At 47.7% G+C, this 115,343-nt stretch carries 111 protein-coding genes, 4 tRNA genes and 1 riboswitch (2 of these 116 cut by a window edge); of the genes, 29 read left to right on the forward strand and 86 right to left on the reverse strand.

What is annotated here, in order from left to right; genetic code table 11:
• The 45 genes from rpsK to I0P70_RS16205 form a co-directional block, all read right to left on the reverse strand.
• Window positions 1-85, reverse strand: partial view of a 30S ribosomal protein S11 gene (gene rpsK, locus I0P70_RS15985; RefSeq protein ID WP_007654262.1) — the beginning only. 308 nt of this gene lie to the left of the window's left edge; 85 of the gene's 393 nt are visible here — the first part of the coding sequence; it begins with the start codon at window positions 83-85; its stop codon lies beyond the left edge, outside the window.
• A gap of 9 nt (window positions 86-94) precedes the next feature.
• A complete protein-coding gene (gene rpsM, locus I0P70_RS15990; RefSeq protein ID WP_007654263.1) occupies window positions 95-472 on the reverse strand; it encodes a 30S ribosomal protein S13 in 378 nt (125 codons plus the stop codon).
• 9 nt (window positions 473-481) lie between these two features.
• The gene (gene rpmJ, locus I0P70_RS15995) at window positions 482-598 is read right to left on the reverse strand and encodes a 50S ribosomal protein L36 (RefSeq protein ID WP_007654264.1); all 117 of its coding nucleotides are present in this window, start codon (window positions 596-598) and stop codon (window positions 482-484) included.
• Window positions 599-603: 5 nt separating this feature from the next.
• Window positions 604-822 (reverse strand): translation initiation factor IF-1, encoded by a 219-nt coding sequence (infA, locus tag I0P70_RS16000; RefSeq protein ID WP_007654265.1) that lies wholly within the window; start codon window positions 820-822, stop codon window positions 604-606.
• A complete protein-coding gene (gene map / locus I0P70_RS16005) occupies window positions 823-1,596 on the reverse strand; it encodes a type I methionyl aminopeptidase (RefSeq protein WP_196119963.1) in 774 nt (257 codons plus the stop codon).
• 3 nt (window positions 1,597-1,599) lie between these two features.
• Window positions 1,600-2,916 (reverse strand): preprotein translocase subunit SecY, encoded by a 1,317-nt coding sequence (secY, locus tag I0P70_RS16010; RefSeq protein WP_007654271.1) that lies wholly within the window; start codon window positions 2,914-2,916, stop codon window positions 1,600-1,602.
• Between the two features lie 5 nt (window positions 2,917-2,921).
• Entirely contained in the window at window positions 2,922-3,368 is a 447-nt protein-coding gene (gene rplO, locus I0P70_RS16015) for a 50S ribosomal protein L15 (protein WP_007654272.1), read from the reverse strand.
• 1 nt (window position 3,369) lies between these two features.
• Window positions 3,370-3,549, reverse strand: a complete 180-nt coding sequence (gene rpmD / locus I0P70_RS16020; protein WP_007654273.1) for a 50S ribosomal protein L30 — start codon at window positions 3,547-3,549, stop codon at window positions 3,370-3,372.
• Window positions 3,550-3,554: 5 nt separating this feature from the next.
• A complete protein-coding gene (gene rpsE, locus I0P70_RS16025) occupies window positions 3,555-4,073 on the reverse strand; it encodes a 30S ribosomal protein S5 (RefSeq protein WP_040573757.1) in 519 nt (172 codons plus the stop codon).
• Window positions 4,074-4,078: 5 nt separating this feature from the next.
• Window positions 4,079-4,429, reverse strand: a complete 351-nt coding sequence (rplR, locus tag I0P70_RS16030) for a 50S ribosomal protein L18 (RefSeq protein ID WP_196119966.1) — start codon at window positions 4,427-4,429, stop codon at window positions 4,079-4,081.
• 8 nt (window positions 4,430-4,437) lie between these two features.
• Window positions 4,438-4,992, reverse strand: a complete 555-nt coding sequence (gene rplF / locus I0P70_RS16035) for a 50S ribosomal protein L6 (RefSeq protein ID WP_196119968.1) — start codon at window positions 4,990-4,992, stop codon at window positions 4,438-4,440.
• Between the two features lie 14 nt (window positions 4,993-5,006).
• A complete protein-coding gene (gene rpsH / locus I0P70_RS16040) occupies window positions 5,007-5,405 on the reverse strand; it encodes a 30S ribosomal protein S8 (protein ID WP_007654282.1) in 399 nt (132 codons plus the stop codon).
• 89 nt (window positions 5,406-5,494) lie between these two features.
• The gene (rpsN, locus tag I0P70_RS16045; RefSeq protein ID WP_007654283.1) at window positions 5,495-5,764 is read right to left on the reverse strand and encodes a 30S ribosomal protein S14; all 270 of its coding nucleotides are present in this window, start codon (window positions 5,762-5,764) and stop codon (window positions 5,495-5,497) included.
• Between the two features lie 5 nt (window positions 5,765-5,769).
• Window positions 5,770-6,324: a 50S ribosomal protein L5 gene (gene rplE, locus I0P70_RS16050; RefSeq protein ID WP_196119970.1), complete on the reverse strand. Its 555-nt coding sequence runs from the start codon at window positions 6,322-6,324 to the stop codon at window positions 5,770-5,772.
• Window position 6,325: 1 nt separating this feature from the next.
• A complete protein-coding gene (rplX, locus tag I0P70_RS16055) occupies window positions 6,326-6,649 on the reverse strand; it encodes a 50S ribosomal protein L24 (protein WP_007654285.1) in 324 nt (107 codons plus the stop codon).
• A gap of 20 nt (window positions 6,650-6,669) precedes the next feature.
• Entirely contained in the window at window positions 6,670-7,038 is a 369-nt protein-coding gene (rplN, locus tag I0P70_RS16060) for a 50S ribosomal protein L14 (RefSeq protein WP_076420876.1), read from the reverse strand.
• 1 nt (window position 7,039) lies between these two features.
• Entirely contained in the window at window positions 7,040-7,297 is a 258-nt protein-coding gene (rpsQ, locus tag I0P70_RS16065; protein WP_196119972.1) for a 30S ribosomal protein S17, read from the reverse strand.
• Window positions 7,298-7,312: 15 nt separating this feature from the next.
• Window positions 7,313-7,513: a 50S ribosomal protein L29 gene (gene rpmC / locus I0P70_RS16070; protein ID WP_007654289.1), complete on the reverse strand. Its 201-nt coding sequence runs from the start codon at window positions 7,511-7,513 to the stop codon at window positions 7,313-7,315.
• A 3-nt stretch (window positions 7,514-7,516) separates the two neighbouring features.
• Window positions 7,517-7,939 carry a 50S ribosomal protein L16 gene (rplP, locus tag I0P70_RS16075; protein WP_007654290.1) on the reverse strand — a complete coding sequence of 141 codons (423 nt, stop codon included), beginning with the start codon at window positions 7,937-7,939 and terminating at the stop codon, window positions 7,517-7,519.
• A gap of 30 nt (window positions 7,940-7,969) precedes the next feature.
• Window positions 7,970-8,722 (reverse strand): 30S ribosomal protein S3, encoded by a 753-nt coding sequence (rpsC, locus tag I0P70_RS16080; RefSeq protein WP_007654291.1) that lies wholly within the window; start codon window positions 8,720-8,722, stop codon window positions 7,970-7,972.
• A 4-nt stretch (window positions 8,723-8,726) separates the two neighbouring features.
• Window positions 8,727-9,122: a 50S ribosomal protein L22 gene (rplV, locus tag I0P70_RS16085; RefSeq protein WP_040573772.1), complete on the reverse strand. Its 396-nt coding sequence runs from the start codon at window positions 9,120-9,122 to the stop codon at window positions 8,727-8,729.
• Between the two features lies 1 nt (window position 9,123).
• Window positions 9,124-9,402 carry a 30S ribosomal protein S19 gene (gene rpsS, locus I0P70_RS16090; protein WP_076420878.1) on the reverse strand — a complete coding sequence of 93 codons (279 nt, stop codon included), beginning with the start codon at window positions 9,400-9,402 and terminating at the stop codon, window positions 9,124-9,126.
• Window positions 9,403-9,405: 3 nt separating this feature from the next.
• Window positions 9,406-10,230, reverse strand: coding sequence for a 50S ribosomal protein L2 (gene rplB / locus I0P70_RS16095; RefSeq protein ID WP_007654299.1), 825 nt, complete (start codon window positions 10,228-10,230; stop codon window positions 9,406-9,408).
• Window positions 10,231-10,240: 10 nt separating this feature from the next.
• Window positions 10,241-10,528 (reverse strand): 50S ribosomal protein L23, encoded by a 288-nt coding sequence (gene rplW, locus I0P70_RS16100; protein ID WP_040573765.1) that lies wholly within the window; start codon window positions 10,526-10,528, stop codon window positions 10,241-10,243.
• A gap of 1 nt (window position 10,529) precedes the next feature.
• Complete coding sequence (gene rplD, locus I0P70_RS16105) at window positions 10,530-11,156, reverse strand: 50S ribosomal protein L4 (protein ID WP_196119974.1); 627 nt, start codon at window positions 11,154-11,156, stop codon at window positions 10,530-10,532.
• A 2-nt stretch (window positions 11,157-11,158) separates the two neighbouring features.
• On the reverse strand, window positions 11,159-11,776 hold the full coding sequence (rplC, locus tag I0P70_RS16110; RefSeq protein ID WP_196119977.1) for a 50S ribosomal protein L3: 618 nt from the start codon (window positions 11,774-11,776) through the stop codon (window positions 11,159-11,161).
• Between the two features lie 174 nt (window positions 11,777-11,950).
• Window positions 11,951-12,256, reverse strand: a complete 306-nt coding sequence (rpsJ, locus tag I0P70_RS16115) for a 30S ribosomal protein S10 (RefSeq protein WP_007654312.1) — start codon at window positions 12,254-12,256, stop codon at window positions 11,951-11,953.
• Between the two features lie 12 nt (window positions 12,257-12,268).
• On the reverse strand, window positions 12,269-14,371 hold the full coding sequence (gene fusA, locus I0P70_RS16120; RefSeq protein ID WP_196119979.1) for an elongation factor G: 2,103 nt from the start codon (window positions 14,369-14,371) through the stop codon (window positions 12,269-12,271).
• A gap of 3 nt (window positions 14,372-14,374) precedes the next feature.
• Window positions 14,375-14,842, reverse strand: a complete 468-nt coding sequence (rpsG, locus tag I0P70_RS16125) for a 30S ribosomal protein S7 (RefSeq protein ID WP_007654316.1) — start codon at window positions 14,840-14,842, stop codon at window positions 14,375-14,377.
• Window positions 14,843-14,861: 19 nt separating this feature from the next.
• Window positions 14,862-15,278, reverse strand: coding sequence for a 30S ribosomal protein S12 (gene rpsL, locus I0P70_RS16130; protein WP_007654317.1), 417 nt, complete (start codon window positions 15,276-15,278; stop codon window positions 14,862-14,864).
• Between the two features lie 105 nt (window positions 15,279-15,383).
• Complete coding sequence (locus tag I0P70_RS16135) at window positions 15,384-15,701, reverse strand: DUF3467 domain-containing protein (RefSeq protein ID WP_076420884.1); 318 nt, start codon at window positions 15,699-15,701, stop codon at window positions 15,384-15,386.
• A gap of 6 nt (window positions 15,702-15,707) precedes the next feature.
• Entirely contained in the window at window positions 15,708-20,033 is a 4,326-nt protein-coding gene (gene rpoC, locus I0P70_RS16140) for a DNA-directed RNA polymerase subunit beta' (RefSeq protein WP_196119981.1), read from the reverse strand.
• 102 nt (window positions 20,034-20,135) lie between these two features.
• Window positions 20,136-24,008 carry a DNA-directed RNA polymerase subunit beta gene (rpoB, locus tag I0P70_RS16145; protein ID WP_196119983.1) on the reverse strand — a complete coding sequence of 1,291 codons (3,873 nt, stop codon included), beginning with the start codon at window positions 24,006-24,008 and terminating at the stop codon, window positions 20,136-20,138.
• A 157-nt stretch (window positions 24,009-24,165) separates the two neighbouring features.
• Window positions 24,166-24,546 carry a 50S ribosomal protein L7/L12 gene (gene rplL / locus I0P70_RS16150; protein WP_007654319.1) on the reverse strand — a complete coding sequence of 127 codons (381 nt, stop codon included), beginning with the start codon at window positions 24,544-24,546 and terminating at the stop codon, window positions 24,166-24,168.
• A 42-nt stretch (window positions 24,547-24,588) separates the two neighbouring features.
• Window positions 24,589-25,113 (reverse strand): 50S ribosomal protein L10, encoded by a 525-nt coding sequence (rplJ, locus tag I0P70_RS16155; RefSeq protein ID WP_196119985.1) that lies wholly within the window; start codon window positions 25,111-25,113, stop codon window positions 24,589-24,591.
• Window positions 25,114-25,117: 4 nt separating this feature from the next.
• The gene (gene rplA / locus I0P70_RS16160) at window positions 25,118-25,810 is read right to left on the reverse strand and encodes a 50S ribosomal protein L1 (protein ID WP_007654321.1); all 693 of its coding nucleotides are present in this window, start codon (window positions 25,808-25,810) and stop codon (window positions 25,118-25,120) included.
• Window positions 25,811-25,826: 16 nt separating this feature from the next.
• Window positions 25,827-26,270 carry a 50S ribosomal protein L11 gene (gene rplK, locus I0P70_RS16165; protein WP_007654322.1) on the reverse strand — a complete coding sequence of 148 codons (444 nt, stop codon included), beginning with the start codon at window positions 26,268-26,270 and terminating at the stop codon, window positions 25,827-25,829.
• A 12-nt stretch (window positions 26,271-26,282) separates the two neighbouring features.
• Window positions 26,283-26,840: a transcription termination/antitermination protein NusG gene (gene nusG, locus I0P70_RS16170; protein WP_007654323.1), complete on the reverse strand. Its 558-nt coding sequence runs from the start codon at window positions 26,838-26,840 to the stop codon at window positions 26,283-26,285.
• Between the two features lie 9 nt (window positions 26,841-26,849).
• A complete protein-coding gene (gene secE / locus I0P70_RS16175) occupies window positions 26,850-27,041 on the reverse strand; it encodes a preprotein translocase subunit SecE (protein WP_007654324.1) in 192 nt (63 codons plus the stop codon).
• A 28-nt stretch (window positions 27,042-27,069) separates the two neighbouring features.
• A tRNA-Trp gene (locus I0P70_RS16180) sits at window positions 27,070-27,142 on the reverse strand.
• A gap of 108 nt (window positions 27,143-27,250) precedes the next feature.
• Window positions 27,251-28,438, reverse strand: a complete 1,188-nt coding sequence (gene tuf, locus I0P70_RS16185; RefSeq protein WP_196119987.1) for an elongation factor Tu — start codon at window positions 28,436-28,438, stop codon at window positions 27,251-27,253.
• A 69-nt stretch (window positions 28,439-28,507) separates the two neighbouring features.
• Window positions 28,508-28,579: transfer RNA gene (locus I0P70_RS16190), tRNA-Thr, on the reverse strand.
• Between the two features lie 112 nt (window positions 28,580-28,691).
• Window positions 28,692-28,764 (reverse strand) — tRNA-Gly (locus I0P70_RS16195).
• 40 nt (window positions 28,765-28,804) lie between these two features.
• Window positions 28,805-28,887: transfer RNA gene (locus tag I0P70_RS16200), tRNA-Tyr, on the reverse strand.
• 154 nt (window positions 28,888-29,041) lie between these two features.
• A complete protein-coding gene (locus I0P70_RS16205; RefSeq protein WP_196119990.1) occupies window positions 29,042-31,594 on the reverse strand; it encodes a M1 family metallopeptidase in 2,553 nt (850 codons plus the stop codon).
• 87 nt (window positions 31,595-31,681) lie between these two features.
• Here I0P70_RS16205 and I0P70_RS16210 point away from each other — a divergent pair, with 87 nt between their 5' ends.
• The 3 genes from I0P70_RS16210 to frr all read left to right on the forward strand — a co-directional run bounded on the left by I0P70_RS16210 (window position 31,682) and on the right by frr (window position 33,667).
• On the forward strand, window positions 31,682-32,179 hold the full coding sequence (locus tag I0P70_RS16210) for a biotin/lipoyl-containing protein (RefSeq protein WP_196119992.1): 498 nt from the start codon (window positions 31,682-31,684) through the stop codon (window positions 32,177-32,179).
• An 85-nt stretch (window positions 32,180-32,264) separates the two neighbouring features.
• The gene (gene pyrH, locus I0P70_RS16215) at window positions 32,265-33,050 is read left to right on the forward strand and encodes a UMP kinase (RefSeq protein ID WP_007653646.1); all 786 of its coding nucleotides are present in this window, start codon (window positions 32,265-32,267) and stop codon (window positions 33,048-33,050) included.
• 53 nt (window positions 33,051-33,103) lie between these two features.
• A complete protein-coding gene (gene frr, locus I0P70_RS16220) occupies window positions 33,104-33,667 on the forward strand; it encodes a ribosome recycling factor (RefSeq protein WP_196119994.1) in 564 nt (187 codons plus the stop codon).
• Window positions 33,668-33,747: 80 nt separating this feature from the next.
• On the opposite strand, the gene nadD is transcribed toward frr, so the two are convergent.
• From nadD to I0P70_RS16240, 4 genes are read right to left on the reverse strand one after another with little or no spacing between them, the layout of a single operon-like run.
• Complete coding sequence (nadD, locus tag I0P70_RS16225; protein ID WP_196119996.1) at window positions 33,748-34,320, reverse strand: nicotinate (nicotinamide) nucleotide adenylyltransferase; 573 nt, start codon at window positions 34,318-34,320, stop codon at window positions 33,748-33,750.
• The gene (gmk, locus tag I0P70_RS16230) at window positions 34,317-34,901 is read right to left on the reverse strand and encodes a guanylate kinase (protein WP_196119999.1); all 585 of its coding nucleotides are present in this window, start codon (window positions 34,899-34,901) and stop codon (window positions 34,317-34,319) included. The genes nadD and gmk overlap by 4 nt, the downstream gene beginning before the upstream one ends.
• A gap of 6 nt (window positions 34,902-34,907) precedes the next feature.
• Window positions 34,908-35,189 (reverse strand): zf-HC2 domain-containing protein, encoded by a 282-nt coding sequence (locus tag I0P70_RS16235; RefSeq protein ID WP_007653447.1) that lies wholly within the window; start codon window positions 35,187-35,189, stop codon window positions 34,908-34,910.
• A gap of 25 nt (window positions 35,190-35,214) precedes the next feature.
• Window positions 35,215-35,808 carry a sigma-70 family RNA polymerase sigma factor gene (locus tag I0P70_RS16240; RefSeq protein WP_007653448.1) on the reverse strand — a complete coding sequence of 198 codons (594 nt, stop codon included), beginning with the start codon at window positions 35,806-35,808 and terminating at the stop codon, window positions 35,215-35,217.
• A 270-nt stretch (window positions 35,809-36,078) separates the two neighbouring features.
• Between I0P70_RS16240 and I0P70_RS16245 the strand changes: the two genes are divergently transcribed.
• From I0P70_RS16245 to I0P70_RS16260, 4 genes are all read left to right on the forward strand, one after another.
• Window positions 36,079-37,620 (forward strand): glycosyltransferase, encoded by a 1,542-nt coding sequence (locus tag I0P70_RS16245; protein ID WP_196120001.1) that lies wholly within the window; start codon window positions 36,079-36,081, stop codon window positions 37,618-37,620.
• Window positions 37,621-37,848: 228 nt separating this feature from the next.
• A complete protein-coding gene (locus I0P70_RS16250; RefSeq protein WP_196120003.1) occupies window positions 37,849-40,821 on the forward strand; it encodes a two-component regulator propeller domain-containing protein in 2,973 nt (990 codons plus the stop codon).
• 30 nt (window positions 40,822-40,851) lie between these two features.
• Window positions 40,852-41,592: a LytTR family DNA-binding domain-containing protein gene (locus tag I0P70_RS16255; RefSeq protein ID WP_196120005.1), complete on the forward strand. Its 741-nt coding sequence runs from the start codon at window positions 40,852-40,854 to the stop codon at window positions 41,590-41,592.
• Window positions 41,593-41,713: 121 nt separating this feature from the next.
• Entirely contained in the window at window positions 41,714-42,445 is a 732-nt protein-coding gene (locus I0P70_RS16260) for a glycosyltransferase family 2 protein (RefSeq protein WP_196120007.1), read from the forward strand.
• 61 nt (window positions 42,446-42,506) lie between these two features.
• Here I0P70_RS16260 and ahcY read toward each other — a convergent pair whose 3' ends face one another.
• The 3 genes from ahcY to I0P70_RS16275 form a co-directional block, all read right to left on the reverse strand.
• A complete protein-coding gene (gene ahcY / locus I0P70_RS16265; protein WP_196120009.1) occupies window positions 42,507-43,814 on the reverse strand; it encodes an adenosylhomocysteinase in 1,308 nt (435 codons plus the stop codon).
• A gap of 162 nt (window positions 43,815-43,976) precedes the next feature.
• Window positions 43,977-44,666, reverse strand: coding sequence for a DUF4397 domain-containing protein (locus tag I0P70_RS16270; RefSeq protein ID WP_196120011.1), 690 nt, complete (start codon window positions 44,664-44,666; stop codon window positions 43,977-43,979).
• Complete coding sequence (locus I0P70_RS16275; RefSeq protein ID WP_196120013.1) at window positions 44,602-44,751, reverse strand: hypothetical protein; 150 nt, start codon at window positions 44,749-44,751, stop codon at window positions 44,602-44,604. The genes I0P70_RS16270 and I0P70_RS16275 overlap by 65 nt, the downstream gene beginning before the upstream one ends.
• A 51-nt stretch (window positions 44,752-44,802) precedes the next feature.
• On the opposite strand from I0P70_RS16275, the gene I0P70_RS16280 reads away from it, so the two are divergent.
• The 4 genes from I0P70_RS16280 (at window position 44,803) to I0P70_RS16295 (ending at window position 50,033) form a co-directional block, all read left to right on the forward strand.
• On the forward strand, window positions 44,803-45,999 hold the full coding sequence (locus I0P70_RS16280) for a class I SAM-dependent methyltransferase (protein ID WP_196120015.1): 1,197 nt from the start codon (window positions 44,803-44,805) through the stop codon (window positions 45,997-45,999).
• Window positions 46,000-46,290: 291 nt separating this feature from the next.
• The gene (locus I0P70_RS16285) at window positions 46,291-46,773 is read left to right on the forward strand and encodes a hypothetical protein (protein WP_196120017.1); all 483 of its coding nucleotides are present in this window, start codon (window positions 46,291-46,293) and stop codon (window positions 46,771-46,773) included.
• 136 nt (window positions 46,774-46,909) lie between these two features.
• On the forward strand, window positions 46,910-47,083 hold the full coding sequence (locus I0P70_RS16290; RefSeq protein WP_196120018.1) for a hypothetical protein: 174 nt from the start codon (window positions 46,910-46,912) through the stop codon (window positions 47,081-47,083).
• Window positions 47,084-47,288: 205 nt separating this feature from the next.
• Window positions 47,289-50,033, forward strand: a complete 2,745-nt coding sequence (locus I0P70_RS16295; protein WP_196120020.1) for a TonB-dependent receptor plug domain-containing protein — start codon at window positions 47,289-47,291, stop codon at window positions 50,031-50,033.
• Between the two features lies 1 nt (window position 50,034).
• On the opposite strand, the gene I0P70_RS16300 is transcribed toward I0P70_RS16295, so the two are convergent.
• Window positions 50,035-50,634: a DNA-3-methyladenine glycosylase gene (locus tag I0P70_RS16300; protein ID WP_196120023.1), complete on the reverse strand. Its 600-nt coding sequence runs from the start codon at window positions 50,632-50,634 to the stop codon at window positions 50,035-50,037.
• Between the two features lie 268 nt (window positions 50,635-50,902).
• Window positions 50,903-51,106: riboswitch (cobalamin riboswitch) on the forward strand.
• Between the two features lie 102 nt (window positions 51,107-51,208).
• Between I0P70_RS16300 and I0P70_RS16305 the strand changes: the two genes are divergently transcribed.
• Both I0P70_RS16305 and I0P70_RS16310 read left to right on the forward strand, forming a co-directional pair.
• Window positions 51,209-53,122: a TonB-dependent receptor domain-containing protein gene (locus I0P70_RS16305; protein WP_196120025.1), complete on the forward strand. Its 1,914-nt coding sequence runs from the start codon at window positions 51,209-51,211 to the stop codon at window positions 53,120-53,122.
• A 22-nt stretch (window positions 53,123-53,144) separates the two neighbouring features.
• A complete protein-coding gene (locus tag I0P70_RS16310; RefSeq protein WP_196120027.1) occupies window positions 53,145-54,272 on the forward strand; it encodes a DUF5074 domain-containing protein in 1,128 nt (375 codons plus the stop codon).
• Between the two features lie 81 nt (window positions 54,273-54,353).
• On the opposite strand, the gene I0P70_RS16315 is transcribed toward I0P70_RS16310, so the two are convergent.
• The gene (locus I0P70_RS16315; protein ID WP_196120029.1) at window positions 54,354-54,638 is read right to left on the reverse strand and encodes a hypothetical protein; all 285 of its coding nucleotides are present in this window, start codon (window positions 54,636-54,638) and stop codon (window positions 54,354-54,356) included.
• A 143-nt stretch (window positions 54,639-54,781) separates the two neighbouring features.
• Between I0P70_RS16315 and I0P70_RS16320 the strand changes: the two genes are divergently transcribed.
• The 3 genes from I0P70_RS16320 to I0P70_RS16330 all read left to right on the forward strand — a co-directional run bounded on the left by I0P70_RS16320 (window position 54,782) and on the right by I0P70_RS16330 (window position 57,863).
• Window positions 54,782-54,958 (forward strand): hypothetical protein, encoded by a 177-nt coding sequence (locus I0P70_RS16320; RefSeq protein ID WP_159439839.1) that lies wholly within the window; start codon window positions 54,782-54,784, stop codon window positions 54,956-54,958.
• A gap of 51 nt (window positions 54,959-55,009) precedes the next feature.
• Complete coding sequence (locus I0P70_RS16325; protein WP_196120031.1) at window positions 55,010-55,243, forward strand: DUF2798 domain-containing protein; 234 nt, start codon at window positions 55,010-55,012, stop codon at window positions 55,241-55,243.
• Window positions 55,244-55,658: 415 nt separating this feature from the next.
• Window positions 55,659-57,863, forward strand: coding sequence for a radical SAM protein (locus tag I0P70_RS16330; RefSeq protein ID WP_196120033.1), 2,205 nt, complete (start codon window positions 55,659-55,661; stop codon window positions 57,861-57,863).
• A 95-nt stretch (window positions 57,864-57,958) separates the two neighbouring features.
• Here the strand turns inward: I0P70_RS16330 and I0P70_RS16335 are convergent, their stop codons facing one another.
• The 15 genes from I0P70_RS16335 to I0P70_RS16405 form a co-directional block, all read right to left on the reverse strand.
• Window positions 57,959-58,891, reverse strand: a complete 933-nt coding sequence (locus I0P70_RS16335) for a DUF6624 domain-containing protein (protein WP_230392248.1) — start codon at window positions 58,889-58,891, stop codon at window positions 57,959-57,961.
• Window positions 58,892-59,069: 178 nt separating this feature from the next.
• A complete protein-coding gene (locus tag I0P70_RS16340; protein WP_196120035.1) occupies window positions 59,070-60,743 on the reverse strand; it encodes a M28 family metallopeptidase in 1,674 nt (557 codons plus the stop codon).
• Window positions 60,744-61,008: 265 nt separating this feature from the next.
• Window positions 61,009-63,036 carry an excinuclease ABC subunit UvrB gene (gene uvrB / locus I0P70_RS16345; RefSeq protein WP_196120038.1) on the reverse strand — a complete coding sequence of 676 codons (2,028 nt, stop codon included), beginning with the start codon at window positions 63,034-63,036 and terminating at the stop codon, window positions 61,009-61,011.
• 187 nt (window positions 63,037-63,223) lie between these two features.
• Window positions 63,224-63,592, reverse strand: coding sequence for a hypothetical protein (locus I0P70_RS16350; protein ID WP_196120040.1), 369 nt, complete (start codon window positions 63,590-63,592; stop codon window positions 63,224-63,226).
• A 124-nt stretch (window positions 63,593-63,716) separates the two neighbouring features.
• Window positions 63,717-64,175 carry a hypothetical protein gene (locus tag I0P70_RS16355; protein ID WP_196120042.1) on the reverse strand — a complete coding sequence of 153 codons (459 nt, stop codon included), beginning with the start codon at window positions 64,173-64,175 and terminating at the stop codon, window positions 63,717-63,719.
• 19 nt (window positions 64,176-64,194) lie between these two features.
• Window positions 64,195-64,362 (reverse strand): hypothetical protein, encoded by a 168-nt coding sequence (locus I0P70_RS16360; RefSeq protein WP_196120044.1) that lies wholly within the window; start codon window positions 64,360-64,362, stop codon window positions 64,195-64,197.
• Between the two features lie 91 nt (window positions 64,363-64,453).
• Window positions 64,454-66,157 (reverse strand): outer membrane beta-barrel protein, encoded by a 1,704-nt coding sequence (locus I0P70_RS16365; RefSeq protein WP_196120046.1) that lies wholly within the window; start codon window positions 66,155-66,157, stop codon window positions 64,454-64,456.
• Window positions 66,141-66,719: an RNA polymerase sigma factor gene (locus tag I0P70_RS16370; protein ID WP_196120048.1), complete on the reverse strand. Its 579-nt coding sequence runs from the start codon at window positions 66,717-66,719 to the stop codon at window positions 66,141-66,143. The genes I0P70_RS16365 and I0P70_RS16370 overlap by 17 nt, the downstream gene beginning before the upstream one ends.
• Window positions 66,720-66,950: 231 nt before the next feature.
• Complete coding sequence (locus I0P70_RS16375) at window positions 66,951-67,352, reverse strand: YkvA family protein (protein ID WP_196120050.1); 402 nt, start codon at window positions 67,350-67,352, stop codon at window positions 66,951-66,953.
• 80 nt (window positions 67,353-67,432) lie between these two features.
• Window positions 67,433-68,179: a shikimate dehydrogenase gene (locus tag I0P70_RS16380; protein ID WP_196120053.1), complete on the reverse strand. Its 747-nt coding sequence runs from the start codon at window positions 68,177-68,179 to the stop codon at window positions 67,433-67,435.
• A 2-nt stretch (window positions 68,180-68,181) separates the two neighbouring features.
• Window positions 68,182-69,132: a DUF368 domain-containing protein gene (locus tag I0P70_RS16385; protein WP_230392249.1), complete on the reverse strand. Its 951-nt coding sequence runs from the start codon at window positions 69,130-69,132 to the stop codon at window positions 68,182-68,184.
• Window positions 69,133-69,217: 85 nt separating this feature from the next.
• The gene (locus tag I0P70_RS16390) at window positions 69,218-70,006 is read right to left on the reverse strand and encodes a phosphosulfolactate synthase (protein ID WP_196120054.1); all 789 of its coding nucleotides are present in this window, start codon (window positions 70,004-70,006) and stop codon (window positions 69,218-69,220) included.
• Entirely contained in the window at window positions 70,006-71,403 is a 1,398-nt protein-coding gene (locus I0P70_RS16395; RefSeq protein ID WP_076420932.1) for a lipopolysaccharide assembly protein LapB, read from the reverse strand. Before I0P70_RS16395 ends, I0P70_RS16390 begins: the two co-directional genes overlap by 1 nt.
• Window positions 71,404-71,473: 70 nt before the next feature.
• Window positions 71,474-72,484, reverse strand: a complete 1,011-nt coding sequence (locus tag I0P70_RS16400; RefSeq protein WP_230392250.1) for an NAD-dependent epimerase/dehydratase family protein — start codon at window positions 72,482-72,484, stop codon at window positions 71,474-71,476.
• Window positions 72,485-72,506: 22 nt separating this feature from the next.
• On the reverse strand, window positions 72,507-73,253 hold the full coding sequence (locus tag I0P70_RS16405) for a tyrosine-protein phosphatase (RefSeq protein ID WP_196120056.1): 747 nt from the start codon (window positions 73,251-73,253) through the stop codon (window positions 72,507-72,509).
• 327 nt (window positions 73,254-73,580) lie between these two features.
• On the opposite strand from I0P70_RS16405, the gene I0P70_RS16410 reads away from it, so the two are divergent.
• From I0P70_RS16410 to hpf, 4 genes are all read left to right on the forward strand, one after another.
• Window positions 73,581-74,720: an acyl-CoA dehydrogenase family protein gene (locus I0P70_RS16410; protein ID WP_007653499.1), complete on the forward strand. Its 1,140-nt coding sequence runs from the start codon at window positions 73,581-73,583 to the stop codon at window positions 74,718-74,720.
• Window positions 74,721-74,883: 163 nt separating this feature from the next.
• Window positions 74,884-75,078 (forward strand): 30S ribosomal protein S21, encoded by a 195-nt coding sequence (gene rpsU / locus I0P70_RS16415; RefSeq protein WP_007653500.1) that lies wholly within the window; start codon window positions 74,884-74,886, stop codon window positions 75,076-75,078.
• A gap of 70 nt (window positions 75,079-75,148) precedes the next feature.
• Window positions 75,149-76,027 carry a tyrosine-type recombinase/integrase gene (locus I0P70_RS16420; protein WP_196120058.1) on the forward strand — a complete coding sequence of 293 codons (879 nt, stop codon included), beginning with the start codon at window positions 75,149-75,151 and terminating at the stop codon, window positions 76,025-76,027.
• 25 nt (window positions 76,028-76,052) lie between these two features.
• The gene (gene hpf, locus I0P70_RS16425) at window positions 76,053-76,355 is read left to right on the forward strand and encodes a ribosome hibernation-promoting factor, HPF/YfiA family (RefSeq protein ID WP_007653503.1); all 303 of its coding nucleotides are present in this window, start codon (window positions 76,053-76,055) and stop codon (window positions 76,353-76,355) included.
• 93 nt (window positions 76,356-76,448) lie between these two features.
• Here hpf and metK read toward each other — a convergent pair whose 3' ends face one another.
• Complete coding sequence (gene metK / locus I0P70_RS16430) at window positions 76,449-77,753, reverse strand: methionine adenosyltransferase (RefSeq protein ID WP_196120060.1); 1,305 nt, start codon at window positions 77,751-77,753, stop codon at window positions 76,449-76,451.
• A gap of 310 nt (window positions 77,754-78,063) precedes the next feature.
• On the opposite strand from metK, the gene I0P70_RS16435 reads away from it, so the two are divergent.
• A complete protein-coding gene (locus I0P70_RS16435; protein ID WP_196120063.1) occupies window positions 78,064-78,882 on the forward strand; it encodes a phosphatase PAP2 family protein in 819 nt (272 codons plus the stop codon).
• Window positions 78,883-79,103: 221 nt separating this feature from the next.
• On the opposite strand, the gene I0P70_RS16440 is transcribed toward I0P70_RS16435, so the two are convergent.
• From I0P70_RS16440 to I0P70_RS16485, 10 genes are all read right to left on the reverse strand, one after another.
• Window positions 79,104-80,603 (reverse strand): RagB/SusD family nutrient uptake outer membrane protein, encoded by a 1,500-nt coding sequence (locus I0P70_RS16440; RefSeq protein WP_196120065.1) that lies wholly within the window; start codon window positions 80,601-80,603, stop codon window positions 79,104-79,106.
• A 22-nt stretch (window positions 80,604-80,625) separates the two neighbouring features.
• Window positions 80,626-83,694 (reverse strand): TonB-dependent receptor, encoded by a 3,069-nt coding sequence (locus tag I0P70_RS16445; RefSeq protein ID WP_196120233.1) that lies wholly within the window; start codon window positions 83,692-83,694, stop codon window positions 80,626-80,628.
• Between the two features lie 656 nt (window positions 83,695-84,350).
• A complete protein-coding gene (locus tag I0P70_RS16450; RefSeq protein ID WP_196120067.1) occupies window positions 84,351-86,753 on the reverse strand; it encodes a prolyl oligopeptidase family serine peptidase in 2,403 nt (800 codons plus the stop codon).
• A gap of 107 nt (window positions 86,754-86,860) precedes the next feature.
• Window positions 86,861-88,537 carry an amidase gene (locus I0P70_RS16455; RefSeq protein WP_196120069.1) on the reverse strand — a complete coding sequence of 559 codons (1,677 nt, stop codon included), beginning with the start codon at window positions 88,535-88,537 and terminating at the stop codon, window positions 86,861-86,863.
• Between the two features lie 143 nt (window positions 88,538-88,680).
• The gene (locus I0P70_RS16460) at window positions 88,681-90,126 is read right to left on the reverse strand and encodes a RagB/SusD family nutrient uptake outer membrane protein (RefSeq protein ID WP_196120071.1); all 1,446 of its coding nucleotides are present in this window, start codon (window positions 90,124-90,126) and stop codon (window positions 88,681-88,683) included.
• A 22-nt stretch (window positions 90,127-90,148) separates the two neighbouring features.
• A complete protein-coding gene (locus tag I0P70_RS16465) occupies window positions 90,149-93,133 on the reverse strand; it encodes a TonB-dependent receptor (protein ID WP_196120073.1) in 2,985 nt (994 codons plus the stop codon).
• A 551-nt stretch (window positions 93,134-93,684) separates the two neighbouring features.
• Entirely contained in the window at window positions 93,685-95,154 is a 1,470-nt protein-coding gene (locus I0P70_RS16470; protein ID WP_196120075.1) for a RagB/SusD family nutrient uptake outer membrane protein, read from the reverse strand.
• Window positions 95,155-95,163: 9 nt separating this feature from the next.
• Window positions 95,164-98,379 carry a TonB-dependent receptor gene (locus I0P70_RS16475; RefSeq protein WP_196120078.1) on the reverse strand — a complete coding sequence of 1,072 codons (3,216 nt, stop codon included), beginning with the start codon at window positions 98,377-98,379 and terminating at the stop codon, window positions 95,164-95,166.
• Window positions 98,380-98,709: 330 nt separating this feature from the next.
• Window positions 98,710-99,096 carry a TM2 domain-containing protein gene (locus tag I0P70_RS16480; RefSeq protein WP_196120080.1) on the reverse strand — a complete coding sequence of 129 codons (387 nt, stop codon included), beginning with the start codon at window positions 99,094-99,096 and terminating at the stop codon, window positions 98,710-98,712.
• Window positions 99,097-99,099: 3 nt separating this feature from the next.
• Window positions 99,100-99,438: a DUF2752 domain-containing protein gene (locus I0P70_RS16485; protein WP_196120082.1), complete on the reverse strand. Its 339-nt coding sequence runs from the start codon at window positions 99,436-99,438 to the stop codon at window positions 99,100-99,102.
• 105 nt (window positions 99,439-99,543) lie between these two features.
• On the opposite strand from I0P70_RS16485, the gene I0P70_RS16490 reads away from it, so the two are divergent.
• Window positions 99,544-99,759 carry a DUF2892 domain-containing protein gene (locus I0P70_RS16490; protein WP_196120093.1) on the forward strand — a complete coding sequence of 72 codons (216 nt, stop codon included), beginning with the start codon at window positions 99,544-99,546 and terminating at the stop codon, window positions 99,757-99,759.
• A gap of 53 nt (window positions 99,760-99,812) precedes the next feature.
• Entirely contained in the window at window positions 99,813-100,346 is a 534-nt protein-coding gene (locus I0P70_RS16495) for a dihydrofolate reductase family protein (RefSeq protein ID WP_196120095.1), read from the forward strand.
• 91 nt (window positions 100,347-100,437) lie between these two features.
• Here the strand turns inward: I0P70_RS16495 and I0P70_RS16500 are convergent, their stop codons facing one another.
• Together I0P70_RS16500 and I0P70_RS16505 are read right to left on the reverse strand one after the other, a co-directional pair.
• Window positions 100,438-100,659, reverse strand: a complete 222-nt coding sequence (locus tag I0P70_RS16500) for a hypothetical protein (protein WP_196120097.1) — start codon at window positions 100,657-100,659, stop codon at window positions 100,438-100,440.
• Window positions 100,660-100,836: 177 nt separating this feature from the next.
• Window positions 100,837-102,102, reverse strand: a complete 1,266-nt coding sequence (locus tag I0P70_RS16505) for a DEAD/DEAH box helicase (protein ID WP_196120099.1) — start codon at window positions 102,100-102,102, stop codon at window positions 100,837-100,839.
• 436 nt (window positions 102,103-102,538) lie between these two features.
• Here I0P70_RS16505 and I0P70_RS16510 point away from each other — a divergent pair, with 436 nt between their 5' ends.
• From I0P70_RS16510 to I0P70_RS16525, 4 genes are read left to right on the forward strand one after another with little or no spacing between them, the layout of a single operon-like run.
• Window positions 102,539-103,225, forward strand: a complete 687-nt coding sequence (locus I0P70_RS16510) for a TetR/AcrR family transcriptional regulator (protein ID WP_196120101.1) — start codon at window positions 102,539-102,541, stop codon at window positions 103,223-103,225.
• Between the two features lie 9 nt (window positions 103,226-103,234).
• On the forward strand, window positions 103,235-104,974 hold the full coding sequence (locus tag I0P70_RS16515) for a peptidase domain-containing ABC transporter (protein WP_230392251.1): 1,740 nt from the start codon (window positions 103,235-103,237) through the stop codon (window positions 104,972-104,974).
• A 2-nt stretch (window positions 104,975-104,976) separates the two neighbouring features.
• Complete coding sequence (locus I0P70_RS16520) at window positions 104,977-106,332, forward strand: HlyD family secretion protein (RefSeq protein ID WP_196120103.1); 1,356 nt, start codon at window positions 104,977-104,979, stop codon at window positions 106,330-106,332.
• A gap of 4 nt (window positions 106,333-106,336) precedes the next feature.
• Window positions 106,337-107,773 (forward strand): TolC family protein, encoded by a 1,437-nt coding sequence (locus tag I0P70_RS16525; RefSeq protein WP_196120105.1) that lies wholly within the window; start codon window positions 106,337-106,339, stop codon window positions 107,771-107,773.
• A 247-nt stretch (window positions 107,774-108,020) separates the two neighbouring features.
• Here the strand turns inward: I0P70_RS16525 and I0P70_RS16530 are convergent, their stop codons facing one another.
• Window positions 108,021-110,681, reverse strand: a complete 2,661-nt coding sequence (locus tag I0P70_RS16530; RefSeq protein ID WP_230392252.1) for a lamin tail domain-containing protein — start codon at window positions 110,679-110,681, stop codon at window positions 108,021-108,023.
• Between the two features lie 328 nt (window positions 110,682-111,009).
• Between I0P70_RS16530 and I0P70_RS16535 the strand changes: the two genes are divergently transcribed.
• Window positions 111,010-111,999 (forward strand): aspartate-semialdehyde dehydrogenase, encoded by a 990-nt coding sequence (locus I0P70_RS16535; protein WP_196120116.1) that lies wholly within the window; start codon window positions 111,010-111,012, stop codon window positions 111,997-111,999.
• 200 nt (window positions 112,000-112,199) lie between these two features.
• Complete coding sequence (locus I0P70_RS16540) at window positions 112,200-112,742, forward strand: GNAT family N-acetyltransferase (protein ID WP_196120119.1); 543 nt, start codon at window positions 112,200-112,202, stop codon at window positions 112,740-112,742.
• A gap of 48 nt (window positions 112,743-112,790) precedes the next feature.
• Here I0P70_RS16540 and I0P70_RS16545 read toward each other — a convergent pair whose 3' ends face one another.
• From I0P70_RS16545 to I0P70_RS16555, 3 genes are all read right to left on the reverse strand, one after another.
• Entirely contained in the window at window positions 112,791-113,933 is a 1,143-nt protein-coding gene (locus I0P70_RS16545) for an FAD-dependent monooxygenase (protein WP_196120121.1), read from the reverse strand.
• A gap of 68 nt (window positions 113,934-114,001) precedes the next feature.
• Window positions 114,002-115,084 (reverse strand): lysylphosphatidylglycerol synthase transmembrane domain-containing protein, encoded by a 1,083-nt coding sequence (locus tag I0P70_RS16550; protein ID WP_007654689.1) that lies wholly within the window; start codon window positions 115,082-115,084, stop codon window positions 114,002-114,004.
• A 118-nt stretch (window positions 115,085-115,202) separates the two neighbouring features.
• Window positions 115,203-115,343 carry the 3' end of a ScpA family protein gene (locus I0P70_RS16555; RefSeq protein WP_370583241.1) on the reverse strand. Its footprint extends 630 nt past the window's final position, so only the last 141 of its 771 coding nucleotides appear in the window; its start codon lies off the right edge, out of view; the stop codon is at window positions 115,203-115,205.

The raw sequence follows: 115,343 nt of genomic DNA on the forward strand, positions 1-115,343 counted from the left end.
TGAAAGAAGCTTTGATGTGTACCTGGCCTGTTGATTCAACAACTACAACACGCTTCTTAGCTTTGTCTTTTCTTTTCTGAGCCATGATCAAAAATTATTTAGAAGCTTTCTTCTTGTTTGCTACTGTCTTACGCTTACCTTTTCTTGTGCGCGAGTTATTCTTCGTGCGCTGACCTCGTACAGGTAGACCTTTACGGTGTCTCAAACCACGGTAGCAGCCAATATCAAGAAGACGCTTGATATGCAATTGCACTTCTGATCTCAAAACACCTTCAGTTTTGATCTCAGCTGCGATCACATTTCTGATCTCATTAGCTTCATCTTCGGTCCAGTCTTTCACCTTTTTGTCAAGATCCACCCCGGCTTTGTTTAGGATTTGCACAGAGAGATTACGACCTATACCATAGATGTACGTCAAAGAGATCTCTCCTCTTTTGTTGTCCGGAATATCAACTCCTGCTATTCTTGCCATAATTAATAATTATCCTTGTCTTTGTTTATATCTTGGATTTTTTTTGTTGATCACATAAAGCTTCCCCTTGCGGCGGATAACTTTACATTCAGCACTTCTCTTTTTTACTGATGCTTTGACTTTCATTGTAGTTATTTATATCGATAAACAATTCTTCCTTTAGTTAAATCATAAGGAGACATCTCCAATTTAACTCGGTCACCTGGCAGAATCTTGATGTAATTCATTCTCATTTTACCTGAGATATGTGCGATCACCTGATGACCATTTTCTAACTCTACCCGGAACATTGCATTTGATAATGCTTCGATGATAGTACCGTCTTGCTCGATAGAGGACTGCTTCGCCATTTATTGTTGTTTAGCTTTATCTATATAATCAAAAGTTGTTAATACTTCTGCTTGATCTTTTCTTATTACAACTGTATGCTCAAAATGAGCAGATGGTTTATTATCACGGGTCCGGATTGTCCATCCATCCTCCTCTTGAATAATATACCTGGTACCAAGGTTTACCATTGGCTCAATCGCAAGTACCAGCCCATTCTGAAGCTTTAATCCCTGTCCACGTTTTCCGTAGTTTGGCACTTCAGGAGCCTCATGTAGGTTACGCCCTATACCGTGCCCTACCAATTCTCGTACAACACCATATTTAGAAGCTTCAGCATGTGTCTGTATAGCATGGCTAACATCTCCAAGCCTATTTCCTACTACTGCTTTTTCAATACCTTTATACAAGGACTCTTTTGTAACATCTAACAGATGAGAAACCTCTTCTGAAACATTACCAACAGCATGGGTATAAGCACAGTCGCTGTGGAAACCGTTATAATAGACTCCACAGTCAACAGAAATTACGTCTCCATCGTTCAAAACGTAATTACTTGGCATCCCATGAACTACAGTCGAGTTTACCGAGATACAGAGGCTAAAAGGAAACCCATTGTAGTTCTTAAAAGATGGAACAGCTCCATGATCTTTGATAAACTCTTCAGCTCTTTTATCCAGTACCAGGGTTGACACCCCTTCCTTTATAAGAAGAGCTATTTCGCCATGTGCTTTACTTAATATTAAAGCACTCTGGCGAATTAGCTCTATTTCTTCTTCAGTCTTGTAAAAAACCATTTATTAGGATACCATGGCAATATTCTCTGTTCGGCCTCTAAGCTTACCAGATTTCATCATGCCATCATAATGACGCATTAGTAAATAACTTTCAATCTGCTGCAATGTGTCGAGAACAACACCCACCATGATGATCAGTGAAGTGCCTCCATAGAACTGAGCAAACTCTCTAGTTACTCCAAATAGCATGGCGATAGCAGGAAAGATTGCAACAAGCGCTAGATAAATAGCACCAGGCAGCGTGATTTTTGTAAGAATATTATCAATATACTCTGAGGTAGAACGACCTGGTTTAACACCCGGTACAAAACCACCACTACGCTTCAAGTCATCAGCAATTTGATTTGGATTAACAGTGATCGCTGTGTAGAAGTATGTAAATATCAGGATCATCAATCCAAACACTACATTGTACTGCCACGAAGTGAAGTCAGAGAATGTCGCTCCTATATAACTCGCTGTTTCATTTGAATCTGCCCAGATTGAAGCAATCATAGAGGGTAGAAACATTAATGATTGAGCGAAGATGATAGGCATAACACCTGCCGCATTTACTTTCAAAGGAATAAACTGGCGCTGTCCGCTGTATAGCGAGCTACCGCCAACCTGCTTGGCATATTGTACAGGGATTCTTCTTACTGCCTGAGTAAGCATTACTACAGACATTACTACAAAGAAGAGAACCACTAACTCAAATATAAACAGCAATGCACCATTTAATTCTTTAGATAAGGCTTCAGCAACAATAGCACCTGGGAAACGAGAGATAATGCCAATCATAATCAGCATTGATATACCGTTACCTATACCTTTATCTGTAATTCTTTCACCAAGCCACATACAGAAGATTGTGCCTGATGTCAACACAATCATGGAGCTTATGGTAAACAGCGTAGTATTTATTACAATTGCTTCACTGTTAATAGTCGCAACAAAGCCTACTGCTTGAGCAAGCGTAATGATAATAGTAAGAACTCGGGTGATTTGGTTGATTTTCTTTCTACCAGACTCACCCTCCTTCTGCATTTTTTGAAAATACGGAACGGCTATAGTAAGTAGCTGTAATACGATAGAAGCTGAAATGTATGGCATGATCCCTAACGCAAAGATGGAAGCATTGCTAAATGCTCCACCTAAGAACGTATCCAAAAGGCCAAATATACCTTCGGTGTTGGCCTTGAGCTGGTTAGGATCTATACCAGGAAGAACAACATAAGAACCTAATCTAAAAATAGCTATAAAACCTAAGGTATTGAGTATTCGTACTCTTAGATCATCAATAGCAAAAATGTTCTTAATTGTTGTTATAAACTTCTTCATAAAAATTAAAGGGCTACTGTTTTACCGCCTGCTTTTTCGATGGATGAAATGGCAGTCTGAGAAAAAGCATGAGCGTGTACTTCTACAGCTTTAGATATCTCTCCTCTACCTAAGATCTTAACTTTGTCATTCTTGGACACTAAACCGTGTGCCTTGAAGAAATCAAAGTTAAAAACTTTTTCATTAGTTTCTGCAGCCAAAGACTCCAGAACATCTAAATTTATTCCTTTATACTCTACTCTGTTGAAGTTTTTGAAACCAAACTTAGGTACACGTCTCTGAAGTGGCATCTGACCACCTTCAAAGCCTGACTTCTGAGAGTAGCCTGAACGAGACTTGGCACCTTTGTGACCTCTAGTAGAAGTTCCACCTCTACCTGAGCCAGTTCCTCTGCCTATTCTCTTTCTAGTCTTAACAGACCCTTCTGCAGGTTTTAATGAATTCAAATACATATTAAATGTCCTTTACTTCTACTAAATTGTGAACCTTGTTAATCATACCAGCAATCTGAGGTGTTTTCTCAACAGTTACTGATTTATTGATCTTACCAAGACCTAACGCTTGAATTGTAAGCTTTTGGTTCTTAGGTCTGTCAATAATGCTTTTAACCTGTGTGATTGTTACTTTAGCCATCTCAATTAACCGTTAAATACTTTCTGCAAATTAACACCACGCTGCTGAGCTACGGCCAAAGGATCACGCATTTTTGACAGCGCATCAAAAGTTGCTTTTACCACGTTGTGCGGGTTAGAAGAACCTTTAGACTTGCAAAGTACGTCTTTGATACCTGCACTTTCCAATACAGCACGCATTGCACCACCGGCAATTACACCTGTACCTGGTGCAGCAGGCTTCACAAGAACGAAACCACCTGAGTATTTACCTTCCATTGCATGCGGTACAGTGTGATGGTAAAGAGGAACTTTAACCAAGTTCTTTTTCGCATCATCGATACCTTTCGCAATTGCATCAGTTACCTCATTTGCTTTACCAAGGCCGTATCCAACTACTCCATTGCCATCACCAACTACGACGATAGCAGCGAAGCTAAATCTTCTACCACCTTTTACAACTTTGGCTACACGATTGATCGCAACAACTTTTTCTTTCAGTTCGATCTCGCTAGCCTTTACACTACGAATATTATTTTTCAACATAATTCTTAGAATTTAAGGCCTGCTTCGCGAGCGCCTTCAGCCAATGATTTTACATTACCATGGTAAAGGTATCCAGAACGGTCAAACACCACTTGTGAAATACCCATCTCGATAGCTTTTGCTCCTATTTCTTTACCAACCTGATTGGACACAGAAATATTAGCGTTAGTTGCACCATCAAGCTTCACAGAAGAGGCAGCCGCCAAAGTTTTTCCTGTAGTGTCATCGATCAACTGCGCATAGATAGCTTTGTTGCTTCTAAAAACAGATAATCTTGGTCTGGCGGAAGTACCAGAAATCTTGTTTCTGATACTTCTCTTAATTCTAAGTCTTCTTGATACTTTATTAACAGACATGATGATGATTATTTAGACGCTGTCTTACCAGCTTTTCTTCGTACAACTTCACCCACAAAACGGATACCTTTACCTTTATAAGGCTCTACTTTACGGAGTGATCTGATTTTAGCAGCTACTTGACCGATCAGTTGCTTGTCATTGCTTTCAAGCGTGATAACTGGTGCTTTACCTTTCTCAGTTACTGCTGTAGCAGAAACTTCTTCAGGCATAGTCATGAAGATATTGTGTGAGTATCCAAGAGCAAGTTCCAAAACGTTACCTTGAACGGTTGCTTTGTAACCTACACCTACTAACTCCAGCTGCTCCTTATAACCTTCACTTACACCTACAACCATGTTGTTGATCAGTGAACGGTAAAGACCGTGCATAGCTTTATGACGCTTCTGCTCAGTAGGACGCTCAACCACAATCTGATTGTCTTCCTGCTTCACAATAATGTCTTTATCTACTGGGGTTGTTAGGGATCCCTTAGGACCTTTTACAGTAACAACGTTGTCTTTTGCAACAGACATTTCTACGTTGTTAGGCAGAGTGATTGGCAATTTTCCTATACGTGACATTGTCTATCCTCCTATTAGTAAACGTAACACAATACCTCACCACCTACATTCAGTGATTTGGCTTCTTTTTCAGTCATTACACCTTTGGAAGTTGACAGAATAGCAATGCCTAACCCGTTCAATACGCGTGGCAAGCTGTCATTTCCGGTATACTTACGAAGCCCTGGCTTACTTACCCTCTCAAGTTTCACAATAGCAGATTGCTTAGTGGTAGGGTTGTATTTCAGAGCGATCTTAATAGTACCTTGTACAGAGGAATCATCAAACTTATAGCTTTGAATGTATCCTTTTTCGTACAATACTTTTGTAATCTCTTTCTTGATATTGCTAGATGGTATTTCAACTACTCTGTGGTTTGCCTTGATGGCATTACGCACTCTAGTTAAATAATCTGCTATTGGATCTGAGTTCATTATGAATCACTTAAATCTTGAACGCTTTTTCTAAGCGAGCGGCAAAGATAAGAATATCTTTTCTTCTTTCTTAATATGTTAAGAAAAAATTACCAGCTCGATTTTGTTACACCAGGAATTTTACCCATAACAGCCAGTTCTCTGAACACTACACGTGAGATACCGAATTTTCTCATGTAACCACGTGGTCTTCCAGACAGCTTGCAACGGTTATGTAACCTTACTGGAGATGAATTCTTAGGAAGCTTATCAAGTCCTTCGTAATCTCCTTTAGCTTTAAGTTCAGCACGCTTCGCAGCGTACTTTGCTACTAACTTCTGTCTTTTAAGCTCTCTCGCTTTTACTGCTTCTTTAGCCATTTTTCTTATTTCTTAATATTAGTGAAAGGCATACCAAACGCTTTAAGCAACTCGTAGCTCTCCTCATCAGTCTGAGCAGTCGTTACGAAGGTAATATCCATACCACTAATGGCCTTAATTTTATCAATGCTGATCTCTGGGAAGATGATCTGCTCTTTTACACCAAGTGTATAGTTGCCACGACCATCAAAACCTTTATCACTAACACCTCTGAAGTCACGTACACGTGGTAGAGCAATTGTTAACAAACGGTCCATGAATTCGTACATACGCTCGCCTCTTAGTGTCACACGTGCACCAATTGGCATGCCTTCACGAAGCTTGAAGTTCGAAACTGACTTCTTAGCGATAGTTGCAACAGCTTTCTGACCTGTAATAGTAGTAAGCTCTTCAACGCCGATGTCAACAAGTTTCTTGTCAGCTACTGCAGCACCGATACCTTTGTTAATAGAGATCTTTGTGATCTTAGGCACCTGCATTACGTTCTTGTACTGGAACTTCTCCTTCAGGGCAGGTATAACCTCCTTCTGATATTTTTCTTTAAATCTTGCAGTTGCCATATTAGATTACTTCTCCTGATTTTTTAGAATAACGCTCTGTTTTACCTTCGCTGTTTTTTCTTCTGCCAGCTTTAGTGGTTTCACCTGACTTAGGATCTACCAAAGCTACGTTGCTGGCATGAATAGGAGCTTCCATTTTAGAGATACCACCCTGAGGGTTCTTAGCGCTAGGCTTTGCATGCTTAGTCACCATATTGATTCCCTCAACTGTTACTCTTTGCTTCTCAATATTAACAGCAGTAATGCGGCCTGTCTTTCCGCGGTCATCACCGGCAATCACTTTTACTGTATCGCCAGTTTTTACATGAAGTTTTTTCTTATTCATCTTGATGTCTGAATTAATGATTAAAGAACTTCAGGTGCCAACGAAACAATTTTCATGAATTGCTTTTCACGAAGCTCACGTGCAACCGGTCCGAAAATACGCGTACCACGTGGCTCGTTGTTAGCGTTCAGAAGCACAGCGGCATTATCATCGAAACGGATATATGAACCGTCTTTTCTTCTGATCTCTTTCTTTGTTCTTACAATAACTGCCTTAGAAACAGTTCCCTTTTTAACGTTACCAGAAGAAAGGGCTGATTTTACAGTTACAACGATTCTATCACCGATAGAAGCGTATTTCTTGCCTGTACCTCCTAAAACACGGATGCAAAGTACTTCTTTTGCTCCGCTGTTGTCGGCTACGTTCAATCTTGATTCCTGCTGTATCATTTTATTTCGCCCTTTCTATAATTTCTACTAAACGCCAGTTCTTGTTCTTGCTGAGGGGACGTGTCTCCTGAATGCGAACGGTATCACCGATATTGCATTCATTATTTTCGTCGTGAGCCATGAATTTGGTGGACTTGCTAACGAATTTACCGTAGATCGGGTGCTTCATTCTGCTTTCCACTAACACAGTGATAGACTTGTCCATCTTGTTGCTAACAACCTTACCACTTCTTTCTTTTCTAAGATTTCTCTCTTCCATGATTTCTATTAAGTATTAAGAGTTAGCTTCAATTTCACGGCGACGAATTTCAGTATTCAGACGAGCAATTGCTTTTTTCGTCTCACGGATTTTCATCGGATTTTCCAACGGAGAGATAGCATGTGCAAAACGCAGGTTCTGCATGGTTGTTTGCTCCGTATTAAGCTTCTCTTTCAGCTCTTCTAAAGACAAAGCTTTAATCTCTGAATTTTTCATATACTATTTCTCAACGTAATCTCTACGTACTACAAACTTTGTTTTAACTGGCAGCTTCTGGGCAGCTAATCTAAGTGACTCTTTTGCCACTTCCATAGGAACGCCATCTGATTCAAACATGATGGTACCTGGCTTAACTACGGCTACCCAATACTCAGGAGAACCTTTACCCTTACCCATACGAACCTCTGCAGGCTTTTTCGTAACTGGCTTGTCAGGGAAAATGCGAATCCATACCTGGCCTTCACGTTTCATTGCTCTTGTCATGGCGATACGAGCAGCTTCAATCTGGCGGCTTGTAATCCATGAAGCCTCCAGTGATTTGATCGCAAAAGAACCAAATGAAATAGTACTGCCTCTATGAGCCAGACCTTTCACGCGGCCTTTTTGCATTTTTCTATATTTAGTCCTTTTCGGCTGTAACATTTTCTAAAACTTAATAATGTTATCAATCAATTATTGGCGACGCTTACGCTTAGGAGCTCCGTCAGTTTTCTTGCGATCACCACGGCCTCTTCTATCGCCACCCTGTGCACCTGCTCCACCTTTGGTATCCATGTCTGCATTCGGAGTAAGGTCTTTTTTACCGTAAACCTCTCCTTTGAAGATCCATACTTTGATACCTAGCTTACCATATACAGTCTGAGCTTCAGACAATGCATAATCGATATCAGCACGAAGTGTGTGCAGAGGAGTTCTGCCTTCTTTATAGTGCTCAGTTCTTGCCATTTCAGCACCGCCTAGACGACCTGAAACCTGAACTTTGATACCTTCAGCACCAACACGCAGCGCAGAAGCAATAGCCTGCTTCATCGCACGACGGAAAGAGATACGGGCCTGCAGCTGCTGAGCGATAGACTCACCTACCAGCTTTGCATCAAGCTCTGGACGCTTAATTTCAAAAATGTTGATCTGAACATCTTTATTAGTAAGTTTCTTAAGCTCTTCCTTGATCTTATCTACTTCCTGTCCGCCTTTACCGATTACTACACCAGGTCTGGCAGTGTTGATAGTGATAGTGATGCGCTTTAGGGTTCTTTCAATGATAATTTTAGAAATACCACCTTTAGGAATACGCGCTAAAATATACTTTCTGATTTTCTCGTCTTCAACCAGTTTCTCAGCGAAATCTTTGCCACCATACCAGTTAGAATCCCAACCTTTGATAACTCCTAGGCGAAAACCGATCGGATTTACTTTCTGTCCCATGTTCTTACTTATTGGCTTTTTTAGATTTCTTTGATTGCTGTTGCTCAAGTTGCTCTTCAGTCATGCTGTCTATTACAAGAGTCACATGATTAGATCTTTTTCTGATTCTGTAACCACGGCCCTGTGGTGCAGGACGCAGACGCTTCAGCATCTTACCTTCATCTACAAAGATCTCTTTGATATAAAGATTGGCATCTTCTATGCGAGCATCTTCATTCTTCTGCTGCCAGTTAGAAAGAGCTGATAAAAGGAGCTTTTCAATTCTTGCAGCACCTGAGTTTGCTTCGAATTTCAATAATCCAAGGGCTTTGTTCACGCTCTTGCCGCGTACCAGACCCGCTACTAATCGCATTTTGCGAGGAGAAGTAGGTACGTTTTTAAGTCTTGCTACTGCTTCCATTTTATCGCTTGCCTTTATCTTTTTTAGCAATATGACCTCTAAAGTTTCTGGTTGGGGCAAACTCTCCAAGTTTGTGACCTACCATGTTCTCAGTCACATAAACAGGAATGAATTTATTTCCGTTATGAACTGCGAATGTGTGACCTACGAAATCCGGAGAAATCATGGATCTGCGTGACCAAGTCTTGATAACAGTCTTCTTACCAGACTCGTTCATCACGTCTACTTTCTTCTCGAGCCTATAGTCAATATAAGGCCCTTTTTTTAATGATCTAGCCATTTACTATTTCTTTCCTCTATTAACTATAAGTTTCTCAGAATGCTTTTTCTTGCTGCGTGTCTTAAGACCTTTTGCCAGCAAGCCTTTGCGTGAACGTGGGTGACCGCCAGATGACTTACCTTCACCACCACCCATAGGGTGATCAACAGGGTTCATGGCAACACCACGTACTCTTGGACGCTTACCTAACCATCTGTTACGACCGGCCTTACCGATCTTAACATTCATATGATCAGAGTTAGAAACTGTTCCTACAGTTGCGTAGCAATTTACAAGCACCATGCGAAGTTCACCAGATGGCAACTTGATAGTTGCATAGCGACCTTCTCTTGCAACCAGCTGTGCATAAGAACCTGCGCTTCTGGCAAGTGTTGCACCTTGGCCAGGCTGCAATTCGATGTTGTGAATGATAGTACCTAGAGGAATGTCAGATAAAGGAAGACAGTTACCTACTTCTGGTGCATTACCTGGTCCTGAAACTATCTCAGTTCCCACCTGGATTCCAGATGGAGCAATGATATAGCTTTTCTCACCGTCTGCATAATAAAGCAGGGCAATACGAGCGGTTCTGTTTGGATCGTACTCGATTGTTTTAACCGTAGCTGGCACACCGTGCTTCGTACGCTTAAAGTCAATCACTCTGTACTTCTGCTTATGACCACCGCCCATATAGCGCATAGTCATTTTACCTGAGTTGTTGCGTCCACCAGATTTTTTACTAGGTGCCAACAAAGATTTCTCTGGAGTAGCCGTCGTGATCTCATCGAACGCTGGCGCTACACGGAATCTTTGACCTGGTGTTGTTGGTCTTAACTTCTTTAAAGCCATTGTTATTTAATTAAATGCTGCTGTAAAAGTCGATTACTTCACCCTCTTTCAGGGTAACGATTGCTTTTTTCTTAGAAGATGTACGGCCAGTTACAGCGCCAGACTTAGTATACTTGCTCTTTACTTTGCCTTGCGTCTTCATGGTAGCTACCTTTTCTACAGTAACTCCGTAAAGCTTCTCAACTGCCTTTTTGATTTCTACTTTGTTGGCTTTGATGTTTACCTCGAAAGCATACTTTCCAACCTCGTTCATGGCAGCGAATTTTTCCGTCAGAAGCGGTTTTTTCAGGATCATAATATTATGCGCTTAGGAGGTTTTCAATAATGTTAACTGAATCTTCAACCAGCAATACACGGTCTGTATTCAACAGGTCGTATGTATTCAAATCGCTAGCTGTAGAAATCTTCACCTTGTTCAGGTTGCGGCCGGAAAGAACAACATTCTTATCAACTGCAGGCAGTACTAGTAAAGTTTTACCTTCTACCTTCAGGTTGCTCAGCATGCTTTTGAATTCTTTCGTCTTCGGAGCTTCAAATGTGAAAGACTCAACTAAAGAAACTTTATTATCTTTCACTAACAATGAAAGAGCAGAAGCACGAGCAACTTCCTTAAGCTTTTTGTTAAGCTTAAAGCTGTAGTTTCTAGGTCTTGGTCCGAATACTCTACCACCACCTACAAAAAGAGGAGCTTTCAAGCTACCTGCACGAGCTCCACCAGTACCTTTTTGCTTTTTGATCTTCTTAGTAGATCCAGCTACTTCGTTTCTTTCTTTGGACTTGTGCGTACCTTGTCTCTGATTAGCCAGGTACTGCTTTACGTCAAGATACATTGCATGCTCGTTCGGTGTAGCACCAAACACAGCATCAGAAAGTGTTACCTTTCTACCTGTATCCTCACCTTTAATATTCAATACAGAAAGCTCCATTTTTATTTCTCAATTAACACGTAAGAATTCTTGGCACCTGGAACAGAGCCACTAACTACTAACAGATTTTTGTCTGCGATTACACGAACCACTGTTAAGTTCTGTATCTTAACTCGGTTACCGCCCATACGACCGGCCATGCGCATACCTTTGAATACTCTTGATGGCCAAGAGCACGCACCAATTGAACCAGGGTGTCTTGCTCTGTTGTGCTGACCGTGTGTCTGGCCACCTACACCGGCAAAGTTGTGACGCTTAACAACGCCCTGAAAACCTTTACCTTTTGATGTACCCACTACGTCAACATACTCTCCTTCTTCGAATAGATTCACATCTACTGAATCACCAAGATTCAGAGATATTCCTTCTACATCGAATTCAGCAACTTTTTTCTTGGCTGTCGTATTAGCTTTTTTGTAATGTCCAGCTTCTGCTTTCGTTACTCTTTTAAGCTTTTTGTCGCCGTAGCCAAGCTGCACCGCTGCGTAGCCATCAGTCTCAACCGTCTTCACTTGAGTAACTACACAAGGTCCTGCTTGAATAAGCGTAACTGGCGTGTATTTACCATCTGTAGTGAAGAGGCTTGTCATTCCGATTTTTTTACCGATAATTCCAGGCATTCAACTTGTTTTTTAAAAGATGGATATAATGATTTTATCCCACAGCTCTCGCTAAGGGAGTGCAAAGTTAATAAAATTTAAAATGCTTTAGCAACTTTTGTCTAAAATATTATTAATCAGCGCATAAAAAAAGAGAACCCGAAGGTTCTCTTTTTAATATTCGATCTGTTCTTATCAAACTTTGATCTCAACATCCACACCGCTAGGAAGTTCTAACTTCATCAGGGCGTCTACTGTTTTAGAGCTAGTAGAGTAGATATCAACTAGACGCTTGTAAGTGCAAAGCTGAAACTGCTCTCTTGATTTCTTGTTCACGTGTGGTGAACGAAGAACTGTGAATTTATCCTTCTCTGTAGGAAGAGGAATAGGACCGCTTACGATAGCTCCAGTAGCCTTTACAGCTTTTACAATCTTCTCAGAAGATTTGTCTACCAGGTTATGGTCGTAAGACTTAAGCTTAATTCTAATTTTCTGATTCATTATCTTTTACTACTATTTAGCTGCAGTTCCTTTTAATTTAGCAATGATGCCATCGGCCAGGTTTTGTGGTACTTGCTCGTAATGAGAGAAAGTAAGAGAAGCCGTTGCTCTACCTGAAGTAATGGTACGAAGGTCAGTTACGTAACCAAACAGTTCTGAAAGCGGAACGTCTGCTTTCACTACTGTAGATGTTCCTTTCGTATCCATACCTTTCATGATACCTCTTCTTCTGTTCAAGTCACCAGTTACAGGACCTGTGTACTCATCCGGAGTAACTACATCAACTGCCATGATTGGCTCAAGTAGTTTCGGAGCACACTGCTTACCTGCTTCTTTGAAGCCCTGACGTGCAGCCAGTTCAAAAGAAAGTGAGTCAGAGTCAACGTCGTGGAATGAACCGTGGAACAGACGAACTTTCATAGAGTCGATCGGGAAGCCAGCCAGAATACCATTCTTCATTGCTTCTTCAAAACCTTTCTGAATTGCTGGGATGAATTCTCTTGGAATTACACCACCCACAATTGCGTTTTCGAACTCCAGTCCTTGCTTGCCATCTTCACGTGGTCCCATTGTGAACACGATGTCGGCAAACTTACCACGACCACCTGACTGCTTCTTGAACACTTCTCTGTGCTCAACTGCTTTCGTGATAGTTTCTTTGTAAGCTACCTGTGGAGCACCCTGGTTCAATTCAACCTTGAATTCGCGCTTCATACGGTCGATGATGATTTCTAGGTGAAGCTCACCCATACCTCTAAGGATCGTCTGACCAGTTTCCTCGTCAGTATTTACCTGAAGGGTTGGATCTTCCTCAACAAGTTTGGCAATTGCCATACCCATTTTATCAGAGTCAGCCTGTGTTTTTGGCTCAATCGCATAGCCAATTACTGGCTCAGGGAATTCCATTGACTCAAGAACAATCTTAGATTCCTGAGCGCAAAGAGTATCACCTGTTTTGATATCCTTGAAACCTACTACCGCAGCAATATCACCAGCTTGCAGTTTATCAATCTGGATCTGCTTGTTAGCATGCATTTGGAAAATACGGGAGATACGCTCCTTATTTCCTGAACGCGAGTTATATACATACGAACCTGAATCAAGTACACCTGAATAGGCACGTACGAAGCATAGACGACCTACGTAAGGGTCCGTTGCAATTTTGAAGGCAAGTCCTGCGAAAGGATCAGACTCAGATGGCTTTCTTGCTACTTCTGCACCCGTGTCTGGGTTAGTACCGATAATGCTTTCTTTGTCAACTGGTGATGGAAGCAAAGCCATCACATAGTCCAGCATTGTCTGTACACCTTTGTTCTTGAAAGAAGAACCACACAACATAGGCACAATAGCCATGTCGATTGTAGCAGCACGAAGAGCAGCTAGAATTTCAGCTTCAGTAATTGAGTTTGGATCTTCGAAGTATTTCTCCATCAAAGACTCATCATACTCAGCTACGGCCTCCAGAAGTTTCTCTCTGTATTCTTCTGCTTCTTCCATCATGTCGTCAGGAATAGGAACTTCAGTAAAGGTCATACCTTTATCGCTTTCATTCCAAACGATGCCTCTGAAGTTTACCAGGTCAACAACTCCTTTGAAGTTGTCTTCAGAACCGATTGGCAACTGAAGTGCTACAGCATTGCTGCCCAACATTTCTTTCACCTGACGGCAAACGTTAAGGAAGTCAGCACCAGAACGGTCCATCTTATTAACGAAACCGATACGTGCTACTTTATAGTTGTCAGCAAGTCTCCAGTTTGTCTCAGACTGAGGTTCAACACCATCAACTGCACTGAAAAGGAATACCAGACCATCCAGTACACGCAGTGAGCGGTTTACTTCTACAGTAAAGTCAACGTGACCCGGAGTATCGATGATGTTGATATGATAATCGTTACCTCTGTATGGCCAGTTTACTGTTACAGCGGCAGAGGTAATAGTAATACCACGCTCCTGCTCTTGTTCCATCCAGTCAGTAGTAGCTCCACCTTCGTGAACCTCACCTAGTTTGTGAGATTTACCTGTATAGTAAAGTATACGCTCTGTTGTCGTGGTCTTACCCGCATCGATGTGAGCGGCAATACCAATATTACGTGTGTATTTTAAGTCCCTTGCCATTAATTAAAATCTAAAGTGTGAGAATGCTTTGTTTGCCTCGGCCATTCTGTGCGTGTCGTCTTTCTTCTTCACGGCAGCACCTTCACCTTTTGCAGCTGCGATAATCTCACCAGCTAATTTGTCTTTCATTGTTTTCTCACCTCTCTTGCGAGCGTAAGAAATCATCCACTTGATACCAAGAGATACTCTGCGGTCCGGACGAACCTCAGTCGGCACTTGGAAAGTAGCACCACCTACGCGGCGGCTTTTTACCTCTACGCTTGGCATAACATTGTTCAATGCTTTCTTCCAAGTTTCAAGGCCGTTCTCTTTCGTTCTTTGCTCTACTAATTCTACAGCATCATAGAAGATACCATAAGCAATACTTTTCTTACCATCTTCCATCAGATAGTTTACGAAACGTGTTACTAAGGTCTCTTTGAATTTTGGATCAGGAAGGAGAACTCTACTTTTAGGCTTTGCTTTTCTCATTGTAATATAATTCTATCAATTATTTTTTCTTACCACCTTTACCTGCAGCAGCGGCTGGCTGGCCTGGCTTAGGTCTCTTAGCACCGTACTTTGAACGTGACTGCAAACGACCGTTAACTCCGGCTGTATCCAGTGCACCTCGTACGATGTGATAACGAACACCTGGAAGGTCTTTCACTCTACCACCTCTGATAAGCACAATAGAGTGCTCCTGAAGGTTGTGACCTTCACCTGGGATATAAGCGTTCACTTCCTTACCGTTCGTAAGTCTAACCCTAGCTACTTTACGCATAGCTGAGTTTGGCTTCTTAGGAGTGGTTGTATACACTCTTGTACATACACCACGACGTTGTGGGCATGAATCTAGGGCTGGAGACTTCGACTTTGAAGTTAACTTCTCTCTTCCCTTTCTTACTAATTGCTGTATAGTAGGCATTTATAATTTGTTAATTATAGATATTTTTCACTCTAAAATTTGGTCTGCAAAGGTAGGAAAATCATTTTGCAAATTCAAAATTTTAATTCATTAATTATTAGCACCTTAGGCTTCGCCTACTGTTCCTCCAAAGTTCATTGGGAAAGATGGTGCTTCATTTGCCGGTTTAATTTCCCCAAAGCTGCTTTCGAACTTTTGAATGTTATCGGCCAGAGCCGCCAATAATCTCTTGGCATGCTCTGGCGTGATAACTATTCTTGATTTCACTTTTGCTTTAGGTAATCCTGGCATCAGTCTTATAAAATCAATCACAAACTCGCCACTCGAATGGGCTATCATTGCCAGATTGGCATATTCCCCCTCTGCTATCTCTTCAGATAACTCAATGTTTATTTGATTTTGATTTTTCAGTTCCTCTGCCATACCTGCTTATCTATTGTTCTGTAGTTCCTGCTGCTTGGCGCGGCTTCCAACTCCAGACTTTTTTGATTCTACCAATGAATCGTATTCTTCCTGGCTTCCAACAATCAGGTTTTGGTAATCGCGCAGACCTGTACCAGCCGGGATTAAGTGACCAACGATCACGTTTTCCTTTAGACCTAACAGTTCATCGGCTTTACCTTTGATTGCTGCTTCACTCAGTACTTTCGTAGTTTCCTGGAACGACGCGGCAGAAATAAAGCTTTGTGTACCCAATGAAGCCTGCGTTATACCTTGCAAGGTTGGACGCGAAACGGCTGGAGATGCATCACGCACAGTCACCAGTTTCAAGTCACGACGCTTCAGGCTTGAGTTTTCGTCACGCAGTCTTCTGGCTGTTACAATCTGACCTGGTTTCAGGTTAGTTGAGTCACCTGCTTCTTCAACCACTTTCATATCGATGATGCGGTCGTTTTCTTCCATGAAGTTGATTTTGTCAACAACCTGGTGCTCCAAGAAGCTTGTATCACCTGCGTCGATGATCACAACTTTTTGCATCATCTGGCGAACTACTACCTCGATGTGCTTATCGTTGATCTTCACACCCTGCAGACGGTATACTTCCTGAATCTCATTAACCAAGTACTCTTGTACTGCACCCGGACCCTGAATATTCAGAATGTCTGTTGGTGTAATAGCTCCATCTGATAGTGGCATACCTGCACGAACAAAGTCATTGTCCTGTACCAGGATGTGCTTAGAAAGTGGTACCATGTACTTCTTCTTCACGCCGTCTTTCGACTCAATGAAGATTTCGCGGTTACCACGCTTCACGCTACCATAGGTTACTACACCATCAATCTCTGAAACAACTGCTGGGTTAGAAGGGTTACGCGCTTCAAATAGTTCAGTCACACGTGGTAGACCACCTGTAATATCGCGTGTTTTACCAATCGCACGAGGAATTTTTACCAGGATCTGACCTGCTTTGATTTTCTCGCCGTTTTCAACTGTCAAGTGAGCTCCTACTGGAATATTATAGCCTTTCGACTCACCACTCTTAGGATTAACTATGATAGCCGGGTTTTGTGTCTTATCTTTTGTATCGATAATTACTTTCTCACGGTATCCTGTCTGCTCATCAGACTCTTCACGGTATGTTATACCTTCAATGATGGATTCATATGCAATCTCACCGTCAAATTCAGAAAGAATAACTGCGTTATATGGATCCCACATACACAGTTGGTCACCTTTTTCTACAACCTGTCCATCATTCACGGTAATGAATGAACCATAAGGCACGTGGTTGCTGATTAGCAATTTGCCTGTAGCAGGATCAACGATCTTCACCTCTCCTGAACGACCCATTACTACTTTTACTGGCTCTCCTTCATTGTTGATTGTTTCGATCGTACGAACATCTTCAAATTCGATTTTACCAGCGAATTTCGCACGGATCATAGCATCTACTGCAATGTTTGATGCTGTACCACCTACGTGGAATGTACGAAGTGTCAGCTGCGTACCAGGCTCACCGATCGACTGTGCAGCAATTACACCAACAGCCTCACCTTTCTGCACCATAAAGCCTGTTGCCAGGTTACGGCCGTAGCACTTAGCACAGATACCGCGCTTGGATTCGCAAGTCAGTACAGAACGAATCTCTACTGTCTCGATCGCAGTGTTCTCTATAGCACGTGCTACTTCCTCTGTTACTTCTGAGCCTGACTCTACAATCAGTTCGTTTGTAATCGGATCGTATACATCGTGTACAGTTACACGGCCCAGGATACGCTCAGAAAGCGACTCCACGATATCTTCGTTATCCTTCAGTGCACTCACTTCAAGACCTCTCAATGTACCGCAGTCTTCTTCGTTCACGATAACGTCCTGCGATACGTCTACCAGACGACGTGTCAGGTAACCAGCATCCGCAGTCTTAAGGGCAGTATCAGCAAGACCTTTACGAGCACCGTGTGTAGAGATGAAGTACTCGATTACATCCAGACCTTCCTTAAAGTTAGAAAGGATCGGGTTCTCGATAATCTCACCTACTGAGCCTTGCAATGATTTCTGAGGCTTCGCCATCAGACCACGCATACCACCCAACTGACGAATCTGCTCTCTCGAACCACGAGCACCTGAGTGCATCATCATGAAGATCGAGTTGAAGCCCTGGTCATCATTCTCCAGACGGCGCATCAACGTTTCAGTGATCTGGTTGTTGATACGAGTCCAGATATCAATTACCTGGTTGTAACGCTCGTTGTCAGTGATCAGACCCATTGAGTAGTTCTGCCATACAGCATCTACATCTTTCTTGGCCTGTGCTACCAGGATATCTTTCTCTGCTGGAATCTGAATATCACCCAGACCCATTGAAAGACCGCCTTTGTAAGCAGACTGGAAACCTAGTGTTTTGATATCATCCAGGAAGTGGGCTGTACGAGCCATACCTGTCTCCTTGAATACGCGAGAGATGATCTGCTGAAGTTTCTTCTTCGTTAACAGCTCGTCGATGTATCCAACTTCTTCCGGAACAAACTGGTTGAAGATCACGCGACCGGCAACTGTCTCGATCAACTTTGTCTCGAGTTCACCTTTTTCGTTCTTAACCTTAGTTCTTACTTTAATATAGGCCTGCTTAGATAGACGACCTTCGTTGATGGCAATAATCACTTCCTCCGCAGAGTAGAAGCTCATGCCTTCACCAGGTATGTGTTCATTTTCTGTGCTTCGCTTTCCTTTAGATACATAGTATAGACCAAGTACCATGTCTTGAGAAGGTACTGCAATAGGAGCACCGTTAGCAGGGTTCAGGATGTTGTGCGAAGCAAGCATCAGCATAGAGGCTTCCAGTACAGCAGCAGGTCCGAGTGGAACGTGTACCGCCATCTGGTCACCGTCAAAGTCGGCGTTGAATGCCGTACACACCAGTGGGTGCAGCTGGATCGCCTTACCTTCGATCAGTTTCGGCTGGAATGCCTGTATACCTAGTCTGTGGAGGGTAGGAGCACGGTTAAGGAGTACTGGGTGGCCTTTCAGCACATTCTCCAGGATGTCCCAAACAACAGGATCCTTACGGTCTACTATTTTCTTAGCAGACTTCACAGTCTTCACAATACCTCTTTCGATCAGCTTGCGGATAATGAACGGCTTGAAGAGTTCAGCTGCCATGTTCTTAGGCAGACCGCACTCATGCAGCTTCAGTTCAGGACCAACTACAATTACCGAACGGCCAGAGTAGTCAACACGCTTACCAAGCAAGTTCTGACGGAAACGTCCTTGCTTACCTTTCAGCATGTCAGATAGTGACTTCAGCGCACGGTTACCTTCTGCACGAACAGCATTCACTTTACGTGAGTTGTCGAACAGGGAGTCTACCGCTTCCTGTAGCATACGCTTCTCGTTACGAAGGATTACTTCAGGAGCCTTAATTTCGATAAGACGTTTCAGTCGGTTGTTACGGATGATTACACGACGGTATAGGTCGTTCAAATCCGAAGTAGCGAAACGGCCACCATCCAAAGGAACAAGTGGACGAAGTTCTGGTGGAATAACAGGCACCATGCGGATGATCATCCACTCTGGTCTGTTTTCAATTCTTGTTGTAGCATCACGGAATGCTTCTACTACACGAAGACGTTTCAAAGCTTCAGCTTTACGCTGCTGCGACGTTTCGTGAGCGGCAGCGTGACGAAGCTCGTACGACAGGTCGTCCAAGTTTGTACGCTCTAACAGCATCTGCAATGCCTCAGCACCCATCTTCGCGATGAACTTGTTTGGATCGTTATTGTCCAACATCTGGTTCTCGCGTGGGAGCTTGTCAATCATATCCAGGTACTCGTCTTCAGTCAGGAAGTCCAGTGTATTTACACCGTCTTCTGCCAAAATACCTGGCTGGATTACTACATATCTTTCATAGTAGATGATCTGGTCAAGCTTCTTGGTTGGTAAGCCTAATAGATAACCGATTTTGTTCGGAAGAGATTTGAAGTACCAGATATGCGCTACAGGAACGACCAGTTCGATGTGGCCCATGCGCTCGCGACGCACTTTCTTTTCAGTAACCTCTACACCGCAACGGTCGCAGATGATACCTTTATATCTGATTCTCTTATACTTTCCGCAGTGGCATTCCCAGTCCTTTACAGGTCCGAATATTCTTTCGCAGAATAGACCACCCATCTCAGGCTTATAGGTTCTATAGTTGATTGTCTCAGGCTTTGTAACCTCGCCATTTGATCTCTCCAGAATCGACTCTGGAGAAGCCAGGCTTATCGTTACTTTGGAGAAGTCCTGAGTTAGCTTTTTGTTTTTTGCAAATGCCATATTATTACAATAATGTCGATACAATGAATATGCCTTACAGCGAATCTGTATAAAGTGCGCTAAGCGCCCTGACTTTTGCCAGGACGCTCAGCTTATACTTTATTACTCTAAGGTGATCTCGAGTGCCAGACCTCTCAACTCGTGAATCAATACGTTGAATGATTCCGGGATATTTGGCTTTGGCAACACATCGCCTTTCACGATTGCCTCGTAGGCTTTCGCACGGCCGATCACGTCGTCAGATTTCACTGTAAGTATTTCCTGCAGTACGTTCGAAGCGCCGAATGCCTCGAGAGCCCACACCTCCATCTCACCGAAACGCTGACCACCGAACTGAGCTTTACCGCCCAATGGCTGCTGTGTGATAAGTGAGTATGGTCCGATAGAACGCGCGTGCATCTTATCGTCAACCAAGTGGCCCAGTTTAAGCATGTAAATCACGCCTACTGTTACTGGCTGATCGAAACGATCACCTGACAGACCATCGTACAGGTATGTACGGCCGAAGCTAGGCAATCCTGCTTCTCTTAATTCAGACTGTACCTGCTCTTCTGTAGCACCGTCGAAGATCGGTGTAGCATAGGTTCTACCCATCTTCTTGCCGGCCCATCCAAGCACGGTTTCATAAATCTGACCGATGTTCATCCTTGAAGGTACACCCAGTGGGTTAAGCACGATATCCATTGGTTCACCTGTTTCCAGGAACGGCATATCTTCTTCACGCACAATACGGGCAACCACACCTTTGTTACCGTGACGACCAGCCATCTTGTCACCCACTTTCAGCTTACGCTTCTTAGCGATGTATACTTTGGCTAACTGCACGATACCTGCTGGCAATTCATCTCCGACCTCCAGTGTGAAACGCTCACGCTTGAAGTGGGCAGAAGTTATGTTGCGGCGCTTGTTGTAGTTTTTAACAAGTTCCACCAGCATGTTATTGGCTTTCTCATCAGTTGTCCAGTTCTCCAGGATCAGATCCTTGAACATGTTCACCTCTTCAGGCACCGCATAGTTACTTTCGTCCTTATATGGGTTCTTCTCTGGGAACAGTGCTTCAATGATGTTCTTTCTGCTGAACTTAACTCCTTTAGATAGGATTTCATCACCAAACTTGTGCTTGATACCCTGCGATGTTTTGCCTTCCAGCAAAGCCACCAGTTTATCAACCATCACGTTCTTAATGGCGTTGAGGTCTTTCGAGTATTTTACTTTTAACTCTTCAACCTCTTTCTTAGACTTAGCCCGCAGGTTTTTGTCTTTCTTAGGTCTTGAGAAAAGCTTTGTTTCAATAACTACGCCGTTCAGTGATGGCGGCGCCTTAAGCGAAGCATCCTTCACATCTCCGGCTTTGTCACCAAAGATGGCACGAAGCAGTTTTTCTTCAGGAGTCGGGTCCGTCTCACCTTTTGGCGTGATCTTACCGATCAGGATATCGCCTTCACGAACTTCAGCACCGATACGGATGATACCGTTCTCGTCCAGGTTCTTCACAGCTTCCTCGCTCACGTTCGGAATTTCAGAAGTAAGTTCTTCTTCACCACGCTTCGTCTCACGAACCTCAAGTTCGAATTCTTCAATGTGGATAGAAGTGAAGATGTCATCTCTTACTACTTTCTCAGAGATAACAATAGCATCCTCGAAGTTGTAACCCTGCCATGGCATGAACGCCACCTGCATGTTACGACCAATTGCGAGTTCACCATTATTAGTAGCATAACCTTCACAAAGCGGCTGTCCTTTCGTTACACGCTGTCCAGTGTAAACGATCGGTGTCAGGTTGATACAAGTATCCTGGTTCGTTCTTCTGAACTTGATCAGGTTGTAGGTTACATACTCTGCATCGAAAGCAACCAGCTTTTCTTCTTCTGTCAGATCGTATTTCACAACGATCTTGTTAGCGTCTACGAAGTCAATTACACCATCACCTTCAGCGATTACAAGTGCTCTTGAGTCGATAGCTGCTCTTCTTTCAAGACCAGTACCTACGATTGGAGCCTCAGCTTTCAAAAGTGGAACGGCCTGGCGCTGCATGTTCGAGCCCATCAACGCACGGTTGGCGTCATCGTGCTCCAGGAATGGAATCAACGAAGCCGCTACTGACACGATCTGGTTCGGAGCAACGTCCATATAGGTATAAGTCTTAGGCTCTTCAACAGGGAAGTCACCTTCGAATCTACCTTTTACTCTATCATTAATGAAGTTACCACTGTCATCGATAATGGCATTAGCCTGTGCGATGTGATGGGTATCTTCTTCTTCTGCTGTCAGGTATTCAACAGATCCATCCATCTCTACTATGCCTTCATTTACCTTGCGGTAAGGCGTTTCGATGAAGCCCATGTGGTTAACACGAGCGTGCACGCATAGAGATGAAATCAGACCGATGTTCGGACCTTCTGGCGTTTCGATTGTACAAAGACGACCGTAGTGCGTATAGTGAACGTCACGAACCTCGAAGCCAGCACGCTCTCTAGACAGACCACCTGGCCCCAGTGCAGATACACGACGCTTGTGCGTCACTTCTGCCAGTGGGTTAGTCTGGTCCATAAACTGAGATAGCTGGTTTGTTCCAAAGAAAGAGTTGATCACAGAAGACAGCGTACGCGCGTTGATCAGGTCTACAGGCTTGAAGTCCTCATTGTCACGCACGTTCATACGTTCTTTGATAGTTCTGGCCATACGGGCAAGACCTACACCGAACTGTGCATATAGCTGCTCCCCTACCGTTCTTACACGGCGGTTGCTCAAGTGGTCAATATCATCCACTACAGCCTTCGAGTTAATCAAACCGATCAGGTACTTTACAATAAGAACGATGTCCTCATTTGTAAGAACTTTCGCATCCCAGTTCGTATCAAGACCAAGTTTCTTATTGATTCTGTAGCGGCCTACTTCTCCAAGATCATAACGCTTGTCAGAGAAAAACAGCTTCTGGATAATGTCACGCGCAGTTTCCTCGTCTGGCGCCTCTGTATTTCGAAGCTGACGATAAATCTGCTCTACCGCTTCTTTCTCGGAGTTTGAGTTATCCTTCTGAAGTGTATTGTAGATAATGGCATAGTCCGCAATGTTCACGTTTTCACGGTGAAGAATGATAGACTTAGTACCAGAATCCAGAATAACGTCGATATCGTCTTGCGTAATTTCTGAATCACGCTCGAGAAGTACTTCGTTACGATCAATTGATACTACTTCACCTGTATCCTCATCTACGAAGTCTTCTGTCCATGTGCGTAGCACACGTGCAGCCAGCTTTCTGCCGATCGCATTCTTCAGATTTGTCTTTGTAGCAGGCAACTCTTCAGAAAGACCGAATAGGTCAAGGATATCCTTATCTGTACCATAACCAATAGCACGCAAGAGCGTTGTTACCGGAAACTTCTTCTTACGGTCAATGTAGGCATACATGACGTTGTTTACGTCTGTTGCAAACTCAACCCAAGATCCTTTGAAAGGAATAATTCTGGCAGAATAAAGTTTTGTACCGTTTGTGTGCTTGCTTTGAGCGAAGAACACACCCGGAGATCTGTGAAGTTGAGATACAATAACACGTTCAGCACCGTTGATAACAAATGAGCCTTTCTCGGTCATGTATGGGATATTACCCAAAAACACTTCCTGCTCGATTGTCTCAAAGTCCTCATTGTCCTCATCGTTACAGATGAGACGAAGCTTGGCCTTTAGCGGAACCGAATAAGTTAGACCACGGTCAATACACTCATCTACTGAGTATTTTGGCGGGTCGATATGGTAGTCGATAAACTCTAGTACAAAGTTTTCTCGTGAATCGGAAATCGGAAAGTTCTCAGCGAACACCTTGAACAAACCTTCCTGTGCTCTATTTTCAGCAGGAGTCTCCAGCTGGAAGAAGTCCTGGAATGACTGTAGCTGAACATCTAAGAAGTCAGGATAGTCAATTACCGGATTTATAGAGGCAAAATTGATTCGCTCTGTCGTTTTATTCTTAGCCAAAGCCTTGGAATTTTAACGTTTACAATATGATTCCAGCACACAGCCATTCGTATAGCCATGGGCAAAAAAAGGATTCAAATTTGAATCCGTATACAAACAGGAAAAGACCTGACTAAACTGCCAGGTCTACCTGTTCTCGGTATGTTGGTAAGTGAGATTATTTAACCTCTACTTCAGCGCCAGCTTCTTCCAAAGACTTCTTCAGTGATTCAGCTTCGTTCTTATCCACACCTTCTTTCAAAGGCTTAGGAGCGCCGTCTACCAGTTCTTTAGCTTCTTTCAGGCCAAGACCAGTCAATTCTTTTACAAGCTTAACAACTGCAAGCTTAGATGCACCAGCTGACTTAAGGATTACGTCAAAAGAAGTTTTCTCTTCTGCAGCAGCTCCTCCTTCAGCAGCACCACCACCAGCCATCATAACTGGAGCAGCAGCAGCTGGCTCGATACCATACTCATCCTTAAGAATTGTAGCTAGTTCATTAACCTCTTTCACAGTTAAGTTTACTAACTGCTCAGCGAATGCTTTCAAATCTGCCATTTTATTGAAATTAAAAGTTACTTATTGATTACGTTTTTAAAATTATTCTTTTTCAGATAGGGTTTTCAGGATACCGGCTAGTTTGCCACCGCTGCTCTGAAGAGCAGAAACAACATTCTTAGCTGGAGACTGAAGCAAGCCGATGATATCACCGATAAGCTCATGCTTAGACTTGATGCTGGCAAGTGTATCCAGTTGGTTTTCGCCGATGTAGATACCGCCATCAATATAGGCACCCTTCAATAATGGAAGTGCGTTGCCTTTCTTTCTGAAGTCTTTCAGAAGCTTACCAGGAGCATTGCCTGATTCAGTAGAAAACAAGATACCAGATGATCCTTTCAGGATAGCTTCCAGATTAGAGGTGTCAGCCTCTAGGGTATCTAATGCTTTCTTAATGAAAGTGTTTTTGTAAACTTTGTACTCCAACCCTCTTTCGAAGGCTAATCTCCTGAACTGGTTGATGCTCGCTACAGTCATGGTAGATGCATCTGTGATATAGAAATAGCTAGTGTTCGCTAACTTCTCGCTCAGGTCTTTAACAATTATCTCTTTTTCTTCCCTGGTCATGTTCTTAGATAGTTGCGTTCTTGTCAACGATTACGGCCGGGCTCATTGTGCTAGACAATGTTATGCTCTTAATGTAAGTACCCTTTGCTGAAGATGGCTTCAGGCGGTTCAGTGTAGCAATCACTTCTGCAGCGTTAGCAGCTAACTGCTCTGGTGAGAAAGAAACTTTGCCTACACTTGTATGGATGATACCATACTTGTCAACTTTAAAGTCGATCTTACCTGCTTTAACTTCTTTTACTGCTTTAGCTACGTCTTGCGTAACTGTACCAGACTTAGGGTTTGGCATCAGGTTACGAGGACCTAAGATTCTACCTAAACGACCTACTTTAGCCATTACAGCTGGCATCGTGATGATCACGTCTACATCTGTCCAGCCTTTTTCAATCTTTTGGATATAGTCATCCAGACCTACGAAGTCAGCGCCTGCATCTTTGGCTTCCTGCTCTTTGTCAGGTGTTACCAATGCCAGTACTTTTACGTCTTTACCGGTGCCATGTGGAAGGGTAACAATACCACGTACCATCTGGTCGGCTTTGCGAGGGTCAACGCCTAAGCGTACATCAATATCAACAGAGGCATCAAACTTGGTAAAAGTGATATCTTTTACTACTGAAGCCGCATCTGTTAAAGAATACTCTTTTGTCAGGTCAGCCTTTTCTAAGGCTGCTTTCCTGTTCTTTGAAATCTTCGCCATTATCCTTTAACTCTAATTATTCGTTCCACGGAGCGTTTCCAGACACTGTAATACCCATGCTTCTTGCTGTACCAGCTACCATTTTCATGGCGGCTTCCAGTTTGAAGGCATTTAAGTCAGGCATTTTCAGCTCTGCAATCTCTCTTACCTGATCCCATGTAACTGAACCTACTTTGTTACGGTTTGGCTCTTTAGAACCACCCTTAATCTTAGCAGCATCCATTAACAATACCGGAGCAGGAGGCGTCTTAATAACGAAGTCGAAGGACTTATCTGCGTATATTGTAATCAACACTGGTAACACTTGTCCTGGCTTATCCTGGGTTCTAGCATTGAACTGCTTACAGAACTCCATGATGTTAAGACCTTTAGAACCAAGTGCAGGTCCAATCGGTGGCGATGGGTTCGCGGCACCTCCCTTTACCTGAAGTTTCAGGTAACCTTTTATTTCCTTTGCCATTATTTGTATTTACTACGATTCTTTTTCTACCTGCATGTAATTCAGCTCAACTGGTGTGTTACGGCCGAAAATCTTTACCATAACATTAAGCTTCTTACGTTCTTCGAACACTTCCTCTACAGTCCCTGAGAATCCACTGAAAGGACCGTCCATCACTTTCACCATTTCTCCAACTAAGAATGGAGTATCCAATACTTCTGCCTGTTCTTCTGCCTCATCTACAGTACCCAGTATTCTGTTTACTTCAGACTGGCGAAGCGGAACTGGCTTTTTATTCTGACCTCCTTCGTTTGAACCGAGGAAGCCTATTACACCTGGTGTGCTGATGATAATGTGTTCAGCTTCACCATGTGAAAGATCAGCTTGTACCAGTACATATCCCGGGAAGAAATTTCTCTCTCTGATCTTCTTCTTTCCGCCTCGCATCTCATACACCTTCTCGGCTGGTATGAGAACCTGAGGAACGTACTCTCCAAGATTCTGTCTTACTACTTCGTTCTCCAGATACGCCTTTGCCTTTTTCTCCTGTCCGCTTACAGCGCGAACCACATACCATTTTAAATCAGCCATAGACTCAAATTAAAATTGGTTGTAAAACCAAGACAGCGACGAATCAAAAACGAAATCCATAGCTCCAACTACCAGAGCAAATATTAAAGACCCGATCAACACCAATACAGAGCTATTCTGCAGGTCAGAATATGCAGGCCATGAAACTTTGTTTTTCATTTCCTCCACTGTCTCGTCTATGTAGCCTTTTACTTTGCTCATCGCCTTCGCTTTAATAGGATTTAAATTGCACGGGTGGAGAGACTCGAACTCCCAGCCAATGGTTTTGGAGACCACTACTCTACCAATTGAGCTACACCCGTAAAAAAATGCACACCAATTTTAATTGGAGTGCAAATTTATTTAAAAGAATATTAAAAACAAACCCGTTTCCGAAAAAGATTCCAGAAACGGGTCAGTTTTATATATTATTAGTCAAGGATTTCAGTTACCTGACCGGCACCTACTGTTCTACCACCCTCACGGATAGCGAAACGTAGACCTTTCTCCATTGCTACTGCGTTGATCAGGTTTACCTCGATAGTGATGTTATCACCAGGCATAACCATTTCTACGCCTTCTGGCAGCATGATCTCACCAGTAACGTCTGTCGTTCTGAAGTAGAACTGTGGACGGTACTTGTTGAAGAACGGCGTGTGACGTCCACCTTCTTCTTTAGAAAGAACGTAAACCTCAGCCTTGAACTTCGTGTGAGGCTTCACAGAACCTGGCTTACAGATAACCATACCACGACGGATATCAGATTTCTCAATACCACGAAGCAACAGACCTACGTTGTCACCAGCTTCACCACGGTCAAGGATCTTACGGAACATCTCAACACCAGTAACTACTGACTTAAGGTTCTCAGCACCCATACCCAGGATTTCAACCTGCTCACCAGAGTTGATTACACCACGCTCGATACGGCCTGTAGCTACAGTACCACGACCAGTGATTGAGAACACGTCCTCAACTGGCATCAGGAATGGAAGGTCAGTCAAACGAGCTGGAATCGGAATATAGCTATCAACTGCAGCCATTAATTCTTCGATTGTCTTCACCCACTTCTCGTCGCCGTTCAAGCCACCAAGAGCTGAACCCTGGATAACTGGAATGTTGTCGCCGTCGAAGTCGTAGAAAGAAAGAAGCTCACGGATTTCCATCTCAACAAGCTCAAGAAGCTCTGGATCGTCCACCATGTCAACTTTGTTCATGAATACTACCAGCTGAGGTACACCTACCTGACGAGCAAGAAGGATGTGCTCACGAGTCTGTGGCATTGGACCATCAGTTGCAGCAACCACAAGGATAGCACCGTCCATCTGGGCAGCACCAGTAACCATGTTCTTCACGTAGTCAGCGTGACCTGGGCAGTCAACGTGAGCATAGTGACGGTTCTCAGTTGCGTATTCTACGTGAGAAGTATTGATTGTAATACCTCTTTCTTTTTCTTCTGGAGCGTTATCAATAGAAGAGAAGTCGCGAAGTGCAGCAAGACCTTTCTTAGCCAAAACTGTAGTAATGGCAGCAGTCAAAGTTGTTTTGCCGTGGTCAACGTGACCGATAGTACCGATGTTTACGTGCGGTTTGGAACGGTCAAATGTTTCTTTAGCCATTGTATGATAATTAAATTAAGGTTAAAACGTTTAAGTATGTTGCGTTAATTATACACGTAACGGACTTTGAGCCAACGATGGGAATTGAACCCACGACCCCTTCCTTACCAAGGAAGTACTCTACCCCTGAGCTACGTCGGCTTTTGCCATCACTTATCTTAAAAATGAGTTTATACTAAAAAGGAAATCCATCTTCATGAAATTCCTTACAAAGCAACCCATAATTGATAAGCAGCACGCCGTTTGCTTATTGAGCGGGAGACGAGGGTCGAACTCGCGGCCTATAGCTTGGAAGGCTATCGCTCTACCAACTGAGCTACTCCCGCTTTTAATGAAGCAAACCATTAAATAGCGTGGTCTTAATTGTGGGGAGAGCAGGATTCGAACCTGCGAAGTATCACTACAACGGAGTTACAGTCCGTCCCATTTGGCCGCTCTGGAATCTCCCCTAATATTCAACCTGGCTGACTTATTCAGCCTTTCCTTAGCACTTCAAAACTGTTTTTCAGTCCGCTGTTCGTTCTAAGGAGATGCAAAATTAAGCGCTTTTTCTTTCCAGTCAAATATTCTCTAAAAAATTATTTACTTTTTTTTCTGGATGCCCTACAATGTAACCTGATTGTACAGTTCCAGAAGCCTTTTGTCCTGCTCATTAGCTCTTATTTCTTTAAGCAATTCTACTATCTCCGGACGCTCTGAATGCACCATAAGTGTTTGAAAGGCAGCCATGCGCACGTAATACAATCGATGCTCCTGTGCCAATTCTGCCAGCATACCAATTGCCTCGGGGGTATAGGCTTCCGGGTTTACCGCCATAAATGCGCCGTAGCTCTGCAACAGATAATAAAGACCTACTCCTTTAGCATTTTTCATCTGCTTCATAAACCAATCATACTTTCCTGCCCCTCCCTTCACTGCATAGTATGAAGCCAGCGCCAGCACGATCTCCTCGTTTGTCTCCTTTTCAAAACTGGACAGGCGTTGGTTAATGTCTGGTGCCTCTGTCATGGCATAGCCCAGTATACCTGCGGCTGCCACTTTGTAAGAGTCATCTTCCATTGATTTCTTATATAGTTCGCTATACTCATCATCGCCCCATTCAGAAAGCAGCATGATAGCGCCTGCTCTTACTTCCCCTTTTTCATCGCTTTCAGCTATTCGCTTCACAATTGGCTCCAGTGTTTCGGTCTGCCTTGCTGGTAGACGCCCCGCTACATCCAATGCCATGTTTCGTACAGCCCAGAATTCGTCTTTCAAAGCGCCCTGCAACAGGCTTACCATTTCCTGTTGGCTTAACTCCTTCTCCAACTCTTCTAATGCCTCAAGTTTTGCAGCCAACCCACCTGCGTTGTTAAACTGAAACTCCAATTCTTCGGCTGTCTTCGCATGCTCTACAGTACCAAGTAGCTGCTGCTCGCTGTCAAACAGCAAAAGTTGCGGCTCTGCACCCACAGGCAGGTTAAACACCTGGTTTGCTTTTGTGATCTCAATACTATGCTCTGCTTTCTTACCATTTTCCCAAACTGCTACTTTCAGCGGCAACCTATACACTGGCTGGTAGAGCGTATCCTGTTGCTGCCATACCTGAAGCGTAAGCGCACCGTTCTGATAGGTATGGCTTACTTTAAGCTCCGGATGACCCGCTCGCAGGAACCACTGATCAAAGAACCACATTAAGTCTTCGCCAGTAGTATCTTCAAAGGCCATGCGCAATTCAGCCACTTCTACATCTGAGAATTTGTTCTGTGTGAGGTAGCGGTTCAGTGAAGCAAAGAACGCTTCGTCTCCCACATACTTGCGAAGCATGTGCAGCACACGACCGCCCTTGGCATAGGAGTGGCTATCGAACATATCTTCCCGGTCCGCATAGCGATAGCGAATCAGCTGTTCACGCTTACTTTCGGATTCATCGAGGTACTGCCCCAGTTCGTCCAGGTGATGGAGAGCGGCTTCATCAGCACCGTACTTGTGCTCTGTCCACAGGTATTCAGAATAGTTGGCGAATGCTTCATTAAGCGGCAGGTTAGCCCACGACTCTGTAGTCACGTAGTTGCCGAACCACTGGTGGAACAGTTCGTGCGCAATGATACCATCCCAGTTTTTATCAAGAAGCTCCCGCTCATTCAATTGCAGGTCTTCCATGAAAGTAGAAGCCGACGTGTTTTCCATAGCTCCTGACACGAAGTCGCGCACAACCACCTGCGAGTATTTCGACCAAGGGTAATCCACGCCTAGTTTTTTTGAGAAGAACTCAAGCATTTCGGGCGTATTACCAAAGATCTTCTTAGCCGTTTTCTCATAAGCCGGCTCCACATAGTAGTTCACCTCCAGGTCGCGCCACTTGTCTTTCACTACGGCATACTCTCCAATGGCCATCATGGTCAGGTATGGCGCGTGAGCCTGTTCCATTTTCCAGTAGTCGGTCTTAGTGCCATTCGGGTTTTTGCGTGAGTAGACGAAGGTGCCGTTGGAGAGTGTGGTGAATTGCTGATCCACGGTAATGTACAGCTCCTGCGTCATGCGCTCATTTGGCGAGTCAATGGTTGGGAACCAGGCAGAGTTCGCTTCGGTTTCGCCCTGGGTCCAGATCTGGCGTGGCTTGTTTGGTTCCTCCCCTTTCGGGTTGATGAAGTAGAGTCCCTTGTCTTCGGTGATGGCATCACTGCCCCCTACTACCAACTCATTTGGCTTAGCCGTATAATCTATTTCAATGACATACTTGTCATTTCGGGTATACGTTTTGTCCAGGTCAATTGTCAGCTTCATTCCGTCGTAGGTATACTGAAGCTCCTTCGCGTCAAAACCATTCATCAGGTTCACGCTGTGGATATCAAAACCTTTGGCATCTAATACAAGCTTGTTCTGCGGATAGAAATAAGGTTTGAGGGTGAGCTCTGCGATGCCATGCAGGTATTGCTTATCCCAGTCAAAACTCACACGCAGTTTGGTGTGCAGCAGGTCGTGCACCCGTGTTTTAGAGGGATTGAAGGCATGGTTCTTTGGGGCCCACACAGGAGGCTCGGCAATCTCCAAGGCTGGTTTGCCCGTTACTGGCTCAACTGTAGGAGTCGCCTTCGTTTGTTTGTTCACACTGCAGCCGCCTGTAAAAGCCATAGCGGCAGCAAGGCCAACTATGCTCAGAAACCTATGATTCATGATGGAATGTTTTAATTTTGAGCTCAATTTCTAAAAATACTCTGATAAATCAATTATCTTTAAGCTTCCAAAACCTGATTTAAAAAGATGCTCCAGATAAAAACCGCTAACGACAAGACATGGCAGGTTGATATTCAAAAAGACGCTATTCTCCTTAATGGATCGCCTTTCAACTGGGACATTTCGCCCCTTGGCCCTAACCGATATCATATCATAAAAGACGACAAGTCGTATACCGCAGAGTTGGCAGAAGCTGACTATCAGGCCAAAACATTTACTTTCAAGATAAATGGCATCAAGCAGACCGTGAGCGCGAAAGACCGCTTTGACCTGCTGCTTGACAAATTAGGTATGAGCAATGCCAATGCCCAGAAAGTGAACGATGTGAAGGCGCCTATGCCAGGGTTGATACTTGAAATAAAAGTGCAGCCCGGACAGGAAGTGAAGAAAGGCGACCCTATCATGATATTGGAGGCGATGAAAATGGAAAACATCCTCAAATCTCCTGGAGACGGCGTGGTGAAGGAAATAAAGGTAGCCGTGAAGCAGAACGTGGAGAAAAATCAGATCCTGATTCAATTTTAATTTTTTTTGTGTTGCCGGATGGGCAGCACGTACTGCCTTGCCGCGACATGAGCACCATAAATGTTAACATTACTATAAAACGACCGTGAAGTATAAAAGAATATTGCTGAAGTTAAGCGGCGAAGCGCTAATGGGAGAACAGCAGTACGGCATTGACTCTGACAGGCTGATGCAGTACTCGCAGGAGATTAAGGAAGTGGCCGCACTTGGCGTTGAGGTAGCAGTAGTGATTGGTGGGGGCAACATCTTTAGAGGTGTGCAAGCTGAGCAGGTGGGCCTTGACCGTGTACAGGGTGACTACATGGGCATGTTGGCAACTGTCATCAACAGCATGGCATTGCAGAGTGCACTCGAAAAACTAGGCGTATATACCCGCTTACTTTCTGGCCTTAACATCCAGCAGGTATGCGAGCCTTACATTCGCCGCCGCGCAGTACGTCACCTTGAAAAAGGACGTGTCGTTATTTTCGGAGCTGGTACTGGCAACCCCTACTTCACAACCGACTCAGCCGCCAGTCTTCGTGCCATCGAGATTGAAGCGGACGTTGTATTGAAGGGCACCCGTGTAGACGGCATTTACTCGGCTGACCCCGAGAAAGACCCGAACGCAATCTTCTACTCGAATATCTCCTTCAAAGACGTGTTCGAGAAAGGCCTGAACGTAATGGATATGACTGCCTTTACACTCTGCAAGGAAAATGGCTTGCCAATCATTGTATTCGACATGAACACTGGAGGCAACCTGAAGCGACTGGTACAGGGCGAGAAAATCGGCACGCTTGTAAGCATGGAAGACCTGGCAGACTCAATAGAAGAAGCCATCGATAATATTCAGGCTTCAGAAGGCGCAGGCTCAACTGACAAGAATTAGTAAATTGCAGTATACATAAGATAACAGAAGAACCTTATTAAGCTAAAATTGATATGACGGAAGAAATTCAGTTTTACCTCAGCGAAGCCGAGGAGTCGATGCAAAAATCGGTACAGCATACAAACTCTGAGCTGCTTAAAATCAGAGCTGGCAAAGCCTCTCCTGCCATGGTAGAGGATCTGCGCGTAGATTACTATGGCGCTCCAACTCCTATCTCTCAGGTTGCTGGTATCACCACCCCAGACGCACGCACACTCTTGATCAAGCCATGGGAAAAGAACATGGTTGCTGAGATTGGCAAAGCCATTAAAAACAGTGATCTAAACCTGAATCCACAGCACGAAGCAGATTCCATCCGTCTGAACATTCCGCCACTGACGGAAGAGCGTCGCCGTGACCTGGTGAAGCAAGTGAAGAACGAGACTGAAAACGGAAAGATTGCGATTCGCAACATTCGCAAAGATGTGAACGACTCACTGCGAAAACTGCAGAAAGAAGGCACCTCAGAAGATGCTGTGCGTGATGCGGAAGCTAAAGTTCAGAAGATGACAGACAGCTACATTGTGAAAATGGACGAGCTCCTTGCCAAGAAAGAAGCTGAGATCATGACCGTGTAAGCAGCACCATTATACCTTTATAAAAGGAGAAGCCCGCTGAACATTCAGTGGGCTTCTCCTTTTATATGCCTATGCATTATTTACAGGTATAGCTTGTGCACCCTGATATACTCTGCCACCTCGTCTGGCACCATATACTTGATTGACTTCTCCTCTTTGATACATTTCCGAATAAACGTAGCGGAGATATCCAGCACAGGAGCTTTGATGAAAGTCACATTGGGCATAGCCGGCAATTCGGTGGTAACAGAGCCAGAGCGCGGGTATACATATACACGGTGATATTCCAGTATACGATCATAGTTCTTCCATTTCGGGAAGAGTGGCAGATTGTCCTCCCCCATGATCAATACAAACTCGTAGCTTGGGTACTTTTCCTGCAGGTAGGTAAGCGTATCGATGGTATAGCTCGGCTTGGGCATGTTGAACTCGATGTTCGACACACCAAGGCTCGGATTATCAGCCACGGCCAGCGACACCATGTGCAGTCGGTCAAATTCGTGCAGCAGTGTGTTGCTGGGCTTGAAGGGGTTCTGTGGCGACACCACCAGCCAAACCGTATCCAGGTCTGTGTTATTGGCCATGAAATTGGCCAGTATCAGGTGCCCGATGTGGATGGGGTTAAAGGAGCCGAACAGCAGCCCTACTTTCATACGATGGCTGGTTCAGCGTTCAGAAACTCGTTTACCAGTTTTTCTGCCTTAGAGCAAGCTTCCTGCAAGTTGTCGTTTACGATCACCTTGTCAAACTGGTCTTCAAACTTCATCTCAAACTCTGCCTTGAAGACACGGCTCGAAATGCTGGAAGCAGAGTCGGTGTTGCGGGCCTGCAGGCGCTTAGCCAATTCCTCTATGGAAGGCGGCTTCACGAAAACCGCCAGTGCTCTGTCTTTGTAAAAATGCTTTATACTCAGTCCCCCTTTTACATCCACGTCCAGTATCACGTGCTTGCCACTTTTCCAGATACGTTCTATTTCAGATTTCAAAGTGCCGTAGAAGGCACCTTCATATACCTCTTCCCACTCTACGAATTCGTCTTTAGCGATCTTCTGCTTAAATTCTTCCGGTGTTATGAAGTAGTAGTCTTTTCCGTTTTCTTCAGTGCGGCCGCGCTTGTCGCGTGTGCAGGCCGAGATAGAGAAGGCAAGTAGTGGGTTTACCTGCAAGAGGTGCTTTACAATAGTAGTTTTGCCGGCGCCGGAGGGTGCCGAAAAAATGATAATCTTTCCTTGCATCAGAGGTTATACAGTTTCTTGAATTCTGGCTTTAATGGACAAAGCTAAGCTTTCCGGCACAATTACGCGCTTAAGATGACCACTTACAAGCCCTTTGAGGAGTTTTTGCTTTTGATGGCTTTCGAAGCAGGGAACGCACTCTTCGATGTGAGTATTAAAGTAGGACTGCTCTTCTGTGGAGGCTTCTCCATCAATCATCAGGTCCAACAACTTGGCAATCTTGTCGCATTCTGACTCATGCCCGTCTTCAGAAAGTTTCTGGTGCGCTTCTGTAAATTTCGATTCCATCTTAACTCAAACTCTTTAGGTTATTCTAACTGTTATATCCCATGCTCTTCGCATACTTTTCCAACTTCTCTTTCAAAGAGTTACGGGCACGGTGCAGCCTGGAGCGCACGGTACCTATAGGTATATCCAGAATTTTAGCCATTTCCTCGTAGGTGAAGCCCTCGAGATCACACAAAATGATCACGGTTCTGAAGTCGACCGGCAATGCGTTCAGGGCACTGGCCACTTCGTCGCCAATCAGGTCCTGTACACTTTCGGTGCGCATGTCGGTGGTGGAGGCCACGCCGCCCTCGCCTTCTACGTCGTCCGAATTGTAGTACCCCTCGACCTCACTATAATCTACCTTGGCAGGCTGTTTGCTCTTTTTCCGGAACTCATTAATGAAAGAGTTCTTCAGGATTCGGAACAGCCAGGCTTTTGCATTAGTTCCTTGTTCAAAGTAATCGAAAAAGCGGTAGGCCTTCAGGTAAGTTTCCTGTACCAGGTCATTGGCATCATCTTCATCGAGGGTGAGCCTGTAGGCAAAATTGTACAGAGGATCCAGCACAGGCAGTAGCTCCGCCTCGAACCGGGCATCTTTTTCCTCTTTACTCAACTGTTTACCTGTTTGCTCGCTCATTTGACTTGATTTTGTAATTTATAAAGTCGTCATCGCGTAATTATACGCAAATATAGAAATTTTAATTACATACCTTTCTAGCCGCCTTTGGGTTGCACGGGAGCCACATTGGTATGCGCAGAACAAGCAGCTCATGAGCCGCTCTTATTCCTTTCTTTATTAGAAACATACGGATTTTCAGAACTTTCAGCAGTTCCTGAGCTTTTTTTTCATTGGTTTAGGTGTTAAAGCTTAATTTTGCAACTCCAACCACATAGGGAGTTCCCATACATGAGCCAACCAATATCGGTTACCATCCTGACTAAAAACAGCCAGCAGCATCTCTCCAGCTGTCTGCATTCCTTGCAGCGCTTTCCTGAGATAATTGTACTGGATAATGGCTCTACGGATGAGACAATGGCTATTGCGGCCCGCTATCCTAATGTACGCATCGTGCAGCATACCTTTATCGGATTTGGACCGCTGAAGAACCTGGCCGCACAGCACGCCTCTCACCCATGGGTCCTCTCCATTGACAGCGACGAAGTGCTTTCACCTCAGCTAACAGAAGAAATTCTGCAGCTCGACCTCCGCGATACGCATAAGGTATACAGCTTCCTGCGTCATAACTTTTACGGCAAAAAGCATATCAAAGCCTGTGGATGGGACAATGATTATGTGCTGCGCCTCTATCATAAGGAAACTACCCGCTTTGCCGACCTCCCGGTGCACGAGTATATCATAACGGATGGCTTACAGGTACAGGCGCTGCGTGGCACCATGGATCACTTTTCCTTCGACAGCATATCGCAGCTGATTGCCAAGATGGACCAGTATACCACACTCTTTGCCAAAGAGAAGCGGTTTCGGAAGCACTCCTCCCCTGCCATCAGTTATTTCAAGTGGGCTTTCTCGCTTTTCAGGAACTATGTGCTGCAGCGCGGGTTTCTGTATGGGTACGAAGGTATGGCCATCTCCTTCTCGAACGCCAACGGTACTTTTTACAAATACATGAAACTGCACGAAGAGAACCAGCGCCTGGGCATCAGCCTGGTCGTAACTACCTATAACTGGAAGGAGGCCTTAGGCACAGTGCTGCGCAGCGCCTTTCAGCAAAGTGAGTTGCCGCGTGAGATCATTGTGGCCGACGACGGTTCCCGCGAAGACACACGTGCTCTTGTAGCGGAGCTAGCGAAAGAGTCGCCGGTACCGGTGCTGCACAGCTGGCAGGAAGACCTGGGTTTTAGAGCTGCAGAAAGCCGCAACAGAGCCATTGCGATGGCAACCGGTGAGTATGTGGTGATCATTGATGGGGATATGGTGCTGCATCCTGACTTTTTAAAGGGCCATCGCCGAGCTGCCCGCAAAGGTTATTTTACCCAAGGAAAGCGTGTGCTCCTGAGTCCTGAGTTGAGCCAGAAGCTGATTAGTCGCGGCCCTTCTCCCATTTCGCCTCTTTCATCAGGTATAAAAAACCGGTTCAATGCTACTAACTCGCCTTTTCTGTCAAGGCTGTTTAGCAAGGACAAGGCCGGCATCGCTTCGATCAAGAGCTGCAATATGGGCTTCTGGATGGAAGACATTGTGCGCGTCAACGGATTTAATGAGGATTTTGTAGGCTGGGGACGAGAAGATAGTGAGTTTGCCATCCGCTTGCTAAACAGTGGCACGAAGCGGCAAAACCTTGCTTTTGGCGGTGTAGCCTATCATTTGCATCATCAGGAGAACTCCCGCCAAAGTCTGGCAGCTAATGATACACTCCTTGAGAAGGCCATTTCTGAAAAGAGCATTTTTTGCACTAACGGTATTGATAAGCACCTTCACAAAAAATAAGTATTCATCCCCTAATTGCCAATACCTACACCTGTTGCCTGCAACCTCTGCAACAGGTATAGGCATTGATTTTTAATAAGCTATCCGCACATAAAGTAAATTTATAACATCAGGTATAGCCTGCAGGCAACAAATTTACAACTTTAGAGTAATGTAAATATTAAACTATTTTTTATTACAAAATATATCAGCTTCCTGTGTTGTCACATCTAACGCCCTTGCTTCCGGATGCGCCTTGTTGCTTTCACACTATTACTGGCAGTTTCGCTAAACTTGCAGGCGCAACAGTTCAACTTCCGGAACTGGTCGCTTGAGCAGGGCTTACCGCAATCTCAGGTAAACGACATCCTGCAGGATCACAAAGGGCAGCTCTGGCTAGCTACGCTCGGGGGGCTTAGTCGCTTTGACGGGTCTACCTTCCATACCTATACCAAACGCGATGGCATGAGCAGCAACAGTATAAGCTGCCTGCTGCTCGACAGCCGTCAGCGCATCTGGATCGGGACTACTGATAAAGGCTTGATGCTGCTCACGGGTAATAATTTTTATGCTTATGACCTGGAGGCTGGCCTGCCGCCCGGAGGGGTCTACAGTATCGCAGAAGACAACCAAGGTACTATATGGGCAGCCACAGACAGTGGCGTTTACTACTTGGCCAGGAATGCATTTGTGCAGCACACCGAATTACCGCCCATCCGTTACAATGACGTACTCTTCACATCCACAAACGAGCTTTGGGCAGGGAGCAACTCTCAGGGCGTGTACAGCATCACACCCAAAGGAACAACTAATTATACCTCCACCAACAGCTTGCTGCCTTATAACAGCATTAATGTGCTAAACCAGTCACCTGACGGCACTATTTGGATAGGCACTGCCAACGGCGCGGCAACTTTCCGGCAAAACAAGCTGGAGCACTTTGAGCTGCCGCCAGGTATAACGAGCCCTAACATAAGAGATTTCACAACTGATAACTACGGTCATCAATGGTTAAGTCTGAACCTGAATGGCGTGCTTAAATACGATGGCAAAGAGTTTCAACACCTGACCCGCTTCAGCGGTCTGCGCACAGACAGAGTCAACTGCATCACAACAGATCGTGAAGGAAATATCTGGATTGGAACAACTGGCCATGGCCTGATGCAGTACCGTAACCCCTGGTTTGTACACTTTTTTGATATGGGACAGGTGAAGGAGCCTGTTATATCAGCTCTGGCGCAGGACACCAAAGGCAGGGTGTGGCTGGGTACCGATGACGGCTATGCTGCTTATATGGAAGGAGGTATTCTAAACTGGCTCCAGACTGATATTTGGCCCAAAGGCACCACCCTGCATAGTATGTGGGTAGCGCATGAAAACGATGTTTGGGTATGCACCAGCAAAGGGCTATACCGTTTGGGTCCCGGCAAAGTAACACATTACAGCACGGCACAGGGGCTGCCCTCAGCAGAAGTGTTTCAGGCTATGCTCATGCGAAATGGAGACCTGCTACTCGCAACTGCCGCCGGATTGGCTATTCTGCCCCCCAACCAGCAATCGATTAAGCCATTGCATAAGCCACAGCTTACAGGCAACGTGTATGCCCTACATCGTGACAGCCAGGGCAGGATATGGGTTGGTGCCGAAAAAGGTGTGTTCCGGTACGAGAACAATGCCCTGGCCGCTGCTAAAGGACTGGGCGAAGCTGGCTTTCGTGAGATCCGCACTATTGCAGTAGATGAGTGGGGCACCTTGTACTTTGGCGGTTTCAATTACGGTATTATGGCCTGGCATGACAAGTGGAAGGCTCCTAAGGTATACAACTCCCGGAACGGACTGCCCAATGAAGGTATAAAGAGCCTGTTTGTTGATAACACCAACCACCTTTGGGTCGGCACCAGTCGGGGCGTGCTAAAAGTGCAGCTTGATCAGCTACATGCCCGGGGGCGTCTTAGCATCCGGTCGTATGCAAATCAGGAGGGGTTTCGGGGTCTTGAAGTCAGCAACAAGGGAATCACCCAGACTCCGGACGGTACTGTGTGGTTTGCCACCGCCAAAGGCCTGACCATGTACCTGCCTGATATGGACAGGCGAAATCAGGTATACCCCAATACAATCCTGACCAATATCATGCTCTTTCTGAAGCCCACTGACTGGGCGAGCATGGGTTACACGACTGACTCAACTACTGAACTCCCTGTAAACCTTCGGCTCCCACATCACCAAAACCACCTGACGTTTGACTTTCATGGCATATCACTCACCGCCCCCGACCGTGTGCGCTACCGCTACCGTCTGAAGGGACATGACGACCATTGGTCTGCTGTGACGGATCATTCTTTTGCCACCTATGCCAGTCTCGACCCGGGCACTTATACCTTTCAGTTACTCGCAGCCAACAGCGACGGCTACTGGACACCCAGTCCTCTTACCTATACCTTCACCATTGTACCCCCGGTGTGGCGCAGAGAGTGGTTTATAGTGCTACTGGTACTCATTGCCACCGGCGCAACGATCAGCCTGATCAGGCTGCGCGAAAGAAGTCTGGTAAAAATGAATACGCTGCTTGAACATAAGGTACAGTATAGGACACAGCTGCTGGAAGAAAAAAACCGTGAGAAGGAAATTCTGCTGAAGGAGATCCATCATCGCGTTAAAAATAACCTGCAGATCATTATGAGCATGCTCAACCTGCAGGCCCGCCACGTACAAGACCCAAATGCACTCGAAGTGATGCAGTCTGTCAGAGGTCGGGTGAGATCGATGGCTATCCTGCATGAACGCCTTTATCAGCACGAAGACCTGGCCTCTATTGATCTGAACGCCTACATAGAAGATATATGCGAAGGCCTATGCGCTACATACGGCACCAAAGAGCGCCATATCAAAATCAAGCTCGATATACCTACTATCATGGTAGAGGCAGATACCGCCCTGTCATTAGGGCTAATTGTGAATGAGCTTGTTTCCAATTCTATTAAATATGCCTTCCCTAACCGCTATGGGCAAGTCGCTATTTACCTAAGGCCAGAGCAGGAAAACGCTTATACCCTAACAGTACATGACGACGGTGTGGGCTTGCCTACCGACTTTCAGGAACGGCGCAAAAAATCATTTGGTCTCCAACTGGTGTCCTCACTGGCCCGAAAACTTGGGGGTAATATCGAATTCCAAAATAATAATGGTACAAAATCAATATTGTATTTTGTTTTGGCATCGTAACTAGCTAATTTTACGTATGAGATTAATGCTATGACAAAACCAAAAATTCTTATTTCGGAAGACGAAATTATAATCGCAGAAGACCTGGCTGCCTGTTTGGAAGAGCTAGGCTACCAGACGTGTGGCATCGACTCCGGTGCGAACACTCTTGAGATGATCCGGACCCTGCAACCAGACCTGGTGCTGCTCGATGTGAACCTGAAAGGTGATGCTGACGGGATAGAGATCGGCGCTAAAATACGGGAGGAGTTCGACATTCCTTTCATCTACCTGACCGCCTATGCCGACAAAGCTACACTGGACAGAGCAAAGAAAACAGAGCCTGATGGGTTTCTGGCCAAACCCTTTGACGAAAAAAACCTGCGTTCTGCCATCGAGCTTGCCCTTTACAAACACGACTCCGGGCACAAAGCAGTGGATAACGGCGCAGGAAAAGCCCCCAAAGAAGCCGAGACGCAGACCGATTACATCTTCGTAAAGGTAAAGCACCGCATCATCAAGGTACAGTATAGTGACATCTTGTGGGTAGAGGCCTATGACAACTACTCTTTCATTGTCACTGTAGATCAAAAGTACCTGGTCAGCTCTACACTCAAGGACATGGAGCACAAGCTGCCTTCCGGTAATTTTGTGCGGGTGCACCGCTCCTATATCGCTAACCTCGACAAGGTAGAGGCGCTGGAAGAAAACGCTGTCGTGTTCTCCAAAGGAGAGGTTCCGATCGGTAAATCCTACAAAAAGGCCCTGATGTCACGCTTCAACATCATCTAATAGCAAAATCAACAGTCATACGAGAAGCTACAGGTTGCCCTGACTCTGAAATATATACAGAGCCAGGGCAATTAATTTAGTGCTCCCGCTATCTTTGTGCATTCACTCTGTTTAAATGAATATGCCTAAGGGAATTACTGTCGTTATTACCAGCTGCAACCGCTTCGATCTGCTGGAGGCTACACTGCACAGCTTCTTCAAATTCAATACCTACCCCATTGAGAAAATCCTGATCATAGAGGATAGCGGAGACGGAAAGGGGCTGGAGAGCGTACTGCGCAAATTCAGCTACGACAAGTTTGAGACGATCGTAAACCCGGAGCAGCTCGGCCAGCAGAAGAGCATCGACAAAGCTTACAGCCAGGTAAAGACCGAGTACATCTTCCATTGCGAGGATGACTGGGACTTTCTGCGCAATGGCTTTATTGAAGACTCCCTTGCGTTGATGGAAGCTTTCACGAAGCTGATCACAGTGTGGGGCCGTAGTGCCGATGAGTACCCTGCCGACTTTTTCAGCCCTACTGTAGCGGAGTTTGAAGGTATACGCTACCGGAAAGTTCAGAAAGATATCTTTACGCTTAACCCCAGCCTGAAGCGGGTGAGCGATTACCGCCTGATGGGCAGCTTTGAACAATATACGCCAGGGCAGTTTGAGAAGGAGATCTCAGATTTTTACGCCGACTTGGGCTACACCGCTTTTATCCTGGAGGAGCCTTATACCAATCACCTGGGCTGGCACCGCCGCATCCACTTCCGCGACAAAGCCAACAAATACCTCAAGCTTGACAACAAGTTTAAGCAGGCCAAAGCCTCGGTGTACAAACTGCTGAAGATGGGAAAATTTAAGAAATAGGTATAAACAGGAAAGCCGGAGCATCAGCTCCGGCTTTCCTGTTTATAAGCAATACTCAAAATTAGTATCTGTAGTACTCAGGCTTGTAAGGGCCCTCTACCGTCACACCAATGTAAGCGGCCTGGTCTGAAGACAGTTCGTCCAGTTCCACACCAATCTTGCCCAGGTGCAGGCGGGCTACTTTCTCGTCCAGTTGCTTCGGCAAGGTATACACCTTGTTCTCGTAAGCCTCCGCGTTTGTCCACAGTTCGATCTGGGCCAGTGTCTGGTTAGAGAACGAGTTAGACATTACAAATGAAGGGTGACCAGTCGCGCAACCCAGGTTTACCAGGCGGCCTTCAGCCAGCACAATGATGTCTTTGCCTTCGATGTTGTAGAGGTCAACCTGCGGCTTGATGGTATCTTTTGTGTTACCATAGCTCTTGTTCAGCCAAGCCATATCAATCTCGTTGTCGAAGTGACCGATGTTACAAACGATCGCCTTGTCCTTCATGAGACGGAACTCACGCTCCGTGATGATGTCCTTGTTACCAGTTGCTGTCACCACGATGTCTGCTTCTTTTACAGCGTCAACCATCTTCTTCACTGCAAAGCCGTCCATGGCAGCCTGCAGGGCGCAGATCGGGTCGATCTCTGTCACGATCACACGGGCACCGGCACCACGCAATGAAGCGGCAGAACCTTTGCCTACGTCACCGTAACCAGCTACAACGGCTACTTTACCAGCCATCATGACGTCTGTAGCACGACGGATCGCATCTACCAACGATTCTTTACAGCCATACTTGTTGTCAAACTTAGACTTGGTTACGGAGTCGTTCACGTTGATGGCAGGCATTGGAAGTGTTCCGTTCTTCATACGCTCGTACAGGCGATGAACGCCTGTTGTCGTTTCTTCAGAAAGGCCTTTCACAGCAGGTGCAAGCTCAGGGTACTTGTCGAGTACCATGTTGGTCAGGTCACCACCATCGTCCAGGATCATGTTGAGCGGCTTGCGGTCTTCGCCAAAGAACAGGGTTTGTTCAATGCACCAGTCAAACTCCTCAGCAGTCATACCTTTCCAGGCGTAAACCGAGATGCCAGCAGCGGCAATAGCAGCGGCAGCGTGATCTTGTGTAGAGAAGATGTTGCAGGAAGACCAGGTAACTTCAGCGCCCAGTTCCACCAGTGTTTCGATCAGCACAGCTGTCTGTATGGTCATATGCAGGCAGCCAGCGATGCGGGCACCAGCCAGCGGCTTGCTCGGGCCATACTCTTCACGGATAGCCATCAGACCAGGCATTTCAGCCTCTGCCAATCTGATCTCTTTGCGGCCCCACTCGGCCAGCGAAATATCTTTTACTTTGTACTTAAGTGTTGTATCGATCATATTTTACTTTTTTCTTAGGGAAGCACAAAATTACAAAATTTCTCACTCAACTTCAACATAATAGCACTACTCAACTGAAAGTCAATTAGTTTGAATTTCTTTAAAATACTGAGGCCTGTACCAATGGCACAGGCCTCAACTAGGTAGTTGTCTTCTTCGTTATTATCGGTTCGTAATGATCTCGGCTCCAAGGGAGTTCATATTTTCAGCTGGTGGCGACACAAAACCTCTGGCGAATACAGTGTAGATGCGGCCACTGGCCAGCTGTACGTTTGGCACAGCCAGCACAACTGTTTCTGTTCCGGCCAGTCTTACTTCCAGGTTATAGGTACCTGTTGGTACAGGGGCAAAAGGACTCGCCTCTTTAAATTCGCTGTTGCTGAAGAGCACAGGTCCACCCGTTACGGCAACGTCTACTGCCGGGGCGTCAGGTGATAAGTGCACGAAACGCACGTGCGCATTACCGGAAGCCGGTGCCGTCAGGTCATCCATCAGTACCAGTGGCTCTATATTGCTCAGCGTGTTGATCGCGAACACAGAGTAGTTCATGTTACGCTCCAGGTCAAGGTTGGCGTTGATAACTGATGTGTTTGTGCCAGCAGCATTCACTTTCACATTACGACGGCCAGCCGGCACCTCCAGGTAACCTGTGTTGTTCGGGTAAGTGAGAGCAGTTGAGTTCACTTTCTCGTCATCCACCAGCAAATCAACGCCGGGTGCGTCAGGTGAGGCGTGCACTACCATTACATTTGCATTTTCGATAACAGTCATGTCGTCATCGTCATCATCACAGCTTGTTAGCACCATGGCCGGCAGCACCGCCAGCATCATGATTTTCATCCATTTCTTCATAGTAGTCTGATAAATTATTTAAATAAAAATTTCTTTTAGCTGTGAATACAACCAGCAGGTATAAGGATTGTTTGCGGTCGGTCATATTTTTATGAGAAAAACAGGGCTGATTAAATTTGTACCTTTGCAGCGTACCATGAAGCACTATACCCCGGAAGAGAGAGATTTTATACTGCAGCACCAGCACCGCCACCCAGCCGAACTAATGCTGCAGGCAAGCCGTTACCCGCATTTGCCGGTGGCTGAACTGGTGAAGCAGATCCAGGCACGACAGAAAGCCTCGGACAAGCTGCCAACCTGGGTAGCACACCCGGATGTGGTATTTCCAACGGCCGTATCAGTAGAGCAGACTTCTTCAGAGGCAACAGCTGCTTTTAAAGCCTCACTGGTAAAAGGCAAGCTGCTCGTCGACCTGACAGGCGGCTTTGGGGTGGACAGTTTCTATTTTGCGAAACAGTTTGGGCAGGTGGTGCACGTCGAGCAGAACAGCGAACTTTCAGAAATAGCCGCCTATAATTTCAAGTTGCTGGGCGCTGCTAATATTGATGCTGTCAACGGCTCCGCAGAAGATTTCCTTCAAGAGTTTACTGGTAAAGCCGATGTGCTATACCTGGACCCGGCACGACGCGGCGAAAGGCACGAGAAGGTGCACCTGCTCCAGGACTGCGAACCCGATGTGCTGCAACTGCTGCCGGTACTGTTTGAGAAAGCAGCTACTGTGCTGCTCAAAACCTCCCCCATGCTTGATATTGAGCTGGCACTTGAGCAACTGAGGTCAGTAGCCAGGGTATGGGTGATTGCACTGCACAACGAGTGCAAGGAAGTGCTATACCTGCTTCAGCCTTATGCAGGGACGAACCCCACCCGACAAGCGGTCAACCTGATGCCGGATGGTAGTATACAAACGCTTACTTTCGACAAAGAGCAGGAAGAGCAGGCTTCTGTCAGCTTCTCTGATCCAAAGACATACCTTTACGAGCCTAATTCTGCCATACTTAAATCAGGAGCCTACCGCAGTGTGGCTAGTCAGTTCGGCCTACAGAAGCTGCACCCCAACAGCCACCTGTATACCTCTGAGCAGCTCATACCTGATTTTCCGGGCCGGACCTTTACTTGTCAGGGTATAGGCCGCTATAATAAGAAAGAGATTCTTGCCAGACTCCCCCACCGCAAAGCCAATATCACGGTGCGCAATTTTCCAGAGTCCGTGGCTGACATTCGCAAAAAGACAGGTATAAAGGAAGGTGGCGAAGACTACCTTTTCTTTACTACTGATATGCACCAGAAGCCGATTGCGATCTTCTGCCGGAAAGCAACAGCCCCTGCCCTGTAATTTTTTTTCAGGTTTTTTATGGTGCTTTAGTTTTTGAAGCACTTTATAAAATCCTACCGCCCAACTGCTTACCTCTTTTAAACCAACCCCTTAATGGGTTCAGGCACAATTACATACACCCGTTGTTATACTTACATAACACTATATACCCATAGATATTCTAGTCGGTTTTATTGCTATCCTGTTCCAACACTGACCTGGCCAAATTGCTAACTGCTAGAGTCTTTGTCCGTAAAACAGAGAGTCCCGTCTGGTACGGAGACACCATGTTAAACATATATCACGAAAGCTATGAAACGTAATAATGAAGAGAATCAGGGTATGAATCGTAATCGTAACAACGAAGATAACCTGAATCAAAATCAGAACCAGAATAGAAACCAGAATCAGCCAAGAAACGAATCGGGCGAGTTTACAAGCTCTTCCCGCTCACAAAATAACCCATCGGGTCAGAGCAACCAGGGTTCGCAAGCAAGCAACAGCAACCAGGGACAGGGCTGGCACGGTGACTCACAAGGCCACGCAGAAGCGGGTCGTCAAAGCCATAAGAACGACAGTTCATCATCTTCTAGTAGCGGCAGATCATCACAAAGTGGTCAGACCCAAGCAAGAAGTAGCAACCAATCACAAGCCAGAAGCAGCAACCAGTCGCAGGGCAGTAGCAGCCAAAACCAGGGAAAAGGCTGGCACGGTGACTCTGAGGGACATGCAGAAGCAGGACGCCAGGGTAACAAGAATAACAACAACTCAGGCTCCAGCAACAACAACTCCTAATATAGTTTAGCTGAATATATTATGGAAAAGCCCGTGGCAGATGCTACGGGCTTTTCTGTTAGCGTCAACTAGAGCCAAAAGGCCTCGTAAACAGAATATTGTACATGATTTGCAATTAACCCTCAATTTTAAAACTATGAAAAACGAGAAAGAGAATAAAAACATGCCGCAGAACAAGCAAACCAGAAAAGAGCAGGCTGGTTCTAAAAAGGACATCGGAAACGACCTGCACAAGGATGCAGTTGGTAAAACCGGATCTAACAACCCGACACCTCAGGCCCGCACCGACAACGAGCAGAAGAACCAATAAGGATTGAACAATATCCTACCTAAAGCCCCGGCTGCGCTGCGACCCAGCAAACAGCCGGGGCTTTTCGTGTACAAGCCATTCAGCATGTACAACTATGGCTACAGAGATAATATTTAAAAAGATTGATTAGACACAATAAGCTTTTTATTATATATTATTGGCTTAATATTTGTTCTTTCGCTCAAGTACCTTTATAAGCCAAGCTATGCGCAAACCTCTACTGCTCTTATCACTTCCTGCTGTTTTACTACTTCTGGCCTTCAGCTTCAAAAAGGCCAGCAACGATGACCTGATCATGCGCATAGCACTGCAGCTACAGAAGTTCTACACCCTGTACCCGCAGCAGAGCATCTACCTGCATCAGGACAAAACACTCTACAGTCTCGGCGAGACTATCTGGTTCAAAGCTTATACTTCTCAAAGCACGACTGATAGCCTAAGCAAGGTACTCTACGCAGACCTGGTAGGCCCTGACAACAAAGTGCGCCTGAGCAGGAAACTGAAGCTGCAAAATGGCATGGCACACGGCGACTTCTACCTGCCCGATACCCTCTCCGAGGGGCTCTACCAGCTCAGAGCTTATACCAACTGGATGCGTAACTTCGATCCGCAGTACTTCTTTACCAGAGAGCTCAACATTGCCAGCCCTTCCCTTACTGAGGCTAAAGCAAGTATTTCTTTCCAGACACACGCCTCCGCAGCCGGAGATTCCATCATCACCAGTCTGCAGTTTTATAAGCATCCTTTTGAGCCACTGAAGAATCTGAAGTTAAAGACACAGCTGGTGCTGGATGGTAAAAGAGGAAAGTCAGGCAGCCTGGAAACAGATGCGCAAGGTATAGCCCGACTACCGCTCTTCTTCAGCAATGCCCAGAGCGGCACGGTAAAGGATGCCCTTCTGGTCGTTCAGTCTGATGACAAAAGCAACCCATTCCAGCGTAGCTACCGCCTGCAGGTGGGCCAGCCGGCTCTCGACTTGCAGTTTTTCCCGGAAGGTGGACAACTGGTGGCAGGTATATCTTCCCGGGTAGGCTTCAAGGCTGTGGAAATAAGCGGTAAAGGGCAGCAAGTAGCTGGCACTGTGCACGACCAACAGGGCAATATGGTAATGGACTTTAAGAGTGAGCACTTGGGTATGGGTGCTTTTACGTTTATACCCGAACCCGGCAAAACCTACACCGCACAGATAAAGCTACCCAACGGCCGTACAGCCAGTTATAAGTTGCCGGAGGCAAAGCCGGAGGGCGTGGTGCTGCAGGTTGCGCAGCATAGTGAGCACACGGTTAATTTTCGGATAGAGCATAATTTCAAAGCCCAGGTTGCGAATGCCCCCATGTATATGATTGCGCACGCTGCCGACAGCCTTATATTTGCTGTAAGAGCCAGCACCGATAAACCGGTACTGGAGTCGGCTATACCTGCTTCCCGATTCCCGGTGGGTTTGATCCACTTCACCCTGTTCAGCGCTGATGGCAAAGCCCTGAGCGAACGCCTGGCCTTTGTGAACCATCCGCCACAGCTCCAACTCAACATCACGACCGACAAGGCCATGTATGGCAAAAGGCAAAAAGTAACCATGCAGTTCGAAGCCCGTGATGCCAGCGGCACGCCGGTAGTCGGCAATTTCTCACTCGCCGTGCGCGACGCTCTCATCGACCAGAACCAGCAGCCTTATGAAAATAATATTTACACACAGCTATACCTGCAGGGTGAGCTGAGAGGCAATATCGAGCAACCCGCCTACTACTTCGACAAAAAGCAGCCACAGGCACGGCGCCACCTGGACCTCCTGCTACTCACTCAGGGCTGGCGCCGCTTCGATTGGGGCAACCTGCTACAGGACAAGCTGCAGGCCGCTCCACATCTTCCGGAGGAGAGTCTTTCATTCTCAGGGAGAGTAGAAAAGGAGCTTGGCAAGAAGACACCGCAGAAAAGCAACCTGACGCTTATCTTCACGCCGAACACGGCACCCAAAGAAGCAGAGCTTACACTGCCCAACCTGGTCATGGCAGAGACGAACCCTGATGGCAGTTTCCGGTTTGTAGGGCTGGACTTTGAGGATACGCTGAAGGTCTTCATACAGGCACGCACGCCCAAGGGAAGTAATAACCAGTTGATTCACCTGGATCGCATGACAGCCCCTGCGCCAAGCTTCCAGGCATTGGAAGGAGCCACCCTATCGCCAGACCAGATATCAGCCTACCGCAGGCGCATGAGCGACTGGGCCAAGGCTGACCGCCAGCACCGCCTGACCACGGGCGCCATTCAACTGAAGCAGGTAGATATCACTGCAAAAAAACAGGAGTTCAGCAATGACCACCGCATTTACTTTAAGGAAAACGCAGATGCTCGCATTGAGCTAGATAAACTCACAGTAGTATACCCCAATGTGCTGCAATACCTGGCAGGTCGTGTAGCTGGTGTGCATGTTACAGGTTCAGGCAATGAGACCAGCGTAATGATACGTGGCGACGGGCCACTGTTTGTACTGGACGGTATGCGTGTTAGCCTAGAGACAGTAAATATGCTCTCGCCAGAAGATATTGAGGCGATTGAGGTGCTGAAAGGCGCCAATGCTGCCATTTATGGCTCTTCATCAGCCGGCGGCGTGATTGCGCTCTTTACTAAGAGGGGCAATCCAAACTACAATTACGCAAATCAAAAAGCACCCGGCACCATCAATTTCAAGCTGGCTGGCTACAACAAGCCATCAGAGTTTTATTCGCCGCGCTACGATGTGCCCCAGGACCGTCACAACCTACCGGACTACCGAAGCACCCTGCACTGGCAGCCTAATGTAACTACTGATGCCAGAGGGAAAGCGACTGTTAGCTTCTTCACGTCAGATGTCATTACTGAGTTTGTGGCCGTTTGCGAGGGTGTTGCAAGACAAGGCATAGTAGGCGCAACCTCCTACCGCTTCAGCAGCGAAACACGGATACAGCCTTAGTTTATTTCTTGCGACTGACCCACTTGTTGTCTTTCAGCCAGAAGCGCCAGGGTAGCAGCGCATCTTCACCGGCATAGTCTATACCTACTCGTGGGCCGATGGCTATACCTTCAGCAGGCACGGCTATATCTTTGTCTTCTATCCAGATGGTGTCGCCGATGAGTGTTTCGCCATAGTGACTGCGGTTTATACCTAAGGCAATGCTGAGCACACCCGGCCCGGCCGTCAGGTTAGGTTTGGGAGTGGCCATGTTGCGGCGCAGCAGCATCTCTTCTATACCTTCTGTCGGTTCGATGGCCCGCACCAGCACGGCATCGGCCTGCCCTTCCACGTTGGTAATGATGTTGAACAGGTTGTACATGCCATACACGAGGTATACATAAGCCACCCCGCCCTCGTGGTACATGATTTCGGTGCGCTGTGTGCGGCGGTTCATATGCGCATGGCAAGCCTTGTCGTTTGTGCCGGAGTATGCCTCCGTTTCCACAATGATGCCTCCGGTGAGGATGCCGTCGTGGTGTGTGTAGAGGTACTTACCCAGCAGGTCCTGTGCCACCTGCACCACATCCGGTCGGGTATAAAAGTCTTTTCTGAGCTTCACTTTGTAATGGATAATGATGAATGAGTAATGACGAATGAGTAATGAATAATAAGCAATGAGTAATGACGGATGAATGAATAAATATTTAATTCATACCTACCTGTAAGCAAATAATGAACAGGTATACGTGAAACAGGCTCATCGGCCAATCCCTTATCCTCACCTTATTATTAGTTATCATATGCTATTCACTAAATCTGATTGCTAATTCGTCATTACTTATTAATCATTACTCATTCGCCATTACTTGTTTCTTCATTAAAACAATTACCTTTGCCTTCAGATTGGTGGCCTTGTCGTTTTCGCGACAAAGCCTTAAAAGGGAAATAGGTGAGATACCTATGCTGTTCCCGCAACTGTGATCTTCTTAAAAAGGGTTAGCCAAAACCACCGCCACTGTGCCGCACAACGCACGGGAAGGCTGGCTAACCTGAAGAGAGCCAGGAGACCTGCCAGTCCGACAATAATTAGTCGTATGCTTTCGGGTAAAAAGCTGCACGGCCTTCGCTATACCTGCGCGCGCTGTTCCTGCCTATACCTGCCTGCATGCTTCGGGATTTAAGCAAGCGTATACGTGGCAAAGTTTCACTACCCTCTTCTATCATGCCTGGCTCTACTGCTAGGTATAGCGCCCGTCGCTCTGGCGCAGCAGGATACTACGGTGTATCACTTGCGCACAGTCGAAATCTTTGGCAAGCCCTCCGAAGTGTTTGCCTCTGGCAGCCGCGTAAGCACACTCGACAGCAGTTTCATCCGCACCTATGCCTCCGGCACCATAGCGGATGCCTTGCAGGCCCGCACACCGGTATTTCTGAAAACGAACGGTGCTAGCGGCATTTCCACCCCTTCCTTCCGGGGCACCAGCGCTACACATACTGCCGTGCTTTGGAACGGCCTCAACATCAGTCAGCCAGCCTTGGGGCAGAGTGACCTGTCTTTGTTGCCTTTGAGCAGTATCGGGAGCATTGCGGTGCAGCATGGTGCGGCAGGTGCTATGTATGGCAGTGGCGCGATCGGTGGGGCTGTTTTGCTCAACTCCCCAACCCAGCAAGAGCCCGGCTTTGGAGCAGATGTGATGCAGGAGGTTGGCAGCTTCGGCCGGTACTTCTCCAGCGCAGGCGTCCGCTACAGCAGCCAGAAGCTTTCTGTCGCACTGAGTGCCTATCGTCTGGCAGCAGAAAACGACTACTCTTTCCGGGACTACGGCCGTATTGGAGCACCGGTTCGTCGACAGGACCAGGCGCAGGTAGCACAGCATGGCTTCACCCAGGACCTGAGCTGGCAGCTCTCTTCCAATACCCGGCTTGCTTTGCATGGCTGGTATACCTTTGCCGACCGGGAAGTAGCTCCTGCGCTGGGCGCTGCCAACACCAATGCCGAACAACTCGACCGGAACCTGCGCCTGATGACGGAATTGAACCACAGCAGCAACTGGGGCGAAACCTCCGTGAAAGCGGCCGTGTTCAACGATTACCTTCGATTCACTGACAACAACAACTACTCTACCACTGATATCAACACTTACCAGGTGCAGGCCGAGCAGACCTATACCTATGCCCGCCGCTGGAGTTTGCGGGGCGGCCTTAATCTGCAGCACTTTGACGCCGATGTACAAGGCTATGGCAAACAAGTAACGGAAGACCGCGCTTCGGCTTTCCTGCTCTTCCGCTACGACCCCAGCGAGCGGCTCGACCTGAGCCTGAACTTGCGCCAGGCATTTGTGAAAGGCTACAACCCCACTCCGGCGCCCACCCTGGGCGCTAACTGGCTGATGCTGCAGCAGGGTAATCACAAGCTATACCTGAAGGGCAACGTGTCGGGCAGTTACCGGGTGCCGACGCTGAACGAGCGCTTCTGGCAGCCAGGTGGCAATCCGGACATCAAACCGGAGCAGGGCTGGAGTTACGAAACCGGACTGCGTCACCGCTATACCTTGGGCAGTGTGCAGTTGGATTCTGAATTATCGGTTTACCGCATGCTCGTGGACAACTGGATACAATGGATGCCGATTACTTCCAGCTATTGGTCTCCCCGCAACCTGCAGAAGGTTCGCTCACAGGGTATAGAACTCAGCAGCCGTGCTAGTACCATAATAGGCGACTGGCAACTGGCTGCTACGGGCGCCTATACCTATACCTCCTCCGAGCAGGTAAAGGCCTACGAAGGAAACCAGGAGTTGAACCAACAGCTTGCGCACGTGCCATTGCACAAAGCCCAATTGGGGGCTGACCTTACCTTCCGCTCCTGGACGTTACTCGGCAACATCACGCACACCGGCCTCCGCTATACCGACAACAGCAACACTGGCAGCCTGCCCGGCTATACCTTGCTTAGCCTGGCACTGCACAGGAAGTTCAGCATCGGTCAGTATCAGTTTGTTACATCGGTCCGCAGCGATAATGTAACCGACCGCGAGTATACCGTGCTCGAAAACGTGCCTATGCCATCCCGCAGCTTTGCGGCCAGCCTGCGCTTTATCATACCTTAAATTATATACATACCCCAATAACATGAAAAAAATTACCCGCTTCCGCAGCTACCTACTGTCAGCTGCCTTTGCCTTTGGTGCGCTCACTATCACTTCCTGCGACAAAAAGGACAACGGGCCTGCCGGTGAGTACGCCCGCAATGGTGTCCTTGTGTCCAATGAAGGCGCCATGACCAAATCAAATGCCTCGATGAGCTTCTACAGCCACGACAGCAAAACAGTGGAGAACGAATCGTTTAAGAAGGTGAATGCTCCGCTTCTGCTCGGCGACGTGTTGCAGCACATGGTGCAGCATGGCGACAGGCTATACCTGGTGATGAACAACAGCGGCAAGGTGGTAGTCACTAACGCCCATACCCTGAAAGCGGAAGGCGAGATCGCCGGTTTGGAGGCGCCCCGTTACTTTGCGGCCCTGAACGATGATAAAGCTTATGTAACGGAGTGGCTTGGCTACGATCCGGCGACTTATGTATATGGCAACGGCCGAGTAGCAGTAGTGGATCTCAATACGTTGACCGTTACCAAAACAATCACTGTAGGCGTGCAACCGGAGCAACTTATCCTTCAAGGTGGAAAGCTCTACGTAGCCAACAGCGGTGGCAACTCTGTAACGGTGATCAACACGGCTACTGACGCGATAGAAACTTCTATCACCGTAAACGACGGCCCGAGCAGCCTGGCACTGGACCGTAACAACATGCTTTGGGTAAGTAGCCGAGGCATCAAGTCTTATGACCCAACCGACTGGTCTGTCAGCGAAGAACACAGCACTCCCGGCTCCCTTGCCAAGATCAATACAGGTAGCAATTCGGTAGCCGCGACACTCACCTTCACCAGAAATGCGCCATCTCCAGACAAGCTCACGCCAAATCAGGGCGGAGACAAAATCTACTATGTGTTCAACAACAAGGTATGGGTGCAGGATGTCAACACGACTACACTGGCCACTCAACCACTCATCGACCGTGGCAGCTATGTAGCTTATGGCTTCAACGGCCTGGGTGTGGAACCTGGCAGCGGCACGATTTACGCAGGCAAGGCGACAGACTATGCCTCCAACGGTTGGGTGGTGCGCTACAACCCACAGAGCGGAGCAGCTGTAGACTCCTTTAGGGTTGGTATTGCCCCGAACGGTTTTGTGTTCAAATAATTAATCTGCTATCCCCAAAAGCACAATGCCCGGTCCTCTTATCTAGAGAGCCGGGCATTGTGCTTTTATACCTGAGCCGAATTACTGGTTCGGATCAGGCTTCAGATTTTCATCATAACGTTTCTGGCGATCACCCTCCTGGTTAAAGGCACTGTCGCCTATGGCGGTTCCTTCACGGCCTTCGTATACGTCCTCGTAATTACCAGTAGTATCACCGTAGGTACCCGCACGGTTAGCCTCTTCCGGTTGCTCTATTTCGCTCCGCTCCACGTTTGTCTCACCTGGGTCGGTACCCGTGTTACAGGCCGTCATACCTACGCCCATAAGCAAACCAAGTGCAGCAGCCGTTTTCTTTATAGATTTCATAGTTTTTTCATTTTAGATTTTCAAAGTGCCAATCCGCATCAGGGTATAGCTCTCTAATGTACGACCAGCCTACAATTAGAGTTAAAAAAAGCTACATACCTCACTCCTTTGCCGTATGACATAGTGCACATAAACATAAAGGTATGATGAACGGGAAAAATAAGTCTGACCAGGAAAAGAGCAGCAAGGAAATGTCTTCGGACAAGAAAAAAGTAGCAACCGACAAGCAAACCCCGCCGCCACAGGGTTCGGGTGCGAACAATCCGGGCCACACCAAAGACGACAGCTCTGATGCCGAGGCACAAAAAGGGCACGCCTGATGGCGCAACAATCAGCCTAAACCTTAACTTTGCGGCTATACCTGGTCTGCCATGAAAAAGAACTTGATGAACCCGGCGCTTAAACGCAAGTTGCTGGTTATCTCCCTGCTGTGCCTGCTCGTAGCCTCTGCCCTGCAGCTCTATACCTTCGGATTTGCTGATAACTTCTTCAGTAACTGGCTGCGCATGTTTGTGGTACTGTTTGTTTTGGTGGCAGGTACTGTGCTGGCTGTTGTGCCGGGTGCAAATTATGTTGTCAACAAGACTTCGCAATTATTCAGATAAGCACTGCTATACCTCTACAAACGAAAAGCCCGTGATAGCATCACGGGCCTTTTGTTTTAGGGAACAATTGAAACACTTACACCATCACAAGCCATTGCTTCAGGTTATTATTCATGAAATTTATTCCACTGATTTAACCTTTGCTTTTACGCCTAGAAGCATTCAACTATAGATGATAATAATGCAAATATAGTGATATTCGGATTGATTTATATAATTAAATATCGCTTTAATGCATAATTTATTCGATGTTATACCTACCATTCTCTAAGCTGCTCATTTACAACAATTCCAGACTGAACCCTGCCTGCACTAGAAGTGTTAAGCAGGCAGTAATTGTTTAGAAAGCGCTACAGAATCAGTAGTTTTGCAGCCCGCGCCCTTTGGGGCGTTTTTATTTTAAGAATCCCGAGACTTGAAGAAGCCAACCATACTGCTCATTACGCCGCCGCTCACGCAGCTCAACACACCATACCCCGCCACTGCCTACATCAAGGGCTTTCTGAAAGGGCAGGGCTATACCGTTACCCAGGCTGACTTTGGCATTGAGCTGGTGCTGCGCATGTTTTCGAGAGATGGACTAAGCAGAATATTTGAGGCTGTAGAAAAGGGGGATTTTGAGTTGTCGGATAACAGCCGACGCATCCTGCGACTCAGGAGGGAGTACCTGAACACTATAGAGCCAGTCATCCGTTTTCTGCAGAACAAAGACACTACCCTGGCTCAGCAAATAAGCTACAGCCGTTACCTGCCCGAGGCTTCACGCTTCGACCAGGTAGAGGACATTGACTGGGCTTTTGGCAGCATGGGCATCACCGACCGCGCCCGTTACCTGGCTACGCTATACCTAGAGGATCTGGGTGACCTTATTAAAGAAACCATCTGCCCCTATTTCGCTTTTAGCCGCTACGCCGAGAAACTGGCCTTGTCGGCCACTTCCTTTGACCCGATGGAGGAGTCGCTGCAGACGGAGCCAAACCTGGTAGACCAGATGCTGCTCGAGCTGCTGGAAGAGCGCCTGCAGGAAGTGCAGCCGGATGTGGTCGGCTTCTCTATACCTTTCCCGGGGAACCTGTATGGTGGTTTGAGGCTGGCACAGTATATCAAGCAGCACCATCCGCACATCCATACGATGATGGGCGGTGGCTATCCAAATACAGAGCTGCGAAGCCTCCGCGAGCCGCGCCTGTTCAAATACATCGACTTTGTAACGCTGGATGACGGCGAAGGCCCTTGGCTGAAACTGCTGGAATACTTGCAGGGCGAGCGCCAGGTTGATTTTCTGCAGCGCACATTCATGCTACAGGATGGAAAGGTAGAGTTTATCAACGGCTGCCTCGACAAAGATATTCCGCACACTGAGGTGGGAACGCCGGACTACAGCGATTTGCCACTGCAGGATTACCTGTCCGTGATCGACGTGATCAACCCGATGCACCGCCTCTGGAGCGACGGCCGCTGGAACAAGCTAACGGTGGCCCACGGCTGCTACTGGAAACGCTGCTCCTTCTGCGACATCACGCTCGACTATATTTCCCGCTATGAAACGGCCCCGGCTACTTTGCTGGTGGATCGCATCGAGCAGATCATCGCCCAGACGGGCCAGACGGGATTTCACTTCGTGGACGAAGCAGCGCCGCCAGCCGCCCTCCGCGACCTGGCCATTGAACTGCTACGCCGCGGTGTGAAGATTACCTGGTGGGGCAACATCCGGTTTGAGAAAACCTTCACACCCGACCTCTGCCGTCTGCTGGCCGCGTCAGGTTGCATAGCTGTGTCGGGTGGTTTGGAAGTGGCATCTGACCGACTGTTGGATTTGATGAAAAAAGGTGTGAGCATTGCGCAGGTGGCACGTGTAACGGACGGCTTCACACAAGCTGGTATCATGGTACATGCCTACCTCATGTATGGCTTCCCAACGCAGACAGCACAGGAAACGATTGATTCGCTGGAAGTGGTGCGGCAGCTTTTCCTAAACGGCGTGATACAATCCGGCTACTGGCACCGCTTCAGTATGACGGCGCATAGCCCGGTGGGTAAGCACCCTGAGAAATTTGGTGTGGTGAAAGTAGGCCCGCCGGAAGGTGACTTTGCCAACAACGACCTTTGGCACGATGACCCGCAGGGAACCGACCACGAGCTGTTCGGCCAGGGTTTAGCGAAAGCCATCTACAATTATATGCATGGTGTGGGACTGGAAGAGCCACTCTCGTTCTGGTTCGATTTCAAAGTGCCGCGTGTCACCACCGACCGCAACCTGATCGCCAAGGCGATCCAAGAGCCTGCCAAACCAGACAGCGAACGCAAGCTGGCCCGTGTATTCTGGCTCGGTAACGTGCCCGAAATCGACTTTATGATGTATGCCAAAAAGGGCCAGACCATCGAACGCTGCGTGCTGACTTTTTACGAAAAAGCCGAAGACTTCCAGATCAAAACTACAGCCAACATTGGGCAATGGCTGCTGGAGCAACTCACGCTGCTGACTTCTGAAGATGCTCCGGCTATGACACTGAAGCAACTGGAAGAAACTTACCCACTGGACGCACACCTGAACTTCACAGAGTTCCTGGCGTCTCCTGTTTGGTTTGAGTTGCGCGAGAAAGGATTGCTGTTGCTGTAAAACCGTGTCTCGACAAGGTTTGTTGACAAAGAACAATACACTATTGAAAACAGAACAGGCGCTGATAAAGCGCCTGTTCTGTTTTCTGCTTTTGATTAGTTGACTCTGCCAGGAGTTACTGGTGGCGGGTAGTCTAAGCCAAACCGTTTCGCATAGTCTTTCAAGGGCTCCAGGCCAACCTCGGCACGGCGCTTATCCACATTCGCTTCATCCTCTATCAGGTAAAACTCAGGTTTGTTGGTTTCAGGGTTATTTCTCAGTTGACTTCCGTAGAGCTGTGGCTGGTTGTTGTACATGCGCACCCTATCCTCTGTAAGTGCCAGGCTACTTTTCTGCAACTCCCCCTTCTCTGCCGCTTCTCGCATCATAGGCAGGTATTTCTCCATCAGCTCCTTCTGATCCTGGCCTATATGTTGTATCACCGCCCAGGCCGCCTGACTAGCCGCCCCTCCTACCATGCTTTTTCCGGGCCAGCCGTGCTCTTCAATAATAGCTATTACCTGCTCCAGGTTTTCTTTGTCAGCAGCCCACATTTTAAGAATCAGGTCCTGAAACTGCTCTGACTGCGGCCCATGCTCCTGCTGCACCTTGCTGATCATGCGTCTGTGCTTCTGGTCATTTTCATAGATTTGCTCCAGCTGTGCCTTCAGGGGTTTATTGTAGTTGGCCTCTGCCTTATCCACATTCGCCCGCAGCTGCTGCACTAACTTTTCCCAACGTTTGTCGCTGTGGAGGCTGTTGAGATCAGTGTCCTGCTTCAGGTGATTAATGTTGAGGTAGCCTTTGTCGATGGCTTTTCCAAGGTGCGCAAAGGCCTTGTTTTTGTCTCCTGCCAAAGCCCATGAGCAGGCAGCATTGTAATGGTCTGTGGTACTCCCCTTCCCATCTTTTAACACCTGATCGTATACTTGTCCGGAACCCTTATAGTCTTTGGTATTATACTTTGCATTAGCCTCAGCAGCAGATTGTGCCAACGTAACAGTGCTTATGCTGCCAGCCAGCAGCAGAGAAAGGAAGAGCGTTTTCATAGATTTTCTAGTTTGTTTACCATTCAATCTACACAAATTTCATAATATATACCTTATCAGATACTTTATTCTGCCGCAACAGCTTTAACATAAAGACAATCCGATAGCAAATGGGTAAAAAAGATGAAGCCGCACAAACAGCTGTTTGTGCGGCTTCACAGAAAGAAGGGTTATATGTTTAGTTATTCATGTAGCTATCCCGTACAGCCTTGAACTCAGAACCCGCCTTCCATTGTGGCCACTCCGATGAGCCCGCCAAACGGTGACCTACCTGGTAAAGCAGTTTCAAATCCTCTACCACCCCATCCATTTTATAATCCGGATGCACCTGGTCGGCTGCTTTGTGGTAATAGTTGGCGTAGTACTCGTCAAGTTTCTTCTTGCCCAGTTCTTTACCGCCATCCATCAGGTCCACTCCCGGACCAATGAACAGCGCCGGTATACCTATTTTGGCAAAATTGAAGTGATCGGAGCGGTAATACAGGCCTGCCTCTGGATTCTCTTCCGGTGCGATGTAACGACCTGCCGCTTCAGCCTCCGCTGTGATATAGTCCTCGAGCTCGGACTGACCCATCCCATACAGCACCACGTCTTTTGTCTTGCCATAGGGGTTCATCATGTCCATGTTGATGTTGGCCACCGTCTTCTCTTTCGGGAACACCGGGTTTTCAGCATAGTAAGCCGAGCCCCAAAGTCCCTGCTCCTCCGCCGTCACGGCCAGGAACACTACTGTACGCTCCGGCTGCGTCAGCTGATTCTTAAATGCCTTGGCAATCTCGAGCAAGCCGGCCACACCACTGGCGTTATCCACAGCACCGTTGTAGATACTATCGCCTGTCGCATCGGCCTTGCCTATACCTAGGTGGTCCCAGTGGCCGGTGTAGATGATCGTCTCGTCAGGGCGGGTGCTACCGGTGATCTTGGCGATGAAGTTGGATGTCTTATCGTAGCGGGTCTTCACTTTTAGCGAAGTGCTCGCCTGCAGGTTTAGCGGGAAAGGTTTGTTGCCCGGCTTAGATGCTTTGCTGAATACAGACTTATAATCCATACCTGCAGCGGCGAAGAGTTTCTCAGCTATGGGGGTGGTGATCCATCCTTCCATGGCGCACTTGTAGGTTTCGCGGCCACGGCTGTCAAGGTACATTTTGGATGTGTTCCAGTTGTTCTGCACTACCTGGAAGCCGTAGCCAGCAGGATCGGTATCATGGATGATCAGGGCTCCTTTTGCTCCCTGTCGGGCTGCCTCTTCAAATTTGTAAGTCCAGCGACCGTAGTAAGTCATGGCTTTGCCTTTGAATACAGCCGGGTCCTGGGTATAAAAGCCTGGGTCATTCACCAACATCACCACAATCTTGTCCTTCACATCCAGACCGGCATAGTCGTTCCAGTTGTACTCCGGTGCCACAACGCCAAAACCCACAAACACCATTTCTGTAGGATTAATGTTGATGGACTCGTCCGTGCGACGGGTCCAGATCACATAATCGTTACGGCCTTCCAGCTTCAACTCCTGCTGCTTGCCTTTGATGGTCATGTCTGAATTAGCCGTCGTATTCACCTCTACCATCGGTACCTCCTGGAAATAGCTGCCGTTGTTGCCCGGCTCTACTCCGAGCGCCTTAAACTCCCGCTCCAGATAATCCAGTGTTTTCTGCTCACCCGAAGTGAACGGCTTGCGGCCCTCCATATCATCGGCAGCAAGCGCAGTCAGGTATTGCTCGTAGCTTTCAGTTGTAAGTGCGGCCACGGTTCCGGCACCGGCTTCTCCTGTTTCAGGGCTGGAAGACTGGCAGGCGGTGAACGCTCCGGCCAATAATATTGGCAGAAATAGAGGCTTGATTTTTCTTATCATAGTATTAGCAGGTTTGTTAAATGAATGGTGAGTGCCAAGGTATAACAGCCACAGAAGTGTTAAAGTACATAAAGCTGTTCAGGAAAAAAAGTAGCGAGGGCTTCAAGGCCATTTGCAGCTTAGCTGGCTGCCAGCTTCCTCTTGAAATTGAGATCAGATACAGCCCCTGTCTTTGGCACAGGCACCGCGAGGTCTGGCAGCACCAGCATCCATAAAAAAGCACCCAAAGCTTTACGCCATGGGTGCCTTTCAAATTTCAAACTTACTAGTCTCGCTTCGACTTAAGCAGCTGCCTCAATTCAGCCAGTTCGTCGCGGTACTTGGCGGCTTGCAGGAAGTCCAGGTCTTTGGCGGCGGCTTCCATCTGCTTCTCGGTTTTCTTAATCAGCTTCTCGAGTTCGTCTCGCTTCATCATCTGAATCACCGGTTCCGCTGCCAACGAAACCTCTTCCGGACCAGCATACATCTTCACCTCTTTCTTCTTAGCGTCAGCTACAGATGTCTGCTCAAATATCTCGTCTTTGGTTTTGAGTACGGTACGCGGTGTAATGCCATGTTCCAGATTATAAGCCATCTGCGTTTCACGGCGGCGGTTGGTCTCCTCGATGGCCCGTTGCATGGAACCTGTAATACGGTCGGCATACATAATCACCCGGCCCCGCTCATTACGGGCGGCACGGCCCATCGTTTGGATCAACGAACGCTGGTCACGCAGGAAGCCTTCTTTATCAGCGTCAAGAATAGCCACTAAGCTCACTTCCGGTAAGTCAAGACCCTCACGCAGGAGGTTCACACCTATCAGCACATCGATCTCCCCTAAACGCAGCTCGCGCAGTATTTCCACACGGTCCAGTGTCTTCACCTCCGAGTGCAGATACTTCACCTTGATATTGAGGCGGTCCATATACTTGGTCAGCTCTTCGGACATACGCTTGGTCAAGGTCGTCACCAGCACGCGCTCTTTGCGCTTGATACGCTCGTCCACCTCATCCAGCAAATCATCCACTTGGTTGGCACTTGGCCTTATTTCGATCTCCGGATCCAAAAGGCCAGTGGGACGAATGATCTGCTCGACGATCACACCTTCTGATTTCTGAATTTCGTAATCGCCTGGTGTAGCGCTTACAAATACCACCTGGTGCATCAGGCTCTCAAATTCATTGAAAGTGAGCGGGCGATTGTCCATGGCGGCTGGCAAACGGAAGCCATACTCCACCAAAGCCACCTTACGGGAGCGGTCACCGCCCCACATGGCTCGTACCTGTGGTATCGTCACGTGGCTCTCATCGATCACCATCAGGAAATCGTCGGGGAAGTAGTCCAGCAAACAGAATGGACGTGCACCCGGCGAACGGCGGTCGAAGTAGCGGGAGTAGTTCTCTATACCTGAGCAATAGCCCAGTTCCCGAATCATCTCCAGGTCAAACTCAGTACGTTCCTTGATACGCTTTGCTTCTACTGGTCTATCCTCTTTCAGGAAGTAGTCATGCTGCGCTACCATGTCGTACTGTATCTCATGAATAGCCTGCTGCAGTGTATCCTTGCCTGTCACGAAGAGGTTGGCAGGGTATAAGGTAATGGCTTTCTCGTCAGCTATCTTCTTTCCCGATTCCGGATCGATGCGATGGATCTGCTCCAGCTCATCGCCGAAGAAATAGAGGCGGTAGGCGAAGTCAGCATAGGCCGGGAAGATGTCTACGGTGTCGCCCTTCACGCGGAATGTTCCACGTGTGAACTCGGCCTCGGTGCGGCTATAAAGAATCTGCACGAAGGTATAGAGCAGGTTGTTACGACTGTAGCGCTGACCCGGTGCCAGGTAAATCACGTTCTTGCCAAACTCCTCCGGGTTACCGATACCGTAGATACATGACACCGACGCCACTACGATCACATCACGGCGACCGGAGAGCAGCGCAGAGGTGGTATGCAGACGCAGCTTCTCGATCTCCTCATTTATTTGGAGGTCTTTTTCAATAAACACATCCGAAGAAGCGATATAGGCTTCCGGCTGGTAGTAGTCGTAGTACGAGATAAAGTACTCTACCGCATTATCCGGAAAAAACTGCTTGAACTCACCGTACAGCTGTGCGGCCAAAGTCTTGTTATGACAAAGCACCAGCGTCGGCTTGCCAGTATTTTTGATCACGTTGGCCATGGTAAAGGTCTTACCCGTGCCCGTGGCACCCAGCAGCACCTGTGCAGGCTCCCCTTTGTTAACGCCTTCCGTGAGTTGGGCAATCGCTTTTGGCTGATCGCCGGTTGGTTGAAATTCTGATGTTAGCTTAAAATCCATTCGTTGGTTTTACAACTTGTAAAGATATACTATAACATGAAAAATGGGCTGTAAGTTTAGCTTTTGTCAATATAATAGCTGGTAGAACAGGAATTCTCCGAAAACAAAAAACCTGCTCTGAGAGCAGGCTTTTGCATGTTTAACTATTCCTAACAATTAATATAAATTAGGCACTGTAAAAACTGTTCTATTCATCTGAGCAAACCTGCTTTACCCGCACCGGCGGGAACATCATGTAGTTAGCAGTGCAACGCGGTCCGTAGTCAGCGTTGCGCTCAAGTGATAAGTAGGCTACTTTACCGGAGTGCCTTAAGTCTTCGGGCAGATTGTCGGTGGTGACAAAGCCGCTCTGCAATTGTCCAATGTACTGGTTGCTGCGCTGTTCGCCTGTACCGTCGGCATCCATGATCTGGAGCACATACCAACCGGCTTCGCAGTCAGGTCCTACCACCTCTACCTGCAGGCAGGCCGGAACAGCCTCTTCCTGGTCAGCACAGCTTACAAGCAGCAGCGCCAGCAGCAGGTATAGCACAATGATGGACAGGACACTCTTCATAGTTTTATGTTGTACTAATGGTGCTTGGTGAGCAGGGCTACCCAACACGGGCACTGGTTGCCGGACTGTTAAATATTTAGTCTTCTTCATTTGCCAGCATCTATACCCTGTGTTAGGAGCCCCTTTATCTGTATAAATAGTAAGTATCTGTAAATATGGCACTTGGATCAGATCCGTAATAAACTCCCTCCAGTATCAGCAACCTTTGATCGCGGTGCATGACTCTGAAACGGGCTGACCATCCGAAGTTGCTCAGCACAAACGAGTTTGGCTGCGAGTAGTCTGCTTTGAAACTATCGCGGTACACACTGTTTGAACTCTGCATGCTCGCCCGCTGCAGGTAAGCACTGTCAGGCTTAAACTCAAAGTAATCGTTCGCAGTGCCTGTGTACATCACAGAGGTGCAAGTACCGCCGCGACATAGTTTGTTGTTCACGCGCTCAATCCGCCACTTACCCTGCACGGACTCGCGCAGTCCGTTCTCCTTTGTAATCGGTTGCATGTCTTCATCTGATTTAGCACAGCCTGTCGCCAGCCCTAACAGGACAGAGGCCATGGCCGCAAGCCCCAATATTTTTTTCATAGCGTGGAAAGGCGCTGGTTTAGAAGCCGCCTAAAAAGGAATTGTCTTGGATTGCACAGCCCGAAAGCAGCACAGAAAGAAATAAGAGCGCCAGCAATACATACCACCCAGATATATTTTCGCGGCCGGCGGCCACCAGGGCCAACAGTGTTTGAAGAACGGATCTCATGAACAGCATCATTTGCATAGCGCTTTTATTTAAATCAACCAATCACTCTACACTTACATGATTCCCATTGGAGCCGAAGGGTTGCAAGGCTTCAAAAAAAAATCAGAAATTATTTTCGGGAGCTGTTCAACTGGTAGTTCAGGCTCATGTTCATACCGATCGCATAAGGCCTGCCCTGCGGCGCGGCGGCTTTGTCAGGATCAGCCACCAGGGTACTGAAGTAGTGGCGCACTTCCGGTCCGAGTGCCAGCGTCAGGTTTGGCGTGATGCGCTTGCCCACACCCACAGAGGCATTGCCGGAAAACTGCACGTTGCGGAAAGGAGATTCGCTGTCGTTGGCTGCGTAGCTGACCGACTGCACGTCCTGGTTAGAAGCCGTCACGCTAGACTCTAGCAGGAAGTTGGCAGCAGCACCTGCAGCTACATACACGAACCAGTCTTTGTTGATATCCTGCTCATACTGCAACCCTAGTGGCACTGTCAGGTGGCGGTACTTGTACTCGGTAGCATATGAATCACCCGTGCGGGCCACACTCACCGAGTCAGACGAGAAGCCGTCGTTCAGCGAAGACACAAAGAAAGTGGACGGGCTGAGTTCGTAGCGCTCGTTAGAGCGGGGCTTCACCCAGAACTGGCGTACGATGTAGTTCGACTTCGAACGCGTCCTGCTCTCGCTATACCCTATACCTGTCAGCAGCTTCAGTTTCTCTTTTAGTTTGAAGCCGGCTTTGGCCTCTACTGCATACGAGTAAGCCGGCTGTGTGCTCTCTTCAAACTCTTCGCGTGCAGCTGTCATGTTCTGGAAAGACTCCTGTGAAGCATTTACACTTGGCCCTGACGCAGCGATGCTGAGCATGTTTCTGTTGTTGGAGCTTGGCATAGCAAGTGGATCCGGCAGGCCGATGTTCTGTTCAAAAACTGATGGGGCATAGGCCAGGTTTAGGCTCCAGCGGCTGTTTGACTTGGTTACTGCATCCGCCGATTTTGATTGCTGAGCAGCAAGTGCTCCCTGCGCCACCTCTGCTGTCTGTTGACGGCTGGCCTGGTGTGCCTCACTCATTTCTGCAAAGGACTTCGGCTTGGCTGCCATCGACTGATTACCTAATGGGAACGGCTGACCTGCAGCTGGTGTGTTGTTGCCGAACGTGATCGTCACGCTCTCCCAGGTAATGATCTGGGTATAGCGGTTGCCGGGCGCAAAAAGATTCCCTTGTGTAGCGCCAGAGTTACTGCCCGGAAAACCTCCTGACACATAACCTCTGCTACGGCCCGGCATTGGTGTATAGCCCAGGTATGGACTGTAGCCCGGTGCCACATTGAAGTAGTCGCCGGCCTGTGGTTCGTTGCTAAGTTCGGAGCTTTCCGCATTAACCGTCTGTTTGCCCTGGCGCATACCAGCTGCATTAGCTACGCTTTTAGTCTCTGCTGTTTCTTCAACAGGAGTATAAGCCATGGCAGAAGCCTCTTCCTGCTGTGCGGCATAGGCGCTCATGGCCTCCTCTACGGTTACAGGTGCGTTAGCGGGCTTGGTTGCCGGCAGGGAGGCTATACCTGGCTGCGCATTACCCTGGTTCAGGTGGCCATTATAATAATAGGCCAGCAATGTGCCAGTTAGTGCAAACAGCACAAAGCAGGCTGCAGCAAGCTGCCGGTAGAACAGGACACGCTTCTTATAATCTTTGTTTTCCTGCACTGTCAGGTCGTGGTCTATACGGGCCCAAAGGTCCGGTGCAGGCCTGGCCTCCGCATCGAAAAGGCGACGCTGGAACTCGTCTTCCAGAGTGTTTCGCTTATGGTTATTGGCTGATGACATGCTCTTGATATGTTTTATCCTGGCGCTCGAGCATACCTTGCAGTATAGCCCGCGCACGTGAATACTGTGACTTAGATGTACCTTCGGAAATGCCAAGCATCTCCCCTATTTCTTTGTGATTGTAACCCTCGATGGCGTACAGGTTGAACACCATTCGGTAGCGTGGAGCGAGGCTTTGGATCATGCCGAGCAGTTCGTCCATTGAATAACCCGTCAGGTTGACGTCCTCCGATGCGATATTGCCTGCTTCTTCCGTTTCATGTGAAACGGTCATGAGCGATTTCTGTCGCAGCTGTTTCAGGGCTGTGTTAATCATGATGCGGCGCACCCAAAACTCCAGCGGACAGTCCCGCTTAAAATTCTGAATGTTGGCAAACACTTTCACAAAGCCTTCCTGCATCATATCCTCTGCCTCAAAGCTAGTCGGGGCGTAGCGCATACATACCGCCATCATCTTACGGGAGTAAAGGTCATAGAGCAGTCGCTGCATGTCCCGCTTGCCGGCAATGCATCCCTCTATGAGTTTATCCTCTTCTGATTTAGGTTTTGTAAAAAGCTTCAAACGCCTCTTCTTTTAGCTTCACTCCTATGATTCCCATAGCGAGGCAATGGTTGCAAGCACAAAAAAATATTTTTTCACCTCTGGTGGGTGGCATTAAAGCGCACCAAGAACAATTGCATGGTAAATATATTAAAATTAATTATTCTAACAACAGCAAAATAGTGTATAAACAGCGAAGGCCTCTCCGATATGGAAAGGCCTTCGCCGGGTTTGTTTAAGGTGAGAGAAGGTTTAAAGTAGTGTTAAAAACAAAAGTTTGTAGAGGATGATGGAAACAAGCGCAGCGATCAGCATCCAGTTATAACCGATGATCTGGTAAGCACTGGTAGCCCCCTCGCCTTCCTGGTTCAACACTTCGTACGCTTGCAGACGGGCCTGCCCTAGTATATTTTTGGATACCAACTGGTAGGCAGCATGTATACCCAGCACCACCAATACCACATCATCCAGGAAGCCAAATACCGGCACCAGATCAGGAATCAAATCAATAGGTGAAATGGCATAGCCGATGACCAAGGCTAACAAGAGCGGTACATACCATCTTACTTCCGGGTGACGGGCAGACAGGTATAGGGCGTATATCTCCGCATTTATCTCATGCGCTTTCTGGCGAAGGTAGGTCAACTGCATCATGGGTGTAAGGGTAGTATAACTCTCCTTACGCAGCAGCCCCATCAGAAAGTTTCATTATAACATAAAATAAACGCAATATTTTATTCCGGCTTTTCGTTCGCCCAGATTTTCCAGGCAGCATTGGCCTGTGCATGAAGCATGGGCAGGCCATTCAGCGTTTTGGCCCCTGCCAGGCGACCTTTCTGCAGGAACAACGTTTCTTCGGGGTTATATACCAGGTCGTAGAGGTAGTGTCCTGTCGTCAGGGTTTCGTAAGGTATAGCCGGGGCACTATCCGTATCAGGGGCCATACCCAGCGGTGTCGTATTGATAATCAGGGTATAAGCCTGCAGTACTTCTGGTGTTATGGCATCGTAATGCAGCTGCTTCTCAGTGGGATTGCGCGAAACCGAGGCATAAGGTATAGCCAGTGAATCCAGGGCAGCCCACACTGCCTTTGCAGCACCGCCCGTACCCAGCACCAGGGCTTTGTTGCCTTCATCAGCCGGATAGAACTGCTGCAGCGTATCCCGAAAGCCAATGAAGTCAGTATTATAGCCTTTCGTTCTGCCATTCTCTAATCTGATCGTATTCACGGCACCGATACGGGCAACGCTTTCATCCAGCTCGTGCAGGTATGGAATAACAGCCTCTTTGTATGGCACCGTTACATTTAGCCCAACCAACTCAGGCTCCCGGGAAAGCAAATCAGGAAACCCGGCTATGTCGGGCAGTTCATAAAGCTCATAGGCAGCATCTGCTATACCTTCTTTTGCGAACTTCGCAGTGAAGTAGCGCTTTGAGAATGAGTGCCCGAGCTTTTTGCCGATGAGTCCGAACCTGCGCATGCTTATACCCTTTCCACTGTGTTGGGGTCGTCCGTCAGGCGGTCGATCAGGTATACCAGCAGGAAGCCGAAAATGGCCAGTCCGACAGCGTACAACAGGTATGGCTCCTCACCTGTTAGCTGTGCGAAAGTGGCCGGAGAGATATTTTCCTGTACCAGCGGTTTCACTACGCCATGGCGATCAGTGTAGGTTTGCACTGTTTCCTTCCAGGGCCATACCTTGTTCAGTGAGCCTACCATGAAACCTGTGAGCATGGCCACTGTGATGTTGTAGTAGTTCTTGAGCATCCAGTTGAGCACATGCGAAAAAGCCAGAAGACCTGTTACACAGCCCGCACCGAATACCAAAATCATATCCAGCTTCAACTCCTTCAGCGCATTCATCATGAACTCGTACTTAGCCATCAGCAGCAACAGAAAACTACCTGAAAGCCCAGGCAGGATCATGGCGCAAATGGCAATGGCTCCTGAAAGGAAAATAAACCAGTAAGCTTCCGGCGTTTGCATAGGCACCGCAATGGTGACCCAGTAGGCAATGGCCACGCCTACCATACCTGACAGTAGCACAATCGGGCGCCATTTGGTAATCTTTTTCCCTACGACCAGTGCCGAGGCTACAATAAGACCAAAGAAGAATGCCCAAAGCAGAATCGTGTGGTTCTCGAGCAGGTAGACCACCAGCCGCGAGAGTGAAGCGATCGAAAACAGGATACCTCCCACCAATACCACCAGGAAGGTACCATTGATATGTTGCCAGAAACCTTTGAGGTCGAAGCGGGACAGCAGGCGTAGCGCCTCGCCGTTGACGGAGCGGATGGAATTCAGCAGCTCTTCGTAAATGCCCGTGATAAAGGCGATCGTTCCGCCTGATACACCTGGCACCACGTCCGCGGCTCCCATGCCCATACCTTTCGAAAACAGCAACAGGTATTCTTTTAAAGATCGTCGTCTCATGCTTTTTTGTAACTGGATTTGGCTAAGCACAAAAAAATTGCCCGTCGGAGTTACCGATGGGCAATTTTCAATTATCTGTTATGTATTAAGCGTCGATGATTGGCGCTCCGTTGTTCAGGAAGTGTGTGAATGTATCGCCACGCAGACCCAAACGGATTGTCTCAAGCGGAATAACCTCGCTTGGCGCAATATTGCCCAGGTTCACGTTGGCTCCCAACAGCTTGATAAACCAAACCTGCTGCGCTTTCTGAGGGGCTTCCCACAGGATCTTCTCAAACGGAATTTTGGTCAGGATCTCTTCTACCAGACCGCTGCGTACCTCACCCGTAGAGCGGAACAGACCGACGTTACCACCTTCACGGGCTTCACCGATCACTTTCCAGGCACCTGCATCGAGCTCAGCCTGCATCAGTCTGATCCACATATAAGGCGGGATGATTTTCTCTGCGTCTTTAGAACCAACTTCTGACAAAACGGTTACCTGCTCCGAAAGCGTCTGGATGTAGCCACACTTCTTTTCGTGGTTCATTTCAATCGATCCATCCGATACCTCAGCGAACGTCATGTCATACTTGTCGAGCACACGGCGGTAATCGTCGAACTGATTGCGGGCTATAAACGCCTCAAACAAAGTGCCGCCAAAATATACGGGTATACCGGCTGCACGGTAAACGTCAAGCTTCTTCTGCAGGTTAGGCACTACATACGAAGTAGCCCAGCCCAGTTTTACAATGTCTACGTACTCACCTGCTACTTCCAGGAAATCCTCTACTTCACGTATACTCAGGCCTTTGTCCATCGCCATGGTGAAACCACGGTCACGGGGTTTCACTTCACGCTCCGGCAGGCCATTCAAAAAATAGTTGCTGTTCATTACTTGCGGTATTGGTCAATTAATCGGGATAATGCGCGCTGCGACTCCAGCTCAGGGAAGAACTCAAACAACAGCTTATGTTTATCGAAGTCCAAAATTAACGCATTTTCCAAATAATTGTATGCTTCGCGGTATTTTCCTGCCGAAAGCATATAGGCGCAAGCCCTATAATACAGTTCAGCCTCGTCAGGCTGCAATTCTATCGCATTCAGAATAATTTCTGTCGCCTCCTCAAAGTTTCCCTGCTCATACAGGATGATTGACCAGTTGAGGTAAATGTCTTTATCCTCGGGTTGGATTTCGGCTGCGCGGGCATAACTCTCCAGTGCCGACACCACATGACCCACATGGTACTCAGCTGATGCCAACGCCACCCAGTAGTCCACACTGTCGTCATAGAGCGTGACAGCCTTCTTAAAGAAGTGCACTGACTCGTACCACTTGCCCTGCGCATCCAGTACCACGCCTATCCCAAACCAGGCTTCATCCATCTCCGGGTCCAGGTCGATGGCTTTCTGGTAGTAGCGGCGCGACAGGTCCCACTGCTGCATCTTCTCGTAGCACTCACCTATGTTGCAAAACACCTCCGCCGATGGCGACCCGTGCTCCAGCATACCGTTAAATGCTTCGATCGCCTTGGTATACTCGCCTATAAACACATAGGCATTGGCCATGTTGTTGTAGGCCGTGATAAAGTCAGGCTTGATGATAGTAGCATAGTCGTAGGCGGCAATGGCTTTTTCGTAAGATCCCAGTTTGTTGTACACATTGCCCAGGTTAAACCAAGCCACATAGGAGTAAGGGTCTTTGTCGATAAAAGCCTGGAAGAATGGAAGTTCTTCGCGCATGGTTCCTGTGATCTCCATGCAGTAGATGATCTCCTGCATGGCGGCCTCATTCTCCACGTTCAGCTCGATACACTTCTTGTAGTACTTGACAGCCGAGCTGAACTTACCCCAACTCTGGTAGGTAAGGCCAATATTGAAGTATATATCGTCGCGGTCCTCGGCAAAGGCCAGCGCTTTTTTGAAATGATCTACGGCATCGCGGTACTCGCCACGCTGCGTGAATATAATGCCCCGGGTCAGGAGCACGTCAGGGTTCTGCGGCTCCACCTCGGCTACCTGGTCGATGAGCACCATGGCATCATCGAAGTTGCCGGACATTGCCAGCAGCTGTGCCTTGTCTATTTGAAGCCCGGTCGAAAAAGGATATTGTGCTATAGCAGAATCACAGGCCAGGAGCGCCTTCTTATAATCAAAGTTGGCGGTATAGTGGTCTATGATATATTCAAAATCGGTCAGGTCAAAAAAAACGGTCTCATTAGTCCCCAGCATCTGCTCGAACCGAATGATCAGTTCAGAATCCTCGCTGTGCTCGTCAAAATTCTCTTTCATCTCCTATATCCCACAAACTGCTAAAAAGGCAGCTCTTGTCTTTTAACTACATTTATAAACTGCAAATAGTTTAGTTTGCGCGGGTCAGTTCCGGACCTCTCTGATTCTGTGCTATTTGCAGCAAAACCTGGCACGTCCAGGCGATGGATTCGCTCAGTGGCCTGAACTCCATACCCGTTATTTTCCGAACTTTCTGATTGTCAAATAGGTGGCTCTTAGCAGTTACGCGTGCCGTATCTTTGGTGATCAGTGGCCGGCCTCCTGTAAGCCAGGCACGGGCATGTTCCAGCCGCCACACCACTTCGGCCAGTGCCGGAGAGACTCTCATGGAGGGGGCTTTTTTGCCGAAACATCGGGCAGCCTCCGCAAAGAACTCTTTGTAAGTGAGCTGCCCTGTATTCAGTATAAACCGTTCGCCGGAAACATCCGAGAATGTCAGCCGCAGCATGGCTTCCACCACATCGCGTACATCCACAAAGTTGGCACTGCCCGGGGTATAGAAAGGTCGTTGCTGGTACACATATTTAAAGAGGCGGGTGCTGCTGCGGTTCCAGTCGGCTGGGCCCAGTACGACGGAGGGGTTCACGATCACGGCCTGCAGGCCTTCCGCTATACCTCGCCATACCTCCAGCTCACCGTAGTGCTTCGACTCGGCATAAGCTGACTGCTTCTCACCGGAATCCCACTTGCTGGTTTCATTCAGCAGAGTTGCTTCCTTGCTGCGACCAATAGCCGCGATCGAGCTTACATGGCACAGCTTGATCTCCTCCGCTGCATCCAGACAGGCATCTACTATGTTAGCGGTACCTTCCACATTCACCTGTTGCAACAGCTCGGCATCCTGTGGGGCGTAAGACACTAATCCGGCGCTATGAAACACGTAGCTTACTCCTTTCAATGCTTTCCGGAGCAAGGCAATATCCAGTATGTCACCCTCGACCCAGTCTACCTGGTCAGCCTGCGCGACAGCCGGCACCTGTCCACGGTACAGCGCACGCACACGGTGGCCCTGCGCGACGAGTGCCGGTATAAGATAGCTGCCAATCAGGCCACTGCCGCCTGTCACGAAAACCATCGACATGGGTATAGGAGAAGTTAAGGGATTATAATTTACTGTTGAGTAGCGGAAGCTCGAGAGCTTTCACCAGGTATTTTGAGCAAAGCACTTTGTGCAGGTTGGCAACGTGCTTCAGGCTGTGCGCATCGGAACCCAGAAAGTCAACAAGGCCGGCGTCTATAAGTTTTTCGATCACCATCTTGGCGCCCGGCGAGTAATAGCCCGTGAGTGAATTGAGGTTCGGCTGCAACAGTACACCCTGCTCACGCAGTCGCACCAGGTCGTCGAACTTGCCATAAAAATAGGTATAGCGCTCAGGGTGGGCCAGCACCGGTTTGTAACCCAGCGACTGCATCCGGAAGATGGCTTCGCGCAGGTTGAGCGGCTCGTTCAGGAAAGAGGTCTCGAACAGCAGGTAGTTGTCGCCAAACGTAAGTAGCTCCTCGTTGTCTTCCAGCTTCTGCAGCAGCGCCTCGTCCAGGTAGTGCTCTGCGGCGCAGGCCAGTTCCATCTCTATCCCTTCGGCCGTTACGGCATCCTGCAACACTTTCAGCTGTGTGCGTATGATCTCGGGGGTGTTGCGGTAGAAATCGCTCATGATATGGGGCGTCATGATCAGCTTGCGGTAGCCTAGCTCCTGCATGCCGCGCACCAGCTCCAGCGACTGCTCCACGGTGGCGGCGCCGTCGTCTATACCTGGCAGTATATGGGAGTGCATGTCCACGCCGATGGTACTCAGCGATTCAACTTGCACTTCTTCCTTGCCAAACAGATTCTGGAAAAACTTTATCATTTGCTCAATTCAACCGTATGTACACGGCACAAAACACAAACGTTGCCAAACACGGCAACGCAACATCAAAATAACGCAAATATTATACGCTATCAAAATAAACGCAGCGCGTTTGGGTTTATTAAAAGAAGATCACGCTGAACGCACAAATTCCTGGTAGACTTAGGCTGCCTGAGTTGACCCAGGCCAAAGATACAACCGCTGTGCAGACATCGGTTTATTCAAAATAAAACCCCGAATTTGCCAATCAGGCTTATTTGTTTAGTTTTGTAAACCCTTTATTCAAATTTCAGTTTAATACACGCGACTTTAATACAAAAAACTTAAATGGAATTTAACTATACAGAAAACCAGCGCATGATTGCCGACATGATCCGTGACTTCGGCGCCAAAAACATCAAACCGAAAATGATGGAATGGGACGAGAGTCAGGAGTTTCCGGTGGAGGTGTTCAAGCAGCTGGGTGAACTGGGCCTGATGGGCGTGCTGGTACCAACCGAATACGGTGGCTCCGGCTTTGGCTACCTGGAATATGTGACTGCTATCGCGGAACTTTCTAAAATCGACGGTTCTATCGGTCTTTCCATGGCGGCGCACAACTCGCTTTGCACTGGTCATATTCTACAATTCGGTAACGAGGCGCAGAAGAAGCAATACCTTCCTAAACTGGCCACAGCCGAGTGGATCGGTGCCTGGGGCCTGACGGAGCCTAACACAGGCTCTGACGCTGGCAACATGCGCACCGTGGCAGTACAGGACGGCGACTACTATGTAATCAACGGTGCCAAAAACTTCATCACGCACGGCAAAACCGGCAATGTGGCTGTTGTGATTGTGCGCACCGGCGAAGTGGGTGACTCTCATGGCATGACCGCTTTCATCATTGAGAAAGGCACACCGGGCTTTAGCGCTGGTCGCAAAGAAGACAAACTGGGTATGCGCGCCTCTGAGACCACGGAGCTGATCTTTGAAGACTGCCGTGTACACAAAGACCAGATCCTGGGCAATGTGGGCGAAGGCTTTATTCAGGCGATGAAAGTATTGGACGGTGGCCGCATCTCGATCGCAGCGCTTTCGCTAGGTATAGCGCAGGGTGCTTTTGAGGCAGCACTAGCCTACTCACAGGAGCGTCAGCAGTTCAACAAGTCAATATCCAGTTTTCAGGGTATCGCTTTCAAGCTGGCTGATATGGCTACCGAGATTGAAGCAGCTGCACTCCTCACCTACCAGGCAGCCGACATGAAAAACCGTGGTCTGAACGTGAACAAGGAGTCGGCGATGGCAAAACTATACGCCTCTGAGGTATCGGTGCGAGTGGCAAACGAAGGCGTGCAGATCTTCGGTGGCTATGGCTTCACGAAAGACTACCCGGCCGAGAAGTACTACCGTGATGCCAAGCTTTGCACCATCGGTGAGGGAACCAGCGAGATTCAAAAGCTTGTTATCTCCAGAGCTATCCTGAAATAAAAGGCTATCTTTGCCCAAACAAAATAGTGCCTGCAGGCTGTTTTGGCTGTGCAGGCACCTTTTTTTCAGTGGGTTGCGTAAATATTTTGCTCAACCTATTGATTTTTAAGATAAACATTGATTAAATTTGCAACCCTAAATATCAGAAGAAGCGAGCAAAAATATGATTATTGTAAACGTAAAAGATAACGAGTCTGTAGACCGTGCCTTGAAGAGATTCAAGAAGAAATTCGAGAGAACTGGTGTTCTGAAAGAACTGAGAGCGAGAACGTTCTTCGAAAAACCATCTGTTTCTAAGAGAAAGCAAAAAGAAAGAGCGAAGTACAAGCAGCAGCTTTTCGCTAACGAAAACTACTAGTCTTTCTTTAAAGATATTTTATTTTTCCATACCTTGGTATAAATGACAGACACATCTGTTATACCAAGGTATGGAATTATTTTTTAAGTACCTCGAGTACGAAAAGCGGTACAGTCCGCACACTCTTACTTCTTATCACACTGATCTGGGGCAGTTCGCGCAGTATCTGCAGGACACGTACCAGATCACCGATCCCGCTGAGGCAGACCATACCATCATACGGTCCTGGATACTCACGCTCGTGCACAAAAACCTGGAGGCCCGTTCTGTTAACCGGAAAATCGCCTGCCTCCGCTCCTACTATAAATTCCTGTTAAGCCAGCAGCGCATCAGCGCCAACCCGATGCTGCGCATCAAAGCCCCTAAAGTTTCAAAGAAACTCCCTGCCTTTGTGCCGGAGGAACCTTTTAACCACTTCCTGGACAGCTTTACCTTTGAGAACACCTTTGAAGGGCAGCGTGACCGCCTGATACTGGAGTTCCTGTATGGCACAGGTATGCGACTCGCTGAGCTTATAGGTATCGGCCATGAAGACGTGGATCTGCATGCTAAAACAGTGCGTGTATTGGGCAAGGGAAACAAGGTGCGGATTATTCCTTTGAACGACACACTGGTGGTTGCCATCAAGCAGTATTTGGAACACAAGAAAAGCCTGTTTGGCAATAACAATTCGGAAAGGCTGCTCGTTACTAATAAAGAACGTCCACTGTATCCGAAGTTCGTTTATCGTGTCGCAAAAAAGTACATCAGCTTGGTCACCACCTCCGAACATAACAGCCCGCATGTGCTGCGACATTCCTTCGCTACTCACCTGCTAAACAATGGCGCAGACCTGAATGCCATCAAAGACCTGCTGGGGCACGCCAGCCTGGCCGCTACACAGGTATACACACACAATTCGATAGAGAAGCTGAAATCGATTTTCGAGAAGGCTCATCCAAAAGCATAAAGTTTAACCATAAAATGTTACGATTATGAAGCTACAGATGCATTCAATCCACTTCGAGGCTGACAGACAGCTGACCGATTTCATCCAGCAGAAAGTAGACAAACTGGAAACATTCTACGACCGCATTGTAGAAGGCGAGGTGTTTCTTAAACATAACAACAACGACGGAACAAACAATAAAACAGTAGAGATCAAGTTATTCGTACCAGGCTCCACCCTATTCTCAAAAGAAGATGCCTCATCTTTTGAAGCCGCCGCCGACGCAGCTGTTGAGGCAATGCGCAGACAACTGAAAAAATTCAAGGAGAAGCAAATGGCACATCATTAAGCCATTCCGACCCTTGCTATACCTGAATCAGGTATAAAATAAAAGGCCTGCTGATCGCTCAGCAGGCCTTTTATTTTATCAGGATAAGGCTGGTTACAAACCGAACTCTTCCTTGATCTTATCTACATAATCGAGTTTTTCCCATGTGAATGTATCAAACTCTTTTACTTCCTTCTGGCCGTTCACTAAAACCTCTACCGTTTTCTTACCCGGTGTTCTACCCATATGGCCATAGGCGGCTGTCTCTGAGAAGATTGGGTTCTGCAAACCGAAACGTTGAATAATCGCGTAAGGGCGCATATCGAACAGCTTGTTCACCTTTTCAGCGATCTCACCGTCACTCATCACGTTACCGCTGGCGTCTTTTACTTTGGTAGAGCCATAAGTAGTTACATACAGACCAACCGGCTTGGCAACGCCGATGGCGTAAGCAACCTGCACCAGGGCCTGATCCGCTACACCCGCAGCCACCAGGTTTTTGGCGATATGGCGTGCCGCATAGGCAGCAGAGCGGTCTACCTTGGAAGAATCCTTGCCAGAGAAAGCACCACCACCGTGTGCACCTTTGCCACCATAGGTGTCAACGATGATCTTACGGCCAGTCAGGCCAGTGTCGCCGTGTGGGCCACCGATCACAAACTTGCCGGTTGGGTTAATGTGGTAAGTGATCTCGTTGTTGAAAAGCTTCTGAATGCGTTCTGGCAATTGCTTCAGTACGCGCGGAATCAGAATACTGTCTACATCAGCCTTAATCTGAGCTACCATCTGCTTTTCAGCAGCCAGCTTGGCTTCATTGCTGTCCGTTTCCGGAAGCACAAACTCATCGTGCTGCGTTGAGATCACGATCGTATCGATCTTCTCAGGCACGTGGTTGTCACTGTAACGAATAGTCACCTGCGACTTGGCATCAGGGCGCAGGTAAGTCATCTCCTTGCCTTCTTTGCGGATGGCAGACAACTCCTCCAGCAGTAGGTGTGAAATACTCAGCGCCAAAGGCATGTAGTTGTCCGTTTCGCTTGTGGCATAACCGAACATCATGCCCTGGTCACCAGCACCCTGATCTTCTGGGTTTGTGCGCTCTACTCCCTGGTTGATATCTGGAGACTGTTCGTGTATAGCCGAAATAACACCACAGGCGTCGGCATCGAACATATATTCTGATTTGGTATAGCCGATTCGCTTAATAACATTACGGGCGACCTTCTGCACATCTACGTATGCTTCGGTTTTTACTTCGCCGCTCAGCACAACAAGGCCTGTCGTTACCAGCGTCTCGCAAGCCACTTTAGACTGTGGGTCCTGCTTCAAAAATTCATCTAGGAGGGCATCAGAAATCTGATCCGCTACTTTATCCGGGTGTCCTTCTGATACAGACTCGGAGGTGAACAAATATGGCATTTCAATAGTGGGTTTAGGTACAAAGTATAAACCAACTGCCGGCAACGACAGCGATTGCAAAGCTACGCCAATTCCGCCACAATAAAAACGATCATTTACACAAGATATACTTGCATTTGGAATCTAACGGAGCTGCGAAACATTCTTCTTAAGAAATTGTATCTAACATATAAAAAGTATTTTATCCATTACAGTGTCTGCAAGAAGGCAAAATATAGTCACAAGGCACAGCAACTTAAAAATAGCTATAGAAAACCTTTTATATATAGCCTCGTTTCAATCATTAAAATTGCACATTTAAGACTCAACGATGAAAAAGTATATTCTAATGATATGGTGCCTGGCCATGACAGCACAAGTCAGCCTGGCTCAAAATAACTCTCCTTATAAAACTAAATTTACAGTAGACGCCCCTATAACGGCTGCTGGTATGGGCCTCAGCTATTACGGCCTCACCCGCATGCAGGACAAGGAAGGACTGACAGAGCAACAAATCGCTAACCTGAACAGAAACCAAGTAAACAGCTTCGATCGCTTTTCAGTTGGCTATGATTCTGAGCAGGCAAAGAAAATAAGTGACTTCCCTTTTTACGGTTCATTCGCGCTTCCTTTTTTCCTGGCTTTTGATGACGATGTACGCAGCAATGCCGGTCAGGTGTTTGGACTCTACGTGCAGACTATGGCTGTAACAGGTGCGATCTTTACCATGACAAGTGCCTTTGCCCCCCGTACACGCCCCCTGGTGTATAGCCCGGATGTAGAGATGGGTGAAAAAATGCGAGCGAATGCCCGCAACTCATTTTATGCCGGTCATACCACTGCGGCTGCGGCGGCATCCTTTTTCTTTGCCAAAGTATTCCATGATTTCAACCCAGACTCTCCTGCCCGTACTTACGTGTGGCTGGGCGCAGCCACTGTGCCTGCCGCAGTAGGCTACCTGCGCCTGCGAGCCGGTAAGCACTTTCTGAGTGACAACTTGCTGGGCTACGCTGTGGGAGCCGCTGTTGGAGTGGTGGTACCACAACTGCACAAGAAGTCTAATACCAGCGGTTTTTCGCTCAGCCCAACCATTATTCCGACCTTTACCGGCACTGCCTCGCAGGGTGCCAACCTGAGCTATACCTTTTAAACTGTGGCATAAAGATTCTCTTCGAGACCCGGTAATATGCCACTGCAGCAGGCTACCTGCGTATGCAAACCGAGGAGCAGTTACTGAGTGATCCGAGGATCGGCAATAGCCTAAGAGCAGGTATAGGTAAACTGTTGCCGCAACTGAACACGAAGCAAAACACCTGAAATAAAAAAGGCTGCCCCACTTGGGGCAGCCTTTCCTTTGATCAAGAGCAAGAACTATGGGTTCTGCTCAGCATTAGGGTTTGCATCCATCTCGCCTTGCGGGAGCTGGTGGATAAACAGATCAGAGTTGGCAGGAGTTACACCTAGCACAGCGGTGTGGTTACCCTCACGTACCAGTGGCTTCTGCAGACGCTTGATATCAAACAAGCCAAAGCCTTCGCCGTACAGCTCTTTTCTTCTCTCTACAGAGATCTCTTCCAGGAGCGCATCACCGATAGCCAGCGTAGGCAGCACAACAGTACCTGCCTCATAACGCTGCTGACGCAGCTCAAGCAGTAACAACTGCGCTTCCACCGGATTGTTCAGTCTTGCCTGCGCCTCTGCTTCGATCAAAAGCATTTCTGCAGAACGCATCAATGGAATGTGTCCACCCAGGTTAGCCAGGTCTTTGAACTTCGTGATCGTGAAGCGGTCGTAGCTCCAGATCTTCTCACCTTTGCTGTTAAGCGTAAAGGCTTCTGTATCTTCCTGGAATTCGCGACGTGCGTCATTCTCATCAAACAGCTCTACGAATCTGTCGTTTGCACGGAAGTTGTTATAACCTCTGCGAACGTACTCGCGGCTTCCGTCTTCCAGCACCTTGTAACGGCCATCAATGAAAGAATGGAATGATGCGTAGGCGTTGTTCTGGTCAGCAGACTGCGGTAAGCCCCAGATCCACTCTGCGTTGCCATAGTTGTTGAAACCAGCCTGATATTCCGTAGGCGTCATCAGCGGATAGCCAGTGCGTGCCTTACGAGCAAACTCAGTTGCTTTATCCCACTGGCCCATCTCCAGGTATACCCTGGCCAGCATACCCTGCGCCACATTCTTGTTGATGCGGCTCTTGCTTGGTCTTGCGCTGGTCAACGCTTGCTCAGCCTCAGTCAGATCAGTCACTATCTGGCTGTATACCTGCTCGAGCGTTGCTCTTTCCTTACCTTGAGTTGATGGCGTGGTAGGCTCCAGCATCAGTGGAACAGCCGGTGCATTTTTATCCTTCAGGTAAGTGTGCTGATACACACGCGCCAGGTTGAAGTACGAAAATGCTCTGATCACCTTTGCCTCAGCCTCAAATCTTGCTTTCTCCTGCTCAGTGGCATCGCCCAGGTTTTTAGCATTGGCAATGATGCTGTTCGCGTTCGTGATCAGGTTGTAGGAGTGGCCCCAAAGAATACGGGTACCACGGTAAGTAACCAGCTTGTTATCAAGCTCATACTGGTATACATACCAGTTGGTATTGGCCATTACATCCTGTCCCATCACATCGAAGGTCAGCATCAGCGACGGCACACCGTAGCTGTCGTGGCTTACGGCTCCCTGGTTTACCGGTGCCTGGCGCATCAAACGGATGATACCTGTCAGCGCAGCTTCCATACCTTCTTTGGTAGTGTTTACCTGTTCAGCAGGCACACTGTTAGAAGGCACAGCCTCCAGGAAATCTTTCTCGCATGCAGTTAAACTCAGTGTGGCTCCAAGAATAGCTGCAACAAACTTTATATTCTTAATCTTCATTTTTCTCTACTAAAATAAGTTCTTACAGAGTTGCACGCACCCCTACCGATACAGTTTTCTGTGTTGGGAAGCGGCTGTTTGTGATACCATCGATGCTTTGCTCTGGATCCAGGCCTGGCGTTTTGAACAACGTCCACAGGTTGTCACCCTGTACAAAGATTCTGGCATTCTTCAGGCCAACTTTATCCTGCAGGTTCTGAGGTAGTGTATAGCCCAGCGTCACGTTACGCAGACGCAGGTAGGAAGCATCTACCAGGAATCTGGATGAGTTAGCGTTCGTGTTCAGCGCCTGTGCAGTTCCTAATCTTGGCACATCTGTGTTCGTGTTCTCAGGTGTCCATCTGTTCATGATGTCTGTGTGCCAGTTGGTTCCGCGTCTGTCACCACCGTGCATCAGGTTGCTGTAGTCTGTGTTCAGTATCTCACCACCAACGCTGTAAGTGAAGAACACGCTCAGGTCGAAGTTTCTGTAAGCAAAGTTATTTGTCACACCACCTGTCAGATCTGGCAGCGCAGTGCCCACATAGTAGCGGCTTGCTTCGTTGTAGTTAGATGTAGTTACTTTATCAACCACATTACCTTCAGCATCTTTTACGTCTTTGTACCACATGCTCAGACCAGTGTTTGGATCAACACCAGCAAAATCCTGGATAAAGAAGTCGTAGATAGAACGGCCTACTTTCAGCTGCTTTGTACCCATCAGGATAGTTTCCTGTGGCAGCTCTGTCAGCTCGTTTCTATTGTGTGCAGCGTTGATGTTAGCAGACCATGTGAAGTCTCCTTTGTCGATCAATCTGGCATCCACATTCAGTTCCACACCTCTGTTACGCATGGCTCCCAGGTTGTCAAACACTGACGTGAAACCAGTTGAAGGAGACAGCGGCTTGTTGAACAACAGGTCCTTGGAAGTTCTGCTGTAGTAGTCGAAGGAAACATCCAGTCTGTCGAAGATTGTCGCGTCGATACCTACGTTAAAGGCAGCCTGCTTTTCCCATGAAAGCACACGGTTCTCAAGTTTGTCCAGGATGATACCAGGAGCACCCAGGTCACTGTAGCCTGAGGTATACAGGCCTCTGTAAGCGTAGTAGTCTACACCGCCACCAGAAGTCAACAGACCTTCGTTACCGGAAGTACCGTAGCTGGCACGAATCTTAGCATCGTTTACCCATGGCAGTGCGCTCATGAAATCTTCCTGCGTAATTCTGTATGAACCACCGATAGAGAAGAAGTTACCCCAACGGTTGTCTGCATGGAAACGGGAAGAACCGTCACGACGGAAAGAGCCAGACAGGTAGTACTTGTCCATGAAGTTGTAGTTAACCTGACCCAGGTAGCTCATCAGCGAGCGTCTGTCAGACTGGCTGCTCAAATCAGTGATAGTCGAAGCATTGTCCAACTCAGTATAGCCAGGCAGTGCCAGGAAGTTGGTTTTCTGACCATACATGTAGTCGTACTTGTAATTGAATGCCTCAAAACCACCCAAGGCGTCGATCTGGTGCTGACCAAATGCTTTGCTGTAGCTCAAGATGTGGTTGATGGTGTACTCTACGAAAGAGCTTCTCCACTGCGTACCACGACCGCCTACACCGGCACCGTCACCAAAGTTCGGGTTGTAGAACGTGAAGTCCTTGGTGTTGTCGCCTGTCAGCGCAAAAGTAGTTTTGTATTTCAGGTCAAGCGGAAGGGTAACTTCACCGAAGGTATTCAGGCTCCAGGTAAGCACATTGCGCTTCAGCATGTCCAGTTCTGTTGTACCTACCGGGTTGCTGTTGCCACCGTAAGGACGGGTTGCGTTGAAGTCGAACTCAGATGGGTTGTTGATAAATGTACCATCAGCACTTCTTCTTCTGTAGATTGGGTACACAGATCCAATGTTTCTACCCCATGATACCACGTTTCTGAAAGAGGTACCGCTGGAAGTAGGGGCATTCTGGTCTGTATTAGCGATCAGGGCATTTACGCCAAACTTGATCTTGTCGGTAACCTGTGAGCTTACGCGCAGACGTGAGGTATAACGCTTAAAGCCGGATGTGATGAAAGCACCTTCCTGATTCAGGTAATTACCAGAGAAGTAGTAGTTGGTTTTGTCGCTACCACCCTGGATACCGAAATCGTACTCCTGACGGGTAGCCTTTCTGTAAAGGGCATCTCTCCAGTCGTCTTCCCAGGCAGGGGTAAGTCCAGCTTTCAGTCTACCGTCAAGGCCTACTGGCTCTGCATCGTTGTATGGGTTGTACTGCTGGCCATTTGCTGACCCGCCTGCGATCTGGCTTACTACTGACTTGGTTGCATACTCCTCTGGAGAAGCAAACTTGCCTTGCCACAGAGTTTTGTTCGCATTTGCATCATTGCGCAGTGCTTCCCAGGTCAGTTCATAGAACTGTTGCGGATTAACTGTTTCATAATCTTTTACAGCAAAGTCAGAGATACCATAAGTAGCGCCGAAGGTGATAGTTGGCTTCTTAGGTGCGTTACCGCCTTTTGTAGTGATTACCACTACACCGTTGGCGGCACGTGAACCGTAAAGAGCAGCAGCACTTGCATCTTTCAGTACTGTCATCGACTCGATGTCGTTCGGGTTAATGGCATTCAGGTCACCAGAGTAAGGTGCGCCATCCACTACGTAAAGCGGAGTAGAAGAAGAGGCAACTGAACCGATACCGCGGATACGGATCTGACCGGTAGAACCTGGCTGACCGCTGTTCTGCACAACCTGTACACCTGGGGTTAAACCACCCAGCGCTTTGGTCACGTCGTTCACCTGCAGTTTCTCAATCGATTCTGACTTGATAGCGGAAGCGGAACCCGTAAATGATTTCTGATCCGCAGTACCGTAGGCAACTACCATTACTTCAGACAGTGTTTTGCTGTCTTCCTGTAGCTGTACATTGATTGTAGTGCGACCAGTCGTGCTAATTTCCTGCTTAACATAACCCAAGTAGGAAACTATCAGGGTAGCATCGTCTCCGTTCACGTTCACGGTGAAGTCACCTTCCACTCCTGTGTACGTTCCTACGGTAGTACCTTTCACTGCCACACCTACACCTGGTAGTGGTTGTCCTGTCCCAGCATCGGTTACCCGACCTGAGATGGTTCGGCTTTGCGCCTACGCCTAGCTCACCAGGGCGAACAACATTACCAAGCCCATAAATAGAACTTTTCTCATAAAGCAAGGTCAGGTAAATTGGTAAAATTGTGTTTGATCAAACACCTAAAGTTACAACATCAAACACTTAATGTAAACTGACATCCAAAAAAACATGCTTCTATCTTCACCAAACAACTTTTTTACCAGATTAACTCATCTACAAATAATGTAATCACCTAATATCAAATAATATATAGAAAGCCTATACAAGTATTGTTTAAATATAAATTTTCCAACTCAAATTTACTTTATTACATTTAAGCAAGATCCACCTGCACTTTTACCTTCATCTTTAAATTGGGAAAACGGCCGAAAACCTATCGTATACCTACAATTAGCCCAAAAACCAATTGGATATTTCTTACCTCTGCCATTTTTTACTGCCTTTTTGGGATGCCTGCAGCATAGGAAACAGTTATTGAAACCGGCTATTTTTTCCCTCCACCCTGACATACTTTGAGGACATAATTCGCTTTCTATGAGAAAAGACTCTGTGTAAAGTCACGGTAGTTGCGCAGGCGGGAAAGCAGATCAGACGCCATAAAAAAAGCGTGAAGCACTTTCGCACTTCACGCTTTAGATCAATTGAAACAATCAGTTTACTTTTTCAGATTCTCTTCGAAGAGTTTGTAGATACGCTTGTATTCGTCAGTCCAGCTGGCTGGCTCCGTAAAGCCGTGGTCTTCTACCGGATACACAGCCAGTTCCCAATTGTCCTTGCCCAACTCGATCAGGCGCTGGGTCAGGCGTACCACGTCCTGGAAATGTACGTTGGTATCCACCATGCCGTGGCAAATCAGGAGCGCACCCTTCAGGCCTTCCGCGTAGTAGATTGGCGAGCTTTTGGCATAAGCCAGGCTATCGAGCTGCGGTACGTTCAGAATGTTGGAGGTATAGCCGTGGTTGTAGTGAGCCCAGTCTGTAACTGAACGCAAGGCCGCACCAGCTGCAAATACATCCGGCTCCGTGAACATGGCCATCAGCGTGATGAATCCGCCATAAGAACCTCCATAAATACCGATGCGCTTCGGATCTACGTTATACTTGTCTGCAAGCAGCTTGGCACCATCTACGTGGTCGCTCAGGTCTTTGCCACCCATAAACTGATAGATGCCGGTGCGTACGTCACGGCCGTAACCGGCGCTGCCGCGATAATCAATGTCCAGTACGGTATAGCCGTTGTCGGCCAGGAAGTTGTGGAACATGTACTCTCTGAAATAAGAGCTCCACCACTTGTGCGCATTCTGCAGATAGCCGGCGCCGTGTACAAAGATCACAGCTGGTCCATTGGCCACTGCCTTCTCCGGACGATACAAGCGGGCATACACGTCTTCTCCGTCACTCGCCTTAAAGCTGATTACTTCCGGTTCACGCCAATTGTAAGACTTAAACTCATCAGTAAGCGATGATGTCACCTGACGTGGCTTCGCTCCTTTTTTGTTATCCTGCACATACAGCTCCCATGGCTTGTTGCTGTAAGAGTAGCGTATGGCCATTGTCTTCTCATCCGGTGACAGGGTCACCTCGTGTGCGCCTGTTCCAGAGGTCAGCTGGGTCATCTCCCCGCCATTAATCGGCATTCTATAGAAATGCTTCTCGCCTGGGTGTACTTTGTTTGCCGTGAAATACCAGCTCTTCTTGTCTTTGGAGATTTGAGGACCAGACACTTCAAACTTACCACTTGTGAGTGCTTTCTTGCTGCCATTGTTCAGGTTCACCGCATAGAGGTGTGAGTAACCGCTTTCTTCTGACTGGAACCACACATGCTCATTGTCTGGCATGAAACCGATATCACCGGTGCCGTAGCCTATACCTGGTCCATTGATCCAGGCTTCGTCGCGCTGCCGGTCGAGTGTGCTCAGTTTGCCAGTGGCAGGATCTACTTTCAGTATCCAACGGTCTTTGTTGTCGGCTGCGCGCGCTACCATCACGGCATGCTTTCCATTGTCTGACCAGATAGGGCCGAACATAGTCACAGCGCGTGCTTCTGGTTTAGCAGTTTTGGTAGCTGGCTCTTTAGCGGTGCTTGCTTTTGTATCGCGATCGCGGATATAAGCAGGCTGATCATTTATACCTTCAATGCTGCCTACCTGCAGCGCATAGGTCGTGTCGCGGCTGATGTCATACACAAACGACTCAAAGGTTGCTTGCGCATCTCCTACTTTGGTGCGGGTGTTGATATCCTCGGTATACCCTGATGAAGTCACGAAATCTGGCACGATAGCGACCTTGGCATTTTTAGGTCTTGTAGCTGTGCGGTAGCTGATGTAGCGCTCGTCCGGACTCAGCACGATGTTATCAACCGACTTATCACCGATGTAAATTTCTTTCGGGCGGGCCGGGCTATCGGCTTTCTGCTGCTTTTTGGCGGCTTCCTTGTCTGCTTCACGCTCGCGCACGATCTGTAGCAAAGCTAGCTGCTGCTCTTTCAGCCACTCACGCTGTGGATTCTTGCCCTCTTCTCCTGGCTTGCTGCCTTTTTTGAAGTCGGTCAGCTGCGCCAGCTGGCCATTGGAAATTGTCCACAGGTATAAGTTGCCATCTTTCACAAATGCTACCTTTTTCTCGTCGTGACTGAACGATGGGCTATTTTCTCGCTCTACAGTATTGGTGATCTGCTGCGTTTTGCCACTTTTGACATCGAGCAAATAGATGTCACCGTTCTTCTCGTATACCTTCTGCGTTTTGGCTCTGTTATAGCGTGCATTCCAGGTTGCTGGCAGGGCACGGCGTTCCTGCGGGCTTACCTTCTGCAGGTTGCCGCCGTTTGCTGACACACTGTAAAGTGAGTCTTTGCGGTTAGCATCAGGGTTCCAGCTGAAGTAGATCTTCTTGCCATCCTCTGACCAGAACACATTGCTGGGCGAGGTGCCGATCCAGGTTGGATCACGCATGATCTTCTCCACACTCAGCTTGCTGCTGTTTTCCTGCGCCTGCACAGCGGTACCACCAGCCAGTACAAGCCAGGACATCAGGAGGAGGGCTTTCTTCTTAAGAAGCATAATAGATATTGTGTTTTAGATTAGGTTGTAGTTAAAGATAAAATTAAGCTTTAAAACTCAAACTTGCCAAACAGAGCATCCTCTTCTTAACGGAGAGGAGTTATACCTTACTTACTGCTGCTAAGCGCCATTGGCGGATGTTGCTCGTCAAAGTTTGTCAGGTCCTGGTATAGCTTAGCCAGAGCCAGCACCTTGGCTTCGCCATACAGCTTTCCCATAAAGGTGATCGTGGTAGGCATCCCGTTCTTCTGGAAACCATTGGGCAGCACCACACATGGATGACCGCTCAGGTTTGTCATCACCAGGTTACTGCCTGCATAAGATGGACTCAGGTACACATCTATACCTTTCAGTTTCTCGTGCATCTGCTGTATGATGAGTGAGCGTACTCGCTGGGCCTGCAGATACTCCACGGCGGTAACAAAGCGTCCAGCCCTGAAGATATTTGGCCAAGCGTTCTTATGCTGCTGCACCATCATACTGTCACGGCCGCTTCGCGTCAGTTCATCGAAAGCGGCTGCTCCTTCCACCGAGATCGTCATGGTCAGGTCACGCGCTGGCAGATTTGGCAGTTCAATTGGCACGAGCTCTATACCTTCTTTTCGGAGTGCCTCCAGTGTGGCTTTATCATTCTCCTTGAAAGGATAGTCCCGTTCGAAGTCTTTCTGCAGATAGCCTACCCGCAGCTTACGCACATCAATGTTCTTATTGTAGTTGAAAGGAGCGTCCACAATGGTCAGGTCTTTTCCGTCCGGGCCATGAATGGCATTGAACACAATGGCGCAGTCTTCAGCGGAGCGGGCGATTGGTCCAATCTTATCCATAGACCAGCTCAGCGCCATGGCTCCATGTCGGCTCACACGGCCAAAGGTAGGACGCAGTCCTGTGGTACCGCAGGCAGTGGAAGGTGACACGATGGAGCCAAGGGTCTCTGTTCCGATCGCAAAAGGCAGTAAACCCGCGGCCACTGCTGCAGCTGATCCGGCTGAGGAGCCGCTTGAACCTTTGTTTAAATCCCAGGGTGACCGTGTTTTACCTCCATACCATACATCACCCATTGCCAGTTCGCCTAATGTCAGTTTAGCTACCAACACAGCTCCAGCATGCTCGAGCCGCTCCACAACAGTAGCGTCCAGGTCAATCTGCTGGTCTTTGTAAGGAACAGAGCCCCATGTGGTCTTGTACCTCTTTGTAGCCAGCAGGTCTTTCACACCATAAGGTATACCGTGGAGCATGCCTCTGTACTTTCCGGCCTTTATCTCCTGGTCTGCGCGTCTGGCTTGCTCCAGTGCCAGCTCCTCTGTCAGGCTGGTCACACATTGCAAGGTAGGCCCGTGCTGCTTCAACCGATCCAGGTAGAATCTGGTGAGTTCCTCTGAGCTGATCTGCCGTGTACGTACCAATTCAGCCAGTTGCGGTACCGAGTAAAAAGCGAGGTCCTCTCTGTTTGCTGGCAGTTTTATACCTTTCCGGCGCTCTACTTCAAACTTCTCCCGCTTCTGCTCAAATTCAAACCCCACAGGTATAGGATTAAATTGTAAAGCAGGCGCTACATCGTTTGACAAGGGTTGTTCTCTGATGCGCTGGTAGCTGCTCCTGAACTCAGCGACGTTTGCTGTAGCGGAATCCAGTTGCGCATCCGTAAACTTCAGCCCAATCATTTGCTGTGCATTCCGAAGCACATCCACGGTGATCTTATCATCAGCCAGTTTTGAGATAAAGGCACCTGACAGGAAGCAGACTCCATATAAGCATAACTTGTAATGAAATGTTTTATAAGCCATATTATGCATCGTATTTTGATTAGTTTAAAAGTTATTAAAGCAGTTGAGATTTTTCTTAGTACTGATATACTAATATTTTTTACTATTTCAACAAAAAAGGCCGTCTTTTCAGACGGCCTTTTTTGTTGAAATAGTAAAAAATATTAGTAACCAGGATTCGGTACTAATGATGGATTAATGTCTAGCTCTCTTTGAGGAATTGGAAGAATTGTTAAATCTCCACCAAATACAGCTTTGCTGGCGCCTTCCCCATTTGTTTTAAGAGGTTTTTTATATCTAAGTAGGTCCATTCGGCGTAGGCCTTCGAATGCTAACTCCTTACGTCTTTCATCAAGTATCGCCTCAACCAAGCCATTCAAATTAGAAAATGATTCAACTGTATAAGGCGCTAATCCAGCTCTAACTCTTAATCTGTTAAGTAGTTGTATTGATTCAGATGCACCTGACACCGTTGTTGCCTGCTTCGCTATTGCCTCAGCTAAAGTAAGAACTACCTCTGTAGTACGAATAATAGGAGCGTTATCTGCATTATTTACTGCATCAGGGTATTTAGTAGTGAATGTGTAGGTACCACCATCAGCACCTACTCCTACGGAGCTTAGCGATGAAAGACGTTTATCACCAGTTTCGTATGATGCTAAAAATTCCGGCGAAAAAGCAGCATCACCTCTGCCACCGTTTGCAGCAGGTCGGTAATATGATGCGAGTCCACCACTTCCTGTACGACCGTTGTCAATAGCAGAGTTCTGAATTGTAAACACATCCTCAGAAGTATTCGCATTATAGAAAGAGTAGTCTGTAGCCAAGTTGTAAGAACCGTTATTTAAGACAGTTCTTGCATTTTGCTCTGCTTGGGACCAGTTCTCTCTATATAAATATAGTCTGGATAGCAGGGCTTGAGCAGCTCCAACTGTTGCTCTGCCGCGTGCCTCCGAAGGATCACCAAAATCAGCAGCATTTTTAAGGGCTGGAATGGCCTCCTGCAGATCTTTCTCGATCTGAGCATGAACTTGGTTTAGGGTAGCTCTTTCAGGATAAGTAATTTCACCTGAGAAAGCATCTAACACTAATGGTACTGACAGATTATCCCCTCCACTGAACTGGTAGGGCTGAGAAAAGAAATTGGACATCTGAAAATAAAGCAACGCTCTTATAAACTTCGCTTCAGCAACTACTTGAGCTTTTTCAGCATCTGTGAAACCTTGGTCCACAACAGTTGGCACCTTCGCAATAACATTATTAGCTCTTGTAATCGCTCTGTAGTGAACTTGCCATAGTGCTTGTATACTGGAATTTGCACCTACAATGTTAAAGTTTTGGATTTCTTGTAAAGTAGGGAAAGATCCAATAAACTGAACGTTATCTGCGTGGAAGTCTCCAATGATATGAGACAATCCTCCAAAGATTTCGTAGTTCTGAGTTGTACTATATACACCAAACAAAGAACTCATGGCGGCAGCCTCGTTCTTGAAAGCAGATTCCTCTGTTAAGTCCTGCTCAGGCCTTAATTCATTAAGTTTATCCTCGCAAGCGAAAAGCCCTAATGCCAAGGAAAACCCTAATGCTTTTAATATATGTTTCTTATTCATTTCTATTAGAATTTAAGCGTTATTAGAATGTTAGGTTAACACCGCCTGTGATTGATCGTGGCTGTGGTAGAGCAAAGAAAGATTCACCTGCCACTAGGTTAGAGCCTCCGTTAGCTGAAACTTCTGGGTCTGGACCTCTGAAATCTTTTGATGTTAAAGTCCAAATATTTTGTGCCATAACATAAATGCGAGCTGAAGAAAGCACTTTGCTTTTGCTCACAATATTCTCCGGAAGAGTATAACCAAGGGTTACATTTTTCAATCTCAAGTATGAGCCATCCTGCAGATGAAGTGTAGACAACTGCGCGAAGTTTGGAAGAGTTGGGCTATTAAGCGCTGGAGCAAATGCATTTCTATTTTCAGGAGTCCAGTAGTTTAGGAGGTCGGTACTCTTATTATATGCACTTGTCATGTTTTCAGTAAAGCGTAGACCATCAATTAGGACTTTATTTCCATAAGAGAAATTAAAGAATGTATTAAGATCAAATGACTTGTATCTGAATCTGTTAGTGAAACCGCCTGTAAAGTCTGGTATTGCGCTACCTACGACAACGCGATTTGCGCTTGAGTAAGTTGTTGTCACATTACCATCTTTATCCAGCCATTCAGCATTGCCAGTTTCGGGGTTGATACCAACATATCTAACTAGATAGAATGTATTCAGACTCTCTCCCTCAATAGCACGCTGTGCAGAACTTCCTGAAATAAAGTTTCTTCCTTCTGGATCTTTGTTATCAGGTAATGAAAGCATTTCATTCTTTAAGAAGCCCATGTTTAATGAAGTTGTCCACTCAAAATCTGCAGTTTTGATATTTCTGCTTGTCAGCATCAAGTCAAGTCCACGATTTCTCATCTCACCTACGTTTCTAGTAGCACTGGCAAAACCTGTTGTATAAGGATAAGGTTGGCTAGCTAGCAGGCTTATCGTATTTTTTTCGTAAATACTTGCCTCAATATCAAAACGGTCAAACACAGTTGCGTTCAAAGTAACGTCTAGCTGAGCAGTTTCTTCCCATCTTAAATCTGGGTTAGGAACAGTAGTTGGAATCAAACCAGATTTACCGTTGTAATCGGCTCCACTACCGCCGGCGAACAGCCCTAGGTACGCGAAGTTACCAATCCTATCGTTACCTGAAGTACCATAGCTAGCCTTTAGCTTTAGGAAATTTAGGAAGCTTACATTTTGCAGGAAGCTTTCTTCTGATAAGATCCAACCAGCAGCTACGGCGTAGAATGTACCATATTTATTGTTTGCGCCAAATCTAGAGGAACCATCTCTACGCAAAGTACCCTCTAATAGGTATCTGCTGTTATAATCGTAACTCACACGACCAAAATATGACTCAAGTGCCCACTCAGAACCTGTAGCACTTGTTGTAAGAGGTGTACTTGCTGAACCCACGTTTGGTAAATCATCACTCGCAAAACCAGAACCTTCTACCAGCATGTTATCCATGCGCGAAGTTTCAAAGCTATGTCCTGCTAATACACCAATCGTATGTCCGTTAAAAAACTTATTGTAGTTTAACGTGTTAGTAGTTAACCACTTATTATCAGCAATGTTTGACCTGTAACCATAACCACCTGGACTAAGGATATCTGGATCACGGTATTTAGAATCTGACTCAACAAAGTCTATACCCCAGTCTGATCTAAATTTGAAATCTTTCAGGAATGTTACTTCAGCAAAGACGTTACCAGTGCTCCTTACTAAATTGTAATCATTTCTAGTAAGTGCATCTTGTGCTATTGAATTCACAATAAATCCTGTGTTTTGGAAATTTCCGTCAGGACCGTATGGCGTAACCCAAGGGCTTTGCAGATAAGCACCAGTTAATGGAGCAGCAGTACTGTTTTCAACGCCCACACGTCGCATGTCAGAGTTTGACATACTATAATTCACACCTACCTTAACATTTTCAGATACATTGTGCGCCAGATTAAATCGCCCGGAAAGTTTTTTCAACTCGTTACCAATAGTAAAACCTGTTTCATCAGAATAGAGGCCACCAATGAAGAAAGTAGTTTTATCATTCCCTCCTCTAGCAGAAAGGCTATAAGAGTTTATGCTACCCTTCTGAGTTACTCCGTCTACCCAATCATACGAATCTACTCCGTTACCAAAGCTAGGTACCGCAGTTCCTCTTGCTTTTGCAACATCTGTTCTGAATGTTCTATACTCCTCAGCGGACATATACTTAAGCTGGTTTGTTGCTTCAGATACACCTGTAAAATAGTCGAAGTTAACCTGTGTTTTTTGTCCTTTTGAACCAGATTTGGTAGTGATCAACACTACACCATTAGCACCTCTTGAGCCGTAAATAGCAACAGCTGCTGCATCTTTCAATACACTCATAGATTCGATATCATTAGGGTTGATATTGATTAGAGGATTAAGAGCAGCGCTACCACCTTGGTCAGATGCAGTATAACTTCCATCATTTAAAGGAACTCCATCAACCACATAAAGTGGCTGACCGCCAGCAGTAATTGAGGAAGTACCTCTAACTCGTACATTTGCTGCTGCTCCCAATACACCTGAAGAGTTGGTCATTTGAACACCCGCAGCCTGTCCCTGTAGCAATTGTTGTGGGCTGGTCAATGGGGTATCTTTAAAGGACAATGCATCTACAGTAGCAACCGATTGAGTACTAACTCTTTGGTTTTGAGTACCATAACCAACGACCACTACTTCAGACAATTGTTTATTATCCAGTTCAAGTGAAACATTCACGTTATTATTATTTCCGACAGCTACTTCTCTTGTGAGATAGCCAATATAACGGAAAACAAGCGTGTTGCCATCTCCTGCCACGTTAACACTAAATGAACCGTCTGCATTAGTTGCTGTACCAGTAGTGGTACCCTTAACAACTACAGATACCCCAGGAAGAGGTACTCCGTCCCCTGCCCCTGTAACTTTACCTGTTATTGTCCGACTCTGTGCCGCTACTTGGCCCAAAAGCGCAAACAAAAACAAGAAGTTAAGTAGTAATACTTTCTTCATAAACTACACTTGTTTTGTTAGGTTGTTGAAAAATAGATTAGATAATAGAATAGTTTTATTTTCAAATATAAGTAAAATTTTCATCTTAAAAGCTTATAATTTGACAAATTTGTATTCCCTAATTAGTGGATTCTATAATATTCATCTTCTGTTAAAAGGATGTATGTATTTATTTATTACAACCCTATAAATTCTTTCTTTTACTTCCTGATTCACTTGATTATTTCATCACTCTAATGCATGAATTTACTTGTATCAATTTCAAGTTTTAAGTATGACATAATGATAAATCTATAAAATGGGAATGTTTTAGCTAAAACTGAATTTATTCTAATTTGGAAAACTCTCTTTAAATTTTTTTGCAAGGGTTGACATATGACCTTATGTTAATTATTGAATAGAACTAAAAAAATAGAAAAGAATAAGAAGTTATCACTAGCTATAAACAATAAAAGCGGTACAGAGTAGCTCTATACCGCTTTTATTGTTCTTTCTACTTTTTTTGATTTTTAAATCATTGAAAGCAGTTTTAGCCTCTATTTAATTTATAATTATAGAGGATTCTGTTCAATGTTTGGATTAGCATTGACTTCATCTTGGGGAATTAAGAACTGCCATTCGATGCTTCCAGCTGGCACAGTCCAAGCTCTACTGCCAACCAAAGAAGAGTTATGGTTAGCTCCTGATCTGTCAAGCGGACTGTTGGTACGTTTCAAATCAAGGAAGCGGAAACCTTCACCCCAAAGTTCTACTCGACGTTGCGTCATGATTTCATTAATAAGGTCTTGACCTGTAAGAGTAGACTTCTCATAAGCCGCATCTCTATTTTTCGCTAGTGGATATAATGCATCTGCTGCTTCAGCGTATAGTCCTAAACGTGCCTTAGCTTCCGCTTCAATCAAATACATCTCCGCTACACGCATCAATGGAACGTCACCTACACTTAAACTAGAGCTCTTTGCTAAGAACTTCTTATTTGCATATGGTTTTTTCTCTCCATTCGGCGGCACAGGAATGCTTGCTCCAGTTGGATCCCATAGCTGCTTACGAACATCTGTTGCAGATATCTTATCATAAAGCGCAGAATTTATTGCCTTAGGATTTGTTCTAATATTCGTAGAATTGAAATTAGCTGACATAAAAGCGAAGAAAGAGTGGAAGTATGTTTGCTGATCGTCAAGCTGAATACTCCCCCACATCCACTCAGTATTGCTTGCGCTGTTAAAGCCAGCTGTATAAGCTGCATTAGACATTAGAGCAAAACCTGTTCTTGCTTCTGCTGCATACTGTGCAGCAGTAGCCCAATCCTGCATGGTAAGAGCTACACGTGCTTTAATGCCTTTGGCTACATTTATATTTAAATGTGATTTGTTACTACGAGTGGTAGTCAATAATCCAATTGCCTGATCCAAGTCTGCATTAACTTGTGCGTATACCTCCTCTACTGTAGCACGTGGTTGAGGCTCAATTGTCGCAGTCGTTAAAAGCGGAACTCCTAACTGAGAGTTTGGCTTTGCATTGGCATCATAACGTTGAGCGTAAAGTTGTACGGCATTAAAATGCGCCCAGGCTCTGTAGGCATAGGCTTGGCCTTTTATTGCATTTTTCTCTGCTTCTGGACCTTCTGCATTATCAATGTTCTCGATAATGTTATTGGCATTAACAATAGCTCTGTAGTACATGTAGTACAACCACTTCACCGAACTGGCATTAGCATTTCGGTGAAGCTGCCATTGATAAGTTGAGTTAAACCAGCCGTTACCAGCTGAAGTCATAACTACATCTTCACCTAGCATATCCAGATGGACCATGGCGCCACCTTGTCCAGCTTGGTCCATATTCCCCCATTGGAAGTACAAAGACCTGTGTATACCATTTATAGCACCCCAGGCATTCTTAGTTGTTGTAAAAACATCCTGGTCAGACACCGCATTAGTCGGGCGCAGTTCCAGATAATCTTTATCGCATGAAGCGAAAACTAACATACAAGCTGTTAGTGAACTATATATAAACTTTTTCATTTTTCGTAATTATAAAGTTACGTTTAAGCCTAATGAAAGCACTCGTGCCGGGGTGTAGGAGTTGGATGTAACACCAGTAAATGACTGTCCTACGTTCATCCCTTTGCGAGCCGAGAATAGATGCAAGTTCTCGCCAGAAGCGTAAATTCTAGCATTTTGAATTGAGAATCTTGATGAAATTGAACTTGGTACGCTATAAGTCAGAGTAGCATTTCTAATGTTCAGGTAAGATGCATCAACCAACCAGCGATTAGATGTTCCCGCAGCGAAATCTGGTGCATTGCTTACATCAAGTCTCGGCACATTTGTGTTTGGGTTCTCAGGAGTCCATCTGTTTAGGATGTCGCTATGAAGAGCACCGCCATACTGAGCGCCATGTGTCATCAATGTAGCATAAGATCCATCATACATTTTACCTCCTACCTGATAGGTAGCTAGAATTGACAAGGAGAAGTTTTTATACCTGAATGTATTTGTGATACCACCTGTAAAATCAGGGATGGCACTTCCTGAGTAATCAAATCTTGCATTATTTACAGATGTAGTTACAGTGTCACCATTTGCAAGAATTTTGCTATTAGTCGGGTTATATGTCTCAGCCAAGTATAATGGATTACCATTTTCAGGGTCAACACCATACCACTGACGCAGCCAATAAGCATACAAATCTTTACCTTCTTTCAGCTTTTTCGTTCCGCTGATAATTTCCTCCTGCCCTTCTGGCATTTTAGTAATGCGGTTTTTCAAAGCAGTCCAGTTAAAATCGACATTCCATCCGAAATCATCGCGCTCAATAACATCTGCTGACAACTGTACTTCAACACCTCGGTTGTACATAGTTCCTATGTTCAGGTTACGATCAAGTACACCACTTGAAACCGGAAGAGGAACACGGAAGAGCATGTTTGAAGACTGTCTGTTGAAGAACTCGATGTGACCATTTAGCTTACTAAACAGAGCAAAATCTAATCCAACATCGAAGCTGCCACTAGACTCCCATGTAAGATTTGGTGAAGCAAGATTAGAAAGCAGGAATCCTGGCTCAGCACCATTATTAAAGCCCGGTCCACTACCATATAAACCTTGAGAAGGATAATATTCCAGCGACCCGCCTGATGTTAGAACACCGTCATTACCAACTTCACCATACGAAGAACGGAGTTTCAGCATATTAACCCACTCAGGCATTGTGATAAATGTCTCGTTGTCAATTCTCCAGGCACCACCAATAGACCAGAAGTTACCCCAACGCACACTATTGTCAAACTTAGAGGAACCATCACGGCGGAATGAAGCAGATACAGTATACTTATTATCAAAGTTGTAATTCACTCGAGAAAAATAACTTTCAATTCTATGCTGTAGTTTATACCCTCTAAGGCTGTTTACAGAAGCAAAATTGTCTAATTCAATATTGCCAGCTAATACTTCGCCTTGGCGGAACCCATAGTTATAATTGTAGTTATAGTCATAATTCTCGTGACCAACCAAAACATCTACATTATGTTTATCTCCAAATGTATTAGCGTATGACAATAATTGGTTAAGTGTATAGCTAGATGTCGTGGTAAGTGTTCTGCTAGCACGTCCAGCAGGAGCACCATCACCTACAAGAGTATTTTGATAAGAAATACCTTCGTAATTAGTAATATCACCTGCCAGGTTGGTTCTGAATTTAAAGTTATTCAAGAAAGATATTTCTGCGAACGTCCTAGCGCTTAATACATTACGCTTAACCTGCTCTTCGTTTAGCTGAGTTTCTGCTACAACATGCCTTCCTGGGCTCGCACCTGCCGGGCGGTTTGGCAAACCCAATTCATTCATATTACCCAAGTCGTAAATTTTGTTGCCAGCCTCATCAAGAATAAACTCGCCTGTCTCAGGTTTCTGTGCATAAACCGGGAAGATTGGCCCCATGGTTCTTGCGAAATAGAAAGGGTTAACATAACCTGAGGAGCTTTCATCAGATGCCTGATTAGACTGCGTAATATTTCCTGACAGGTTTAATCCTGTGCTGAGCCATTTCTTTGGAGAAGCATTCAAGTTAACACGGCCAGTAAAACGCTCGTAGTCAGATCTAGTTACAAATCCTTTCTCATTAAGATAACCAAGTGACACAAAGTAGTCACTCTTGTCTGATCCTCCATTTAAGGTTACCGCGTAGTCTCCACGAGAGCCTGTTCTTGAAAGCGGTTCAAACCAGTCCAAATCTTTTTCGCTGTAGATGAGCCGTGCATCAGGGTTCAGTGTACCATCCTGCATTACGATCTGATCATTAGGCACGTTAAAAGGATTATAACCCAAGTTATTGTAGATACTATTGATTCTATTACCGTTAGCAGCTGTACCGCCAATAGAGGCAATCCGGTTTGCATCTTCCAATGATCTAGTACCTGAGTAATGCATGCTGTTTCTGTAAGCCTCCCATGCTAATGGGTAATACTGATATGCATTTACACGATCGTATTCTGGTAGAGCCCTTGTTACTACACCTTGGAGGGCTTTAAAACTTACTTCATTACGGTTTTTAGTACCTCTCTTCGTTGTGATCATTACAACACCATTAGCAGCACGTGAACCATAAAGTGATGTAGAAGAAGCATCTTTCAGAACCGTAATATCAGCTATATCTTCTGGATTCAGGTTGCCTAAGGTCCCAGAGTATGGCACACCATCCACAACGTACAGTGGCGTATTTGAAGAGTTTACAGAACTTATACCTCTGATACGAATAGCTGGTCCCTCACCAGGCTGTCCGCTACCAGAATTAGTTTGCACACCCGCGATTTGGCCAGCAACAGCATTAGATATATTGGTCACTGGACGCTGTGCGATCTTTTCTACTGTAACTTGACCAGCAGAACCCACAAATGATCCTTTATCTGCAGTACCATAAGCTACAACTACAACTTCTGATAACTGCTTATCATCTAGTTCTAGCACCACATTAATAGAAGCATTTGTACCAATCGCCACCTCTTTCGCTACGTATCCAATATAGCGAAACACTAGCGTGTTCGCACCATCAGGCACGTTAACACTGAACGAACCATCTGCATTAGTTGCTGTACCTGTGGTGGTGCCTTTTACTATTACAGAGACTCCTGGCAGGGAAGCTCCGTCCCCTGCCCCTGTAACTTTACCTGTTATTGTCCGACTCTGCGCCGCTACTTGGCCCAAAATTGTAAACAAAAACAAGAAGTTAAGTAGTAATACTTTCTTCATAAACTACACTCGTTTTGTTAGGTTGTTGTAAATAGATTTGATAATAGAATAGTTTTTATCTCCAAATATAGATATTAAAATCATTTAACAAAACCTTAACAAAGATTCTTCGTAATATTTTTTTATGCCCTTTAAAAGCCCTCAGACAGCGTTGAAAGCCACAAAATGACGTTTACAACACCTTGAAGGCCACATCATTTGAGAATACAGTAGTCTGAGGAGGGAATAACCAATGCATGACCACCTTTCCAGGTGGTCTCTTTTTTTCAGGAAAAAGCTTGCTTCATACGGAGGGTGTTATAACAACAATAGTAACGACCGTAACAAAAGCTAAACACCGTATCCGCCGGAGTCTCCGTAATTGCCTGATTGCGCCATCACGATCGCGTGTGCCTGCTGCGCTTCCTTGATATTATACTCAAATGCCAGCCGCTTGTAGTTGATCACATCTACTATAGTACCTACAAAACACAGTCCGGCTGTGAACAGGTATAGCAGCCCCATCCCTACATGCCCGAGTACAAAACGATGCACACCGGCTACTCCAAAAAATCCGATAACAGCAGTAATGAGCACAAGCAGCGGTTCACGCCGGCGGGATCTGTAAACAGAAACAAACTGCTGCACCTCGTAGTCCGACATAGCGTTCAGCAGGCCCTGCACATAAGCCATCTCATCGGGCTCAAGTTCAGGCATTAAATTAAATACATTAGCCATAGTTTATAGTTTAGAATGATACAGGTATAACTTGCGTGATTGCACTAACAGCTCCAACACACGCCAGCACAATATAAGCAGAGCAGGCAAGCCCAACGGGTGGGCCTCCCAGGAAGACGCCAGGTCGCCTCTGAATAAATAAGCCACACTATGCCCCAGACCACACCCCGGGCAGCCACCCTGCCACACCCAACTGATGGGACACAAGCTGAACAAATGATTGCCTGCAGGCTCCATACCAGCCAGTAACAGTAAGCCAAGCATCCAGGCACCCGCTTCCGGGAGTACTCGCCAAGCTGCGTAGAAGGCTCTATTTCTGTTAATTTCGTGCATTGTCACCATAAGGTATATTTAATATCGTGATTGTGCAAGTTATAATACATCCAAATGATAACATCTGCCCACATGTCTGTCGTATGACTAGGAAGAATCTAAATAAAGAACAGTATGGAATGCAACGTTGGATTGACTGAACAGAAAGTACGCGTGTTGGCAGGACTTGCCATTATCGGAGTGGGCGCATACTATAATATAAAGGCATTGTCAGCTATCGGGGTTATACCTATTGTTACGGGTATGCTGCGCTATTGCCCCGTCAACCAGGCAATCGGCTACAACGGCTGCACCGGGGAGCAACACCGTGTGAAAAGCGCAGTACTTTAATTATATGTAAAAGCGGCTATACATAAGCTTGGGTTTTACGTACCTATAGCGCTATGAGAAAGATCATCCTGTACATCGCTGCCAGCACCGACGGGTTCATTGCCCGGCCCGACGGAAACATCGACTGGCTACACGACAAGAAGTACAACATACCTGACGAAGACTTCGGCTACACGGCCTTCCTGCAAACGATCGACACCACCCTGATGGGGCGCAAGACTTACCAGCAGGTTATGGGCTTCGACATGCCCTTCCCCTACCCTGACCTGAAAAACTATGTCTTCAGCCGCTCCGATCAACAAGACACGGAGCATGTGTCCTTTGTGAAAGACGATGTGGTCGACTTTATAGAAAAGCTAAAGGAGCAGCCCGGTAAAGACATCTGGCTCATTGGCGGCGGACAGTTGAATGCTACCGTGCTCAATGCTGGCTTACTGGATGAGATTATCCTGACATACATCCCGATTGTGCTGGGGAAAGGAATTCCGCTGTTTTCTGCTGATACGGAAGAGCATAAGCTAAAGCTGATCCCGACTGAGAACAAACTTTACCGCAATGGCTTCCTGCAGGTGAGGTATAGTTGCTGATTATCTAACCCAGAAAGCCCTCAGCTGCATTATGCAGCTGAGGGCTTTCTGGGTTCAGGTGCTAGTACGTTAGGGCTCTGATTGGCTGCGATTACAATTCAGGATTTTCCTGATCGGTTTTTCTCTGCTCCAGTTCTTTTTCGGCATCCTCTTTCTGGTGCTCACGCTCCACTCTTTCATCATCCATCAGCCCCTGGCTAACAGTGTCCGTAAACTGTCTGGAAAAGCCGAAGCTCTCATCAACAGTTGGCACATCATAATTTCCAGTATTAAAAAATAATCCTGAAACGTAGCTTCTTCTACGGCGTCTCATCTCACACTCCTTTCTATTAAATAACGGCTGCTCCGCTATGTATTTATAAATAGTTTATACTATGTTATACGTAAATCATGCAACAATAGACTGGATTTATACCTAAATAAAGGGCATAAAAGAAGCCTGCCCGACAGATGTGTCAGGCAGGCTTCGCAAGTAGGGTACACAGTTAGACTATTTCTTCTTTTTAGCCTTGCTTTTCGCTTTCTTCGATTTGGCGGCTTTTACTTTTGACTCTGTTTCCTCTGCCTCTTTCATCAGGGCTTTCCAGTCAAACTTGGCCTCGGCGCTGAAGTCGATGGTTGCTTCACGGTCTTCAGGGTCGAGCTGCAGCACTTTTATGTCTTTGGTCAGGTAGGTCTGTATTTCATCAAGCATTGGCTTTTCTTCGGCACTGCAAAAGGAGACAGCTATACCTTTGGCCATACCACGGCCTGTACGTCCCACACGGTGCACGTAGTTTTCGGGCTGCTCCGGCAGGTCATAGTTCACCACATAGTCTACGCTCGGGATGTCGATGCCGCGTGCGCTCACATCCGTGGCGATCAGGAGCTTCACCTCTCCTTTCTTGAACTTCTTCAGGGCTTCCAGGCGATCTCTCTGCTCTTTGCCCCCGTGGATGCTCATCGCAGCGATGTCTACGCGCTCCATGGCAGCAACTACGCGCTCAGCCCGCACCTGCGTGCGTACAAAGGCGAGTATCTTTTTATCGGGGTTCTCTTTCACAACCCGCTCCAGGAAGAATCGCTTCTCGTCCATCTCCACGTACATCACGGAATGGTCCACGTTCTTTGAAACCGGGTCTTTCGGGGATATCTGAATGCGCACCGGCTTGTTCACGAGCGAATAGGCAAGTTCCTTGATCTTTTCGTTGATAGTGGCCGAGAAGAACAGGGTCTGCCGCTTGCGTGGCAGTTTGGTGATCAACTGGCGGATGTCGTGGATGAAACCAAGGTCGAGCATGTGATCCGCTTCGTCCAGCACGAGTGTCTCCACACGCTCCAGCCGGATGTAGCCCTGGCTCACAAGGTCGAACAGGCGCCCCGGTGTAGCCACCAGGATGTCTATACCTGCCTCCAGCCTGGCGATCTGCGGTCCCTGCTCCACGCCACCAAACACACAGAAGGTCTTCACGCGGGTATGGCGACCGAGCTCTTCAAACACCTCAGTGATCTGCAAAGCGAGCTCACGTGTAGGCACCATCACCACACACTTGATGCCATCGGAGCGACGGCGGTTGATCTGGTACTGCAGCTTATCCAGCACAGGTATAGCGAAAGCGGCCGTCTTGCCGGTACCTGTCTGGGCAATCGCCAGCACATCCTCGCCTTTCATGATCGGAGGGATCGCTTTAAACTGTATATCGGTTGGCTTCCGGAAACCCAGCTTACTCAGGCTTTTTTTGATCTCATCGGATATGCGGTAGTCTTCGAACTTCATGATAATGCTTTGCTGATTGGCTACTGGTCTTTACGTAAGGTCGCAGCGAATTGCAAAGGTACAGCTTCTTTTTCTGATTCGCCTAAGGTATAGACCCGGCTTGCTACGCCATTTGTTGCACAAGCCAATGCAGCGCAGCATCGCTTCAAAGACTACTCCCCTGCAGCAGTTTATCTCAAGTACTTAACCACCGGCTTACTTTAAGGCATAAACCCGCCAGAAGGTATAAGCTCATCACCTGGCCGAAATACAGTAAAAAGATTAAAAATAAAGAAGCAAAATAAACTTTTATGATAGCATTACTATTATTAAAGAAAGTTGTTATAACTTTGCAGAAACCAATCTCGAATAATGAGCAGCTGCAACAGGAATAGCAGCATCTAAAAAAAGGGAACGGACACTTGACACAGGCGTAGTCTTAAACAGTCATCAGCACATGAACACGACCAGCATTAAAATAAACCTGAACCACAAAGCTTACATGCGTGACCCGGAGAACACCGAACTGGGCCGCCGCATCATCAACGAGAGCATTCGCCTGATCGACGATCTGGGCTTTGAACAGTTCACGTTCCGGAAGCTGGCAAATGTAATTGGGTCTACGGAAGCTTCCATTTACCGCTATTTTGAGAACAAGCACAAGCTGCTGGTGTACCTGGTGTCGTGGCACTGGGCCTGGCTTGACCACTTTGTACTGTTTCACACCAACAACATAGCTGATCCGCGGGAGCGCCTGAGCCGGGCTATAGACGTGATCACATCCTCTGGCATTGACAACCCTGCTACGCTGCACATCAACGAAAGCGCCCTGCACAGGATCGTGATAGTTGAGGCTTCCAAGGTATACCTGACCAAGGAAGTAGACGATGACAACAAGGACGGTTATTTCCTGGAGTACAAGCGCCTATGCCATCACATAGCCGAAATGGTGCTCGCCATAAATCCCGACTACCCTTACCCGCATGCCCTCATCAGCACGATCATGGAGGCAGCCCACCAGCAGGTGTTCTTTGCCGAGCACCTGCCTTCGCTCACCGAGATCAAGGGCACAAAGCGCTCTCCCGAAGAAACGGCTACTTTTTTAAAACATCTGGTATTTGCGGCAGTTGACCAGAAAAGATAAAGCAGACACATGAGTAAAGCATATAAACATAAACCTCTTTACACGCCGATGCAGCGTTTCTGGCAGCTTCTTGCCGCTGAGAAGCGTGAGATCGTGTACCTGTACATTTATGCGATCGTGGCGGGCCTTATCAGCCTTTCGCTGCCATTGGGTATCCAGAGCATCATCGCTTTCATATCGAGCGGCCAGATCACGGTGTCGGTGGTGGTGCTGATCACCCTGATCGTACTGGGCTTACTTATTGTAGGCGGTATGCAAATCATGCAGCTGTGGCTGGTGGAGTACATACAGCAGCGCATTTTTGCGCGCACGGCTTTCGACTTTGCTTTCAGGGTACCGCGGCTGCAGTCGGAGGCGCTGCACCGCTACTATCCGCCAGAGCTGATGAACCGCTTCTTCGACACCATTTCGTTGCAGAAATCGATGGCCAAGCTGCTGACTGACTTTACCACGTCTGCCATACAGATCGTCTTTGGTCTTATCCTGCTATCGTTCTACCACCCCTACTTCATCGTGTTCGGCATGATTCTAGTCATCGTGCTGATCGGCATTCTTTATTTCACGAGTCCCCGTGGCATCGACACCAGCATCACAGAGTCGAAGTACAAGTACAAGCTGGTCGCCTGGCTACAGGAAATGGCCCGTTCGATGAATACTTTTAAGCTAGCCGGTCAGTCTGATCTGCCCACCGAGAAAACCAATGGTTTTGTCACCAGCTATCTAAAAGCACGCAAACAACATTTCCGCGTGCTGATGACGCAGTATTTCAGCTTTGTAGGCTTCAAAACCGTGATTACGGGAGGCCTGTTGGTGCTGGGTGCCATACTTGTGATTCAGCGGGAAATCAACATCGGGCAGTTTGTGGCTTCCGAGATCGTCATCATCCTTATCATGACGGCGGTGGAGAAGATCATCATCAAACTCGATACGATCTATGACATGCTTACCAGCCTTGACAAGCTGGGGCAGGTGACCGATATGCCCCTGGAGGAAGAGCGTGGCGTAGCCATGCCTGACAGAGGACAGGGCTTGTCAATACAGGTAAAGAACCTGCGCTACCAGTACCCGAACGTGGAAGAATATGCTATCAACGGCGTTTCATTCGATGTGCTGGCCTCAGAGCGGGTATGCATCGCGGGCTTTAACCGGTCGGGCAAGTCGACGCTTAGCCAGTTGCTGCTTGGTCTGTACGAGAACTATGAAGGCAGCATCGCCTACAACAATCTCTCGATGCGCGACCTCGACAAGAATAGCATGCGCCGCCTGATCGGTGACAACACCTCCAAGGAGCAGGTGTTTGACGGCACCATCCTGGAGAACATCACGCTTGGTATACCGAATGTGCCGATCGAGGATGTGATCTGGGCGACTGACAACGTAGGCCTCACCGAATTTGTACATGAACTGCCAGACGGCCTGCAAACGGAGCTGACCGGTGGCAGCATTCGCCTGCCGGCCAGTGTGTCGCGCAAGATCATTATGGCCCGCTGCCTGGTGCTGCGCCCTAAAATGCTGCTCCTGGATGATTTCTGGGGAGGTATGGAAAAGCACGAGAAGCTACGCCTGATCCAGATGCTCTCGTCGCAGGAGTTCAGCTGGACGCTTCTTATCATCTCCAATGATCCGGAAGTGATGGCCATCTGCGACCGCACGCTGCTCTTGAAAGGTGGAAAACTCGTGGCAAACGGCAATTACGAAGAGATCCGCCACAGCACACCCTATCAGCAACTGGCCAACCTGACTGTATAACCATGAAAGAGAAAGATCCCTATACCCCTTCGCGGGAGCATAACTCCATGGAGGCGATGGAAATGGTGCGCACACCAGGGCTTGGGCGTACATTAGCCTACTGGATCATCGGCATCGTGCTCTTCCTGATCCTGATCCTGTTTTTGCCGTGGACGCAGAATATTTCGTCGCGCGGCGCACTCACCGCCCTGAATCCGGAAGACCGGCCACAGACTGTGCAAAGCACCATAGCAGGTCGCATCGAACGCTGGCATGTGCAGGAGGGCCAGCTGGTGCAGAAAGGCGACACGATCGTTAGTTTGTCGGAGGTGAAGGAAAAGTTCTTTGACCCGCAGCTGCTCGACCGTCTGGATGAACAGGTGCAGGCTAAGGAAGGAGCCGCTACAGCTACAAGAGCCAAGTCTGAGGCGCTGCAGGACCAGATACAGGCGCTGCGGGAAGGTTTGCAGTTCAGTCTGGACAAGGCTCGCAATAAGATAGCCCAAATACAGCTGAAGGTGCAGAGTGACAGTGCGGATCTGGTAGCGCAGCGTGTAGAAGTGGAAATAGCCCGCAACCAGTATGTGCGACAGGAAGAACTGTACAGGCAAGGTTTGAAGTCGCTGACTGAACTGGAGGCACGACGTCTGAAACTACAGGAAGCGGAAGCCAAACTCATTGCCAACGAAAACAAACTGGGCAGCACCCGTGCCGAACTGCAGAACGCCTATACTGAGCTTAGCTCGTTACAGGCAGAGTATGCCGATAAACTTGCCAAAGCTGAATCGGAGCTTAATTCAAACCAGGCCTACCTGTACAGCACGATTGGAGATGTGTCGAAGTTGCGGAGCGAGTATAGCAGTACGCTGGTACGAAGCACCTTTTATCAGGTGGTGGCGCCGCAAACGGGTTACCTGGTGCGGACACTTCGTGCAGGTATAGGTGAAACCATCAAAGAAGGAGAAGCCATTGCCACCATCATGCCCGAGGACCCACGCCTGGCTGTGGAGCTTTACGTACAACCCATGGACCTTCCCCTGCTCTATCGCGGTGCTCCGGTACGCCTGCAATTCGATGGCTGGCCGGCACTCGTCTTCTCGGGTTGGCCAAACTTGGGCTTCGGTACGTTTGGCGGCAAAGTGGCTGTGATCGACAATACCGCAACCAACGGCCTGTACCGCATGCTGGTGGTGCAGGACCCGGAGCAGGAAGAATGGCCTGAGGCAATTCGCATCGGCTCAGGCGTGCAGGGCTGGGCTATGCTGAACACTGTGCCGATCTGGTACGAACTATGGCGCCAGCTCAACGGCTTCCCGCCAGACTACACGGGTACGCTGCCTGTGGATGGCGCCAACTCCCAGACCAAAGAAGAGAAATAAGTACATGAGAAGATATCCCTTTTTAGTCTTTTCGCTGTTGCTGCTGTGCCTGACAGGTATAGCCCGGCCGGGTATAGCCCAGTCGGCTGACTCGGTGCGGGTACTCACCATGCATGCGCTCTACGAGCAGGTGTTGGCGCATCACCCGCTGGCGGCCCAGGCAGCGCTGCTTGCCCGCCAGGCTGACCAAGAAATACGCATGGCCCGTGGCGGCTTCGATCCTGTCATCAGTAGTAAGTATGGCGAGAAGCAGTTTTCGGACAAGGAGTACTATACCTACTGGAACAACAGCCTGCGTGTGCCGCTGTGGTTTGGTCCGCAATTGCTGGCAGGCTATGAGCGCAACAGTGGCCCCTACCTGAACCCCGAGAAGTACACGCCCTCGAACGGCCTGAGCTACGCAGGTATAGCCATACCGCTGGGGCAGGGCCTGTTTATGGACGAGCGTCGCGCCATTGTGCGACAGGCGCAGCTGCTGCCCCAGATGGCCGAAGCCGACCGCCTCAAGCTGGTGAACAAACTGCTGCTCGACGTGGCGAAGGATTACTGGGACTGGCTCTATTATTATAATGAGGTGCAGGTATACCGGGAGGCCCTGGAGCTAGCCGAAGTCCGCACCCGGGCTGTGAACGAGCGTGCCCGACAGGGTGACCTGGCCGCTATCGACACGGTAGAGGCACGCACCGAGGCCCTTAACCGCCGGGTGTTATTGAGCGCCGCCCTGCAGCAGTACAACAACAGCAAGCTGCGGGTGGAGATGCACCTGTGGGACGAAGGCAATCAGCCGCTGGAGCTTGCCGCCAATGCCGTTCCTTCGGCGGAAGGCACCGAACTGGATCCACTTAGTCCCGAAGACCTGCAGGAGTTGGTAGCGCTGGCCAAGGTCAACCACCCTGATATCGTTAAACTCGACTTGAAGGGACAGCAGCTGGAAGTGGAGCGCCGCTTCGCCGCTGATAAGCTCAAGCCGAAATTGGATGTAGAGTACAACCTGCTGCAGAGTGACTTTTTCATGAACGGAGAAGCTTTTCAGGCGCCTTACATGCGCAACAACTACAAGGTGGGTATCAGCTTCAGCCAACCACTGTTCTTGCGACAGGAACGTGGCAAACTGCAACTCACTAAAATAAAGCAGCAGGAAGTAGGCTTTCAGCAGTCCTTTACTTTAAGGGCAATCGAAAATGCGGTGCAGATGGTGTACAATGAATGGCTGGCATTGGAAGAGCAGATTGCGCTGCAGGAGCAAATGGTAGTCAATGCCCGCATCTTACAGGAAGGCGAGATCATTAAATTCAGGGCTGGCGAAAGCTCCATATTCCTGATCAACGCCCGTGAGCAGAAGCTACTGGAATCACAGATCAAGCTCTATGATATGCGCAGCAAATACGCTAAAATCAAAGCCCAACTCTACTGGTCAGCCGGTAACATGCAGCAGGAATAAACCACAATTCTAAAAAACATAGCAAACATCTGTGGATAAGTGTGAGTTATCAACAGAGTTGCTAACATACTTAGCCACCTTCTAAAAAAGTTAGTTTAAGAAGTTTGAATGGGAGTATTTCCTTGTTACTAGCTGAGGTTATACTTAGCAACGACTCGAATAGCCTGATTCGGATAATGTCGCGTCCTGTCCTTACAAATGACTAACTTTTGGTTTTCTCTCTCCTAGACCCCAGACTCTTAAACTTTCATAACCTCCCTCCTATTACCACCCGCTCCTTGTGCACGCTCTTCTGCCCATCCAGCCCGAAGAGCTCGATGTAGAACAAGTAATAGCCGATAGCGGCTTTAGTGCCGTCCTGTCGGGTGCCGTCCCAGCGGAAGAAGCCTGTGGAGGCTAGCAGTTCGTTGCGCACCAGCTTGCGTATTTCCCGCCCCTGTGCGTCAAAGACGGTGATATTGGCCACAAAGCCTGTTTGGTCAGTACTATAGTTGACAGTAGTAAAATCTTCATACCCATCGTCATCCGGTGAGAAAACCCTGGGCTCAATGGTGAACATACGCTGTGCCGCTATACCTGGCTGTGACTGCGAGTTGAGGTAGCCGGGCGTAGCACCCAGTGAAGTGGCAGCTGAATGAAAGTTGTCCGCTGAGGTTGGACTGTCCAGCCGGATGCGCTCCAGTGAAATGCCGTTGCGGTCGTCGATCAGGCTAAAGTGCATGCGCTCACTGTAGTCGAAGCGGTCTGCGATGCGGCTATCTGGCTGCAGAAGCACCACAGATCCGGCCGCGTCGGGATAAGTGGGCAGCGACACCATCCTAAGGAAAGTTTCTTCACGGGCAGCAGGATAGTTATTTTTGATGTTCTCCGGATTGATGGTGAGCACCACGTAAGCACCCGGCTCCAGCACATGGCTACTCGTTGTGATCACGCGCCGATTGGTAATGCTGTCGTTGCTAACGTTAGCCAAGTGCCAGTTTTGCAGGTTGATGAATTTATCGCTGCGATTGACAAGCTCCACAAAGTCTACACCACCCGGCCTTGGGTTGAACAGTACTTCATTAATCACAACATCGCCAGGCACCGGAGCTGAGGGCAGGGCAAAGGTAGCCGTGAGCGGTTGTGAGCTGAGGTTGCCGGCGCAATCGCGTATACCTGTGGCCGTTAAGGTATAGCGCTGCCGCTCCTGCAGCGGGCTGGCCAGTTGCAATACCACCTCTTCAAACAATGGCGAAGCAACCTGCACCCCGGCTATACCTACACCTGCCGGACTCAAGGTATAGCGGCTCACCTCGGCCACCTGCGCACTATCCAGCCGCTCGTTAAAACGCAGCAGGAGCCGGTCGGGTGCCAGTGCTGTCACCCCAAGCAGGACAGGTGGTGTGTTGTCAGGTATAGAGGCAGCTACGGAGTTCGGCTGGGCAGGTGTCCCGCCGCGAGCGTCGGTGGAGGCGATCCAGTTATCTGCTCCAGCGCAGGGATTGGTGACGTCAATCATCTCCAGACTCCAGCCGCCGTTGCGCTTGGCATTGTCGCGGTACCAGGCATCGCTGTAGTTTACAGCGTAAATCAGGCGACCATTTGACTGGCGTAGCTGAAGCAGCTCACCAGTATTGTTAAGGCTCGGGAAATTGCTGATGCCAATTGTGCGGCCGTATTGCGTAAAGTTGGCTACCTGTGTGTTGGGTACGACTACCGCATACTCGCCAGGCTGCAGTAGCGTGTTAGGTAGTGTGGTGGTAGAAGTGGCATCGGAGTAGCGTATACCTTGTAGGTTGAGCACCTTCTCGGTCGGGTTATGCAGCTCGATATACTCCACGGCAGGCAGCCCGGTGGCAGGCGTTTCCCGGGCCATGATCTCGGTGATCAGCAGTTCGTTATACCCGGGCAGCACAGGCGGCAGCGCATACTGGAAAGTTAGCTCCACCGGACCCGGCAAAGTGTTGCCATACAGGTCAGCTACACCTGCCACCGCAATCGTGTTGGCCCCGTTCCGAAGTGACTGCGCAAATGTGAGCAGCACGGTCCCGCTTTCTGTAAGTTCAGCCGATGTTGGTTTGGCGCTACCGTTCAAGGTATAGTTTGCTGTGTTTTGGGCAGCGGCAGGATCAAGCGGCTCGTTAAAGCGTAACTCCAGCGACTGTGTGCTCAGTGGCTGAGCGCTCTCCAATACGGGTGGGATGGTATCGGTGATCCGAAAATCATCAAAATAAAAGCGCTGACTGTTGGCTGAGCTATACCTGACCAGCACCCCGAAGTAAGCGGATCGTCTGTGTGTAGCATCTGTTACGGAGCCTTGGCTTCTGTAGCTTTGGCCTGTTCCGGTCACGTCTATTTCCAACTGCCAGGTATAGTCGAGGCTTCGCGTTACCCGCACCCGCACGATATTATTAGAGGTCGCCACAGTTTTATCCTCGCCGTTGATGATGATAACAGCCGGTTTACCAGCGTCTTTCCGGAAGAGGCTCACTTCGTCGGGCGTACCTCCAATGCGCACAAAATAGCCGTTCGCATCAGTAGCTTTGAGATCCTCCTTGTCAGATAGCAGGAAGATGTCGGCATAGTTGCTGGCAGAAGTTGCCAGGCGCAGGTTGGCCCAAAACTCCCAAACAGTACCCACCGCCGCCTGAGAGGGCGTGGCCAGGTATAGCACAGTGCCCGTCACCGCCGGCCCACTGCTTTGCAATTGATTTTGGGGATTCACAATGAAGTCATTCACATTGCCAGTCCAGGTGGGGTTTTGGGTGAAGTTGCCATCAGAGAAGTCATCCAGAAGTTGGGCAGAGCTAAGGTATGGGAACAGAAGCAACAGGCCTGCAATCAGTGCCTTTTGAGCAATTACGGACCTGGTGGCACGAGAAATGAAGTAGCTTAAACCTGCAACCAGCATTAGCACCCATTTTGCCATGCTGAAAGAATTTTGGTTAATAGCCTGGCAGGCTATACAACTTTCGGTTATCTGGTCCACCGCCAACTCTTCATTCAAGAGAAAAAATCCGGATTCAGTATTTACAAATGCTTGGCGTAAAGTTTGTTTCATGCGCAGATATTGTGGTGAAAACTTACGAACTTCGCAGCCGCAAAAGGAACAGCACGGGCAAACATAAAGACACTCACAGGTCTTTGGAGACGCTGTGAGGTCGGGAAAACGGCCGCTTTTGTAAGATGTAGAACTTTTACGCGACCTTGAGGAGTTAGTTAGAGGAACTTAACACATTAACCATATACCCTAAACAATGAAAGTAGCAGTAGTAGGCGCCACCGGATTAGTGGGCGGCGAGATTTTGAAAGTGCTAGCGGAGCGCGACTTCCCGGTAACGGAATTATTGTTGGTTGCTTCTGAAAGATCTGTTGGTAAACAGATGGAGTTTAAGGGTAAACAGATAAAGGTGATCGGGATGCAGGACGCGATCGCGGCTGCTCCGCAAATTGCCATTTTCTCAGCCGGCGGCAGCACCTCTACCGAGTGGGCTCCTAAGTTTGCAGAGGCCGGCATCGTGGTAGTCGACAACTCCTCTGCCTGGCGCATGGACCCTTCCAAGAAGCTGGTAGTACCGGAGATCAATGCAAAAGAACTGACAAAAGAAGATAAGATCATTGCTAACCCTAACTGCTCTACCATTCAGATGGTGGTGGCCCTGAACAAACTGCACGAAGAGCTGAAGGCAAAGCGTATTGTGGTAAGCACCTACCAGTCGGTGACAGGCACAGGCGTGAAGGCGGTGGAGCAGCTCATGAACGAGCGTGCAGGCAAAGAAGGCGAGAAAGCATACCCCTATACCATCGACCTGAACGTGTTACCGCACATCGACGTATTCCAGGACAACGGCTATACCAAAGAGGAGATGAAAATGATCCTCGAAACAAAGAAGATCATGAGCGACGACTCTATCCGCGTAACGGCTACGGCAGTACGTATACCTGTAATGGGCGGTCACTCAGAGTCGGTGAACGTGGAGTTTGAGAAGGATTTCTCACTGGACGAGGTATACCGCATCCTGAACGAAACCGAAGGCGTGAAGGTGGTAGACGATGTAAAGAACCTGCAATACCCAATGCCAAAAGACGCACACGGCAAAGATGAAGTACTCGTAGGCCGTGTTCGCCTGGACGAAACCCAGCCGAGAACGCTAAACATGTGGATCGTAGCGGACAACCTGCGCAAAGGTGCTGCGACCAATGCGGTGCAGATTGCAGAGTATCTGGTGAAGCACGAGTTGGTGTAAGGTCAGTTAACAGAAAACTATAAAAAAGGAAGCTCTTGACGGGGCTTCCTTTTTTATTCTAGCGAACCGGTAAAAAGTGTAACCCAAGAAGAACTTGCTGACTTTTCTATTATCCTGCATTTATGTGCTTCTAATACTCAAATCTCTTGCTAGAACACGTAACTTATGCTTGCATATTTAAGCTCACTGCACCAAAGATCATGAAACTCCAACCTATCCATACCGAAAGGCTCGTGCTGATACCTTTCACGCTTGCGGCAGCCCGTGCACTTTATAGCGGTGACAACGGTGTGCTTACATACCTTGGGTTGCAGATAACTCCTCTTTGGCCTGATCAGGAGAGCATGGATACGTTGCCCAAGATTATCAAAAGACTCGAGCAATTACCTGAACCGACTGGCTTTGAGTCGTGGATGATCGTACTGAAACACAATGCCACTGTAATCGGTGATGCTGGTTTTAAGGGAGGACCGAATCAGGATGGGGCTGTGGACATCGGCTATTCTATCATAGCGCAGGAACAGCAGAAAGGGTATGGGCTGGAAACGGCCAGAGGGTTGGTGGACTGGGCTTTTCAGCAAAATGGAGTGAAAGCGGTGACGGCCAGCTGCCTCTTAGAAAACACGGCCTCTATCCGAATACTCGAAAAACTGGGCATGCAGGAATTGGTCAGAGATGATGAAGTCATTTACTGGAAGCTAGAGAATAAAAGGGCAGGTATACCTGTTGCTACGCTGCAGTAGCAGTTTATCCTTTTCAAAACACAAGGGAAACGATCTCCTAGGTCCTGATCAGAAATCCACGCGATACAAATCCTCCATTTGCCGCTGGGTAATAAACCGGGGCATGGCACGGAAAAGTGTGTTTCGGAGCTTCCCCAATAATGGGTTTCTCCAGTGCGCTACTTCTCCCAGCGTGCGTGAAAGACCGATCACTTTAGCTGTGCGGGCTTTGCGGCGTTTCTCGTAGCGCTTAAGGGCATTGGCCAGCACAGGTTCCTGCTTCAGACATTGGGCCAGTACCACAGCATCCTCTATAGCCTGACAAGCGCCCTGCCCCATGTTGGGCGTAGTGGCGTGCGCCGCATCACCGAGCAAGACTATACGGCCGTATACAAAATGCTTCAGAGGCTTCAGGTCAGCGATGTCGTTCCAGATGAGCTGGTCTTGTGAAGTGGAAGCCAGCACAGCCTCTACAGGCGAATGCACCATCTCGAAGTGACGGGCCAGTTTTTCAGGAGTCATGTGGCGCATCTTTTCATCACGCTGTGGAGCATTGATGCAGGCGTACCAGTAGATATTATCGCCCTGTAGCGGCGCTATACCTACTCTGCCTTCCGGTGCCCAGGTCTCTGCTGATATCATTTTGTTGATCTCTACCCCCGGATTGTCGATCACGGCGCGCCAGCAGGTATAGCCGGCGTAGCGCGGGATGCTGTCAGGTACAAGTTGCTGCCGGACTACCGAGCTGATACCGTCAGCAGCGATCAGCAGATCAGCCGTGGCATGGGTGCCATCGGCGAACATGACCTGCACTTGATCGCCCTTCTGCTCCACCTCTTCGCAACGCTTGCCCAGCACAACGGATTCAGGATGAAGATGACTGAGAAGCACTTCATGCAGGTCGGCGCGGTGTATCACAAAGTTGTTGATACCATACTTGTTGCTCAGGCGGCGGGTGTCCATATTACTGATCTCCTGCCCGTGCTCGTCGAAGATCACCAGTGCATCGAGCTGCTTGCCTCTTGCGACCACATCGTCCACCACACCGAGCCTTTGCAGGCCCTGCATCGCATTGGCGGCAAGCCCTACGCCAGCCCCCAGTCCTCTGAACTTGGGAGCTGCCTCGTACACGGTGGTGTCTATACCTGCCTGCTGCAGCGCAAGTGCCGCACACAGTCCTCCGATTCCACCTCCTATTACTATGGCTTTCATAAATGAGATCTCTTTCTATACCTTATACTGACAGAACAAGAAAAGTGGCTTGTTTGATCCGGCAAGCCCTACTTGGCAGAGGCGTCGTGGTAGCTGACCTCTTCCTCTTCCACAGAAGCGCGTCCAAACACCTTGGCCACCCACTTCGGCAGGAAGATAGAGCCCAGCACCAGGTATGGGTAGTAAGTAATGAGGCGGTAAAGCACCACCACGATGTTGCTGAAGCGGCCCAGGAACAAGCCGAAGAAACTCGGGAAAGCCATCTCCACTATACCTGCCCCACCCGGCGTAATGGCTACCAGCATGACGATCCAGAAGATCAGATTGCGGGAGATGATGAGCATGTGCTCGGCAAAGGTCACATCGGTAAAGGCCGCGATCAGGCAGTTGAGCAGGAAGTAGCGGGCACTCCACACAAAGATGGTCGAGATGATGGCCCGGGCCCAATAGTTGAAATCTTTGCCGCGCAGCTGTTGCGAAGCCCACACAATCTCGTTGCCATGGTGGAAGGCGTTGATGCGCCACTTGCGTAGCAGCTTCCAGCCGGTCAGCTTCAGCAGGATCCACTTGAAAGCACGCGGACGCACAAACAAGGCATAGATCATAATGAAAGTATAGACAGCTATGAGGGTATAGCTGATGTAAAATGCGGTTTTGAGTGCGTTGACATCGGTAGCCGAGAGGCCAAAGTCAGGGAATACTTCACCCTGCGTGGCCAGCAGCGCAATAGGAGCCGCGATGATGAAGAACATGTTGTCAAGCACGGCCGTGAGCATCACGTAGGCCAGCGACTTCCCCAGCGGTATACCTTCTTTGTTGAGCACGATGGTGGCAATAGTGGTACCGCCAACCACCGAGGGGGTAATGGCCGAGGCAAACTCCCAGAGCATGATCACATCGAGACTGTTGCGCCAGGTCAGGAATTTGTCGGTGAGGCTGCGGATGCGGTACATGTAACCCAGGTCGCGGATCACGAGCACGAGCAGGGCTGCGGCCAGCCACCACCAATTGGCTTCGGCTATACCTTTCAAATCACTGAGCTTATCGTCTTTGATGAACAACCAGGCCGTAGCGCCCAAACCCAGCAGTACCGGGATCAGGATCTTGATCGGACTAAAGTTCTTCAGTATGGTCTTTTTATTCTGGTCCATGCAGGCTATCGTAACCCAGCTCTTTGGCGCTTGCTCTTAGCGGCTGACGTGCAAAACTACTTAACTATTCGGCAACTCGGGGGAAACAGTTCGGCTTTTTCGGGATTTTCGGGATTTGCTATTCGAGGATAAGCTGTGTCACCTGAGCTGCCTGTCCCTCGGCTTTGGTAATGATGAAGTCATTGAAGCCATCCCCAACCTCTATACCGATCAGGTTAAGCTGCAGCATGTCCAGGATCGCTAGGAAGTTGAAGATCAT

The sequence above is a fragment of the Pontibacter sp. FD36 genome, from assembly GCF_015686655.1.
GTDB lineage: Bacteria > Bacteroidota > Bacteroidia > Cytophagales > Hymenobacteraceae > Pontibacter.

Excerpts from the sequence above, each read along its gene's own strand:
- I0P70_RS16325 (WP_196120031.1), top strand. The coding sequence starts at position 55,010 with ATGAAAAAGAACTTGATGAACCCGGCGCTTAAACGCAAGTTGCTGGTT.
- rplN (WP_076420876.1), bottom strand. The coding sequence starts at position 7,038 with ATGATACAGCAGGAATCAAGATTGAACGTAGCCGACAACAGCGGAGCA.
- fusA (WP_196119979.1), bottom strand. The coding sequence starts at position 14,371 with ATGGCAAGGGACTTAAAATACACACGTAATATTGGTATTGCCGCTCAC.
- I0P70_RS16510 (WP_196120101.1), top strand. The coding sequence starts at position 102,539 with ATGAACACGACCAGCATTAAAATAAACCTGAACCACAAAGCTTACATG.
- rpsJ (WP_007654312.1), bottom strand. The coding sequence starts at position 12,256 with ATGAATCAGAAAATTAGAATTAAGCTTAAGTCTTACGACCATAACCTG.
- I0P70_RS16335 (WP_230392248.1), bottom strand. The coding sequence starts at position 58,891 with ATGAAAACGCTCTTCCTTTCTCTGCTGCTGGCTGGCAGCATAAGCACT.
- rpsH (WP_007654282.1), bottom strand. The coding sequence starts at position 5,405 with ATGAACTCAGATCCAATAGCAGATTATTTAACTAGAGTGCGTAATGCC.
- I0P70_RS16295 (WP_196120020.1), top strand. The coding sequence starts at position 47,289 with ATGCGCAAACCTCTACTGCTCTTATCACTTCCTGCTGTTTTACTACTT.
- rplO (WP_007654272.1), bottom strand. The coding sequence starts at position 3,368 with ATGTATTTGAATTCATTAAAACCTGCAGAAGGGTCTGTTAAGACTAGA.
- rpsG (WP_007654316.1), bottom strand. The coding sequence starts at position 14,842 with ATGAGAAAAGCAAAGCCTAAAAGTAGAGTTCTCCTTCCTGATCCAAAA.
- I0P70_RS16355 (WP_196120042.1), bottom strand. The coding sequence starts at position 64,175 with ATGAAAAAAATATTGGGGCTTGCGGCCATGGCCTCTGTCCTGTTAGGG.
- I0P70_RS16380 (WP_196120053.1), bottom strand. The coding sequence starts at position 68,179 with ATGCGCAGGTTCGGACTCATCGGCAAAAAGCTCGGGCACTCATTCTCA.
- gmk (WP_196119999.1), bottom strand. The coding sequence starts at position 34,901 with ATGCAAGGAAAGATTATCATTTTTTCGGCACCCTCCGGCGCCGGCAAA.
- I0P70_RS16365 (WP_196120046.1), bottom strand. The coding sequence starts at position 66,157 with ATGTCATCAGCCAATAACCATAAGCGAAACACTCTGGAAGACGAGTTC.
- rplP (WP_007654290.1), bottom strand. The coding sequence starts at position 7,939 with ATGTTACAGCCGAAAAGGACTAAATATAGAAAAATGCAAAAAGGCCGC.
- I0P70_RS16250 (WP_196120003.1), top strand. The coding sequence starts at position 37,849 with ATGCGCCTTGTTGCTTTCACACTATTACTGGCAGTTTCGCTAAACTTG.
- I0P70_RS16255 (WP_196120005.1), top strand. The coding sequence starts at position 40,852 with ATGACAAAACCAAAAATTCTTATTTCGGAAGACGAAATTATAATCGCA.
- I0P70_RS16360 (WP_196120044.1), bottom strand. The coding sequence starts at position 64,362 with ATGCAAATGATGCTGTTCATGAGATCCGTTCTTCAAACACTGTTGGCC.
- I0P70_RS16400 (WP_230392250.1), bottom strand. The coding sequence starts at position 72,484 with ATGTCGATGGTTTTCGTGACAGGCGGCAGTGGCCTGATTGGCAGCTAT.
- secY (WP_007654271.1), bottom strand. The coding sequence starts at position 2,916 with ATGAAGAAGTTTATAACAACAATTAAGAACATTTTTGCTATTGATGAT.
- rplA (WP_007654321.1), bottom strand. The coding sequence starts at position 25,810 with ATGGCGAAGATTTCAAAGAACAGGAAAGCAGCCTTAGAAAAGGCTGAC.
- I0P70_RS16505 (WP_196120099.1), bottom strand. The coding sequence starts at position 102,102 with ATGAAGTTCGAAGACTACCGCATATCCGATGAGATCAAAAAAAGCCTG.
- I0P70_RS16135 (WP_076420884.1), bottom strand. The coding sequence starts at position 15,701 with ATGGCAGAGGAACTGAAAAATCAAAATCAAATAAACATTGAGTTATCT.
- I0P70_RS16340 (WP_196120035.1), bottom strand. The coding sequence starts at position 60,743 with ATGATAAGAAAAATCAAGCCTCTATTTCTGCCAATATTATTGGCCGGA.
- frr (WP_196119994.1), top strand. The coding sequence starts at position 33,104 with ATGACGGAAGAAATTCAGTTTTACCTCAGCGAAGCCGAGGAGTCGATG.
- hpf (WP_007653503.1), top strand. The coding sequence starts at position 76,053 with ATGAAGCTACAGATGCATTCAATCCACTTCGAGGCTGACAGACAGCTG.
- I0P70_RS16315 (WP_196120029.1), bottom strand. The coding sequence starts at position 54,638 with ATGAAATCTATAAAGAAAACGGCTGCTGCACTTGGTTTGCTTATGGGC.
- nusG (WP_007654323.1), bottom strand. The coding sequence starts at position 26,840 with ATGGCTGATTTAAAATGGTATGTGGTTCGCGCTGTAAGCGGACAGGAG.
- I0P70_RS16540 (WP_196120119.1), top strand. The coding sequence starts at position 112,200 with ATGAAACTCCAACCTATCCATACCGAAAGGCTCGTGCTGATACCTTTC.
- I0P70_RS16520 (WP_196120103.1), top strand. The coding sequence starts at position 104,977 with ATGAAAGAGAAAGATCCCTATACCCCTTCGCGGGAGCATAACTCCATG.
- I0P70_RS16280 (WP_196120015.1), top strand. The coding sequence starts at position 44,803 with ATGAAGCACTATACCCCGGAAGAGAGAGATTTTATACTGCAGCACCAG.
- I0P70_RS16350 (WP_196120040.1), bottom strand. The coding sequence starts at position 63,592 with ATGAAGAGTGTCCTGTCCATCATTGTGCTATACCTGCTGCTGGCGCTG.
- rpmC (WP_007654289.1), bottom strand. The coding sequence starts at position 7,513 with ATGAAAAATTCAGAGATTAAAGCTTTGTCTTTAGAAGAGCTGAAAGAG.
- I0P70_RS16515 (WP_230392251.1), top strand. The coding sequence starts at position 103,235 with ATGAGTAAAGCATATAAACATAAACCTCTTTACACGCCGATGCAGCGT.
- rpsE (WP_040573757.1), bottom strand. The coding sequence starts at position 4,073 with ATGTTGAAAAATAATATTCGTAGTGTAAAGGCTAGCGAGATCGAACTG.
- I0P70_RS16455 (WP_196120069.1), bottom strand. The coding sequence starts at position 88,537 with ATGGCTTATAAAACATTTCATTACAAGTTATGCTTATATGGAGTCTGC.
- rpsN (WP_007654283.1), bottom strand. The coding sequence starts at position 5,764 with ATGGCTAAAGAAGCAGTAAAAGCGAGAGAGCTTAAAAGACAGAAGTTA.
- I0P70_RS16550 (WP_007654689.1), bottom strand. The coding sequence starts at position 115,084 with ATGGACCAGAATAAAAAGACCATACTGAAGAACTTTAGTCCGATCAAG.
- I0P70_RS16410 (WP_007653499.1), top strand. The coding sequence starts at position 73,581 with ATGGAATTTAACTATACAGAAAACCAGCGCATGATTGCCGACATGATC.
- I0P70_RS16290 (WP_196120018.1), top strand. The coding sequence starts at position 46,910 with ATGAAAAACGAGAAAGAGAATAAAAACATGCCGCAGAACAAGCAAACC.
- I0P70_RS16465 (WP_196120073.1), bottom strand. The coding sequence starts at position 93,133 with ATGAAGAAAGTATTACTACTTAACTTCTTGTTTTTGTTTGCGCTTTTG.
- I0P70_RS16275 (WP_196120013.1), bottom strand. The coding sequence starts at position 44,751 with ATGACCGACCGCAAACAATCCTTATACCTGCTGGTTGTATTCACAGCT.
- I0P70_RS16320 (WP_159439839.1), top strand. The coding sequence starts at position 54,782 with ATGATGAACGGGAAAAATAAGTCTGACCAGGAAAAGAGCAGCAAGGAA.
- rplK (WP_007654322.1), bottom strand. The coding sequence starts at position 26,270 with ATGGCAAAGGAAATAAAAGGTTACCTGAAACTTCAGGTAAAGGGAGGT.
- tuf (WP_196119987.1), bottom strand. The coding sequence starts at position 28,438 with ATGGCTAAAGAAACATTTGACCGTTCCAAACCGCACGTAAACATCGGT.
- rplX (WP_007654285.1), bottom strand. The coding sequence starts at position 6,649 with ATGAATAAGAAAAAACTTCATGTAAAAACTGGCGATACAGTAAAAGTG.
- I0P70_RS16210 (WP_196119992.1), top strand. The coding sequence starts at position 31,682 with ATGCTCCAGATAAAAACCGCTAACGACAAGACATGGCAGGTTGATATT.
- rpsL (WP_007654317.1), bottom strand. The coding sequence starts at position 15,278 with ATGCCTACTATACAGCAATTAGTAAGAAAGGGAAGAGAGAAGTTAACT.
- I0P70_RS16500 (WP_196120097.1), bottom strand. The coding sequence starts at position 100,659 with ATGAGACGCCGTAGAAGAAGCTACGTTTCAGGATTATTTTTTAATACT.
- I0P70_RS16460 (WP_196120071.1), bottom strand. The coding sequence starts at position 90,126 with ATGAATAAGAAACATATATTAAAAGCATTAGGGTTTTCCTTGGCATTA.
- I0P70_RS16375 (WP_196120050.1), bottom strand. The coding sequence starts at position 67,352 with ATGATGCAGTTGACCTACCTTCGCCAGAAAGCGCATGAGATAAATGCG.
- I0P70_RS16480 (WP_196120080.1), bottom strand. The coding sequence starts at position 99,096 with ATGGCTAATGTATTTAATTTAATGCCTGAACTTGAGCCCGATGAGATG.
- I0P70_RS16525 (WP_196120105.1), top strand. The coding sequence starts at position 106,337 with ATGAGAAGATATCCCTTTTTAGTCTTTTCGCTGTTGCTGCTGTGCCTG.
- I0P70_RS16395 (WP_076420932.1), bottom strand. The coding sequence starts at position 71,403 with ATGAAAGAGAATTTTGACGAGCACAGCGAGGATTCTGAACTGATCATT.
- rplE (WP_196119970.1), bottom strand. The coding sequence starts at position 6,324 with ATGGCAACTGCAAGATTTAAAGAAAAATATCAGAAGGAGGTTATACCT.
- rplD (WP_196119974.1), bottom strand. The coding sequence starts at position 11,156 with ATGGAGCTTTCTGTATTGAATATTAAAGGTGAGGATACAGGTAGAAAG.
- I0P70_RS16385 (WP_230392249.1), bottom strand. The coding sequence starts at position 69,132 with ATGAGACGACGATCTTTAAAAGAATACCTGTTGCTGTTTTCGAAAGGT.
- I0P70_RS16530 (WP_230392252.1), bottom strand. The coding sequence starts at position 110,681 with ATGGCAAAATGGGTGCTAATGCTGGTTGCAGGTTTAAGCTACTTCATT.
- I0P70_RS16235 (WP_007653447.1), bottom strand. The coding sequence starts at position 35,189 with ATGGAATCGAAATTTACAGAAGCGCACCAGAAACTTTCTGAAGACGGG.
- rplV (WP_040573772.1), bottom strand. The coding sequence starts at position 9,122 with ATGGAAGCAGTAGCAAGACTTAAAAACGTACCTACTTCTCCTCGCAAA.
- I0P70_RS16440 (WP_196120065.1), bottom strand. The coding sequence starts at position 80,603 with ATGAAGATTAAGAATATAAAGTTTGTTGCAGCTATTCTTGGAGCCACA.
- I0P70_RS16310 (WP_196120027.1), top strand. The coding sequence starts at position 53,145 with ATGAAAAAAATTACCCGCTTCCGCAGCTACCTACTGTCAGCTGCCTTT.
- map (WP_196119963.1), bottom strand. The coding sequence starts at position 1,596 with ATGGTTTTTTACAAGACTGAAGAAGAAATAGAGCTAATTCGCCAGAGT.
- rpsQ (WP_196119972.1), bottom strand. The coding sequence starts at position 7,297 with ATGGAAGAGAGAAATCTTAGAAAAGAAAGAAGTGGTAAGGTTGTTAGC.
- rpsU (WP_007653500.1), top strand. The coding sequence starts at position 74,884 with ATGATTATTGTAAACGTAAAAGATAACGAGTCTGTAGACCGTGCCTTG.
- infA (WP_007654265.1), bottom strand. The coding sequence starts at position 822 with ATGGCGAAGCAGTCCTCTATCGAGCAAGACGGTACTATCATCGAAGCA.
- rpsM (WP_007654263.1), bottom strand. The coding sequence starts at position 472 with ATGGCAAGAATAGCAGGAGTTGATATTCCGGACAACAAAAGAGGAGAG.
- rpmD (WP_007654273.1), bottom strand. The coding sequence starts at position 3,549 with ATGGCTAAAGTAACAATCACACAGGTTAAAAGCATTATTGACAGACCT.
- I0P70_RS16240 (WP_007653448.1), bottom strand. The coding sequence starts at position 35,808 with ATGAGCGAGCAAACAGGTAAACAGTTGAGTAAAGAGGAAAAAGATGCC.
- I0P70_RS16535 (WP_196120116.1), top strand. The coding sequence starts at position 111,010 with ATGAAAGTAGCAGTAGTAGGCGCCACCGGATTAGTGGGCGGCGAGATT.
- rplJ (WP_196119985.1), bottom strand. The coding sequence starts at position 25,113 with ATGACCAGGGAAGAAAAAGAGATAATTGTTAAAGACCTGAGCGAGAAG.
- rplB (WP_007654299.1), bottom strand. The coding sequence starts at position 10,230 with ATGGCTTTAAAGAAGTTAAGACCAACAACACCAGGTCAAAGATTCCGT.
- I0P70_RS16420 (WP_196120058.1), top strand. The coding sequence starts at position 75,149 with ATGGAATTATTTTTTAAGTACCTCGAGTACGAAAAGCGGTACAGTCCG.
- I0P70_RS16285 (WP_196120017.1), top strand. The coding sequence starts at position 46,291 with ATGAAACGTAATAATGAAGAGAATCAGGGTATGAATCGTAATCGTAAC.
- ahcY (WP_196120009.1), bottom strand. The coding sequence starts at position 43,814 with ATGATCGATACAACACTTAAGTACAAAGTAAAAGATATTTCGCTGGCC.
- I0P70_RS16485 (WP_196120082.1), bottom strand. The coding sequence starts at position 99,438 with ATGGTGACAATGCACGAAATTAACAGAAATAGAGCCTTCTACGCAGCT.
- rplR (WP_196119966.1), bottom strand. The coding sequence starts at position 4,429 with ATGTCTGTTAATAAAGTATCAAGAAGACTTAGAATTAAGAGAAGTATC.
- rpsC (WP_007654291.1), bottom strand. The coding sequence starts at position 8,722 with ATGGGACAGAAAGTAAATCCGATCGGTTTTCGCCTAGGAGTTATCAAA.
- metK (WP_196120060.1), bottom strand. The coding sequence starts at position 77,753 with ATGCCATATTTGTTCACCTCCGAGTCTGTATCAGAAGGACACCCGGAT.
- I0P70_RS16260 (WP_196120007.1), top strand. The coding sequence starts at position 41,714 with ATGCCTAAGGGAATTACTGTCGTTATTACCAGCTGCAACCGCTTCGAT.
- rpsS (WP_076420878.1), bottom strand. The coding sequence starts at position 9,402 with ATGGCTAGATCATTAAAAAAAGGGCCTTATATTGACTATAGGCTCGAG.
- I0P70_RS16270 (WP_196120011.1), bottom strand. The coding sequence starts at position 44,666 with ATGAAGAAATGGATGAAAATCATGATGCTGGCGGTGCTGCCGGCCATG.
- rplC (WP_196119977.1), bottom strand. The coding sequence starts at position 11,776 with ATGCCTGGAATTATCGGTAAAAAAATCGGAATGACAAGCCTCTTCACT.
- I0P70_RS16495 (WP_196120095.1), top strand. The coding sequence starts at position 99,813 with ATGAGAAAGATCATCCTGTACATCGCTGCCAGCACCGACGGGTTCATT.
- I0P70_RS16450 (WP_196120067.1), bottom strand. The coding sequence starts at position 86,753 with ATGCTTCTTAAGAAGAAAGCCCTCCTCCTGATGTCCTGGCTTGTACTG.
- I0P70_RS16390 (WP_196120054.1), bottom strand. The coding sequence starts at position 70,006 with ATGAACAGCAACTATTTTTTGAATGGCCTGCCGGAGCGTGAAGTGAAA.
- I0P70_RS16435 (WP_196120063.1), top strand. The coding sequence starts at position 78,064 with ATGAAAAAGTATATTCTAATGATATGGTGCCTGGCCATGACAGCACAA.
- rpmJ (WP_007654264.1), bottom strand. The coding sequence starts at position 598 with ATGAAAGTCAAAGCATCAGTAAAAAAGAGAAGTGCTGAATGTAAAGTT.
- I0P70_RS16405 (WP_196120056.1), bottom strand. The coding sequence starts at position 73,253 with ATGATAAAGTTTTTCCAGAATCTGTTTGGCAAGGAAGAAGTGCAAGTT.
- I0P70_RS16470 (WP_196120075.1), bottom strand. The coding sequence starts at position 95,154 with ATGAAAAAGTTTATATATAGTTCACTAACAGCTTGTATGTTAGTTTTC.
- I0P70_RS16490 (WP_196120093.1), top strand. The coding sequence starts at position 99,544 with ATGGAATGCAACGTTGGATTGACTGAACAGAAAGTACGCGTGTTGGCA.
- I0P70_RS16475 (WP_196120078.1), bottom strand. The coding sequence starts at position 98,379 with ATGAAGAAAGTATTACTACTTAACTTCTTGTTTTTGTTTACAATTTTG.
- rpoC (WP_196119981.1), bottom strand. The coding sequence starts at position 20,033 with ATGGCATTTGCAAAAAACAAAAAGCTAACTCAGGACTTCTCCAAAGTA.
- I0P70_RS16545 (WP_196120121.1), bottom strand. The coding sequence starts at position 113,933 with ATGAAAGCCATAGTAATAGGAGGTGGAATCGGAGGACTGTGTGCGGCA.
- rplF (WP_196119968.1), bottom strand. The coding sequence starts at position 4,992 with ATGTCACGTATAGGAAAATTGCCAATCACTCTGCCTAACAACGTAGAA.
- uvrB (WP_196120038.1), bottom strand. The coding sequence starts at position 63,036 with ATGGATTTTAAGCTAACATCAGAATTTCAACCAACCGGCGATCAGCCA.
- nadD (WP_196119996.1), bottom strand. The coding sequence starts at position 34,320 with ATGAAAGTAGGGCTGCTGTTCGGCTCCTTTAACCCCATCCACATCGGG.
- I0P70_RS16245 (WP_196120001.1), top strand. The coding sequence starts at position 36,079 with ATGAGCCAACCAATATCGGTTACCATCCTGACTAAAAACAGCCAGCAG.
- rplL (WP_007654319.1), bottom strand. The coding sequence starts at position 24,546 with ATGGCAGATTTGAAAGCATTCGCTGAGCAGTTAGTAAACTTAACTGTG.
- secE (WP_007654324.1), bottom strand. The coding sequence starts at position 27,041 with ATGAGCAAAGTAAAAGGCTACATAGACGAGACAGTGGAGGAAATGAAA.
- I0P70_RS16205 (WP_196119990.1), bottom strand. The coding sequence starts at position 31,594 with ATGAATCATAGGTTTCTGAGCATAGTTGGCCTTGCTGCCGCTATGGCT.